This is a genomic window from Oxalicibacterium sp. (genome assembly GCF_057353965.1).
This window is the reverse complement of the sequence record NZ_JBMQZD010000001.1, coordinates 455,673-568,818: the sequence shown is the minus strand read 5'-3', so window position 1 is coordinate 568,818 and position 113,146 is coordinate 455,673. Positions and strand designations below refer to the sequence as shown.

Sequence of the window (113,146 nt, the reverse complement as noted above, 5' to 3'; positions counted from 1 at the left end):
GCGGACGAAATCGGCGACTTCCTCGTCCGTGCAGAGTTCAGGTGAAATCATTTTGCATCTCTCGAAACGCTATTGCCGACAGCCATCCGTGCCAGCGTCCGCACGGGTTCCCGGCGGGGCGGCGACTTGCTGAACGGACGGCCTTCCCGTAGAATCCTTGCACCATTTCGTCTCACGTAACTGGCGAAAATCGGCCGATTTCCCGAATGTTGCCGGAAGATCGGGCCGAAAAGGTGGATCGAGCCACCGTGAAGCGTGAGATCAGATCCGCCGTGCGCCTGGGCAGCCGAATGGCAGGCAAGACTGAGGCTGTCGCATGTTGTCCGTCCCTCACTCGATCCGTCAGCATTGTGTCGCTGTCCATTGTACGCGTCATCGCGTGTCACGGACCATTTTGAACGATTGGAGTCATTGCATGTTTTCGAAAGACCAAACCCTCGCCAAAGTCGATGCGGAATTGTGGGATGCAATCCAGAAGGAAAACACCCGCCAGCAGCAGCACATCGAGCTGATTGCGTCGGAGAACTACACGTCGCCGGCCGTGATGGAGGCGCAGGGTTCGCAGTTGACCAACAAGTACGCGGAAGGTTATCCAGGCAAGCGTTACTACGGCGGTTGCGAATACGTGGATATCGTCGAGCAGCTGGCGATCGACCGCGTTAAGCAGCTGTACGGCGCGGAAGCCGCCAACGTGCAGCCAAACTCGGGCTCGCAGGCGAACCAGGGTGTGTTCCTCGCCGTGCTGAAGCCGGGCGATACCATCATGGGCATGTCGCTGGCTGAAGGCGGCCACCTGACGCATGGCATGGCGCTGAACATGTCGGGCAAGTGGTTCAACGTAGTCTCCTACGGCCTGAACGACAAGGAAGAAATCGATTACGAGCAGATGGAGCGTCTGGCGCGCGAGCACAAGCCGAAGCTGATCATCGCCGGCGCTTCCGCCTATGCATTGCGCATCGACTTCGAACGCTTCGCGAAGATCGCAAAGGAAATCGGTGCCTACTTCATGGTCGATATGGCGCACTATGCCGGTCTGATCGCTGCCGGCGAATATCCGAATCCGGTACCGTTTGCCGACTTCGTCACGTCGACCACGCACAAGTCGCTGCGCGGTCCGCGCGGCGGCTTCATCCTGATGAAGGCCGAGCACGAAAAGATCATCAACTCGGCGATCTTCCCCGGCCTGCAGGGCGGTCCGCTGATGCACGTGATCGCGGGCAAGGCCGTCGCCTTCAAGGAAGCGCTGGCCCCGGAATTCAAGACCTATCAGCAGCAGGTCGTGAAGAATGCCGACGCGCTGGCAAAGGCGTTGATCGCGCGCGGCTTGCGCATCGTGTCGCATCGCACCGAATCGCACGTGATGCTGGTCGACCTGCGCGCGAAGAAGATCACCGGCAAGGATGCGGAAGCCTTGCTCGGCCGTGCGCATATCACCTGCAATAAAAATGGCATTCCGAATGATCCGGAAAAACCGTTTATTGCCTCCGGCATCCGTCTCGGCAGCCCGGCGATGACGACGCGCGGCTTCAAGGAAGCGGAATCGACCAAGGTCGGCAACCTGATCGCCGACGTGCTGGATAATCCGAACGACGAAGCGACGATCGCGCGCGTGAAAGAAGAGGTCAAGAAATTGACCGACGCTTTCCCGGTGTACGGTTGATCAAGCGATGAAGATTGCGGTGCCGTGGGTGCCGCACAAGCAGTAAATGAAATGGCCTTGTGCGAACGGTGTTCGGCAAGGCCATTTTGGGATGGCCGGAGGTTCGCCTCCGTTGATCGTGGTGTGGTACGTCAAGGTGCATTGCCATGAAGTGTCCTTTTTGCCAGAGCGAAGATACCCAGGTTCTCGATACGCGCGTGTCGGAGGAGGGCGACAGCATTCGCCGTCGTCGCCGTTGCGCGCAGTGCGACAAGCGTTTCACGACTTACGAGCGGGTCGAACTGACGATGCCAGTGGTCGTCAAGAAGAATGGCAGCCGCATCGATTTCGATCCGGCCAAGCTGCGCGGGAGCCTGCAACTGGCGTTGCGCAAGCGGCCGGTGCCGGCCGAAGCGGTCGATGCGGCCATCCATCGCATCGAGCAAAAGCTGCTGTCCAGCGGCGCGCGCGAAGTGTTGTCCGGCCAGATCGGCGAACTGGTGATGCGCGAACTGCAGCGATTGGACAAGGTGGCCTACATCCGTTTCGCTTCGGTCTATAAAAGCTTCGAGGACGTGGCCGAATTCCAGGATGCGATTGCCGAGATCGGCAATGAACGCAAACCGAAGTCGCCGTCCTGACAAGACGATTCCATTCGGCTCGCAATTGGTTTCATGATCGACGGCGCTGTCTTCAGCGCCGTTTTCTTTTCAGCAGATCGCTGATTTCTGCGGCATTCCACAACGAATGCTGCAATCCCTCCATGTCATTTTCCACTTTGCTGCCGCGCAGCCGACTTGCCAGCCGTGCTGCATCGAAAGGTGCACGCACTTTCTGGTCATTATCGAAATAGCAGAAGACGTCGCGTGCGGTCTTCTTGTGTGTAGCTGTTTTGTGTGACGGCGCATTCACGATGCGTTGCGCATCGCGTGGTTCGCCGCCGCTTTCCCATGTCTTGATCCGTTTCGCCCAGTAATCGAGCGCGTCGTCGGAATAGGCGCCGCTGTACAGCGTTTCAGTGCCATGCAGGCGCATGTAGATGAAATCGGTGGTGACGTCTTCCGCGTAGGGCCAGTTTGCCGTCGAATCTGAAAACACGAGCGCGGCGCGGTATTTGCGCAGCATTTGAACGAACGCTTCGTTACAAAAACTGGCGTGGCGGATTTCGACGGCATGGCGTAGCGGGCGCTTGCGGTCCGTTTTCAGGTAAACGTGCTTGATATGCGCATCGTGATGTTTTGCGACTTCGACGGCGGCTTCGGTATCGTGCGGCAATCCTTGCAGGAAGACTTCGAATAACTCCGGGTCGAAGCGCAGGCTGGGCGGGAACTGCCACAGGATAGGGCCCAGTTTTTCGCGCAGATTGAAAAGACCGGAGGCGAGAAAATTGGCGATTGCGGTTGCAGACCGTTCGCCACGCAGCCGCAGGATGTGCGTAATGAAACGCGGCGCCTTCACGCTGAACATGAATTGCGGCGGCGTCGCTTCGTACCAGGACTGATAACTGGCCGGTGTCTGCAATGCGTAATGCGAGCCGTTGATTTCGATCGTCTGCAGCGCGCGGGATGCAAACGCCAGTTCGCGCGCCTGCGGCAATTGCGGCGGATAGAACGCATTGCGCCAGCCGGCGTAGCGCCAGCCCGAAATGCCGGTACGTATCGATGCCATGGCTTCTCCATGTTTGTCTGCGTGCATGTGAAGTGAACCAACATGCGCCGCTCCCTCCAGTGTTGAGAGCCAGGCTGCGCAAATGTTCCCATCGACAGGTGTAGCGGATTTGCCGCAGTTCCTGCCGTCGCCTGCGCAAATCCGGATAACCTGCTATATTGCTGCCTAAGCAGTAATTGTTCAGGTAATTATTGTCCTGGTAGTTATTGACAAGGCAAATATCATGACGGATTTCAAGAAAATGTTTCCCTCCGGGGCCTGGTGCGTGGAAGAGAGCGTCGGCTATCTGCTGAAGCGCTCGCAAATCAAGCTGGCGAAGGCAGTCGACATCGTGCTGGCGTCGCACGACATCACGCATGCGCAAGGCAGCATCATTCTGATGTTGTATTCCGGACATTATTCGACGGCAGCCGAGCTGGCGCGCGAGCTTTACATCGATTCCGCATCCATTACCCGCATGCTGGACCGGCTGGAAAAACGCGGCCTGATCGTGCGCATGCCGTGCCGCAACGACCGTCGCGTCATCAATCTGAAGCTGTCGGAAGAGGGCAACAAATTGGCCGACCAACTGCCGAATTTGTACGGCACGGTGCTGAGCCGGAATTTCGTCGATTTCAGCGCCGAGGAAGTGGCGCTGCTGAAAACGTTGCTGCGCAAGTTTCTGGCGACGGAAGTGCCAACCGAAAGCAGCAAGCAGGACGCGAAGTGATCACAGGCGGGAACGCAAGATGAACCATTCCTTATCCAATCCAATACCGGGCGCGATGCGCTCTTTCCGCGGTCTGGTAACGGCCAGTTGCGCCGCCGTGCTGTTGACGGCCTGCGCCAGCTTTGACGGCATCGCGCCGTCGGCGCAACTGCAGCAGCCGGCGAATTACGCAGCGGCCGAATCGCTGCCGGGACAGCATGGTCAATGGCCGGATGCATCGTGGGCGCACGCACTCGGCGGCGAGTCGCTGCAATCGCTGATCGATGAAGCGCTGGCCGGCAATCCGGGCTTACAGGTGGCGCAGGCACGCGTGGCGGCGGCCAAGGCGGCGGCCGAAGTGGCAGGCGCCAACGGCGATCCGGTATGGTCGGCGACCTTCGATGCGACCTACCAGCGCTATACCGAAAACGGCATCATCCCGCCGCCGTTGGCCGGTTCGTACAAGACCGACAGTCAACTGGCGCTGAATTTTTCCTACGACTTCGATTTCTGGGGCCGGCACGCGGCCGAATTCCGCAGCGCAATCTCGCAGGACAAGGCAGCACAGGCTGAGCAGTACAACGCACGCCTGGTGATTTCGACGGCCGTCGCGCGCGCCTGGGTACAGCTGGCGCAGCAATACGAACAACGCGATCTGAACCAGCAGCAACTGGGCGTCGGCGAGCAACTGCAAAAACTGATGCGCCTGCGCTACAACGCCGGACTCGATACGCAGAGCGACGAAGAACAGATCAGGCAACTGCTCGCCAGCCTGCGTGCCACGCAGGCGCAGCTGGATGAAGCGATCGTGCTGACTCGCAATCAGCTGGCCGCATTGATGGGCCAGGGGCCGGATCGCGGCCTGCGCATTCCACGGCCGACGTTGCCGGCGGAAGAGGCGATTGCATTGCCGGATGAATTGCCGCTGGCGTTGCTCGGCCGCCGTCCCGACATTACCGCCGCGCGCTGGCGTGTGGAAGCCGCACAAGGAGATATTGATGCGGCCAAGACGGCGTTCTATCCGAATGTGAATCTGGTTGCTTTCGCCGGCTTCTCTGCAATCGGTCTGGACAACCTGCTGGAAAGCGGCAGTCGTGTCGCCGGCATCGGCCCTGCGATCAGCGTGCCGATTCTCGACAGTACGCGTTTGCGCGGCGGTCTGAAGCAGCGTGTCGCCAATTACGATGCACAGGTCGCCACCTACAACCAGACACTGACCGAAGCGCTGCATGACGTGGCAGATCAGGTGAAATCGCTGCAATCGTCGATTGCGCAAAGCCGTCAGCAGCAACTGGCGACTCAGGCCGCTGCAAACACGCTGCAGCTGGCGCGCGACCGCGAGCGTGTCGGCACCACCAACATGTTGCCGGTGCTGCAATCCGAGTTGTTCTATCTGTTCCAGAAACGTATCGACCTCGATTCGCAGGCGCGCCGCAGCGAAATGCACATCGCGCTGATCAAGGCGCTGGGCGGCGGTTTCGATGCGCGGGCACAAAGCCTGTCGCATGACGGTAATTCTTCTTCGAACAATGATTCTCCCTCTGTGAGCAATGCATCATGAATACGACCAATCAGGAAATCCAGAAAACCGATAATGGAAGCGGTAACGGAAACGGCAAGCGCCGCCGCCAGCTGATCATTACGACGCTTGTGCTGGCGTTGCTGGCCATCGCCTACGGTGCGTACTGGTTCATCTACGCGCGGCATTTCGAGGATACCGACGATGCTTATGTCGCCGGCAACATCGTGCAGGTGACGCCGCAGGTCGGCGGTACCGTGGTCGCAATCCATGCCGACGATACCGAGCTGGTGCAGGCCGGCAAACCGCTGGTCGATCTGGATCGCAGCGATGCCAAGGTCGCGCTGGAACAGGCCGAAGCGCAACTGGGCCAGACCGTGCGTGAAGTACGCAAGCTGTTTGTCGACAATGCGACGCTGAACGCCAACATCGCGCAGCGCAGTACGGAAGTGGAACGTGCGCGTGCCGATCTGGCACGCCGCCAGCAACTGGCTGGCACCGGTGCGGTGTCGAAGGAGGAACTGGAACACGCACGCACGACGCTGGAAACGGCGGAAGCCTCGCTGCAGGCCACGCGCAAGCAACTGGCATCGAATCAGGCGCTGACCGATCATACGACCGTCGCGCAGCATCCGAACGTGCAGGCCGCTGCGGCGCAAGTACATGCTGCCTATCTGGCCTACGCACGCACCACGCTGCCGGCACCGATCACCGGTTATGTCGCCAAGCGTTCCGTGCAGGTCGGCCAGCGTGTCGCGCCCGGCACGCCGCTGCTGGCGATCGTGCCGCTGAATTCGTTGTGGGTCGATGCCAACTTCAAGGAAGTGCAGGTCGCGAAGATGCGTATCGGCCAGCCGGTGACGCTGGAATCGGACGTCTACGGCGGCAAGGTGGAATACCACGGCAAGGTGGTCGGCCTGTCGGCCGGCACCGGTGCAGCGTTCGCACTACTGCCGACGCAGAACGCGAGCGGCAACTGGATCAAGGTCGTGCAGCGCATTCCGGTGCGTATCGCGCTCGATCCGAAGGAATTGCAGGACAAGCCGTTGCGCGTCGGCCTGTCGATGCTGGTGACGGTGGATGTCTCGCATGCGGAAGGCACGTCGCTGACGTCGACCGAGCCGGTGCGTAGCGAGCCGGCGTATGAAACCGCCGTATTCGACAATATCGGCAAGGAAGCCGAGGCGCGCGTGGCGCAGATCATCGCTGCCAATGCGAACGGCGAGACAGGCGCTGCAAATGCTGCAGGCATTACGAACGCAGCCAAGCCTGTGCCTGCCGCAAAATCGAACGAGACCAATCAAGCCGCACACTGACCATGAGTGCCACTCCCAATAAAGCCGGCGGCTTGCCGCCGCTTTCCGGCACGCCGCTGATACTGGGCACGCTGGCGCTGTCGCTGGCGGTGTTCATGAACGTGCTCGATTCGTCGATCGCCAACGTGTCGATCCCGGCGATCTCGGGCGATCTCGGCGTGTCGCCGCAGCAGGGTACCTGGGTCATCACGTCGTTCGCGGTGTCGAACGCGATCTCGGTGCCGCTGACCGGCTGGCTGACGATGCGCTTCGGGCCGGTGAAGCTGTTCGTATCGTCGATCATCCTGTTCATCATCGCGTCTGCGCTGTGCGGACTGGCACCCAGCATCGGCATCCTGATCGCTGCGCGCGTGCTGCAGGGCGCGGTTGCGGGGCCGATGATCCCGCTGTCGCAGGCCTTGCTGCTGGCCAGCTATCCGCCGGCCAAGAGTGGAATGGCGCTAGCGTTCTGGGGCATGACGACGCTGGTGGCGCCGGTGGCCGGGCCGTTGCTGGGCGGCTGGATTTCGGACAACTACACGTGGCCGTGGATCTTCTACATCAACATTCCGATCGGTCTGTTTGCTGCCTGGGCCACGTGGTCGATCTACAAGCACCGTGAAGGCAAGACGGTCAAGCTGCCGATTGACAAGGTCGGCCTCGGCCTGCTGGTGATCTGGGTCGGTTCGCTGCAGGTCATGCTGGACAAGGGCAAGGAACTCGACTGGTTCAACTCCGGCATCGTGATCGCGCTGGCGGTGATCGCTGTCGTTGCCTTCATCTATTTCGTGATCTGGGAAATCGGCGAGAAACATCCGGTGGTCGATCTGTCGCTGTTCGCCGGCCGCAATTTCAGCGGCGGCGTGGTGGCGATCTCTGTCGGCTACGGTCTGTTCTTCGGCAGCCTCGTGATCCTACCGCTGTGGTTGCAGACGCAGCTCGGCTACACGGCGACCGAAGCCGGCAAGGTGATGGCGCCGGTCGGCATCCTCGCGATCATCATGTCGCCTATCGTCGGCAAGATGTTGCCGAAGGTCGATGCGCGCATCGTCGCGACGATGGCTTTCCTGATCTTCGCGCTGGTGTTCTTCATGCGCGCGCAGTTCAACGAGAACGTCGATTTCTACACGCTGATGGTGCCGACGGTGATTCAGGGCGCGGCGATGGCGATGTTCTTCATCCCGTTGACGTCCATCATTCTGTCGGGCCAGCCGCCGGAGAAGATTCCGGCGGCGGCGGGTTTGTCCAACTTCGTGCGCATCATGTTCGGCGGCATGGGCACGTCGATCATCTCGACGATGTGGGACGACCGCTCGATCCTGCACCATGCGCAACTGGCCGAATATACGGGCCCGCATAATCTTGCATTCACGCAGGCGGTCGATGGCCTGATGGCGCGCGGCATGTCGCAGCAGGAAGCCTGGGCCGTGATGGAACGGACGATGACGGTGCAGGCCAGTACGTTGGGCGCGACCGATATATTCTGGATTTCGGGCATCCTGTTCGTGGTGCTGATCGGTTTCGTCTGGCTGACCAGGCCGAGCAAATCGGCCGCGCCGGTGGACGCGGGCGGAGCGCATTGATGGACAGCAGAGGAAAAACAGGGATGACGACGGCAATGACGCTTGCGCTCTTTTGCAAGGTCGTCGACAACTATGGCGACATCGGCATCTGCTGGCGTCTTGCACGGCAGTTGCAAGCCGAGCATGGCATTGCCGTTACGCTCTGGGTCGACGATCTGTGCAGCTTCCGGCGCATCTGCCCGGATGTCGAAATCGACACGGACGTTCAGCAGATTGCCGGCGTGACGGTGCGCCACTGGTGTGATCAGCAAGGTGTATTCGTGCCGAAAGACGTGGCGGACATCGTCATCGAATTCTTTGCCTGCGATATTCCGCCCGGTTACATCGAAGCGATGGCGCAATGCACGCCGCGGCCGGTCTGGCTGAATCTGGAAGGGCTAACGGCCGAGGAATGGGTGGAAGGCTGCCATCGACTGCCGTCCATGCATCCGCGCCTGTCGTTGACCAAGCATTTCTTCTTTCCGGGTTTCACGGACAAGACGGGCGGCTTGTTGCGTGAAACAGGGCTGGACGAGGAGCGCCGCCGTTTCCAGTCCGATGTGGCGGCCATGAGGACGTTTCTTGCGCAATTCGGCGTGATGCCGCAGGAAGCGGATGCGCTGAAGGTTTCACTGTTCTGCTATCCGCATGCGCCGGTGGCAGCATTGTTCGACGCTTGGCAAAACGGCGATCGGCCCGTTACCTGTCTGGTACCGGAAGGCGTAGCGTCCGATACGGTACGCGATTTTCTCGGCGCGGATGGCAAGCCGGGAATGGCATGTACGCGCGGCGCGCTGACCGTGCGCGTGCTTCCATTCGTTTCGCAGCAGGATTACGACAAGTTGCTGTGGGCCTGCGGCCTGAATTTCGTGCGTGGCGAGGATTCCTTCGTGCGCGCGCAATGGGCGGGACGCTCATTCGTCTGGCATATCTATCCGCAGGACGAAAATCTGCATCACAAAAAGCTGCGCGCCTTCCTGCAGCGTTATGCAGTCGGCATCGACGATCTTTCGGCATTGTGGCTGCGCTGGAACGGCGTCATCGTCGAACCGTCGGAATGGCCGGGACTGTGGTCGAATTTTCAAGACGCGATGCCGGGAATGGAGGAACGATCAGCAGACTGGCTGCGGCAGGTGCTGGCAAACGGCGATCTGGCTACGAATCTGTTGAAATTTGCCGACGCGCTGCGCTCGGAAGCCGGCGAAAACAAGGTATAATGCACGGTTAATTTACGTCCGGTCAGACGTCGGGCTGATGGCGCCATCGTGCCATGTAGCGGCAGATGATCTTCATGCAACCCCATTTTTACGATCACTTTCTATGAAATTCGCAAAAGAAATTCGCGTTGGCAACATCATCATGGTGGATAGCAAGCCTTTCATCGTGCTGCGTTCCGACGTCAACGGCTCCAGCCGTACCGGTTTCACCTACAAATGGAAGATGAAGAATCTTCTGACTAGCGCGCCGCTGGAAAACGTGTTCCGCGGCGACGACAAGTTCGATGTCGTCGTGCTCGACAAGAAGCCGGTGACCTACTCGTACTTCGCCGATCCGCTGTACGTCTTCATGGATGAAGAGTACAACCAGTACGAAATTGAAGAGGAAAACCTCGGCGATGCGCTGAACTACCTGAAGGACGGCATGGAATGCGAAGCCGTGTTCTACGACGGCAAGGCGATCTCTGTCGAACTGCCGACCATCATCGCGCGCCAGATCGTCTATTCGGAACCGGCCGTCAAGGGCAATACCTCCGGCAACGTGCTGAAGGAAGCCAAGATCGAGAACGCCATCGAAGGCAAGCAGCACATCGTCCAGGTGCCGCTGTTCGTCGATCAGGGCGACGTCATCGAGATCGATACGCGCACCAACGAATACAAGAAAGTCGTGCGCGACTAAGCAGTCATTGATCGCACACAAAAAACGCTGCCCTTGGGCAGCGTTTTTTTATGCATTCAGTGATTTACTGAATATGCGCTAATAGCCGACGTGCAACAGGTCAGCGCGCATTCTCGATGTGCGCAATGCGTTCGTCGGTCGGCGGATGCGAGGACAGGTAAGGTGATACTTCATCGCCGTTGCCGGCTGCCGTCTTGAGTTTCTCGAAGCCGTTGACCAGCTGCGTGAGCGAAATCCCGTTCTTCTTCATCATCGCAATCGCGTAGTCGTCCGCTTCGCGTTCGGCATCGCGCGAATATTTCAGGTCCAGCAGCAGCGTCGGAATGTTGGCGACGATGGCCGATGCATCGCCGAAGATGGCGGTTGCCGCCGCGCCGATTGCTGAACTTTGCACAACGCGGCGCATCAGGTGATGCTCGTGCAGATGTCCCAGCTCGTGTGCAAGGATGCCGGCGATCTGATCGTCGTTGTCCATCAGCGCCACCAGTTCATCGGTCAGCACGATCTCGCCGGATGGCAATGCGAAGGCATTCGGACCGATGCGGCTCTTGCGGAACACGATCTTATAGTCCGGTGCATCGGCCTGTGGCGCGGTCAACGATTTGAAGTGGGCGACGATGGCAGCCTGCCGTGCCGGTGGCAGCGCGCTTGGCGCCAGCAGCCGTTTGTCGAGGAAACTCAGCATGCCGCGGCTGATCGTGCGTTCCGTGCTGGCTGGAAGCACTTTCGCGATGGCTTCGGCCGCCAGCGGCAGGGCGTACAGATAGGCAAGCACCAGCACGATGGCCGTGGCGACGAAGGCGGCCAGCGCGCCGCGCCAGCTTTGCTGCATGCGCACCACGGTCGAATCGCGATGACCGGTGGCGGACAGCAATGCATCGAAAGCCTGCGTGTCCTGAATTTCCAGATAGGCGTCGTCCGGGAAAGTGACCTTGCGCGGCGCATGGCGCACGCGTTCTGAAACGCGCAGTTGATCGATTGCACAACCGCGCTGCACGTCGCCGTCGATGGTGGCGATGCCGTCTTCGACGGACAGCATCACACGGTGCACGCGCGATGTCCTGCCGTCGAAATAGAGTGCCGGGATTGCCTTTGTCACACTTGTTCCATCATCACAGCGAAAGATCGAAGTCGAGCAGATCGGCCATGCCTTCGCCAGTAGCGGAAACCTGTTCCTGCTCAGCGGCGATGAAATGATCAAGGCTGCCGTCGGGCAGCAGCGTCATCGATTCGACACGGTATTTCATTGCGCGGATCGTCGCGAACGGCAGGAACAGGCCGAGCGTGCAAATGATGCCGATGATATTGGTGATGGCGATGAAAGCCATGCGTGTCCATTTCATCTCGCTGGTGAAACGATGCGGCCCGAGCTGGGTGTGATTCCAGATCAGGTTCTGGATCAACGTGGCGAAGATGGGGATGAGGATGAACATCCACGTATATAGCACCAGCAGGAAAGTGAAGATGGCGAACGTGCCGGCGTTTGACGATGCCTGGCGATCGAGTCCGCCGGCGACGGCGGCAAACAGCGCGCCGCCCAGCGTCACCGAGATGGCCACGATACCCGCCAGCCAGATTGCGAACACGATGAGATAAGCGATATAGAAGCGGCCGACCGTGCCGTCAAACGAGAAATGCGTGGCGCCGAAGCGGCTTTGTTCGTGCTGATATTTTTTGATGCGCTGATGCGCAAAAGGCGCGGCCAGATAAACCGTGGCTATCGCCAGCAGCGGCCACAGCAGGAAGGCGGTATAGATGCCTTTGCCGTCGCCGCGGAAGCCGAAACGAATGCCGCGATAGCTGGTGTTATACAGCTTGAATTGCAGGCTGCGCCAGATCAGCCATGGTGCGACGATCAGCAGTGCAGCGATCGACAGTAGGCCGACCAGATCGGAAATCTCGAAAGCGATGTTGTAGAGCACGATCAGGACGAAGGCGACGATGCGTCCCTTCAGGATGGCGACCGCATTGCCGTGGTATTCGAAGCTGCTGCCGGCGACCTGCGTGCTGCCGTAGAAATAGCGGGTACGGCGTACCTTGGCCCACGCAGAATAGATCCCCAGCGTGACGATGGACAGCAGCAGGTTGACGATCCAGATGCGGAAATATTCGCTGCCGGTGCCGCTGAAGGTAAAACGTTGCGGCTCGTCGGAAAAGGGCGAAGCGGGTACGGCGGAAACGGATGATTCGATCATGCTGGCTCCCTGAGAATTATTCTTGTTTGACGCCCGCGCAGCATTACCTGCCGGTAATTGCTTGTCAAGCCACATGCATGGGATGTGCGCGATTGTTCCTCATGTTGCCGAACAAGGATTTCCCGGCAGCACAATTGTGAGACTTCTTTTGATGATTGCCTAAAATTTAGGCAGAACAAATTTTACAAAAAATGTAACAAATACGAACTTTCGCAAGCTTCGACGAACCAAGCGAAGGTTTTGCGTTGTGCGTGATTTTCCCTCTGGAAAGTCACGCATGCAGCGCATTTCCAGGGTGCAAAAATCGATGCGTGCATATCCTGTCTTCCGGTGTGGCGGTTCTGCGTGGCCGACACAATTTTGCGGGGCACGCGCGATCTGCTTTATCTCGTCATTGCGACAAATCGACATCACTCAGGAGACTTCATGCTTCGTTCCGATACGCTCTTTGGCAAGCGCGACACCAATTCGCCTAACCCGCCACTCGGTTCAACCCACGCATCTTCGGTACTCAATACACCCGGCAGTTCCGCCGGCAACGGCTTCAACAAGTCGTCCGTTTCATCGGGCGGCCTGAACAGCATGCAGCAGCAAACCACATCGACCACCAATGAAGTCGGCAGCAAGCTGATCGTCGGTCCCAACATCAAATTGAAGGGCGTCGAAATCACCGATTGCGACACGCTGGTCGTCGAAGGCTTCGTCGAGGCGACGATGGATTCGCGCGTGATCCAGATCGCCAAGAACGGTTCGTTCAAGGGATCGGCCGGCATCGACATCGCGGAAATCCACGGTGAGTTCGATGGCGACCTGACGGTGCGCCAGAAACTGGTGATCTACGCGTCGGGCAAGGTCTCGGGCAAGATTCGTTACGGCAACGTGGTGATTGAAGAAGGCGGTCAGCTGGCCGGCGACGTGCAGGTAGGTACTGCGTCGTCTGCGGCGAAGAATCTGTCCGTCGCCAAGGGCGCCTGACGCCGCGCAAGCGGCTGTCTTGCCGCTTGCCTGTAATCTTTTAGGAGTCGCCGTTTGCGATGGCTCCTGAGTGTTGCTGTGCGCTTCGCAACCTGAGGCGACGCACCTGCGCAATAAAAAAGCACGCACCGGAAACGGTTGCGTGCTTTTTTACGAGCGGTCGATTTGCGGCGACCTACCGGCAGGCTGGATTACTTCAGGATGCGCTGCAGGAAACTGCTGATGTCGTTGATCTCTTCCATGCAGACCGAATGTGGCATGTTGTATTCGTGCCATTCGACGTCGTAGCCGAGCTTCTGCAGCAGCGCCAGCGAATGCTGGGCGCGCGTGATCGGAATTACCTGATCACCAATGCCGTGGCCGTAGTAGATCGGCGTGGCCTTGTTCGCTTCACTGCGTTCGGCTTCGAAGGAATTTTCCAGCGGCAGGTAACCGGACAGGCAGATCAGGCCGCCGAGTTTTTCCGGATGGCGCAAGCCGGTCTGCAGCGTCATCGCGCAACCTTGCGAGAAGCCGGCCAGCAGAATCTTGTCGGCGGCGATGCCGCGTTCCTTTTCGCGTTCGATCAGCGCATTGATGTCGGCTTGCGAATCGCGCAGGGTTTTTTCATCGTCGTCGCGGCCGAATTCGGTGGACCAGATGTCGAACCATGCCGGCATCATGCGACCGCCGTTGATGGTGACGGGCAGCATGGGCGCGTGCGGGAAGACGAAACGGATGCCGGGGCAGCCGGTCAGGTCCAGTTCCTTGACGATGGGGACGAAATCGTTGCCATCGGCACCCAGGCCATGCATCCAGATGATGGAAACGGTGGGATTCGGTGAAGTTTGCAGTTCGACGGTTTTCAGGGTCATGGGTAGATCACGGGAATCAGAATATTCTCGCGCTGTTCAGATAGTGGGTGGTAATGTCGTTCAGGACCTGCAGGCGGGTTTCGGCGGGAAGCCCCAGCGCCTTGTGTATGCGTTCCAGGTAGTCGAGCATCTGCGCTTTTGCAGCGTGGGCGGTATCGACGGTAACCGCTTCTTCCTCGTACAGCAGCACATAGGATCGCGCGAAACCAAAGATCAGGAAATAGGCCGTCGCGTTGGATGGATCGTTACCGGTCAATTGCAGAACCTGGTCCTTCAGGTTCTGATACGCATCGGTGCCCGGCGGTTGATTCCGGAACTCCGAAATGATGTGGTCAAGGTGCATACGGACACTCGTCTCGAACGAAAGCGAACAATGATAACACCGGCCGTCAGACCGCTTTTCCCGTAATCCCTGTTACTGCAAGCAGATTTTGCTTATTGCCTGGGCCGGATCGCATGCTTGGGACGCCATGCCTTGCATACGGCATCGTTCGTTTCAGTGTAGGGGCCGCCGATCAGGTCGATGCAGTAGGGGACGGCTGCGAAGATACCACCGACCAGTTGCTTGCCGTCGGCGTCTTTCAGGCCTTCCAGCGTTTCCTTGATCGATTTCGGCTGGCCCGGCAGATTCATGATCAGCGCGGCGTGATCGGCGGTTTCGCGGATCACGGCCACCTGGCGCGACAGAATGGCGGTCGGTACGAAATGCAGGCTGACCTGCCGCATCTGTTCGCCGAAGCCCGGCATTTCCTTGGTACCGACGGCCAGTGTCGCTTCCGGCGTCACGTCGCGCCGCGCCGGACCGGTGCCGCCGGTGGTGATGACGAGATCGCAGCGTTCGCTGTCGACCAGTTCGATCAGGGCTTGTTCGATGGCTGGCTTTTCGTCCGGCACCAGGCGCGTAATGGCCTGCCACGGGCTGGTCAGCGCGGCCGTGAACCAGGCTTGCAGCGCAGGAATACCTTCATCCTGGTAGACACCGCTGGAAGCGCGGTCGGAAATCGATACCAGGCCGATCTTCAATTCGTCAGGATTGTTTTTCGTCGCCATTGTCTTCTTGATCATCCTCGTCGGTGGGTTGTGCGGCCGGCGCCTGCAGCTGTTTCAGAATCTGGAAAATTTCGCGATAGGCCTTGGGCGGCTTGTTTTCGGCCTGTTCCTTGCGCGCATTGCGGATCAACGTGCGCAATTGCTGTGCATCGAGTTGCGGATGGTCCTGCAGTAATTGGGTCAATGCCTTGTCGTCGGCCAGCAGTTTCTCGCGCTGGCGTTCGATCGCGTGCAGCGCGGCGGTTTCGGCTTTCGACGCCCCTTTCCAGCTGTCGAGCACCTTGCGGATCGCGGCGATCTCGTCTTCTTCCAGCGAACGCATCACCTTGCCGACATACTGCAGCTGGCGGCGCCGTCCTTCATGATCTTTGATCCTCTGACATTCGAGAATCGCGTCGCGCACGTCTTCCGGCATCGGCACGCGTTTCAAGCGATCGCGCGGTTCGGCGACCAGTTCTTCGCCGAGTTTTTGCAGCGCTGTCATCTGGCGCTTCAGTTCGGACTTGGACGGGCGTTCGTACTCCTGTTCGAATTCGTTCGAACTGAAGCCGACGGAGCCGCGGTTGGAGTTGGGCATGATGGGATTTTCTCGAGACGGCGAGCCGATTTGTGACAGGCTGCTATGATAACCGCTTTACCGATTTTCCCGAAGAAACGACCCCGATGAGCGACTCCGTATTTACCCACAGCCAGGACCAGTTGAAGCAGTTCGCGCAGGACGTATTGCGTTACGCGAAGGAAAAGGGCGCCTCCGGCGCGGCAGTGGAAATCAACGAAGGCAACGGCCTGTCGGTGAGCGTGCGCAAGGGCAGCGTGGAAACCATCGAGCAGAACAAGGACAAGGGGATGGGCGTCACCGTCTATCTCGGTGCGGAAGGCCATATCCGCCGCGGCAATGCCAGCACATCCGATTTCTCGCCGCAGGCGCTGCGCGATACCGTCGAAGCTGCCTACAACATCGCCCGCTTCACGGCCGAGGACGATTGCGCCGGCCTGCCGGATGAAGACATGCTGGAGCGCCATCCGCAGGATCTGAAGCTGTGCTACCCATGGCTGATTTCGACCGAGGAAGCGGTCGAACTGGCGCGCCGCGGCGAAGCGGCCGCACTGGCGGTCGACAAGCGCATCACTAACAGCGAGGGCGCCAGCGTGTATGCGCAGCAGTCGCATTTTGTCGCGGCCAATTCGCGCGGTTTCATCGGCGGCTATCCATATTCGCGCCATACGATTTCGGTGGCGCCGATCGCCGGAAGGGGCAACAACATGCAGCGCGACGACTGGTATTCGTCAATGCGCGATCCGAAGAAGCTGGCGCAGCCGGAGGCAGTCGGCCGCTATGCGGCGGAACGCGCGCTGGCGCGGCTGAACGCGCGCAAGCTCGATACGCGCAAATGCCCGGTGCTGTTCGAAGCGCCGCTTGCGGCTGGCCTACTGGGCGCCTTCGTGCAGGCGGTGTCAGGTGGTGCGCTGTACCGCAAATCGACTTTCCTGCTCGATTCGCTCGGCAAGGCGGCGTTTGCGCCGCACGTGCAGATCGTCGAAGAGCCGCATGTGATCGGCGCGGTCGGCTCTGCGCCATTCGACGAGGAAGGCGTGCGCACGGCGCGGCGCGACGTGGTGCGCGACGGCGTGGTGCAGGGCTATTTCCTTTCCACCTATTCGGCGCGCAAGCTCGGCATGAAGACGACCGGCAATGCCGGCGGTTCGCACAACCTGTCGATCACGTCTGCGCTGACACAGCCATCCGACGATTTCAAGGCCATGCTGAAGAAGCTCGATACCGGTCTGCTGGTGACCGAGCTGATGGGCCAGGGCGTCAACTACGTGACCGGCGATTATTCGCGCGGCGCCTCCGGTTTCTGGGTCGAGAAGGGCGTGATCCAGTATCCGGTGGAGGAAATCACGATCGCCGGCAACATGAAGGACATGTTCATGCAGATCGCGGCCATCGGTGCCGATACGCTGGTGCGCGGTACCAAGCAGACCGGTTCGATCCTGATCGAAAATATGGTGGTTGCCGGTAGTTAAGAATCGCGATTTCGTAGTAAGGTAATGTCCGTTGCATGCGATGCCGCAGTGCCTCGCCTGTCACGATACAAAAAGCCACACAAAGAGCTGTCCAACTACTCAGGAGACAAAATGGAACGTCGTTCATTCCTAAAGAAAGCGGCCGTCGGCGCATCGGCCGGCGCCATTGCCGCACCGAGCTTTGCGCAGTCCAATCCGGCCCTCAACTGGCGTCTCGCATCGAGCTTCCCGAAATCGCTGGACACGATTTATGGTGCGGCCGATACCTTCGTCAAGCGCGTATCGCAGCTGACCGACGGCAAATTCAACATCCGTCCGTTTGCAGGCGGTGAAATCGTGCCGGCACTGCAAGTGCTGGATGCCGTGCAGGCGGGCACTGTCGAAATGGGCCATTCGGCTTCCTACTATTACTACGGCAAGGATCCGACCTTCGCATTCGACGCAGTCGTACCTTTCGGCCTGACGTCGCGCCAGCAGACAGCATGGTTCGATCAGGGCGGCGGTCGCGAACTGACGCGCGAATTCTTCAAGGATTACGGCGTCATCAATTTCATGGGCGGCAATACCGGCACGCAGATGGGCGGCTGGTTCCGCAAGGAAATCAAGGAAGTGCATGACCTGCAAGGTCTGAAGATGCGTATCGGCGGCTTCGCCGGTGCCGTCATGCAGCGCCTGGGTCTGGTGCCGCAGCAGATCGCCGGCGGCGATATCTATCCGGCGCTGGAAAAGGGCACGATCGATGCAGCAGAATGGATCGGTCCGTACGACGATGAAAAGCTCGGCTTCAACAAGGTTGCGCCGTTCTACTACACGCCAGGCTGGTGGGAACCCGGCCTGCAGCTGTCGTTCTACATCGGCATCAAGGAATGGGAAAAACTGCCGAAGGCCTATCAGGCAGCCATCGAGGCGGCTTCGTATGATGCGCACGTCGTCATGCAGGCGCAGTACGATGCACGCAATCCGGCTGCACTGGCGCGTCTGCTGAAGAACGGCGTCAAGCTGCGTGGTTTCTCGAAGCCGATCATGGAAGCCTGCTACAAGGCAGCGACCGACGTGATGAACGAGGAAGCGGCAAAGAATCCAAAGTTCAAGAAGATCTACGAACCGTGGAAGCGTTTCCGTGCTGACCAGAACCAATGGTATTCGGTTGCCGAAGCGCCGATCCAGAACTTCATGATCGGACGCAAGTAAACGCCGATGCAATAGCGACTGGTTTCAGTCTCCGCATGACCCGCAGCGCGCAAGCTCTGCGGGTTTTTTCATGGCTGCTTCTTTACCTCTGTGTTTTCACGTCTGTGTCGGAGGCACCGCACTTTGGCCCGTCGTGCGGCCGATGCGATTGAACTCTTCCTTCAGTTTTTGCAGATCGGCATCGGAAAGATCTTCCATATTGACCAGACGCGTGCGTGCGCCATCGATGGCGCGGATCAGTTCGTCCAGTTTCAGCTGCGTACATTGCGCTTCCCTGTTCTGTGCATTCTGGATCAGGAAAACCATCAGGAAGGTGATGATCGTCGTACCCGTGTTGATCAGCAATTGCCAGGTATCGGAATAATGAAACAAGGGGCCGGTGATCAGCCAGGCGGTCACCACCAGAAGCGCCAGCAGGAAAGCCCATGACGAACCGACCATATTGGCGCACCTGACCGAAAACTTGCGAAATGTCTCCTGCATCATGGCCTCCGCATGATTGATGTGTCGAGAGGATCGTAGCACCGGTGCGTGCTCCATTTCTTCGCATTTTGTTGTCGGAAACTGCCGACATGCACATGAGGCACGCATATGAGGTATGCAGATGATTGCAGGCAAAAAAAATCCCGCCGGCGGCGGGATTCGTGTGTCGCGCATGCGCCTCAGCCGAGCGCTGCGCGATGCCTTGCGATTGCAGCGCGTACCTGTGCCGGTGCGGTGCCGCCGACATGATCGCGCGCGGCGACTGAGCCTTCCAGCGTCAGCACGTCGAATACGTCCTGTTCGATCAGCGTCGAGTACGCACGCAGTTCATCCAGCTTCAGGTCGCCGAGATCGCAGTCGCGATCGACGCAGGTGCGCACTGCCAGCGCGACGGCTTCGTGCGCATCGCGGAACGGCAGGCCTTTCTTGACCAGGTAATCGGCCAGATCGGTGGCCGTTGCATAGCCCTGCAGTGCAGCAGCGCGCATCGCTTCCGGCTTGACCGTGATGCCGCGTGCCATGTCGGCGAAGATGCGCAGCGTATCGACGACGGTGTCGACCACGTCGAACAGCGGTTCCTTGTCTTCCTGATTGTCCTTGTTGTAGGCCAGCGGCTGACCTTTCATCAGTGTCAGCAGCGCGATCAGGTGGCCGTTGACGCGGCCGGTCTTGCCGCGTGCCAGTTCCGGCACGTCCGGATTTTTCTTCTGCGGCATGATTGACGAGCCGGTGCAGAAGCGGTCGGCGATGTCGATGAAGCCGACGCGCGGGCTCATCCAGATTACCAACTCCTCCGACATGCGCGAGATGTGCGTCATCACCAGTGCGGCAGCGGCGCAGAATTCGATCGCGAAGTCGCGGTCGGAGACGGCATCCAGCGAATTGCGGCAGACATCGTCGAAACCCAGCGTCTTTGCTACGCGTTCTCGGTCGATCGGGAAGGTGGTGCCGGCCAGCGCGGCGGCGCCCAGCGGCAGGCGGTTGACGCGTTTGCGGCAATCCAGCATGCGTTCGGCATCGCGGCTGAACATCTCGACGTAGGCCAGCATGTGGTGGCCGAAGGTGATCGGCTGCGCCACCTGCATGTGCGTGAAGCCAGGCAGAATGGTATCGGCATGCTGTTCGGCCAGATCGAGCAGCGCAAGACGGAATTCGCGCAGCAGGCCGACGATGTCGTCGATCGCGCCACGCATGTAGAGGCGAATGTCTGTTGCGACCTGATCGTTGCGCGAGCGGCCGGTATGCAGGCGCTTGCCGGCATCGCCGACCAGTTCGGTTAGGCGTTTCTCGATGTTCAGATGCACGTCTTCCAGATCCAGCAGCCATTCGAATTTACCGGATGCGATCTCGTCGCGGATCTGCGCCATGCCGCGCTGGATGGCTTCATAGTCCTGCTGGCTGATGATTTTCTGATGCGCCAGCATCTCGGCGTGCGCGAGCGAACCTTGGATGTCGACGTCGGCCAGACGCTTGTCGAAGAAGACCGATGCGGTATAGCGCTTGACCAGATCGGATACCGGTTCGCTGAAACGCGCCGACCAGGCCTCGCTTTTCTTGGAAAGTTGTGCTGTCATAATGGGATTCCTGAGGAATACGCGATTATAAAGCAACCGAGTTGCGTACCGTATTGCACACCATGACGTAATCCATTTTCACGCACATTTCTCCCATTTCGCAAACGACGTGAAAGCCCAGTCCAAGCAGCCGGAACGTGCGGCATCGGCGTCCATCCCGACGCCCGCATCGGCCATCGATGCGCCGATCGAGATCGTGATTCCGGATTGTTGCAATATCGGCATCATGGTCAGGGCGCTGCTGTTCGTCAACGGTACGGTATTGGCAGCGATGCTGATATCGGCTGCCAGCCTGCAGGCGGGCATGCTGGCTTTTGTCGAGGCGTCGATGCTGGTCGAACTGGCCTGCTTGACGTCGCTGTTTGCGTTGTGCGGCATGCGCCGGCTGATCCGGACAATTCCATCATGGGCGCAGCGGCTGGCCTGCGTGTTGGTGCCGGCGGCCATCACCGGATTGATCATCCATTACGTGCTCAGCGACAACGGCGCTGCTTTCAGTCTGAGCAAGGTCGGTGTGCCGGAAGGCATTCTTTGCGCGGCGCTGTTCGGCGGGGTGCTGCAGCATTATTTCGAATTGCGTACACGCGCGTTTTCGCCGGCGTTGGCCGAAGCGCGGCTGCAGGCTTTGCAGGCGCGCATACGGCCGCATTTCCTGTTCAACAGTCTCAATGCCGTGCTGTCGCTAATCCGCACCGAGCCGCGCCGCGCGGAAGCCACGCTGGAAGATCTGGCCGATCTGTACCGCATCCTGATGCGCGATGCGCGTGACGTGACGACGCTGGGCAACGAAGTGCGTATCGGCATGCAGTACCTGTCGATCGAAAAGGTGCGGCTTGGCGAGCGTCTGCAAGTTGAATGGAACCTGAACGAAATTTCCGGCGATACGCTGCAACGTGCAACGGTGCCGGCATTGCTGCTGCAGCCGCTGCTGGAGAATGCCATCCATTACGGCGTCGAACCGTCGCCGCAGCGTGCCCTGGTGCGCGTGGGCGTGCGCCGCGTACGTGATCGCATCGAGATCGCGATCACCAACCCCTTTCACGCCAACGTCGTTTCGACCGGCAACCACATGGCACTGAACAATATCCGCGAAAGGCTCGCCTTGCTGTACGACGTCGAAGGCGAATTGACCACCGGCATCAACAACGGCCTGTTCGCCGTGCATCTGTCGCTGCCGTACCGGAAGGCAGGCGCATGATTCCGCGCATCCTGATCGTCGACGACGAAGCGCCGGCACGTGCGCGGCTGATGACGCTGCTGTCCGACATCGCTGCCGAATGCCCGCACCGGCTGGTCGGCGAAGCGACGCAGGCGCAGGAGGCGCTGGATCGTATCGCCGAGCTGGCGCCGGACGTGGTGCTGCTGGACGTGCAAATGCCGGGCATGACGGGCATCGAACTGGCGGCGCATCTGGCACAGCATCGGGAAACGTCGCCGGCGATCGTCTTCGTGACGGCCTACGACGAATATGCGCTGAAGGCCTTCGAGGTGCATGCGCTTGATTACCTGATGAAGCCGGTGCGCGCCACGCGTCTGGCCGATGCGCTCCGGCGTGTCGTTGCGATGCGGCGGAGTGCAGCGACGCAAAAACAGGCAATCGCGGATGCGGCGGCATTGCAGGCGCCACGCCGGCATTTTTCGGTGCAGGAGCGCGGCCGTCTGCTGCTGGTGCCGGTGAGCGACGTGCTGTATCTGAAGGCCGAGGCGAAATATGTGACCTTGCGCACGCGTGAACGGGAATATCTGATCGAGAGTGCTTTGTCCGCGCTGGAACAAGAATTCGCGGCGCAGTTCATTCGTGTGCATCGCAATGCACTGGTGGCGCGCGATGCGATCGTCGGCGTCGAACGCGGTGTGCAGACGGCGGATGCGGAAGAAGAGGGCGACGGCGGCAAGGCGCAGGAATCGTGGCAGGTGATGCTGCGCGGCATCGACGATCGTCTACCGATCTCGCGCCGCCAGTGGCCGGCGGTGAAGGCGCTGGTGCGCTAGTCGGCGAGTCGGTCGAAAAGCAAAAAGGGAAGCCGAGGCTTCCCTTTTTCGTTGCGCGTATGTACGTCGCCGTATGCGACAGCGTCCGATCAGCCCGTGTTGCGCAGGCCGGCCGCCAAGCCGTTGATCGACAGATGGATACCGCGGCGCACGCGATCGTCGACCTTGCCTTCCTTCATCAGCAGGCGATGGCGTTTGATCAGCTCGACCTGCAGGTGGTTCAGCGGATCGAGATAAGCAAAGCGGTTCTTGATCGAACGTGCCAGCAGCGGGTTGTTTGCCAGGCGTTCCTTGCGTCCGGTGATCAGCGTCAAGGCATCTGACACGCGTTCGTGTTCGGCGACGATGCGCTTGAAGATGCTGTTGCGCAGACGGCGGTCCTGCACCATTTCCGAATAGCGCGAAGCGACGGCCAGATCGGTTTTCGACAACACCATGTCCATGTTCGACAGCAGCGTGGCGAAGAACGGCCATTCCTTGAACATCGCGCGCAGCATGGCAACGCGCTGGCGCTTGTTGTTGTCGGCAGCCAGCCATTGCTCGATCGCTTCGCCGAAGCCGTACCAGCCCGGCAGCAGCAGGCGGCACTGGCCCCACGAGAAGCCCCACGGAATCGCACGCAGGTCCTCGATGCGGCGCGATGCCTTGCGCGATGCGGGGCGTGAACCGATGTTGAGTTCGGCGATTTCGGCAATCGGTGTCGCCGAGAAGAAATAGTCGGTGAAGCCCGGCGTTTCGTAGACCAGATCGCGATAGGCGGCATAGGCCAGCTCGGACAATTCGCTCATCACGTTTTCGAATTCGGCCAGTTTCTTTGCATGCCGGCCGTTGAACGGATGCGGCATCAGGCTGGCTTCCAGCGTGGCGGCGACCAGCAGCGCCAGGTTGCGGCGGCCGATTTCGGGGTTCGAGAATTTGGATGCGATGATCTCGCCCTGTTCGGTCAGGCGGATCTGGCCGTTCACGGTGCCCGGCGGTTGCGCCAGGATCGCATCGTAGCTTGGACCGCCGCCGCGGCCGACGGTGCCGCCGCGGCCGTGGAACAGGCGCAGCTTGACGCCGGCGCGATTGAATACTTCGACCAGACGGGTTTCTGCCTTGTACAGTTCCCAGTTCGACGTCAGGAAGCCGCCGTCCTTGTTGGAATCCGAATAGCCGAGCATGACTTCCTGCAGGTCGCCCTGTTTGGCGATCAGCTTTCGCACCTGCGGGATCGCCATCGTCTGTTCCATGATGGCGGCGGCCTGGCGCAGGTCGGGAATGGTCTCGAACAGCGGAATCACCATCAGTTCGATATCGTCGTCGCTGCTGCCGTTGCGCAGCAGGCCGGTTTCGCGCTGCAGCAGCAATACTTCCAGCATGTCGGAAACGGTTTCCGTGTGCGAGATGATGTAGTTGCGGATCGCGCGCGAGCCGTACATTTTGCGGATGTCGTGCGCAGCGCGCATGATCGACAGCTCGGAATTGGTTTCGTCCGAATAGTCGATGTAGGGCGAGAACAGCAGGCGTGGCTTGTCGAGTTCGGACAGCAGCAGCGCGACTTTCTGTTCTTCGGTCAGCGCAGTGTAGTTCGTTTCTACCTGTGCGCAGCGGAACAGTTCGGTCAGCACGCGTTCGTGCACGTCGGAGCTTTGACGCATATCCAGCGTGGCCATGTGGAAGCCGAAGATGTCGGCTGCGCGGCGCAGTTTGGCCAGACGCGGGCGTGCCAGTGCGGCACCGTGATGCGATTTCAGCGAATCGATCAGGATCTGCAGGTCTTGCGCGAATTCGTCGGGCGACGCGTAGGGCGCGGCCGAGCCGATTTCGCGGCGCGCGATCGTGGCGGCACCGCGTGCGCGCGCGGTAGCCGCCAGACGCGTGTAGATGAAAATCAGTGCGCGACGATAAGGTTCGTCGGTGCGGTGCGCGGACTGGTCGGGCGATGCATCGGCCAGCGCCTGCAGTTCCGGACTGACACCGGCCAGGAAGCCGGAAACCGACAGCTCTGCACCCAGCGCATGTACTTCGGCGAGATAGAAGTCCAGCACCGTCGTCGACTGGCGCGACAGCGCATAGCGCATGGTGTCGGCATTGACGTTCGGATTGCCGTCGCGGTCGCCACCGATCCAGCTGCCCATCTGCACGAACGGCGAGAACGTGTTCTTCGACTTGCTGCTGGCGCGTTGCGGGAACTGTTCGGCCACTTCCTCGGCGATGTCTTCGTACATGCCAGGAAGTTCGTTCAGGAAGGTGATGCGGTAGTAGGACAGCGCGTTGTTGACTTCATCCTTGACCGACAACTTCGAGTAGCGCAGCAGGCGCGTCTGCCACAGCATCGTGATGCGCGTGTGCAGCAGCTGCGTGTTGTCGGCGCGCTCCTTCGGCGTCATCGGCAGGTCGCGTTGCGCCAGCAGGCGGGCGATATCGTTTTCCGAATCGAGGATGCTCTTGCGCTGCACTTCGGTCGGGTGCGCGGTCAGCACCGGCGAGATCAGCGCATCCTTGAAGAAGTCGCGCACCTGGGCGCCGGTGACGCCGGCCTTGTCCAGTTTTTCCAGCGCGAAGGCGACGCTGCCTTCCTGCGGCGTGGAGCCGGCCAGCAGATGCGCGCGGCGGCGGCGGTTGTGGTGATGATCTTCGGCGATGTTGGCCAGGTGAGAGAAATACGAGAACGCGCGTACCACGGTGATGGTCTGCTCACGGTCCAGCTTCTTCAGCAGGCGGTTCAACTGCGCGCCGGCCTGGTCGTCGGATTCGCGACGGAAGCGCACGGCGGTCTGGCGGATGGTTTCCACCACTTCGAACACGGCATCGCCTTCCTGGTCGCGCAGCACGTCGCCGAGCAGGCGGCCCAGCAGGCGGATGTCTTCCTTCAGCGGTGCATCCTTGTCGCGGTCGGGGGCATTCCGGGCGGAAGAAGTCGCGCGCGGTCGGGTGTTCGATTGTTTTGCCATGGTCGAAATACAGTCAGCTTGTTGATGGTGATAACGAGGGAAGATGCGCCGTTTCGCCGAAAGGACGCATGCTAGAATTTCAGCGATACCTTAGATGTGAATCCGCGATGGAGACGGCCGCTGTGCGGCGTCATCGACAGTTGCCGAACCTGTAGAGCGCGGCTGCAATTTACAGGCTCGCCAGCTTCCCGACAGAAAAATCGAAAGAAGCCGTGTTGAAATTCCCACCCCCGAAAAAATTAATCATCGCCTCGCGCGAAAGCCGTCTTGCCATGTGGCAGGCCGAGCATGTGCGCGAAAAGCTGGCCCTATTATATCCGCAGTGCACGGTGGAGATTCTCGGAATGACGACGCGCGGCGATCAGATCCTGGATCGCGCGCTGTCGAAAGTGGGCGGCAAGGGGCTGTTCGTCAAGGAACTGGAAACGGCAATTGCCGACGGACGCGCCGACCTGGCCGTGCATTCGCTGAAGGATGTGCCGATGACGCTGCCGGACGGTTTCAGCCTGGCGGCGGTGCTGGAACGCGAGGACCCGCGCGATGCCTTCGTCTCCAACGACTACGATTCGCTGGATGCGCTGCCGGACGGCGCGGTGGTCGGCACCAGCAGCCTACGCCGCCAGTCGCTGATTGCCGCGCGCTTCCCTAAACTGGTCGTGCGTCCGTTGCGCGGCAATCTGGATACGCGCCTCGGCCGTCTCGACCGCGGCGAATATGCCGCGATCATCCTGGCCGCCGCCGGCCTGAAGCGGCTGGGCATGGAACAGCGCATACGCGCCATTCTGCCGCCCGAACAAAGCCTGCCGGCGCCGGGGCAGGGCGCAATGGCGATCGAGATTCGTGCCGACCGTGACGATCTTCGGCAATGGCTGGCACCGCTCGAGCACGACGCGACCGCGCGTATTGTCAGCGCGGAACGCACCGTATCGCGCAATTTCGGCGGCAGTTGCCAGGTGCCGCTGGCAGCTTTCGCCACGCTGGACGGCGAGACGATGAGGCTGCGCGCGATGATCGCGACGCCGGACGGCAAGCGCGTCGCCAGCGCCGATCTGGCCGGTCCCGCTGCGGCGCCGGAAGAGCTGGGCACGCGTATCGCGATGGAACTGCAGCTGCAGGACGCGCATGCGATCCTGGAGGCTTGCAAGGCGGACCCCGTCGGAGATGCCTGAACTCGTGCATGAATTGCCGCATGTCGTCGTCACGCGGCCAATAGCGCAGGCCGACGTGCTGGCGCAGCGTATCGCGGCGTTGGGGCGCACACCTGTCCTTTTCCCGTTGCTCGACATCCTGCCGCTGCCCGATACGGCGCCGCTGTGTGCGGCGCTGGCGGAGCTCGACCGCTATGCGCTGATCGCCTTCGTCAGCCCGAATGCGATCGATGCCGCGTTCGCCGCACGGCCGGACTGGCCGCATGGCCTGCGGCTGGCCGTGGTCGGCGACGGCAGCCGCGCGGCGCTGGCTCGTCACGGCATCACGCCGGACAACAGCACCATCTTCATCCCGCACGATCGGGAGCGTACCGATTCGCAAACCTTGCTGGAAGCGCTGGATTTGCCCGCGCTGCATGGTAAGGACATCCTGATCGTGCGAGGCGAAACCGGGCGTGAACTGCTGGGCGATGCTCTGCGCGCCGCCGGCGCACGCGTGACGCCGGTCGCCGCATACCGGCGTGCGATGCCTGCCTTCACCGAACAGCGGCGCGGCGAACTGAAGCGGCTGCTGGACGGTCAGAACGACTGGATCGTGACCAGTTCCGAAGCGCTGCGCTTTCTGGCGCAGATGGTTGGGCAACTCGATGACGAGGATGAAGGGGAGGCCGTCGCAAAAATGCAACAGCAAAGAATCATCGCATCGCACGTACGCATCGCTGAAACCGCGGAATCGCTGGGTTTTCGCGATGTCATTCGCAGCGCTTCAGGCGACGACGGCTTGTTAGCCGCGTTACAATCTCTTTCATGAATGACATGCCGACTTCCCCCGACCCAGCGCCGCAAGCCATTCCGGCTGCCGCGGCTCCGTCCCATACCGTCATCGATGCCAAGCCTGTAAAGAGCAAGAAGCAGGGCGGCCGACAAGGTGTCCTATTCGTCGTCGTGATCCTGCTGGCCGCCTTGCTGGCGGCGCATGCATGGTATGCGCAGCGCGAACTGTCGGAAGTCCGCGCCGAGGTTGCGCGCCGCATGCAGAGCGGCGACAACATCAGCAACGAAACGCGCATCATCGCCAAGTCGGTCCAGGAAACCGTGACCGAGCTGCAGGCCAAGGTCAATGTGCTGGAAAACAAGCAGGTCGAAGCGCAGAGCCAGCAACTCGCGCTGGAGCAGCTGTATCAGGATTTGTTCAAGCGCCGCGACGACTGGGCGCTGGCCGAAGTCGAACAGGTGCTGTCGACCGCCAGCCAGCAATTGCAACTGGCCGGCAACGTGCAGGGCGCATTGATTGCGCTGCAGAATGCGGATGCCAAACTGGCGCGCGCCGAGACGCCGCAGTTCGTCAACATCCGCCGCGCCATCGGGCATGACATCGAACGCCTGAAAGCCTTGCCGAATCTGGATTTGACCGGCATCGCCCTGCGTCTGGACAGCGTCATCAGCCAGATCGACCGCATGCCGCTGCTGTCCGACGAGCATCCGGCCTTGCCTGCCACCGAACCGAAGAACCGTCCGTTGCCGCAGGCGAAACATGTGAAGGCCGGCAAGGCAAACGCGGATGCCGCAGCAGCGAACGAGACGAACGACTGGTGGCCGCAAGTGAAGGCGCGCTGGGAAAGCTGGTCGAGCGAAATGTGGAACGACGTGCGCCAGCTGATTCGCGTGCGCAGCGTGGACAGTTCGGATGCGCTGCTGTTGTCGCCGAGCCAGGCCTACTATGCGCGCGAGAACCTGAAGCTGCGCCTGCTGAATGCGCGTCTGGCACTGCTTTCGCGCAATGAAAGCGCCTTCCGCAGCGACATGGCCGCCGCGCAGGACAGCATCGCGAAATACTTCGATACCCGTGCCAAGCAGACGCAAACCGTGCAGGCCCTCCTGAAGCAGGTGCAATCGAGCAATCTGGCGATCGAAATGCCGACTCTGGCCGAAAGCCTGAACGCCGTTCGCAACTTCAAGGCCAAGCCTTGATCCGCCCACCTGACAGCCGACCGTACCTGACATGCGCTTCTTTCTCTGGATCCTGATACTGTTCGCCGCCGCCATTGGCCTGGCCGTGGCGGCGCACTTCAATGTCGGCAACGTGGTGTTCTTCTATCCGCCATACCGTGTCGATCTGTCGCTCAATTTCTTCATCCTGCTGGCGATCCTGCTGTTCGTGGCCATCTATGCCGTGCTGAAGACGGTGCGTGTGGCGCAGGCGATGCCGGGACGCGTTGCCGCCTATCGGCGCGAGAAGCTCGAACGCAAGGGCAACCAGGCGCTGCGCGATGCGCTGAAATCGTTTTTCGAAGGCCGTTTCGGCCATGCGGAAAAGGCTGCCACGCGTGCTGCCGAGTCGCCGGAAAACGCCGGACTGGCTGCGCTGATTGCGGCCCGTGCCGCGCACCGCATGCAGCAGAACGACAGGCGCGATACCTGGCTGGCGACGGTTGATGACGAACAGGGACTGAAGACGGCGCGTCTGATGACGGCAATCGAATTGCTGGTGGACGAGCGCCAGCCGGAACAGGCGCTGGAAGTCGTCAAGGAACTGAACGCCAACGGCACGCGCCACATTCACGCGTTGCGTATGGCGCTGAAGGCTAACCAGCGCGCCGGCAACTGGCCGGAAGTGCTGCGGCTGGTGCGTTCGCTGGACAAGAACCGTGCCTTGCATCCGGCGCTGTCGACGCGCCTGCGCGAACTGGCCTATCAGGACCTGCTGCAGAATCCGGCCAACGATGCGGAATCGATCCGCAACGTCTGGTGGAGCATTCCGGCCGAAGAGCGTGTGCATCCTTATGTCGCGCTGCATGGTGCGCAGGCATTCAATCGCTGCGGGCTGCATGACGATGCGCGTGCGGCGATCGAGAAGGCGATGGAAGCCGAATGGGACGAGCGCCTGCTGAAGCCGTATCGTGCTGCAGCCGCACAGGCCGGCGAGCCGGCGCTGCTGGCGCAGATCGAGCGTTGCGAGGACTGGAACCGCAAGCATCCGGGCGATCCGGAGCTGGAATTGACGCTGGGCACGCTATGCCTGCGTCAGCATCTGTGGGGCAAGGCGCAGCGTCATCTGGAACAGGCGCTGTCCGATGCGACGCATCCGCGCATGTTGCAGGAAATCCATCTGAAGCTGGCGCAGATGCACGAAGCGCTGAACCAGCCGGAACAGGCGGCTTCCCACTACCGCCAGTGCGCCGTCGCCACGGCGCTGTAACTTTTCTTCCGAATATTTCTCTCCGCACTTTCTCTGCGGCAGGCTTCGTCTGTCCGCCCGGAAACGGATGGCGGGCGGCAGGATGCCGAACGGGGCCGGCGGGAAAATCGCTATAATCACGGGTTTGCAGCATCCCTCCGATTTCCCCACTTTCGAGAACACACCATGAGTCTGAACAATGTCCCGGCCGGCAAGGATCTGCCGAACGATTTCAATGTCATCATCGAAATCCCGATGAATGCCGATCCGGTCAAGTACGAAGTCGACAAGGAAAGCGGCGCGATTTTCGTCGATCGCTTCATGAGCACGGCGATGCACTATCCGTGCAACTACGGTTACATTCCGCAGACCATCGCCGACGACGGCGATCCGGTGGATGTGCTGGTGATCACGCCGTTTCCGCTGCACCCGGGCGTGGTCGTGCGCTGCCGCGTGATCGGCGTGTTGAAGATGAGCGACGAAGCAGGCGGCGATGCGAAGCTGCTGGCGGTACCGGTCGACAAGATCCTGCCGATCTATCAGCACTGGCAGAAACCGGAAGACATCAACGACCTGCGCCTGCAGCAGATCCAGCATTTCTTCGAGCACTACAAGGATCTGGAAAAAGGTAAATGGGTCAAGGTCGAAGGCTGGGGCGGTCCGGACGAAGCCAAGGCGGAGATTCTGGCCGGCGTCGAAAACTACAAGAAACAGGCCAAGGCCTGATTCGACTGCGGTTCTTCGTACGTTTTTCGTACATTCTGCAACAGTAAAAAAGCGCACTTCGGTGCGCTTTTTTTATGGGGTTCCGTGCTCGATCCTGCGACGAACAATCTAGAAAAATCTAGCGGAGTCGCATCAGCCGGCTGCCGAACTGGTTGAACGCCAGACCGCCGAGTACCAGCAGGCCGGCGACGATCTTCCACCATTGCAGCGGTTCGTCCAGCAGCAGCGTTGCGCTCAGCATGCCGAACACCGGTACCAGCAACGTGAAGGGTGCGATGGTGGCGGTCGGGTATTTGCGCATCAGGATCGACCAGATGCCGAAACCGATGAGGGTGTTCGGATAGGACTGGAACAGGATCGCGCCTACCGACGGCCATCCGGCGTGATGCAGCGTCTGCATCCAGACCGTCGGTCCTTCGATCAGCAGCGATGCGCACAGCAGCAGCGGCGTCGCCACCAGCGAACCCCAGACGACCAGCGGAACGGGGCGCACGTCATGCATCTTTTTCGTCAGGATGTTGGCCATCGCCCATGACAGGCCGCCGGTAATCACCAGCAGGAAACCGAGCACGGTCGCATGTCCTTCCAGATGCAGGGCGACCAGCAGCATGCCGGCCAGCGCGATCAGCGCGCCTATCCATTGCGTTACCCGCGGACGTTCGCCCAGCAGCAGAATTGCCAGGCCGATCGTGAAGAAGGCCTGCAACTGGATGACCAGCGAGGCCAGCCCTGCCGACAGCCCCAGTTTCATGCCAGAGAACAGCAGCGTGAACTGCACGGCGAACTGGAACAGGCCGTAGCCAACCAGCAGCGTCCACGGAATCGTCGGCCTGCGCACGAAAAAGACCAGTGGAAACGCGGCGAACATGAAACGCATCGCGGTGAAGAGAATCGGCGGCAAATCCTGCAGGCCGACCTTGATGACGACGAAGTTGATTCCCCAGATGCCGACGACGGCAATGGCGGTCAGGATGTCGGCAGGATTCATGGAGAGGGATACGTTGCGGTGAGGCGGCCGCGGATGCAGCCAGCCTGCGCATTGTATCGAAGTACGGCGATCTCTGCCGTCAGCGCAGCAGCGTGTAGGCGGCGATGGCGCCTGCGACGAGAACGCTGCAGATCGGCCAGAAGAGCCGCGACTTCTGAAAATCCGGTGCGTTTGCAGGCTGCTCGGCCAGCTCCTGCTTGGGCATGCGTTCGTGTTCGCGGCGCGTGCGCGTCAGGTGGCGCTTGATGTCGAGCGACATTTCTTCCGCTGTCTGATAACGCTTTTCGGGCTTCTTGCTCATTGCCTTGACGACGATGCGCGACAGCCACATCGGCACGCCGCCCTCGACCATGTGCGGTTCCGGTGCGGCCTTGAAGGCGATCTGCTGCAGGAGTTTGTCGGTATCGGCGGCATGGAACGGTTTGCGGAAGGTCAGCATTTCGTACATGACGGCGCCCAGCGAATAGACGTCGGTGCGGGCGTCGACCGTGTGGCCGAGCGCCTGTTCGGGCGACATGTAGTTTGGCGTGCCGAGCAGGTTGTCGTGGAACAGCGTGAATGGTTCTTCTACGTTGCGCGCATCGGGCACGCGGTTGGGCGCGCGTGCGATGCCGAAGTCGACGATCTTGGGCTGGTGGTCGGTCACGAGGAAGATGTTGGCGGGCTTGATGTCGCGGTGGATGACGCCGTTGCGGTGCGCGTGTTCCAGCGCATCGGCGATCTTCCACGAGATCGAGGCGACGTCGTCCGGCGAGAAGCGGTGGCCGGCGGCCATCGTCTTGTTCAGTTCGCGACCGGGCAGGTATTCCATCGCGATGTAGGTCCAGTCGCCTTCGCTGGATGCTTCGTAGATCGTGACGATGTTGGAATGCGCCAGACGGCCGGCGGCGCGCGCCTCGTTGATGAACTGTTGCTCGTACTGTTTTTTCTCTGCCAGCGGCATCCGGTTGCGGAAGGTCTTCAGCGCGACATCGCGATCGATGACCGGATCGTGCGCCAGGTAGACGACGCCGATGGAGCCGCGTCCCAGTTCGTGCTTGATGGAAAACCGTCCTATCCGTGCCGGGCGGTCGTGGATCGGTTGCAGAGGCGTAATGGTCGATGTCATCGTGGACGTAGCATGCACTGACGTTCGCAGGGTGGCAAGCCCCATGTTCTGGGTAATTGCACGGCGGCTACAGCGTGTCGGACATTCTCGGACGCAGTCAGGTCCGGAATGGATTGTGCTCGTTCAATTCGTCGATGTAGCCGGCGATGCCGCTGCTTTCCTGCTGCAGGAATTCTTCTACTGCATGCGAAAAACCGGGATGCGCGAGCCAGTGCGCCGACCATGTCTTTTGCGGCAGGAAACCGCGCGCCATCTTGTGTTCGCCCTGCGCGCCGCCTTCGAAGCAGGCGATGCCGTGCGCGATGCAGAATTCTAGCGGCTGATAGTAGGCGGTTTCGAAATGCAGGCAGTCGACGTGCATCAGCGCGCCCCAGTAGCGGCCGTATAGCGTTTTGTCGTCATGCACGACCAGAGACGATGCGATCGGCTGACCATCGCGTTCGGCGACGATCAACAACAGGTTGTCCGGCATCGTGGCGCCGATGCGCAGGAAAAAATCCAGGTTTAGGTAAGGCGTCGAATGATGGGCGGCGTAGGTGTGGTCATAGCAGCGCTTGAAGAAGCGCCAGTCGCCTTCGTCGGCTTGACTTCCTGAGATGTGGCGGAACGTCACGCCGGCTTCCTGTACCTTGCGGCGTTCGGCGCGAATGTTCTTGCGCTTCTTGCGTTCCAGCGTGTCGAGGAAATCGTCGAAGCTGTGGTAGCCGGCATTGAGCCAGTGAAACTGTACGCCGCTACGCAGCAGGAAACCGGCTTCCTGCAATTGCTCGGCTTCCTGCGGCGGCGGATACAGGATGTGCGTCGACGAAAAATCGTTGCCCTGCTGGATCGCACACAGCGCGGCAACCAGCGCGGCACGCGACTCAGCATCGCGTGCCAGCAGGCGCGTTCCGGTGACCGGCGTGAACGGAATGGCCGACAGCAGCTTGGGGTAATAGTCGAGGCCGTTGCGGCGATAGGCATCGGCCCAGGCCCAGTCGAATACATATTCGCCGTAGGAATGGCTTTTCGCGTACAGCGGCAGCGCCGCTTCGAGTCGCTCCACGCCGTCGACGTTGCGCCACAACGTCAGGTACTGCGGCTGCCAGCCGCTGCGTGCCGACGCGCTGCCGCTTTCATGCAGCGCATCGAGGAAGGCATAGGACAGAAACGGCGTGGCGTCATCCTGCAAGGCCAGCAACGCATCCCAGGCCGATTGGCCGATTTCCGCCAGCGACGACACGATGCGCGGGCGATAGGCGGGCTGTTCGGCGGATGGTCCGATGGACGGTGCGCTATCCATGCAACGGTGATTGAACGGCTGAAAGGTTGAAGGGCATGTGGGATACGGAGATCGGATGCTGCGTTGGCTGTACGGTGTCGATTGTGCGGTGATGCCTGCCGATTCTACGCAAAAAACGCCATCGCCATGTGCGGCAGCCTTGCGAAGCGAACTGCTACTACAATACGACTTCGCAATATGGCTTTACAGGACGACTGGAAAACCGCCCGTCGGATGCAGCACGATGAGGCAGGTTGCATCGCAATAGCCGGCAAGGAACGACGTCAGGACAAGGACAACATGAAAGGCAATTTCTTCAATCTGTATGCGCATGGATTTGCGCGCGTGTCGGTCGGCGTGCCGCGTTGCAAGGTGGCCGACCCGCTGTTCAATGCGCAGCAGACCATCGCGCTGGCGAAACAGGCGGCCGATGCCGGCGCCGCGCTGGTCGCTTTCCCTGAACTGGGATTGTCCGCCTATACCTGCGACGACCTGTTTCATCAGAACGCCTTGCTGGACGGCTGCCTGCAGGCGTTGGGGCGAATTGTCGATGCGTCGGCCACATTGCCGCTGGCGATGATCGTCGGTCTGCCGCTGCGTGTCGAACACCAGTTGTTCAACTGCGCGGTGGTGGTGGCCGAAGGCCGGCTGCGCGGCGTCGTTCCCAAGACCTATCTGCCGAACTACGGCGAATTCTACGAAGCACGGCAATTCAGTTCCGGCGATTGCACCAATGTGCAGCGCATCACGCTGTTGGGGCAGGAAGTGGAATTCGGCGCATCGCTGCTGTTCGACGTGAAGAACATTCCGTTGTTGCGCTTCCATGTCGAAATCTGTGAAGACGTCTGGGTGCCGATTCCGCCATCGTCGTTCGCCGCGCTGGCCGGCGCGACCGTGCTGGTCAACCTGTCGGCATCGAACATCGTGATCGGCAAGTCCGGCTACCGACATCAACTGGTGTCGCAGCAGTCGGCGCGTTGCCTGGCCGCCTATCTGTATTCGTCGGCCGGCATGGGCGAATCGACAACCGATCTGGCTTGGGATGGCCAGTCACTGATCTGTGAGAACGGCGAACTGTTGGCCGAGTCCGAACGCTTTTCCGACGAATCGCATCTGATTCATGCGGACATCGATCTCGAACGCCTGTCGTCGCAGCGCATGCACCAGACGACCTTCGGCCAGTCGGTGCGCCGGCATGCGGACGAGGTGGCACGCTTCCGTACCGTGTCGATGGAAATCCCGGTCGATGCCGACGGCAAGCTGCCGCTGCAGCGCAGGGTAGCGCGCTTCCCTTATGTGCCGGCCGATGCGCGCAACCGCGATGCGCGTTGCGAAGAGGTCTACAACATCCAGGTGCAGGCGCTGATGCAGCGACTGGCGTCTTCCGGACTGAAGAAGGTCGTGATCGGCGTTTCTGGCGGACTGGATTCCACGCATGCGCTGCTGGTCTGCGCAAAGACGATGGACCGGCTTGGCCTGCCGCGCACCAATATTCTTGCCTATACGATGCCGGGTTTTGCCACCAGCGAACGCACGCTACGGCAGGCGCGCGAGCTGATGGAAGCGGTCGGCTGCACGGCGCAGGAGATCGACATCCGGCCGAGCTGCATGGCGATGCTGAAGGATCTTGGCCATCCCTATGCGTCGGGCGAGGAAGTCTACGACGTCACCTTCGAGAACGTGCAGGCGGGCGAGCGCACCAATCATCTGTTCCGGCTGGCGAACCACAATCAGGCTTTCGTGATCGGCACCGGCGACCTGAGCGAACTGGCGCTGGGGTGGTGCACTTACGGTGTGGGCGACCACATGTCGCACTACAACGTCAACGCCAGTGTGCCAAAGACACTGATCAGCCATCTGGTGCGCTGGGTGGCAGAGAAGGGCGAGATTGGCACCGCGGGTGCTGACGTGCTGCTGCGCGTGCTGGATACCGACATCAGCCCGGAACTGGTGCCCGGCAAGTCGAACGGTGCGCCGGAGCAGAAGACCGAAATGGTGATCGGCCCGTACGAACTGCAGGATTTCAACCTGTACCACGTACTGCGCTTCGGCTTTGCACCGAGCAAGATCGCCTTTCTGGCGCTGCACGCATGGGGCGACCGGGAAAAGGGCGCATGGCCGGAAGGCGAGCACGTGGCGCGTCGGCAATACGAACTGGCTGACATCAAGAAGAACCTGGCAATCTTCCTCGACCGTTTCTTCCACCAGAGCCAGTTCAAGCGTTCCTGTATCCCGAACGGGCCCAAGGTCGGCTCCGGCGGTTCGCTGTCGCCGCGCGGCGACTGGCGCGCGCCCAGCGATTCGGAATCGAAGGTCTGGCTGGCTGATCTAGCCAACGTGCCGGACTGAGATGCGGGACTGAACGAGCGGAAGATATAGCGCGATGCTTCGCGAAAGCGGCAAACAAGCGCACAATAGCGGCAAGCCGGCGGCGCAGATACCGATCCGCCAGCGCTATCCAACCAAGGAGTTTCAATGAAACAGATCACAGCCATCATCAAGCCGTTCAAACTCGACGAAGTGCGCGAAGCGCTGGCGGAAGTGGGCGTCACCGGCCTGACCGTGACCGAGGTCAAGGGTTTCGGCCGCCAGAAGGGCCATACGGAACTGTATCGCGGAGCCGAATACGTCGTGGATTTTCTGCCGAAGGTGAAGGTCGAGGCCGTGGTGGACGACAGCGTGCTGGAGCAGGCAGTGGACGCGATCATCAAGGCCGCGCGAACTGGCAAGATCGGCGACGGCAAGATTTTCGTGCGCGCCGTCGAACAGGTCATTCGCATTCGCACCGGCGAGGTCGGCAGCGAGGCCGTCTGACGGTGCGATGAAAACGAAAATGGGCCGGCATTGCCGGCCCGTTTCATTTGGCGATTGAATTGCGCCAATCAGGTCTGATGAAGAGGGCGAAGATCAGAGCAATCAACTCGCCTGCAGCAGCACGATCAGCGCACCGGCGCCGCCGTCTGCCGCACGCGCCTGACAGAAGGCAATCACTTCATCCTTTTGTACCAGCCAGTTGCGCACCTTGCTCTTCAGCACCGGCGTCTTATTGACCGATCCCAGCCCCTTGCCGTGGATGATGCGCACGCAGCGCAGCCCGCGTTTGACGGCATTGCGCAGGAATTCTCCCAATGCATCGCGCGCCTCGTCGGTGCGCATGCCGTGCAGATCGAGCTGTGCCTGAATCACCCAGTGGCCGCGGCGCAGTTTGCGCACCACGTCCGGCCCGATGCCGGTGCGCGCATAGCTGAGCGCTTCGTCGGTATCGAGCAGCGAATCGATGGTGAATTCGTCGGACAGCGATTCGCGCAGCGCCGCCTGTTCGTCCGCCAGATGCTGGCGCGGAATGGGTTGCGGGCGCGGCAGGGTAATGTCAGCCTTGCTACTGGTCTTCAGCGGCGCGATGTCGCCGATGCTGCGGCGGAACAGATCGGCCTCCAGTTGCGCTTCCTTTTCGGCGCGCAGTTTTTTAGCTTCGGCCAGACGACGCGCTTCTTCCTGCTTCTTCAGATCCTTGTGCAGGGATTTGAGTCCGGCGAAATCCTTGAGCGGGCCAGGCATGACGCCCTCCTGATCGAAGATAGGTGACGAAGATGCGGGGCGCGGCGTCGGCCGCGCCCGTGCGGATTACTCCAGGCTTTCCAGATAGCGCTGTGCATCCAGCGCGGCCATGCAGCCGGTACCGGCGCTGGTGATCGCCTGGCGATAGACGTGATCCTGCACGTCGCCGGCGGCGAACACGCCCGGCACGCTGGTGGAGGTCGCCATGCCTTCGAGACCGGTCTTGGTCTTGATGTAGCCGTTGTGCATGTCCAGCTGGTCGATGAAGATGTCCGTGTTCGGCTTGTGGCCGATCGCGATGAAGACGCCGTGCACCGGCACTTCGGTAATCTTTTCGTCCACCGTCGATTTGATCTTGAGACCGGTCACGCCGCTGTCGTCGCCGACGACTTCGTCCAGCGTGTGGTTCCAGCGGATTTCGACCTTGCCTTCGGCGACTTTTGCCATCAGGCGATCGATCAGGATCGCTTCGGCACGGAACTTGTCGCGGCGATGGATGACGGTGACTTTCTTCGCGATGTTCGACAGATACAGCGCTTCCTCGACGGCCGTGTTGCCGCCGCCGACCACGGCAACTTCCTGCTCGCGGTAGAAGAAACCGTCGCAGGTCGCGCAGGCAGAGACGCCCTTGCCCATGAACGATTGTTCCGATGGCAGGCCGAGGTATTGCGCCGAGGCGCCGGTGGCGATGATCAGTGCGTCGCAGGTGTATTCGCCGGCGTCGCCGATCAGGCGCATCGGTTTTTCGTTCAGCTTGGTCGTGTGGATGTGGTCGAAGATGATTTCGGTGTTGAAGCGTTCGGCATGCTGCAACAGGCGCTGCATCAGTTCCGGGCCTTGCACGCCCAGCGGATCGCCCGGCCAGTTCTCGACGTCGGTTGTCGTCATCAGTTGGCCGCCCTGTTCGAGACCGGTGATCATGACCGGTTTCAGGTTGGCGCGGGCTGCATAGACGGCCGCGCTGTAGCCGGCAGGACCGGAACCGAGGATGAGGACTTTGGCGTGTTTGACGGTGGACATGATGTTCTTCTGACAGTGGATGGATGGCCGTGTGATTGGCGAAACTGCTGCCGGTCGCTTGTATATGTCGGCGCGGCATCAAATTTCAACCGCTCCCGGAATTATTGGGTGCAAAGGGTGAAAAATGGTTAAGATTATAGAGGAAGCGCCATGCCGCCGCTCTGACCGGCGGCCGGCGCGAAGGCAAGCCGTTCCTCTTCCTTTATCCTTGTTCGGCTTTCGCCTGCCGTGCCACACGGATCGATGCGCCGCCACGGCGCCGGTTCAGCGTTGACAAACGCGCAGTTGATATGACGTTCACACGTCCTGATTTATGACCAAGACAAGCCAAGCCTATACCCGTAAAACAGATGTTCCCAAGAATCAGCCGCCGGGGCGAATCGCCCGCCTGCTATCCGAGGCGCGCTGGCTGATACTGGCCGTCGTCACGTTGTATCTGATGCTGATTTTCCTGACTTATTCGCCGGTCGATCCGGGTTGGTCGCACGCGAACGTCGTCGCCAAGCTGCACAATCTCGGCGGACGCGTCGGCGCGTGGCTGGCCGATTTGCTGCTGTTCATCTTCGGTGCGTCGGCCTGGTGGCTGTGCGTCTTCCTGCTGCGGCTGGTGTGGCTCGGCTATCGCCGCCTGTCGCAGCGCTATCTGTTGAAGAAGGAGCCGGAAGAACCGCATCGCCATGAAAATCTGATCCGCGGTATCGGCTTCGTGCTGATGATGTCGGGCAGCGTGGCGATCGAATATCTGCGCATGTATTCGATGAAGGCGCAGCTGCCGCGCGCCCCAGGTGGCGTGCTGGGCGAACTGATCGGCAATGCCGTGCAGAATACCTTCGGTTTCATGGGCGCGACGCTGTTGTTGCTGCTGCTGTTCGGCGTCGGCTTCAGCCTGTTCTTCCATGTGTCGTGGCTGAGCGTGGCCGAGCGCATCGGCGAGTTCATCGAACGCTCGTTCCAGTTCGTGCGCAATCTGTACGGTGCGCGCAAGGACAGGCAGATGGGGCAAGTCGCCGCCGTCAAGCGCGAGGAAGCCGTGGTGCAGGAACGCGCCAAGATCGTCGAAGCGCCGCCGATCCGCATCGAACCGCAGATCGTCGCTGTGCCGAAATCCGAGCGTGTCGAGAAAGAGAAACAGTCGTCGCTGTTCCACGATCTGCCGGATACGAACCTGCCACCGCTGTCGCTGCTGGACGAGCCGCCGGAATCGCAGGAAACCGTCAGCATCGAAACGCTGGAATTCACCAGCCGCCTGATCGAAAAGAAACTGTCGGACTTCGGCATCACGGTAAAGGTCGTGGCCGCCTATCCGGGCCCGGTCGTCACGCGCTACGAGATCGAGCCGGCCACCGGCGTCAAGGGCAGCCAGATCGTGAATCTGGCGCGCGACCTCGCCCGTTCGCTGGCGTTGACCTCGCTGCGCGTGGTCGAGACGATTCCCGGCAAGAACTACATGGCGCTGGAACTGCCGAATCCGAAACGCCAGATCGTGCGCCTGACTGAAATCATCAGCTCCAAGGTCTACAACGACAGTGCCTCGAGCCTGACCGTTGCACTCGGCAAGGACATTGCCGGCAATCCGGTGGTGGCCGATCTGGCCAAGATGCCGCACCTGCTGGTGGCTGGCACCACCGGTTCCGGCAAATCGGTCGGCATCAACGCGACCATCCTGTCGCTGCTGTACAAATCCGATCCGAACCAGGTGCGCATGATCCTGATCGATCCGAAGATGCTGGAACTGTCGATCTACGAAGGCATTCCGCATCTGCTGGCGCCGGTCGTGACCGACATGCGCCAGGCCGGCCACGCGCTGAACTGGGGCGTCAACGAAATGGAGCGCCGCTACAAGCTGATGAGCAAGCTGGGCGTGCGCAACCTGGCCGGCTACAACACCAAGATCGCCGAAGCCGAAAAGCGCGAAGAAAAAATCCCGAACCCGTTCAGCCTGACGCCGGACGCGCCGGAACCGCTGGAAAAACTGCCGACCATCGTCATCATCATCGACGAACTGGCCGACCTGATGATGGTCGTCGGCAAGAAGGTCGAGGAACTGATCGCGCGTATTGCACAAAAGGCACGTGCGGCCGGCATCCACTTGATTCTGGCGACGCAGCGCCCATCTGTGGACGTGATCACCGGCCTGATCAAGGCCAACATTCCGACGCGCATCGCGTTCCAGGTCAGCAGCAAGATCGATTCGCGCACGATCTTGGACCAGATGGGTGCGGAAGCGCTGCTCGGCATGGGCGACATGCTGTACATGCCGCCGGGAACCGGCCTGCCGATCCGTGTGCATGGCGCGTTCGTTTCGGATGATGAGGTGCATCGCGTCGTCAACCATCTGAAGGAGCAGGGCGAGCCGAACTACATCGAGGGCATCCTCGAAGGCGGTACCGGTGAAGACGGCGAAGGCGGCTTGAGTCTGGACGGCGTCGGTGGTGGCGGCGAAGGCGATGCGCTGTACGATCAGGCGGTCGCGATCGTGCTGAAGAACCGTCGCGCATCGATCTCGCTGGTGCAGCGCCATCTGCGCATCGGCTACAACCGCGCGGCGCGCTTGCTGGAACAGATGGAACAGAGTGGGCTGGTGTCGTCGATGCAATCGAACGGCAACCGCGAAATCCTGGTGCCGGCCGGGAACGGAAACGAATAGTCGAAACGAACAGAAGCCGGAAACGAATAAAGGAACGAGATGAACCATAGGAAAACCGCAACTGCCGCGACGACTGCGAAGCGCGACGAGCGCCGCATCTGGTGGACCGTCGCCAGCGTGCTGCTGATTGCTGCGGTGCTGTCGATTCCCATGTTTGCGCATGCGTCGGCGCTCGACCAGTTCAAGAGCTTCGTCGCCGGCACGCAATCGGCGCGCGGCGAATTCAGGCAGCAACTGGTGAAGATCGACAGCGGTACCGTCAAGCCGGGCAAGCAGTCGTCGGGCACCTTCATCTTCGCGCGGCCGGGCAAGTTCATCTGGACGTACAAAAAGCCGTACGAGCAGGTGCTGCAGGCCGATGGTGAAAAACTGTACATCTACGACAAGGACCTGAACCAGGTCACGGTGAAGAAACTGGGCGATGCGCTCGGTTCGTCGCCGGCCGCCATCCTGTTCGGCAGCAACGATCTGGAAAAGAATTTCACGCTGAAGGAAGGCGAAGCCAAGGACGGCATGGAATGGCTGGAAGTGACACCGAAGGCCAAGGACACCACGTTCGATCGCATCGGCATCGGCATGAAGAACGGCGTGCCGGCTGCGATGGAACTGCGCGATTCGTTCGGCCAGGTGTCGCTGCTGACGTTCGAGAGTTTCGAAAGGAATCCGCCAATGCCTGCCAACCAGTTCAGGTTCACGATGCCGAAGGGCGCGGACGTCTTCCAGTAACGACGCATAGCGACACAAATCACGGCACGACAGCCGGAAGTACCGGCATTACATGACGATGCGACGCCAGGCCCGGAAGGGCTGGCGTCGATTGCTTTTTGATCGGGACATCATTTTGATGAAAACCACGCCACTGGCCGAACGCATGCGGCCGCAGACGCTGGACGACGTGATCGGCCAGCAGCACATTCTCGGCCCCGGCAAGCCGTTGCGCGTTGCCTTCGAATCGGGCGAGCCGCATTCGATGATCCTGTGGGGGCCGCCGGGCGTCGGCAAGACGACGCTGGCGCGTCTGATGGCGGACAGCTTCCAGGCCGACTTCATTGCATTGTCGGCAGTGCTGTCCGGCGTCAAGGACATCCGCGAAGCGGTCGAACGCGCCGAACTGTCGCGCGCGATGGGACGCCGCACGATTCTGTTCGTCGACGAGGTGCATCGCTTCAACAAGAGCCAGCAGGACGCCTTTCTGCCGCACGTCGAGAGCGGTCTGTTTACCTTCATCGGCGCGACGACCGAGAATCCATCGTTCGAAGTCAACAGTGCGCTGCTGTCGCGTGCCGCCGTCTACGTGCTGAAATCATTGGGCGAAGACGATCTCGGCGCGATGGTCGATCGTGCCGCCCACGAAGAGCTGGACGGCATCACGTTCACGCCGGATGCAAAGGCGATGCTGGTCGCCAGCGCCGACGGCGACGGCCGCAAGCTGCTGAACAATCTCGAAATTGCCGCACGCGCTGCGCAGGCGAAGAAGCAGAACGAGATCGATGCCGATCTGCTGAAAGCCTGCCTCGGCGATGCATTGCGCCGCTTCGACAAGGGCGGCGATACCTTCTACGACCAGATCTCGGCGCTGCACAAGTCGGTGCGTGGCTCCAGCCCCGACGGCGCGCTGTACTGGTTCTGTCGCATGATCGACGGTGGCGCGGATCCGCGCTATCTGGCGCGCCGTATCGTGCGCATGGCGTGGGAAGACATCGGCTTGGCCGATCCGCGTGCGATGACGATCGTCAACGAGGCGGCCGCGACCTACGAACGGCTTGGCTCGCCGGAAGGCGAACTGGCGCTGGGGCAGGCCGTCATCTATCTGGCGATGGCCGCCAAGAGCAATGCCGGCTACAAGGCCTATAACCAGGCGCGCGCCTTCGTCGCCAAGGACAAGTCGCGCCCCGTGCCGGAACATCTACGCAACGCGCCGACCAAGCTGATGAAGGAGCTCGGCTACGGCAAGCTGTACCGCTACGCGCACGACGAGCCGGATGCTTATGCTGCCGGCGAGACCTATCTGCCGGACGGCATGGCCGAGCCGCATTGGTACGAGCCGACGCCGCGCGGGCTGGAAGGCAAGATCGGCGAGAAGCTGGATTACCTGCGCCAGCTTGATCGCGAAGCGCGCAAGAAACAGAAGTAATGCAGCAAAAGTAATTCAAGAGGCGTAATTCAAGAGAAGTAATCCAGGCGCATCGCTAAAACAGGCCGAAAGCAGAACGGATAAACCGGACATGAATCAAGCCGGGAAAGCAAGCGTACATTGCTGCGACAAGCGGTCGGGCAGATGCACAAGCTCTCGATGGAACACGGCCGATGCAGGGCCGCTCTTGGTACAATGGCGGCTTTTGCATTCTTACGCTTTCCGCCTGCCATGATCGACATCCAACTCCTCCGCAAAGACATCGACAGCGTCGCCGCCCGTCTGGCTGGCCGCAAGTTTCAGCTCGACGTCGCCGCCTTCAACGCACTGGAAGCGGAGCGCAAGCGGATCCAGTCCGCCACCGAGGAACTGCAGAACAAGCGCAACACGCTGTCCAAGCAGATCGGCATGCTGAAGGGCAAGGGCGAGGATACGTCGGCCGTGATGGCGGAAGTGGCCGGCATCGGCGACGAACTGAAGAATTCGGCCGCGCAACTGGACGTTCTGCAGAATCGTCTCGGCGAATTCATGCTGTCGATTCCGAACCTGCCGCACGAATCGGTCCCGGTCGGCAAGGATGAAGCGGACAACGTCGAGATGCGCAAGGTCGGCACGCCGCGCAGCTTCGATTTCGAGGTGAAAGATCACGTCGATGTCGGTGCGCCGCTCGGCCTCGATTTCGACGTTGCTGCCAAGCTGACCGGTTCGCGTTTCGCCGTGATGAAGGGCGGCATCGCCCGCATGCACCGCGCACTGGCGCAATTCATGCTCGACACGCACACCGGCGAACACGGCTACACCGAATGCTATACGCCGTACATCGTCAATGCCGATTCGCTGAAAGGCACCGGCCAACTGCCGAAGTTCGAAGCCGATCTGTTCGCGGTGAAGAAAGGCGGCCAGGAAGGCGAGGGTGAATCGCTGTACCTGATCCCGACGGCGGAAGTATCGCTGACCAACATCGTGCGCGATGAAATCCTGCCGGCCGAATCGTTGCCGATGATGTTGACCGCGCATTCGCCTTGTTTCCGTTCCGAAGCGGGCAGCTACGGCCGCGACACGCGCGGCATGATCCGCCAGCACCAGTTCGACAAGGTCGAGATGGTGCAGGTCGTGCATCCGGAAAAATCGTACGAAGCGCTGGAAGCGATGTGTGGTCACGCCGAGAACATTCTGAAGAAGCTCGGCCTGCCGTACCGCGTCATCACGCTGTGCACCGGCGACATGGGTTTCGGCGCAGCCAAGACTTACGACATCGAAGTGTGGCTACCAGCACAGAATACTTACCGCGAGATTTCGTCGGTGTCGAACTGCGAAGCCTTCCAGGCGCGCCGCATGCAGGCGCGTTTCCGCAATGCGCAGGGCAAGCCGGAACTGGTGCATACGCTGAACGGCTCCGGCCTTGCGGTCGGCCGTACGCTGGTCGCCGTGCTGGAAAATTACCAGCAGGCCGACGGCAGCGTCATCGTGCCGGAAGTGCTGCGTCCATACATGGGCGGGCAGGAAAGACTGGCGCCGGCCGCCTGAGCCGCAATCAACAATACATAAAGAGCAGTATCAAGGCGCAAGCGGATCGGCTTGCGCACTTTCTTCGCTGTCGGTGCGCTCGCCGATGCAAGGTCCCAGGCGACGGTCGATGAACAGACTGTTCCCCGGGATTTTTTTCGCCTGTTTCTTGGAGTCGGCTGCCGCGGTTGCAATCTGGTGATGCGAACCGTACACGCCGGGTTCGACCTTTAGCAAGCCGAGCGAAATCGTCGCCAGTGCGTGGAAGACTTTCTTTCCGCGCCGGTCTTCGCTGATATAGCCGCCGGCATTGCGATGTTCTTCGCTGTAGAAGCCGGAGATGGCAGCGGCGAATACATCGATGATCTGGCGGCAGCGCCATTCCCAATCCGTGCTCTGGAACAGGATGATGAAATCGTCGCCGCCGATATGGCCGACGAAATCGCGTTCCGGATCGCAGTGCGCGCTGAGGATGCGACCGGTCAGCCGCAATACGTCATCGCCCTTGCGATAGCCGTAGACGTCGTTGTACGGCTTGAAGTGGTCGAGGTCGACATAGCAGACGCAGAAGTGCGCGCCATTGCCCAGCAGGCGATCGATGTGTTCGTCTATCGGCACGTTGCCCGGCAACAGCGTCAGTGGATTGGCATAGCGTGCGGCATTGATCTGCATCTGCGTGATCTCGCGCATCAGGTCGTGCGCATTACCCATGCCGGCATACTGGCCGTTGTCGGTGATGATGAAGCCATTGAACAGATGATGGCGATCCGCGTCGACGATCAGCTGGCTCAGTGTATGCAGCGCCGTGTTCTTGTCGGCGATCAGCGGATTGGCGTCCATGAACAGCGTGCAGGATTTCTTGCCGTGCAGTTCGCGCAGGTAAGGCCGCGCAAAATTGTCAATCAGGTTGGCGCGCGTGATCAGGCCGAGCGGCACGCCGTTGGATACGACTGGAATGATTTCCAGCGTCGGATCGTTATTGAACATTTCGTAGATGCGATTGTTCTGCACCTCGGGCGAAACGGCTTTCACGTGACGCAGCAGCTTGGCGGCAGTCAGTACGTCATGGCTGCGGCCCTTTTCGTGCGGGTAGACGGCCACGTTGTTCTGGTTCAGCAGCGCGCACAGCTCCGCCGGCAGCGTCGTGACCGGATGGGCATTCGGCCGCGCGATCTTGTAGCCCTGTCCGAAACGCACGCCAAGGTCGCGAATCATCAGCAGTTCGGCATCGGTTTCTATGCCTTCCGCAATCACCAGCGTGCCGGATTTTTCTGCGATCTCCTGGATCGAGCGCACGAATTGCAGCTTGATCGGGTCCTGGTTGATGCCCTGCACGAAGTGCATGTCGATCTTCACATATTCGGGGCGGATTTCCGACCACAGGCGCAAGCTGGAAAAACCTTCGCCCAGATCGTCGATCGCGATCACGAAGCCCATTGCACGGTAGTGCTTGACCGCTTCGCGCAGCAGGTCGTAGTCGTAGGTCGGATGGCTCTCCGTCAGCTCGATGATCACGCGGTCCGGATTGATGCCGACTTCATGGATGTAGCCCAGGGTTTCGCCAAGGCGCACGTCCGGCTGGACCAGGCATTCCGGGCTGACGTTGAGGAACAGCTTGCCCGGCAACTGCAGTTCGGCGAATTTTTCCAGCGTGATGCGGCGGCACAGATGTTCGACTTCCACGCTCAGGCTGGCGGCATGCGCCGCCTTGAACAGATTCAGGGGCGAGTGAAGGGGGCTGTCGGACGGACCGCGGATCAATCCTTCATAGCCGATGATCTGCCCGCTCTGCATGTCGACGATAGGCTGGAACAGCGGCGTCACCCGCCGATGCAGCAGGACGTCGCGCAGGCGGCTCGCGATATGGTCGTCCTGGTCGTTGGCCGGCTGGGCGCGTGTGCTCGTCATGAAATCGTGGGCGGCGGTGGACAATTGAGGCTCCCTGGTCCTGAACCGAAAAGGGGGCAAAAGCGAAAGAGCCGATGCTTCGCCCTTGTCTGCCGGGGAAACGATGCGTGGTCCCGCCGGTTGTGCAGAAGAGGATTGCATCTGTGTACGGATTGCGTGCTGTGAGCGGATGATCTCGGCTGTCATGCTAACGGCGGTTTATGACAGGATGATGATCGCCGGCAATGCTGACGGATATGCGACAGATGCTGCCTGTTATTGTCTTTTTTGCAGCGGCTGCGGCGATCGGGAGTCGATATGTGCCTTACCCTGCCTGGCCGAGCCGGCAGGTTTCGGTCGCATCGTTCATGCATAAAAATGCAGTTTCAAGTTGGGCGAGACTCTGCTATACTCTTTGGCTTCGCGGCTTCTGCTGCGAAACGACCGAAAGACATCAGGAGAGGTGGCAGAGTGGTCGAATGTACCTGACTCGAAATCAGGCGTACGTGCAAGCGTACCGAGGGTTCGAATCCCTCCCTCTCCGCCAATTTTGCCAGTTTTTCTGGACTTCCCGCAGGGTTTAGGCAGCGCACCCGCCTAAAAACCCGCCTTTCCCGAAGTGATGGGATGCGATGGGGTAAGGCCCTGTGAGACGACGAAGAAAGCCGCCCCTTGAGGCGGCTTTATCATTTGCGGGTAGCATACATACATAGCTGTGGCAGAAGGACAAAACGAATAGCACACAAGGGGGCGGGATGATTGAGCGATTCCAGGGCGATCAAGGGCGGCGGCGTTTGGTTGCCGCACTGACAGAACATCGGTTGATCGCGAACCGGCAGGAGCTTGCGGAACGACTTGTTACCGCGGGTGAGTTGATGGAGGTTCCAGCGGGGACTGCCTTCATCAATCAAGGCGATCAATCTTCGGACGTTTTCTTCATCATCGCAGGCAAGGTCGAAGTTCGGGTCAACGGCAAGGTCGTGGCGAACCGCTTTCCGGGCGATCTGGTTGGCGAGATGGCAGCAATCGAGCCTACACAGCCTCGTGCGGCATCAGTTATCCCGGTTGAGACAACCGTGCTACTCAAAGTCAGCGAGGCCGAGTTCTCTGCGGCTGCGGAGCAGTTCCCTGACGTGTGGAGAAGGATTGCGGCAACGCTCGCTCGGAGGCTCGCAGAGCGGAATCACTTGGTGACTGCCCAACGGGAGCGGGTCCGTGTCTTCATAGTGTCGTCGGCGGAGGCGCTTCCCATCGTGGATCTGCTTATCAAGCAATTCCAGCATGATTCGTTCCTAACCGTGGCGTGGAAGAACGGCGTATTCCGAGCCTCGAATTACACCTTGGACGAACTAGAAGCTCAATTGGATGACTCAGACTTTGCGATTGCCGTAGCGCAGCCCGATGACGTGGTCATCACTCGTGAGACGACGTGGCCTGCGATGCGGGACAACGTGACCTTCGAGCTTGGACTTTTTATGGGGCGGCTCGGACGACGGCGCGCTTTCCTGATGGAGCCGCGCGATGCGGAGATTCAGTTACCCAGCGACTTGGCGGGTATGACGACAATTCCCTATCGCTACGAGGAAGGGAAGGACGCAGAGCATTACATCGCACCGGCCTGCGCGAGGCTTCGCGAGTTGATTCTAGCCGCAGGCCCGAAGGATTAGGAGGGGGGGATGGCGCTCAAAGACGAATTGACGAGTTTTTGCCATGAGGTATTCCATAGCAAGTGGGAGACGACGGAGGGCAGAAAGGTCCCTGATGAGGACAGCAAGCTTACCCTGAAGAACACGGCAATTACCATCGACGGAACTGTCCTGTATGCCGACCTCGACGGATCAACGGCGATGGTGGACGAATACAAGAACTGGTTCGCCGCCGAAATCTACAAGACTTATCTGTATTGCTGCGCGCGGATCATCGCTGCCGAAGGCGGAGTTGTAACCGCCTACGACGGTGATCGAGTCATGGCGGTTTTCATTGGTGACAGGAAAAACACCAACGCCGCGAAAGCCGCGTTGAAGATCAAGTGGGCCGTGGATGAAATCATCATGCCCAAGAAGAACGCGCGCTACACGGACAACAAATTCGCCTTGAAGCATGTGACTGGTATCGACACGTGCTCCCTCTTTGTGGCGAAAACGGGTGCTCGCGGTGCGAATGACTTGGTTTGGGTTGGCAGGGCGGCGAACTATGCGGCAAAGCTGACCTCACTCCCCTCGACCTATACCTACATAACAGAAAGTGTTTACAAGAAGCTCGCTGATGAAGCCAAAACTTCTAATGGCACGTCGATGTGGGAGGCGGTCAAGTGGAACACTTTCAACGACCAGACTATCTACCGCTCAAGCTGGCGCTGGAGGATCGACTAGAGAACGCTGCGCCACAGGCTCGCACGCAACAGGAGACCCATCGAGCGCGAGCCCAAGGTCAGAACCTGCTGGATGCCGAGTGGGTTTGAGCCTGATGAGTTATGGAGCAAGCCAACTCCTTCCCGCGCCCGGTCCCTTCGCCCGGAGACACGCCCAAGACCGGGCGCGGGAGGAGTTGAACAAGGTCAGCCCCGGAGCGCCGGATTGCGTTAATCCGGCGTTCATTCATCTTCATCTATGGCCGAATCCTCTCACTGCTGAAGAAAAACTGATCGTTCCCCGGATATTCACAGATACCCACAGATTCTGTGGGCTACCTTGTGGATAACCCGTGGGCTTGTTTGCAAGTGATTGATTCGAAAGGCGATGTTTTTGTTGAGCAAGTTTGAGGCAGTGTGAAGAAACCCGCTACCGTCCGCAGACTGACCAGATGCATGCGGAGTCGTAGGGCTTCCATGCGCTACATGTCCCTTCATTGAAACATTTTGCCGATTTCGGTATCTGTGGAAGATAGAGAAACGGTTTGGAGGTTCGCATGAACGATCAGCAAAAATCGTCGCGGCATGTTTTCCGCGCCTACGCTACCGAACGTCCGGACGGCACGTTTTCCGGCCACGTCTCGCACACAGTGGAAGGCCGGCCCGACATTCCCGAACGCATCCACGATACCGGCGTGGTCGGCACCGAAGCCGAAGCGCTCGACGAGGCGCATGCCTTCATCGCACGCTATATTGATGAACATCCGGAGGAGTAGACTACCTCAAGCAACCCGGCAACGACGATAGGGAGAACGCCATGAGCAGAACGCCCGCAGGTGTATACGAAGGTTTCGAGATTTTCGTGATGCTGGTGCCGCTGGAGGGCGGACGCTGGTCGGCCACAAGCGAAGTCGAACGCAATGGCGCGGAAGGACTGGAAGTGTTCCAGGAGTTCGGCGGACCGTGCGATGCCGATTCCGCCGATATGGCGAGAGAAGCCGTGCTGGTCGACACGCGTCACAAAATCGACGACTTGCTGGCAGAACCGGAGCGTTGAACAGCGCCTGTTGTGTAGCATCCGTCTGCCGAAGCTTGTTCGTGTTTCGCACATCTTGTGTGCTGTGCGCATAAGGATATGCATGATTCGCGCAGACAAGCGATAGTGACTGGTTTATAGTTTCCCTATCGCATTTCTGTATACACATGAGCATCGTCGACCCCCACACCGTTCAGGCAGTTTCCGCCCCGTTGATCCAGGTAGGGATGTCGCTGCCTGAAGTCAAATGGCCGTATCTGGTCAGCCTGACGCGCCTGAGCCTGGCGCTGGCGCTCGGCCTGCTGATCGGCCTGGAGCGCGAACGCCGCGGCAAGGACGCCGGCCTGCGTACTTTCGGCCTGATCGCGCTGCTCGGTGCGATGGGCGGCACATTGGGCGACAACTACGCCTACCTGATTCTTTTCCTGACCGGCATCCTCGCTGTCTTCCTCAACGTGCAGCGTCTGCGCACCAGCGGTAGCAACGAGCTGACGACATCGGCTGCGATGCTGGTGACCTGCGTGGCCGGCATCCTGTGCGGCAAGGGACACACGGCGACGCCTGCGTCCGTCATCGTCATCGTCACCGCGTTGTTGGCGTGGAAGGACAGGCTGACCGGCTTCAGCCTCGGCCTGACCGAAAACGAAATGCGCTCGGCGCTGCTGCTGGCGATTCTGGCGATCGTCATCTATCCGGCGCTGCCGCTTGGCGCGATCGGTCCGTGGCAATTGATTGAGCCGCGTGCCGCATGGGTGACCGTGATCCTGATCGCGGGTATCGGTTTCGCCAACTATGTGCTGTGGAAGATGTACGGTACACGCGGCATCGTGATGGCGGGCTTTCTCGGCGGTCTGGTGAACAGCAGCATCACGGTCAGCGAACTGGCCGCACGTGCGCGTGACAATCAGCCGGAAACGGTCAGTGCCGCCTATCGCGGCATCCTGCTGGCGACCGGCGCGATGATCATTCGCAACGGCGCCTTGCTGGTGATTCTGGCGCCGGCGGCAGCGGTGCCGGCCACCTTGCCTTTCGTGCTGATGCTGCTGCTGAGTTCGGCGTGGTTCTTCGTCGACCGCAATGCAACGACGAAGGAAAACGTCAACCATGCCGAACAGGTCGAATTGCCGCTGCCGTTCTCGCTGCGTGCTGCGCTCAAGTACGGTCTGGTATTTCTGATCCTGCATATTGCCGGCGTGATTGCGCAGCGCGCGTTCGGCGAAGCGGGTTTCTATGCGGTCAGCCTGATCGGCGGCGTGGTGTCCAGCGCCAGTGCAGTGGCTGCTGCCGCCAGCCTGGTCGGCAGCGGCGAAGTGCCGGCACATGTCGCCTCGACGGGTGCTGTACTGGCCTCGCTGGCCAGCGTGCTGATCAACCTGCCGCTGGTGCTGCGCGCGCATAACCGACGGCTGACTATGCGGCTCGGCGTAGCAACGCTGTCGACCGCGGCGCTGGGCGTCGTCGGTGCAATTGCAGCCAAGCCCTTGCTGAATTTCTTCGTGGAAAAATTTCCGCTGCTGCAACAGTGGATACCCTGACTTTAAGGGGTTGAACGGCAATTTATTATCTTTTTGTCAGCGTTCTCTCACAGCAGAATGGGAAGAACGCTGATTTTATCTGCCGGTTGCAGGTGTGATCATGAAGCCCTGAGCAATGACGACTGAGGGAGATACCCATGGCACACGTCTCGAATGTCCGCACTTCCCGTTCTTCAGCACACCAGATCATCAACGCCAACGCGATTGCCGCGTTGAAGACCAAGGAAAAACAGGGCACCTGCACCGAACAGGCGACCCGCTCCGCGCCGCGCGCGCTGGCCGGCCTGCACGGCCACAATCCGCGCCACAACGGTTTGCTGGCAGCGTTACCGGCCGCCGATTACGAACGCCTGCTGCCGCATCTGGAATTCGTCGAAATGCCTTTCGGCATGACGATCTGCGAGGCGGGCGAGCAGATGCAGCATGTCTATTTCCCGACCAACAGCATCGTTTCGCTGCTTTACGAGACGGCCGATGGCGCATCGTCGGAAACCGCCGTGATCGGCTACGAGGGCGTGGTTGGACACGATGTTTTCATGGGTGGCGGCGCTTCGCTGAACCGCGCTTTCATCAAGAGTGCTGGTTACGGTTTCCGCGTACGCGCTTCGGTATTGATGGATGAATTCTCCCGTGGCGGTGCCTTGCAGCAACTGTTGCTGCGTTTTACGCAGGCACTCTTTACGCAAATGGCGCATACGGTCGCCTGCAATCGCCATCACACGATCGTCCAGCAGCTATGCCGCTGGCTGCTGCTGAGCCTGGATCGCCTGCAGTCGAACCAGATCAGCATGACGCAGGACCTGATCGCCAACATGCTCGGCGTGCGCCGCGAAAGCGTGACCGAAGCGGCGCGCAAGCTGCAGGAGGAGGGTCTGATCCACTACAGCCGCGGACAGATCACGGTGGTCGATCGCGCGGGGCTGGAAGATCACATTTGCGAATGCTATGCCAGCATCAAGCGCGTCTACGAAGGATTGCTGCTGAACTGACCCGGTTGCGACCGGAAAAACAAAAGCCGCCATACGGCGGCTTTTGTTTTGGGAGCTGCATCGGTGATCAGCGTGCCGGATATTGCTGTCCTTGATAAGGCTGTTGCTGTTGTGCCGGTTGCTGCTGCTGTTCGGCCACGAAGATTTCCACGCGGCGGTTGCGCGCGCGGCCTTCCGTGGTGGCGTTGCTGGCAATCGGTTCGCGGCTGCCGCGGCCGTCGACGAAGATGCGTTGTGGCGCCACGCCACGGCCGGCCAGATAGTCGCGCGTGCGCGAGGCGCGGTCCAGCGACAACGGATCGTTGATCGCATCGGTGCCGGTGTTGTCGGTGTGGCCGATGATGGTGACGGTTGCCGCCGGATTGTCGATCAGGCCGGTGGCGAAGCGATCGAGGATCGGGCGGAAGTTGCCGGTGATTTCCGAACGGCCGGTGGCAAATGAGATATCGCTGGGGATATCCAGCTTCAGGCGATTGTCGGCGGTCTGCGTGACTTCGACGCCGGTGCCGCGTGTGGCTTCTTCCATCTGCCGGCGCTGGTTTTCCATGCGGCTGGACCAGACGTTGCCGGCGACCGCGCCGATCACGCCGCCCAATGCCGCACCGCCGACGGCGTGCGTGTGGCCGCCGGTGGCCACGCCGATCAAGGCGCCGATGCCGGCGCCGATACCTGCACCCTGCGCGGTGCCGCGTTCCGTTTCGGACATGTTGGCGCAGCCGGCAAGCAGCACGCTTGCAGCGGTGGCAGTGAGAATGAATTTACGCATGATGTTTTCCTTTGTTTCTATCGTTTCCGCACGCGACGGCGTGCAGCGATTTGTTCTGTTCCGGCAATCATCATAATGCAGATTGATGCAGTGCAAGCAGGGCAAAATGTCGCCGAATGTAACTGTCTGCACAAGACGGCAGCGATTCATAACGACAACGGCCTTTGCGCGATCGCAAAGGCCGTTCGACAGGCAGGAAGCTGACCGGGTTAGCGGTTCGGCTTGCCGACCTGATTGCCGATAAAGCCGCCGACGGCAGCACCGCCGACGGTACCGACTGCACTGCCGCCGGTCAATATCGAGCCGGCGACGGCACCGCCACCGGCGCCGATTGCCGTATTTTTGTCACGTTGGGACATGCCGGAACAGGCTGTCAGACTGAGTGCGGTAACGGCTGTTGCTGCAACGAGCGCAAATCGATTCATCGTTTTCCTCATTGTTTTCATTTCTTACCCCTTCCGTAAGGTCAATTGGATGCCCATGCAGGATGGACGCCGGGCAGAGCGAGAGGTTCAGATGAAGTTGTTTCAGCTTGTATCAGCTGTGCTGCCCCGGCCGTCATCCGTCGGCCGGATGTGGCTATGAAACGATCATGCGCCTGCCGCGAGCGTGCGTCGGTTCGCTGGCGAACACAGCGCGCAGGATGCGGTATCGGTACGCCTGTATGAAAAGGAAAGGATGGAGAAACAGGAGAACGGGAGATGAAAATCAGACGCCGTCGCACAGCCGTTGCGGCGTGCGCTGGTTGTAGGCCGCAACGAAGTCGTCGAAATTGTCGCTGCGGCGACGTTCCATTTCCTGCTGCATGTCGAGGGATTTCCGTGCCAGTTGTTCGAAGAAGGCGGTTTCGTCCGCGTTCAGCGGATGCGTGCGGAAGTATTCGGCATGCGCACGGCTTTGCTGCAGGCCGAAGCGTTCGAACGATGCGCCGTTTTCCTGCAAGGCCTGCAGTACGCGGGCGGAAGGCGTCTTCGCCGGATCGTGCAGTTTTTCCCGTTGCAGCGTCAGCGTTTGCGCATGCTGGTTGTCGCCGCGCTGCGCATCCAGCAGTTCGGCTGCCGGTGCAATGCTGTCCAGCAGCTGCAGTCCCCAGTCGCGCAACGAAATTGCCTGGCCGTCGCGTTGCAGCATCAGGTCCGGACGGCGGCCTTCCTTGACGGTGCGTGCAAAATTTTCGGCATTCTCGCGATGCATGGCTTCGTCGACCGGTGGACTGTCGTGCAGCGCGCAGAACAGCAGGAAGGCGTCGAGGAAACGCGAAGTCTGCAGGTTGATGCCGAGCGGCTCGAACGGATCGATGTCCATGCAGCGCACTTCGATGTACTGCACGCCGCGCGCACACAGCGCCTCGACCGGACGTTCGCCGCTGTTGATGACGCGCTTCGGACGGATCGTTGCGTAGTATTCGTTTTCGATCTGCAGCAGGTTGGTGTTCAGCTGTATCCATTCGCCGTCGCGCTGCGTGCCGATCGCTTCGTATGCCGGATAGGGCTGGCGCACCGCGCGCGACAGGCTGCGCATGTAGCTGTCCAGATCGTTGTAGGGCGGCATCAGGCCGGCTTGCGCATTGTTCTGGTAGCCGAGATCGCTCATGCGCAGGCTGGTCGCATAGGGCAGGTAGAGCGTGTCACCCGACAATTTTTTCAGCTGATGCGCGCGGCCACGCAGGAAGTCCGCTGACAGCGCGGGCGATGCGCCGAACAGATACATCAGCAGCCAGCTGTAGCGATGGAAATTGCGGATCAGCGCGATGTAGCTTTCCGACTGGTAGGTCTTGTCGTCGGCGCTCGACTGTGCGTCCGCCTTCAGCACGCGCCACAGGTCTTCCGACAGTGAATAGTTGTAATGCAGGCCGGCGATGCATTGCATGGCCTTGCCGTAGCGCACGGCGAGACCGCGGCGGTAGACGTGCTTGATCATGCCGATGTCGGAGGTGCCGTACCAGGCGATCGGAATGGTTTCCTCGTCCGGCAGGCGGCAGGGCATGGATTGGCTCCACAGCATTTCGCCGTCGAGCCTGCCGTTGACGAAACGGTGGATGCGATCGAGTTCGTCCAGCGCATCGGCGATGTCGTGTTCGGCCGGCGTGATGAATTCCAGCAGCGATTCGGAATAGTCGGTGGTGATCTGTTCGTTGGTCAGCGCGGAGCCGAGCGCGATCGGGTGCGGCGTCAGCGCGAGGTCGCCATTGGCATCGACGCGCAGCGTTTCGCGCTCGATGCCGCGACGGCCTTCACCAAGCAGATGGCGATGCTTGTCATCTGCCAGTAACGCGAGTCGGCGCGAAAAAATAGTACTCAAATGGATGCTCCCGGTTCATGTCTGCGCTGACGCGTGCGCGGCAAGTGGCGGAAGAATAACCGAAAACGGAAAAGCGGGTTGGCGACGGCAAACGATCGCGCCGGGAGCGAAGAACGGTGCGAGTTCGGGCGCGAGGTTCGGACGCAGGAGCCGTCGGATTCGGCAGATTTAGCGGCGGCCGCGCTTGGCGACGACGACCGTGCCCTTGCGTGCCGGAGCAGCAGGCCGGCCCGACGTACCCGATGTGCCCGATGTGCGTACCACGGCGGCGCCGGGACGCGGCTTGTTCTGGCCGAACTTTCTTGCCAGCTGGTTCGGCCCCGGCGTTTCACGCCGGCGTTCGGCGGCTGCGACGGCCGGCGACGGATCGTGGCGCGGCACCAGATGATGTTCGCCGCTGCCGATCAGGTCGCTGCGTCCCATGCGCTGCAAACCTTCACGCAGGGCCGGCCAGTTTTCCGGATCGTGGTAGCGCAGGAATGCCTTGTGCAATTTGCGGATCTTGCCGAGGCGCGGCGTTTCCACCGTTTCCGAATCGGCGCCGATCTTGCGCAGCGGATTCTTGCGCGTGTGGTACATCGTCGTTGCCATCGCCATCGGCGTCGGCAGGAAGGTCTGCACCTGGTCGAGGCGGAAATCGTTCTGCTTCAGCCACAGCGCCAGATTCAGCATGTCTTCGTCGGTGGTACCCGGGTGCGCGGCGATGAAGTAGGGAATCAGGTACTGCTCCTTGCCGGCTTCCTTCGAATACTTTTCGAACAGTTCCTTGAACTTGTAATACGAGCCCATGCCCGGCTTCATCATCTTCGACAACGGACCTTCTTCCGAATGCTCGGGGGCGATCTTCAGCAGGCCGCCGACGTGGTGCGTGACGAGTTCCTTCACGTACTCGGGTGAACGCACGGCGATGTCGTAACGCAGGCCGGAGCTGACGAGAATCTTCTTGATGCCCGGAATCGCGCGCGCCTTGCGGTACAGCTGGATCAGCTTGCCGTGATCGGTGTTCAGGTTAGAGCAGATGCTGGGGAACACGCATGACAGGCGGCGGCACGATTCCTCGATGCGCTTGTCGCGGCAGGCGAGGCGGTACATGTTGGCAGTGGGCCCGCCGAGATCGGAAATGGTGCCGGTGAAGCCTTTCACCTTGTCCCGGATTTCCTCGATCTCGCGCAGGATGGACGGCTCGGAACGGCTCTGGATGATGCGGCCTTCATGCTCGGTGATCGAACAGAAGGTGCAGCCACCGAAACAGCCGCGCATGATGTTGACCGAGAAGCGGATCATCTCCCACGCCGGGATCCGTGCCTTGCCGTAGCTCGGGTGCGGCGCGCGTGCATAGTTCATGTCGTAGACGCCATCCATCTCGTCCATCGCGAGCGGCAGCGGCGGCGGATTCAGCCAGACGTCGCGCTCGCCGTGCGCCTGCACCAGCGCGCGTGCATTGCCGGGATTCGATTCGAGGTGGAACACGCGCGATGCATGCGCGTACAGCACCGGATCGTCCTTCACGTCGTCGAACGACGGCAGGCGCACGACGGTGCGGCTGCGCACTTCCTTTTCGGCGGCGCGGCGTTCTTCGCGGCTCATGATGCGGATCGGCTTGACGTTTGTTTCGGCAGACGTGCCGTCTTTCGTTTCGTCCGCCTCATTCGTCTTGCAGCTCGCATCCTTCATCTTCATTTCATACGGATCGGGATGCGGCTCGACCTTGCCCGGCGTATCGACGCGCGTGGAATCGGTTTCCGCCCAGTCGTTGCCAGGCTTCCAGCCGCGCGGCACCATGAACGCGGTGCCGCGCAGGTCGCGGATGTTCTGTATCGGTTCGCCGGCGGCAACGCGACGCGTGAGATCGACCAGTGCGCGTTCGGCATTGCCGAAGATCAGGATGTCGGCCTTCGAATCAGGCAGCACCGAGCGGCGCACCTTGTCCGACCAGTAATCGTAATGTGCGATGCGGCGCAGGCTGGCTTCGATGCTGCCAATGACGACGTTCACGCCCGGATATGCTTCGCGTACGCGCTGCGCATACACGGTCAGTGCGCGATCGGGGCGTTTGTTCGGTTCGCCGTTCGGCGTGTACGCATCTTCCGAGCGGATCTTTCGATCCGACGTATAGCGGTTGATCATCGAATCCATGTTGCCGGCGGTGACGCCGAAGTACAGATTCGGTTTGCCCAATGCGCGGAACGGCTCGGCCGAATGCCAGTCCGGCTGGCTGATGATGCCGACGCGGTAGCCCTGTGCTTCCAGCAGGCGGCCGATCAGCGCCATGCCGAAACTCGGATGATCGATATAGGCGTCGCCTGTCACCAGGATCACATCGCAACTGTCCCAGCCGAGTTTGTCCATTTCCGCGCGCGACATCGGCAGGAAAGGGGCAGGTTTGGCCGCGCGTTTTGCGTGGGCGAACAGGTTTTTCGGTTGAGCACTCATGGACAGACGAGCCGGACGATACCGGCGGTGGCGGCGATGCCGCGTAATAAAAACAGGTAAACAGGCGGGAAAGGCGACAGTATGACAGCTTTGATCGCGGGCGATACGGTCGATGCACATTTTCCCTGTATGGCACTCGGGCGGCGTTGTTGCAAAGACAAGGATGCGACGCAATCGAAGAACAATGTGTTTGTGGGAACGCATGCTTTTCCTTTTTAGTGTGGATTGCGGCGCTCATCTTTTTCGATTTTCTGCCGTTACTTCGATCATGGGATTGCAGCGTGCGCAATGTTGCCATTGCGTTATGCACCTACTTGTTGCAATCACCGTTTCGATCGTGAAAGGCACGCCATGAGCATCGTGATTTCCAATTATTCAACACCGTCTCTGCCGTCTGCGCCTGCGAGCGCGCGCAATGCATCCGTTGCCGATACGGCAACGCCGGTCGCTACCGACAAGGTGACGCTGCAGGGGCAGTCGCCCGAACCCGTCACCTACGCCGATCCGCGCAACGGCGCCGCACAGGCTGCGCCGGATCTGGCGAGCATGCTGGAAGAATCCAACCGCAAGGCACAGGCCATCATCGACCTGATCGTGCCGCTGGTGAAGCAGCAGGGCCTAAGCATGGCGAAGGTCGTCAGCGGCGAACAGCAGTTGACCGTCGATGCGGCGACGATTGCCAAGGCGAAGGCGGCGATTGCCGAGGATGGCGAATTCGGCGTGAAGCAGGTTGCCGACCGCATCCTCAGTTTCGCGAAGATGGCGATCGGCGGCGATCCGTCGAAGCTGGACGCCATTCGCGCTGCCGTCGAAAAGGGATTCAAGGAAGCTGCCGAGATGCTCGGCGGCACATTGCCGGAGATCAGCCAGAAGACGCACGAAGTCATCATGGCTGAATTCGATCGCTGGCAAAGCGACGGTATGCCGGAAGGCGATACGGTCAGCCTGTCGCCAAAGAGTGAAGACGCTGAAGCGCAGCAATGACGAGCGTTTCACGGGCTTGTGCCATGTTGTTTTTATGTGTGACTACCAAATTGGTAGTGCGAAAAAATTTTGTCGAACGGACCGCATGATGTGATCGCATACGTCGATTGCGATGCGCAAAGAAGTTGTCGGAAAGGCCATGTGCTCACATATTTCGTCTATGAAATATTGGCATAGAGAAATGAATCGGTTATAAAGTGCGGCACGAAGCGGTAAGCAATGAGGTTCGATTTCAATATGCGGCAGAAGTAAGCGGTGAATATTTTTCACGCTGTCATGTGTATCGGAAAAATACACTGGCGCCGCAGGAAGCGAACCGTTCGCCCTTGTTGTTTCTGATTTTCCGTTGAGCGATTGAAGTGATTCATGCCTCGCATGCCGATTCAACCAGCATGCATGCCGAAGAAGCCGATCCGGTTTCGCGGTTTCCCTGATCGTTTCGTCAAGACGTGAATACAAGCCGCAATGTATTTTGCGCGGCACCGTCAACTTTGGCTGTAAACGGCCGTTGTTGAATACAGGATGCATCTTTTCATCCTGCGAAGGACAGCGGCATGTAATGGCATGTCATTGTCAATGTTGTACAGCGATAGCCGGAGACTGCGATGACGGTCGCGGCAATCGTGAAGAAGTTGTAGCACCGATAACAATTCTTGGAGAAGAAGAATGATGCGCATCGCAAACATGAAAATAGGCACGCGTCTTGGTTTGGGTTTCGGCCTGATCCTGCTGCTGGTTGCGGTCATGGGGGCCAATGGCATCCTGCGCCTGCAGAGTATCAATGCATCCACGCGCCACATGGTGGACGAATCCCTGGAAAAGCAGAAGGCCGCACAAAGCTGGCTGCTGGGCACCAGCGTCAACGCGGCGCGCACGCTGGCCGTGGTGAAGACGACGGACCCGAACACGGAAGATTTCTTCCAGAAGGCGATGGCTGCGCAAAGCAAGCAGATCAGCGCGATTCAGGGAAAGCTCGAAAAACAGCTGACGACGGACAAGGAGAAGGATCTGTTCGCCGAAGTGGCTAACCGGCGCAAAGCCTATATCGACACGCGCAAGGGCATCATCGCGCTCAAGGAGACCGGTGACGTCGCCGGTGCGAATGCGCAGATCGACGCCAAGTTGGTCCCTGCGCTGGATGCGTATGTGGAAAGCGTCAAGAATGTGCTGGATTACTACGATGACGAAGTCGGCCGCGTCGATCAATCGATCACTGCCGATTTCGGTATGGGCCGCAATACGCTGATCGTCGGCACCATCATTGCGCTGCTGCTCGGTGCGCTGATCGCATGGCGCCTTACCGTCGGCATCACGCGTCCGCTGAAGGAAGCGGTGAAGGTGGCGGAATCGGTGGCCGAAGGCGACCTGACGACGCGCAGCAGCCTGCCGATCACCAAGGACGAGACCGGCCAGTTGCTCGATTCGATTGCCCGCATGCAGAACAACCTGATTCGTATCGTTTCGCAGATTCGCATGGGTACCGATGCGATCGCGACGGCATCGTCCGAAATCGCCAGCGGCAACCTCGACCTGTCGTCGCGTACCGAAGAGCAGGCCAGCTCGCTGGAAGAAACCGCTTCGTCGATGGAAGAACTGACTTCCACCGTCAAGCAGAATGCAGACAACGCGCGCCAAGCGAACCAGCTTGCCGTCTCGGCATCGGAAGTGGCAACCAAGGGCGGCACGGTGGTGGCGCAGGTGGTCGATACGATGGGTGAAATCAATACGTCGTCGCGCAAGATCGTCGACATCATCAGCGTCATCGACGGCATTGCTTTCCAGACCAACATCCTGGCGCTGAATGCAGCGGTGGAAGCGGCACGTGCCGGCGAACAGGGCCGCGGCTTTGCCGTGGTGGCGGGCGAAGTGCGCACGCTGGCACAGCGTTCCGCAGCGGCAGCGAAGGAAATCAAGGGCCTGATCGGCGATTCCGTCGAGAAGGTCGAAGCCGGCAGCCAGTTGGTGGCCGAAGCGGGCACGACGATGGACGAGCTGGTCGACGGCGTCAAGCGCGTGGCCGACATCATGGCCGAAATCACGGCAGCCAGCCTGGAGCAGAGCGACGGTATCGAGCAGGTGAATCAGGCCGTCACGCAAATGGATCAGGTGACGCAGCAGAACGCGGCGCTGGTCGAGGAAGCGGCAGCCGCTGCCGATTCGCTGCAGGATCAAGCCAAGCAACTGGCGCAGGCCGTCAGCGTGTTCCGTACCGGCAGCAATATGGCGGCAAGCGTGCAGGCGACGACGCAGCATCGCGCGATTTCGTCCAGCGCAGCGGCGCCTGCGGCAGCCAAGCCGGCCGCCGTGGCGGCTCCGGCACCCGCACGTCGCAGCGTGCCGGCACCGAAACCGGTGGTCAACACCAATACCGACGATTGGGAAGAATTCTGATCGCGGCCTGAGGGCGTCAGCCCGAATGTAAAAAAGGGAGCCTGCATTGCAGGCTCCCTTTTTGTTTGCCGGCTGTTCTTGCCGGCGTCGTGCAGAGGGGGCTAGTGGGCTATTACAACGGGCTGTTACTTGTTCAGGATCGCTGCATGCCAGGCGATGTGATCCTGCATGAAGGTCGAGATGAAGTAGTAGTTGTGGTCGTAGCCGGAATGGCGGCGCAGCGTCAGCGGCTGTTCCGCGGCCCAGCAGGCGGCTTCGAAATGATGCGGCAGCAGCTGGATGTCGAGAAACTCGTCTTCCAGTCCCTGGTCGATCAGGATGCCTTGCGGGAAAGGCGTCTTGCGCGTGCGCATCAGTTCGCTCGCATCATGCTCCGCCCATGTCGACTGATCGCTGCCCAGATAGTTCGAGAACGCCTTCTGGCCCCACGGGCACAGGCTGGGTGCGGTGATCGGCGCGAAGGCGGAAACCGACTTGAAGATATCCGGATGGCGCAGCGACAGCGTCAGCGCGCCGTGGCCGCCCATCGAATGGCCGAATACGCCGATGCGGTCGGGCAGAGCGGCGAAGTTTTCCAGGATGATGTTGCGCAGTTCCTGTACGACGTAAGTCTCCATACGGAAGTGCGATGCCCACGGCTGCTGTGTCGCATCGATGTAGAAGCCGGCGCCGTGGCCGAAGTCCCAGCTTTCCGCCGCGCCCTTGATGCCGGTGCGGCGCGGGCTGGTATCCATCGACACCAGCATGATGCCGTGCTCGGCCGCATAGCGTTGCGCGCCGCCCTTGATCATGAAGGTTTCTTCGGTACAGGTCAGGCCGGCGAGATAGAACAGCACCGGCACCTTGCGCGATTTGGCCTGCGGCGGTTCGTACACCGAAAACGTCATCGGCAAGCCGGTCGAGATCGACTGGTGCTTGTAAAAAGTCTGTGTGCCGTTGAAGCACTTGTGCTGGCTGACGATATCCACTTCTTCCCCGCAAAATTCCGTTTGTGTTTCGTTTGTCTTTCGTTCGTACTTCGTGCGATCAATAAATCACGACCGAGCGGATTGATTCGCCGCGCTTCATCAGATCGAAGCCTTCGTTGATCTGATCCAGCTTCAGCGTGTGCGTGATCAGGTCGTCGATGTTCAGCTTGCCTTCCATATACCAGTCGACGATCTTCGGTACATCGGTACGGCCGCGTGCGCCGCCGAAGGCCGAGCCTTTCCATTCGCGGCCGGTGACGAGCTGGAACGGACGCGTGCTGATTTCCGCGCCGGCTTCCGCCACGCCGATGATGATCGATTGTCCCCAGCCCTTGTGGCAGCACTCCAGTGCCTGGCGCATCGTCGTCGTGTTGCCGATGCATTCGAAGCTGTAGTCGGCGCCGCCGTCGGTCAACTGCACGATGGCATCGACGACATTCTCGACATTCTTCGGATTGATGAAGTGCGTCATGCCGAACTTGCGCGCCATCGCTTCACGTTCCGGATTCAGGTCGACGCCGATGATCTTGTCCGCGCCGACCATGCGTGCAGCCTGGATTACGTTCAGACCGATACCGCCGAGACCGAACACGACGACGTTCGCGCCGGCTTCCACCTTCGCCGTGAACAGCACGGCGCCGACGCCGGTCGTCACGCCGCATCCGATGTAGCAGACCTTGTCGAACGGTGCGTCTTCGCGGATTTTCGCCAGCGCGATTTCTGGTACGACGACGTAGTTGGAGAAGGTCGACGTGCCCATGTAATGGAAGATCGGCTTGCCGTCGATCGAGAAGCGCGATGTCGCATCCGGCATCAGGCCGCGGCCTTGCGTGGAGCGGATTTTCTGGCACAGGTTGGTCTTGCGCGACAGGCAGAATTTGCATTCGCGGCATTCCGGCGTGTACAGCGGAATGACGTGATCGCCTTTCTTCAGGCTTTTCACATCGGCGCCGACGTCGACGACGACGCCCGCGCCTTCATGGCCGAGGATGGCCGGAAAGATGCCTTCCGGGTCCGCGCCCGACAGCGTGTAGTAATCGGTGTGGCAGATGCCGGTGGCCTTGATTTCCACCAGCACTTCGCCGGCCTTCGGGCCAGCGAGTTCGACTTCCTCGATCGTCAGCGGTTGGCCTGCTTTCCAGGCGACGGCGGCTTTGGTTTTCATGGCGAGCTCCGATGAATGATTGAGCGAGCGCTGCGATACCTTGTTCTTGCCCTTGTATCGCAGCGCATCGTGCGATGGTTATTTGACGGCTTCCATGTCTTCCGGCAGCACGACGTTTACGTCCAGCACTTCCAGGTTGCCCTGGCTGTTGAGCGAGATCTTGATGTCTTCCGGATTGACCTTCACGTATTTCGAGATCACGCCGATCAGTTCCTTGTGCAGTGCAGGCAGGAAGTCGGGGCCGGCACGGCCGTTGCGTTCGCGCGCGATGATGATCTGCAGACGTTCCTTGGCGGCGTTGGCAGATTTCGTTTCCTTGTTGAACAGAAAAGAGAGCAGCGACATGTCATTTTCCTCCGAAGATGCGCGAAAGGAAGCCCGGCTTTTCGTAATCGGTAAAGCGCAGCGGCTTTTCTTCGCCGAGGAAACGGGCGACGACGTCCTTGTAGGCTTCGGACACTTCGCTGCCTTCGATATGGATTGCCGGATTGCCGGAGTTCGATGCATGCAGCACCGATTCCGATTCCGGGATGATGCCGATCAGCGGGATGCGCAGGATCTCCTGCACGTCGGCGTACGACAGCATTTCGCCAGCGTCGACGCGCTTGGGCACGTAGCGGGTGATCAGCAGATGTTCCTTGACCGGCTCGCCGCCGTTCAGCGCGCGGCGCGACTTGGCCTGGATGATGCCGAGGATGCGGTCCGAATCGCGCACCGACGACACTTCAGGATTGGTGACGATGACTGCTTCGTCGGCGAAGGTCAGTGCCATCACGGCGCCGTGCTCGATGCCGGCCGGCGAATCGCAGATGATGTATTCGAAATCCATCGCGGCCAGATCGGTCAGCACGCGTTCGACGCCTTCTTCCGACAGCGCATCCTTGTCGCGCGTCTGCGAGGCGGGCAGCACGAACAGGTTGTCGCAGTGCTTGTCCTTGATCAGCGCCTGGTTCAGCGTGGCTTCCTTGTTGATGACGTTGATGAGGTCGTACACGACGCGACGCTCGCAACCCATGATCAGGTCGAGATTACGCAGGCCGACGTCAAAATCGATGACGACGGTCTTGTGGCCGCGCATGGCGAGGCCAGATGCAAAGCTCGCACTGGAAGTGGTCTTGCCGACGCCGCCCTTGCCGGACGTCACAACGATGATTTTTGCCAAAGGATGCCCCTTTCGTTAAAGAGATATATGTGTATGGGTTATGCGCTTGCTTTGATCGGCTGCATGTCGATGCGGTCGCCGATCAGGCGGATTTGTGTCGGTTGCTGTGCGCGCTCCGAGCCGTGCTCGAAGGTGCGGTACATGCCGGCGATGGAAACCAGTTCCGCTTCCATGCTGAGCGTGAAGATGCGCGCATCGGTATCGCCGTTGGCACCGGCCAGCGCGCGGCCGCGCAACGGTGCATAAACGTGAATGCTGCCGTCGGCGATGACTTCGGCGCCGTTGTTGACGGCGGCGGTCACGATCAGATCGGCGCCGCGCGCATAGATGCGCTGGCCGGCGCGCACTGGCGTATCGACGATCATCGTGCGGTTGACTGCGGGATTCGTTGCAGGATGCGTTGCGACGGGGGCGCTGACATCGGCCGGCGCGGTTTTCGTGGCGATTGAATCGGCTACGGGTTCCAGATCGATTTCCGTCTGTTCGGGCTGCGCGGATTGATGTGCAGCAGGCGCGACCTCGACACGCGGCTTCATCGAGCCATCCAGGCTCAGTCCCGCAGCCAGGATGTGCGGTGCCATCTCGGGCGATGCATTGCGCACGGCGACGGCATTGAGCCGGTAGGATTTCAGCAGGGCAGCGATGGCAGCCCAGTCGATCGCGGTGTCGGCTTCCAGCGCGCCGACATCGATCACGGCGAATTCGTCGTCGAAGAAATCGGCGTCGCCGTTCGTCATATCGTGCATGGCGGCGTCAAGCACGGCGAGGTCTGCCTCGTGCAGGATCGCGGAGACGGCGACGACAGTGGAAATCTTGATTTCGATCGGCTTGCGAGGTGAGCTTTTGGACATGTAGATCTGTGAATGCTGCTGCTTGGTTGCGTCTGCCGCTCCGATGCTGCATTGCAGCCGTTTCTGTCTGGTAACGCGCGCTGCGCCTGCGATGCCGGAGTGCGAATGGCCGCTATTATACCTGCTCCCCTTGTCGGGATTGCAGGCGTTTACGCCGTATTGGCGCCATGTTTTCGTTCTTGCCGCGTGCAATTTTCTGTGGGCAACTGCGCTGCGAAATCTTCGGTCGTGCTGCGCAGTCGGCGCGTGTAGAATAGCCGCTTTTTTTCGCCGGGACATTGCTCATGTGGTTCAAGAATCTCCAGGTTTATCGTCTGCCGTCGCATTGGCCGGTCACGTCCGCGCAGCTTGAAGCGGATCTTGCGCCGTTCGCCTTCCAGCCGTGCTCCAGCCTTGAACTGCAAAGCCAGGGCTGGATTTCGCCGCGCGATAACGGCTCGCTGGTGCATGCGGTCGGCAAGCAGATGCTGCTGTTGCTGGGCACCGAGAAGAAGCTGCTGCCATCCAGCGTCGTCAACCAGGTGACGAAGATCAAGGCGGCCGAACTGGAAGAACAGCAGGGCTTCAAACCGGGCCGCCGGCAGATGAAGGAACTGAAGGAGCAGGTTGCCGACGAACTGCTGCCGCGCGCGTTCAGCGTCTGGCGTTCGACCTGGGTCTGGATCGATCCGGTCAACGGCTGGCTGGTGGTCGATGCGGCCAGCGCCGCCAAGGCCGACGAAGTGCTGAAGCTGCTGTTCAAGGCTATCGACAAGCTGCCGCTGGAATCGCTGCACGTCGTGCAGTCGCCGATGGCGGCGATGACGTCGTGGCTGCTGGCCGACGAAGCGCCGCACAACTTCACCGTCGACCAGGATACCGAGCTGCGTTCCAATACCGAAGGCAAGGCCACAGTGCGCTATGTGCGCCACACGCTGGAAGCTGACGACGTGCGTCGCCATATCGAGGCCGGCAAGCAATGCACGCGGCTGGCGATGACTTGGGCCGACCGTATTTCCTTCGTGTTGACCGAATCGCTGACGATCAAGCGCGTCGCGCCGCTCGATGTGTTGAAGGAAGATTCCGATGTAACGGCGCAGAACGACGATGAGCGTTTCGATGCCGATGCCACGCTGATGACGGGTGAACTGGCGAAGCTGCTGGCCGATCTGGTTGCCGCGTTGGGCGGCGAAATGGAGAAGAAGGCAGCCGCCTGAGCTGCTTCGCCGATTGCGGTTTCAGCGTGAAATCAGTGGGCTGCGGGGCGCAGGAAAGCGGCGCAGGCCGGACGGCCTGATGCATAATGCAGAATCGCTGCGGCGGGCAATTGTCGCGGCGATCCAGCGGCGCGCTTCATCAGATTCAATCCGGTTCAATCCATCCGCTTCAATCCGCGTACGGTCGAAAAGAGCACAACGCCATGCAAATCGAACTCAACGATATCGGTCACATCATCCAGTTGTCCGTCGCGCCGGTGTTCCTGCTGACGGGCGTCGGCACGACGCTGACCGTGCTGACCAACCGATTGGCTCGTATCGTCGACCGTTCGCGCATTCTCGAGGATAAGTTCCGCAAGGAAGAGGATGAGGCGCATGCCGGCGAATATCGAGACGAACTGATCACGCTGTATTCCCGTTCCCACCTGATCAACCGCGCCATCGTGCTGGCGACGGCCTGCGCGCTGATGATCTCGTTGGTCATCATCTCGCTGTTTGTCGGCGATGCGCTGAATATCGATCTGTCTAAATACATCGCTGCCTTCTTCGTACTGGCGATGGTCAGCTTGCTGGCGAGTTTCAGTTATCTACTGCGCGAAATCTTCCTCGCCACACAGACGATGCGCACGGTCGTGCGCCTGCCCAAATAGCATCTACGCATAACCTCTCGCACGCTGCTTCGGTCAGGAATTTCCGAGCGATGCTTTCCTGAAAAAACGATTTCACAGATGTTAAAAAAACATTAAAATTCGTCGCGCAAGAAATTGCATTTTTAATAATATCTGCGACGAATAAGGAGAAAGTATGCGGTTTTCAGGCAAGGCGGCAGGCATGCGCAAGGCGAGCGTGCTGGTATCGGCAGGGGTAATGGCGTTGGCGCTGGCGGCATGTGCCCAGCAGCCGGCGAAGCAACAGCAGGCAACTGTACATTCGACTGACCATCCGGCGGTCATGACGCAATCGTTGCAGCAGCAGATCACGGCGGACCAGGCGCTGCAATTGCTGAAGGACGGCAATGCGCGCTATGTATCCGGACAGCCGCTGCAAGCCGATCATCGCGCGCAGATTGCGGCGACCGGCAAAAACGGCCAGTTCCCGTTCGTACAGATCGTCAGCTGCATCGATTCGCGTTCCTCGCCGACGCAGGTGTTCGATCTGGGCGTGGGCGATGCCTTCAGCTCGCGCGTGGCGGGGAATATCGTCAATGAAGACATTCTCGGCAGCCTGGAATACGGCGCGAAAGTGGCGGGTGCCAAGTTGATCGTCATCCTTGGCCATACGTCGTGCGGCGCGGTCAAGGGCGCTTGCGACAACGTGGCGTTGGGCAATCTGACCGGCTTGCTGAAGAAGATCGGTCCGGCCGTCAATGCAACGCCTGACGTGCATGGGAAGGATCGTAGTTCGCACAATCATGCCTTCGTCAATGCGGTGGCCGAGAAGAACGTGCACCTGACCGTACAGAATCTGCTGGATCAGAGCCCGGTACTGCGCCAGATGGTGGCGAAGAACGAGATCAAGGTGGTCGGCGCGATGCTGGATGTGAAGAGCGGTGAAGTGGCGTTCTACTGATTCAGTTGATCGTCCATGGTCTCAATGAAAAAGCCCGCTTGCAGCGGGCTTTTTTCTGATGCGGCAGAACGTCGCAGATTCAGTACGTCGGCGGCACGTAGCCGGCGGCCTGATCCGCGCCTTCGCCGAAGAAGTGTTTTTCCATCTGCGCCGCCAGATATTTGCGCGCGCGCACGTCGGCCAGGTTCAGGCGGTTTTCGTTGACCAGCATCGTCTGGTGCTTGAGCCAGCCAGCCCAGGCTTCCTTCGAGACGCTTTCGTAGATGCGCTTGCCGAGTTCGCCCGGATAAGGCGGAAAGTCCAGTCCTTCGGCTTCCTTGTCGAGTTTGACGCAGTGGATCATGCGAGTCATTTCTGTTTCCTTGAAAAGGCCGGCGCGTATTCGTATTGGCGCGGCTTGTTGAACAAGGCCGCCACGCACATCGATGGAGGCGGCGGCCGGAATGTTTAAAGCTTCTTGATGAAGACCAGCGATTTGCGCTGCCAGTTGTACATATGTTGCCTGTCCTTCGGCAGGTCGTCCACGGTTGCCGGGACGAAACCGCGTTTCAGGAACCAGTGCGCGGTGCGCGTCGTCAGTGCGAACAGCTTCTTCATGCCGGCGGCACGCGCGCGATTTTCGATGTGTTTCAGCAGACGTTCGCCGTCGCCCTGCGTCTGCGCATCCTGGTTGACGATCAGGCAGGCCATTTCTCCCATGCCGTCGTTCGGGAACGGGTAGAGTGCCGCGCAGCCGAAGATCACGCCGTCATGCTCGATAACGGAGAAGTGATGAATCTCGCGCTCGATCAGTTCGCGGCCGCGTTTGACCAGCGTGCCGTCGGCTTCGTACGGCTCGATCAGCTTGATGATGCCGCCGACGTCCTCGATGGTCGCATCACGTAGACTTTCGACGTTCTCGAACGTGACCATGGTGCCGACGCCATCATGCGTGAACAGCTCCAGCAGTGCCGAGCCGTCGGTCGAGAACGGCACGATGTGCGCGCGGCCGACGCCGGCGTTACAGGCCTTGACCGCATGCTGCAGATAGAAGGCGGAGTCGGCCGGAATGCAGCTGTAGTCGAGCACGGCATTGGCCTGATGCGACGACAATTCACGGATTTCCGCCCCCGTGTTGTCGACGATCATTGGCGTTTCGGTGATGAAGATCAGCTTGTCGGCGCGCAGTGCGGTAGCAGCGGAAACGGCCACGTCTTCCATCGTCAGGTTGAAGATTTCGCCGGTCGGAGAGAATCCGAGAGGCGACAGTAGCACCAGGCCGCCTGCGTTCAGGATCGGATGGATGGTTTCGTAGGCAATCTTGCGCGTAACGCCGGTCAGTTCGTGGTCGACGCCGTCGATCACGCCGAGCGGGCGTGCGGTGACGAAGTTGCCGGAAATGATGCGGATCGCCGCGTGCGCCATCGGCGTGTTCGGCAGGCCCTGGCTGAAGGCGGCTTCGATATCGAGGCGCAGTTCACCGGCGGCTTCCTTCGCGCATTCGAGCGCAGCCGTATCGGTGATGCGAATACCGTTGTGAAAGCGGCCTTCGACGTTACGCAGCCCCAGTTGCTCGGCCACCTGCGGGCGTGAGCCATGCACCAGCACGATCTTGATGCCGAGCGCATGCAGCAGCGACAGATCGTGCGCCAGCACCGGCAGCGCACCGGCCGTCACCAATTCGCCGGGGAAGGCGACCACGAAGGTCTTGCCACGGAAGGCATGGATGTAGGGCGCGACTGAGCGCAGCCACTGGACGAATTGTTCGGCGTTTTCCATCCGCGCATTATAAACAGCCATGCGGCACAACGGGCAGACGCGGGCGGCGAAAGCAGGCGCTCTGTATAATTCCGTCCACATGTCCGCACCTGAAAACACCCCGCAAAAACCGTCTTCCCCGCGTCATCGTCCTGCCGGCAGCAAACCGTCTTCTGCCGTGCCGCCGGTGCGCAATCCGCTGCCGCCCGTCACATTTCCCGAAGAGCTACCGGTTTCCGGCAAGCGCGGCGACATCGCCAAGGCGATCCGCGACAACCAGGTCGTCATCGTCAGTGGCGAGACCGGCTCCGGCAAGACCACGCAGTTGCCGAAGATCTGCCTCGAACTCGGGCGCGGCGAGAAGGGGCTGATCGGCCACACGCAACCGCGCCGCATCGCGGCATCGTCCACCGCCAAGCGCATCGCGCAGGAACTGAATTCGCCGCTGGGCGAGCACGTCGGCTACAAGGTGCGTTTCAACGACACGCTGAGCGGCGGCGCTTGGATCAAGCTGATGACCGACGGCATCCTGCTGGCCGAGACGCAGACCGATCCCTTGCTGCGCCAATACGACACCATCATCATCGACGAGGCGCACGAGCGCAGCCTCAATATCGACTTCCTGCTCGGTTACCTGAAGCAATTGCTGCCGAAGCGGCCGGACCTGAAAGTCATCATCACATCGGCGACGATCGATGCCGAACGCTTTGCACGCCATTTCGCTCGCGGTGACAAGTTGCCGCCGGTGATCGAGGTGTCGGGACGACTGTATCCGGTGGAAATCCGCTATCGTCCGGTCGAGCCGGATCGCGTGCCGAATGTGCAGAACAATCCGAACGCAACCTCTGATGCAGCCGCTGCACGGCGTTCTTCCCAGGCGGCGAAGGAGCGCAGCCAGCGCGACCTGATGGACGCGGTGGTGGATGCCGTCGATGAGCTGGCACGCATCGGTTCCGGCGATGTGCTGGTGTTCCTGCCCGGGGAGCGCGAAATTCGCGACGCGGCCGAAGCGCTGCGCAAGCATCATCCGCCGCACGTGGAAATCCTGCCGTTGTTTGCGCGCCTGTCGGCGCAGGAGCAGGAACGCATCTTCAAGCCGACCAACGCGCGCCGTATCGTGCTGGCGACCAACGTCGCCGAAACCTCGCTGACGGTGCCGGGCATCCGCTACGTGGTCGATGCCGGCCTCGCACGCGTCAAGCGCTACAGCTACCGCAACAAGGTCGAGCAGTTGCAGATCGAACCGGTCGCGCAGTCGGCGGCGAACCAGCGCGCCGGCCGTTGCGGCCGCGTCGCTGCCGGCGTTTGCATCCGCCTCTACGACGAACAGGATTATCTGCAGCGGCCGAAATTCACCGATCCGGAAATCCTGCGCTCGTCGCTGGCATCCGTCATCCTGCGGATGAAGTCGCTGCATCTGACGGACGTCGAGGAGTTTCCCTTCATCGAACCGCCGCTGGGCCGCGCGATCGCCGACGGCTATCAACTGCTGCAGGAACTCGGCGCGGTCGATGACGACAATCGCCTGACCAAGCTCGGCCGTGAACTGGCGCGCCTGCCGCTCGATCCGCGTGTCGGCCGCATGATCCTTGCCGCGCGCCAGAACGCCTGCCTGACCGAAATGCTGATCATCGCCTCGGCGCTGTCGGTGCAGGATCCGCGCGACCGGCCGATGGAAGCGCAGAACGCGGCCGACACCGCGCACAAGAAATTCGCCGACGACAAATCCGAATTCCAGAGCTATCTGAAAATCTGGAAGTGGTTTCAGGAAGCCATCGAGCACAAGAAGACCAACCGGCAATTGCAGGAAGAATGCCGAGCCAATTTCCTGTCGCAGCTGCGGCTGCGCGAATGGCGCGACGTGCATTCGCAACTGCTGACCATCGTGCGCGAGCAGGGTTGGCGACTGAACGAACTGCCGGCGACCTACGAGCAATTGCATACGGCGCTGCTGACAGGCCTGCTGGGCAACATCGGCTTCAAGGCCGAGGACGAACCTCACTATCTGGGGGCGCGCGGCATCAAGTTCCACATCTGGCCCGGTTCGTCGCTGTCGAAGAAAGCCGGTAAGTGGATCATGGCCGCCGAGTTGATCGACACGTCGCGACTGTACGCGCGCTGCATCGCGCAGATCCAGCCGGAATGGCTGGAACGCATTGCCGGCCACCTGCTGAAGAAATCCTACGGCGAGCCGCGCTGGGAAAAGCGCACGGCGCAGGTTTCGGCCTACGAACGCGCGACGCTGTACGGCCTCGTCGTCTATAGTCAGCGCCGCATCAACTACGGCCTCATCAATCCGGCCGAAGCGCGCGAGATTTTCATCCGCGACGCGCTGGTCGGCGGCGATTTCGACACGCGCCTGCCGTTCTTCGCGCACAACCAGAAACTGGTGCGCGAGATCGAAAACCTCGAACACAAGTCGCGTCGCATCGACGTGCTGGTCGACGACGACCTGATCGCCGCCTTCTACGACAAGCAGATTCCGGCCGATGTGGTCAATGGCATCGGCTTTGAGAAGTGGGTCAAGGATGCGTCGGCGCACGAACCGAAACTGCTCTACCTGAACCGCGACGACCTGATGCGCCACGAGGCAGCCGGCGTGACAACCGAACTGTTCCCGAAGGCGATGAACGTCGCCGGCATCGAGATGGGTTTGACCTATCACTTCGAACCCGGCTCGCCGCGCGACGGTGTCACGTTGACCGTGCCGCTGTACGCGCTGAACCAAGTCTCGGCCGAGCGCAGCGAATGGCTGGTGCCCGGCATGCTGAAAGAAAAGGTGCATCTGCTGCTGAAATCGTTGCCGCAGAAGCTGCGTCGCCATTGCGTGCCGCTGCCCGATTACGCGGCCGGTTTCTGCGATCGCGTGCAGGACAGGCACATCTTCGGCCGCGGCAGCCTGCTCGACGCCGTGATCGCCGACGTGCGCGAGCAGACCACGGTGATGACGAAGACCACCGACTACAAGCTGGAGACGTTGCCCGCACATCACTTCATGAACTTCAAGGTGATCGACGAGCACGGCCGTCAGCTGGAGATGGGGCGCAACCTTGGGGTGCTGCGTTCCGAACTTGGTGGACAGGCGCGCGAGAGTTTTCAGCGTCTGGCGGAGAACACGACGCCGACCGTGGCTGAACCGACGACACAAGCGGGCAAGTCGTCTGCCGCGCCGGCTAAGGGCGGGCAACAGAACGTATCTGCCTCAGCCGAACATCAAAACCTGACCGCCTGGACCTTCGGCGAACTGCCCGAACTGCTGGAAATCCAGCGCGGCAAGCAGACGCTGATCGGCTTCCCGGCACTGGTCGATCGCAAGACGCATTGCGACGTCGAAGTTTTCGACGATCCCGACGAAGCCGCGCGCACGCATCGCATCGGCCTGCGCCGCCTATTCGCGTTGCAACTGAAGGAACAGCTGAAGTTCCTCGACAAGAACATCCCCGGCCTGCAGCAGATGGGCATGCAGTTCATGGCGCTGGGTTCGCAGGAAGAATTGCGCGACCAGATCATCGAGAAGGGGCTGGAGCGCGCCTGCCTGCAGGAACCGCTGCCGAAGAACGCGCAGGAATTCAACACGCGCCGCGACGAAGGCAAGGGGCGTCTCGGCTTGCTGGTCAACGAGATCGCACGACTGGCCGGCACCATCCTGACCGAATATCACGCATTGCCGAAGAAGCTTCAGACGGCGAAGGCGCACACGCAGTCGTTCAACGACATGCAGGCACAACTGCAAGGCCTGATCGGCAAGCGCTTCATCGCCGATACCGATTACGTGCAGCTATCGCATTTCCCGCGCTACCTGAAGGCCATCGCCACGCGCATCGACAAGCTGCGCGCCGATCCCGCACGCGATGCGAAAGCGATGGCCGAGTGGCTGCAGGCCGCGCAGCCGTGGCAGCGCGCGTTGAAGGATAGGTACGGCGATCCGAAAATGAACGAATATCGCTGGATGTTGGAGGAGTTGCGCGTGTCACTGTTCGCGCAGGAATTGCGAACGCCGATGCCGGTGTCGGTCAAGCGGTTGCAGAAGGTGTGGGAGTCGATGCAGAGATAGAGGAGTGGAACTCTAACGCTTGAGTTAGCCTTCTTCCTCGGTAGGCGCGCTGCTATCGCTCAAAAGATCTTTGAGAGAAAGCTCCTTGATCTCTTCCTTGGCGAGCTGCTCTGCGAAGTACTCGTCAAACTGCTCGGCACGGTACCGAAGCAACCCAGGCCCCATATGGCCCATGTCAGAGATCGCGTCAAATATGATGCCGCGGACATCCGCTGCCAAAGCTGCAAAGCTCGTCCAGTCCACTCCAATTCGCATCAAATAATCACGCGGAAAGCGCATTTCATAGAACGTCCCGTCTGGCTTTATAAGTGCGGACCGCCCGAAAGTCGGTCGTGGACCTGGAATGTCTCGCACTGCAACAATCCCAGCCTCGCTTAGCAGTTCATCGAAGGGAATTGTCCCCTGCGTCACTAGAGAGTAGTTGGGGAATTGCAATCCGCTCAGAAAGTCCGCAAGGCGACGATATTTAATGACGCCGCGAGCGACTTCTCGACTCTGACTGTTTCCAATAGTTGAGATGATCGCTGTTTTTATGTCTTCGATCTGCTCAGAGATAGTGAACATCTTCCGTGATTCGCTAGCTCCTTCGCGCTGCTCTCTCAAGAGCTTTTGAAACAATGATCCCCACTGCTTGAGGAGATGGGATTCGATATCCGATATACGACTAAACGGAATTACAGCATTTCCCTTATTCCTGTGGTGAAGGAAGCTGATGAATTCAAAAATGTACTTAGCTGTATCCGGCTTATCAATTGAAGGGAACTTGATTTTTTCCGAGAGGTCTTTGTTCTTCTGATAGACAAGTTGATCATGCATTACCTTCTCTTCGACGAAGGCGAAAACAGGAACGGATGCGTCGATCGCCTTCAGAACTTCAAGTTGGGTTATCGAAAGCTTTTCCGGGTCTTTGAGAACTGTTACGTCGAAGCTTGAGTTAACGAGGTTCTCTAGATCAATCAAACTCAATGCTTCCGGAACCGCTCGACCACCGAAGCGCGAACCTATGAGGAGCACAACCATGTCTGCATTCGGAACATCCTGAATGCAGCTAGTGTGGGTGTGTGTACGAGGGTCATAGAGCACATCAGAGTACTCGCTCAGAATTGGGTCGTAGCCTAGGCGGAGAAGAAATGCCCGAAGCTGCTCTCGCGCCATCCCGAGGTCATAGCAAGTGGAGGAAACAAAGACTTTTGGACTAGGCATAACGTGTCCTGAGAAGGCTAACGTCCAGCATCAGCCGCGCTGGCTTCCTGCGTGTCGGTTGCATGCCATTGTTAGGTAGCTTATGCCGCTGGCCAAACATTCGAAAAATCCATCTTGATCTTAATCTGATTCTCAAAATCCATGATCTTTCTGGCGCAATCAACTTTTCCCCACCATCGATCAATGACATATTGATTGATCGGATCGCGATAGTGGTAGAGATTGCTCCCGATCTTCTGATCCGCGTTTACGGGCGCAAGAACACAGGGCAGACCAATGGCGTAAACGGCGCTTTCCGGCAAAGTCATCGACTGGTTCTGAATGTCGATCATGAACTGCTGAATACCGTTCGCAACCTTGACTGTTATGCCATATCCATCCGGCAGTTCATTGCCATGTGCGAGATTGCAGCGGAATTTTTCGTAGACGATGTCCTCGAACTTAATGCCGACATTGCCCTTGTTGTCTTTGAACGGGAAGACTGTCTCTTGAAGATCAAGGCCACCGTGCATTAGCTCCATGATGTCGAGATTATCAACAAGGAACTTCCTAAATCTTTCGCCGACCTTTTTGATCTGCGGATACATCTTTTTCGCAGTTCCATCGACTGCCAGGCACGCGAATAGCATCGCCTTTTCCACATCTCCGGCGTCACAAGAATCTAGGGAATGCTTAATGTAATCGGCGATTTTCATAGCTGCCTAACGCTTGAATGAATTGTTAGGGGGCGCTTTTGACGGCCACGGTGAGCTTGCCAATTGAATCATTGATTGCTTTAAGTTTGCGAATGACCGGGTCTTGAGGAACGTCGGCATGCACGTAAGGCTTGAGATCAATGACATGGCGCTCCTCAACTCGCTTTGCGCCAAATTTGTAGGTCGCATTGACAGTGAAGGTTGTGGGGCAGGTACTTGGATCCGCGCCATCAGCAAAGACTACGAACCCTTGTGCCAAGCCAAAGACAATCTCCGAATCTGGCGGAAGCGAGTCAATTGGCTGGTTAAAGGCGGCGAACGACGCTAGATCATTGTGTTCGGAACGCTCACCAAACTTGAAGAAGGAGCGATCGATTGCCAGGTGAAGGTCAGTTGCAGCGGTTTTGCCAAGATTTGCTATGCGAAGGTAGAAGATTGGGTTGTCCGGCTCCAAGTACGGCGTAACGGTCACGTATGGGCGGTAAGTGGCCTCAGACTGTTCTCGCATGGCCTCCACGACGCGCTCGTTGGCTTTGAGAATGCGATAGGTCACCCATGCGTAGAAGCCGGTAATGATGACCAGAAGTGCTGTTAGGAACTCGATCATAGTCGGTGCACCCCCTAACTATATTTAGATCGCCGCATCATATGATCGTGACATTGCCTAAGTCAATAAACGAAAAATGCATGTCATTGAAAAATAAGAATATTTGCCATAAACATGGGATTTGGAGCGCATAAATAGTTTGGTAAGGGCTGGGTGATACTTGTATCCCGTCAGACCAGATGAGCGTCTTTGTATGTGAGCAGACGGGATAGGTTAAAGCGATTGAGGAATCGCATCAGAGGTTTGTTTTGGCAGGCTGCCCCTTCGATTTCGCGTAAAATTGCCAGATTTTCCTCAACCTCCAACGCAAAGCAAAGCATATGTCCATCAAATCCGACAAATGGATACGCCGCATGGCGGAGCAGCACGGCATGATCGAACCGTTCGAGCCGGGGCAGGTGCGCCAGTCGGACGGGCACAAGATCGTTTCCTATGGCACCTCGTCGTACGGCTACGATATTCGCTGCGCGGACGAATTCAAGATATTCACCAACATCAATTCGACCATCGTCGATCCAAAGAACTTCGACGAGAAATCGTTCGTCGATTTCAAGGGCGACGTCTGCATCATTCCGCCGAACTCGTTCGCGCTGGCGCGCACCGTCGAATACTTTCGCATTCCGCGCAACGTGCTGACGATCTGCCTCGGCAAATCGACGTATGCGCGCTGCGGCATCATCGTCAACGTGACGCCGTTCGAGCCGGAATGGGAAGGTTATGTGACGCTGGAATTTTCGAACACGACGCCGCTGCCGGCGAAGATCTACGCGGGCGAGGGCTGCGCGCAAGTGCTGTTCTTCGAGAGCGATGAAGTGTGCGAAACCTCGTACAAGGATCGTGGCGGCAAGTACCAAGGCCAGCATGGCGTGACGCTGCCGAAGACCTGATTCTCGTTTCTAGCTGTTTTTCTGTCGCGTCAGCCGTCTTCCGGTGGCGCGGCAAATTTCCTCGCTTCGGCAAGCATCCTTTCCACTGCGCCTGATTGCGGCGCATCGCGATACGCCAGATGCAGCGGCGCGCGCAGGCCGGGCGCCTGTTCCAGTTGCAGATAGACGACGCCTTCCAGTTGCACGTACCGCATCGACGCCGGCACGATGGTGACGCCGATGCCGGCGGCGACCTGGCTCAATGTCGATAGATACTTGCGCGCTTCCTGCACGACGCGCGGACTGAAGCCGGCGGCGCGGCAGGCGGCGATCACGGTGTCGTACAGGCCGGGGCCGCTGGGACGGCGATTCAGGATGAAGTCTTCTTTTTGCAACGCAGTCAGCGGCAGGCTCTTGCGGCGACGGTTTGTCCCGCGCAGCAGCTGATGCGTGGCCGGCAGCGCCGCGATCATTTCTTCCACCAGCATCGTTTCCATCTTCAGGCCGGCAGCATTGCCGACGGGCGAGCGGATGAAGGCGACGTCCAGCCGATTTCTCAGTAGCGCTTCGACCAGTTCGGCCGTATTGCTTTCTTCGATCGTCAGTGCGACTTCCGGCGAGCCTTGGCGAAAGGCGCGGATGACCGAAGGAATCAGCGGATGCAGCGAGGCGGTTTCGGTGAAGCCGATTGCGATGCGCCCGCGCTCGCCGCGCGCGATGCGGCGCACGCTGTCGATCGTCGTGCCGACCTGTTCGAGGATCAGATGCGCATCGGCCAGTAGCGCATGGCCGCTCTCGGTCAGTTCCATGCCGCGTGGCAGGCGGCGGAACAGCGCGACGCCGAGCTCTCTTTCCAGCGCACGGATCTGCTGGCTCAACGGCGGTTGCTGGATGCCGAGGCGCTGCGCGGCTTTGGTCAGATGTCCTTCTTCGGCGACGGCGACGAAGTAGCGCAGCAGGCGCAAATCGATTGCTGACATATCTAAAAAGTATGGATTAGTGCTAAATCATATATTAGACAGCATGGCTGTGCGAGCGTAATCTTTGCGCATGGAAACGCAGCACGAAATACAACAGGAAGCGACGCAGGCAGCCGTCGAGACGGTATCGACGGATATCGATGCCGTGCCGACGACAATGGAACTGTTCCTCGGCTTTCTCGGGCTGGGGATGATGGCCTTTGGCGGCGCGCTGCCGCTGGCGCATCGGATGCTGGTCGAGCGCAAGCGCTGGCTCAGCGAAGAGGAATTTACGGAAATGCTGGGGCTGTGCCAGTTTCTCCCCGGCGGCAACATGATCAACATGTCTGTCGCAGTCGGCATGCGGTTCCGCGGCGTGCGCGGCGGCATCGCCGGGCTGCTGGGACTGATCGCCGTGCCGTCGATGGTGGTCGTGCTGCTGGGCATGCTGTACGAGCGCTATCAGGACGATCCGCAAGTGGCGCATCTGTTCGCCGGGCTGGCCGCAGCGGCAGCCGGACTGCTGGTAGCGATGGCGATCAAGATCGTGCGTCAGTTGCGCGGCAATCTGCCGATGCTGGCGGTTGCCACCGTCTGCTTTTGTGCGATTGCCTTGCTGCGTCTGCCGTTGTTGTGGACGATGCTGGCGATGACGCCGATCAGCATCTGCATCGTGAAAATCGGGAAGGGGTTGCGTAAATGATTGCGACGCTGATTGCGCTGGCGCTGATCTTTTCGCAGCTGGCGCTGCTGGCCTTCGGCGGCGGCAACACGATCCTGCCGGAGATGCAACGGCAGGTGGTGGAAGTGCATCAGTGGATGACGGCGCGGGAATTCAGCGCGTTGTTCGCGTTGAGCCAGGCGGCGCCGGGTCCGAACATGATGATCGTGCCGCTGATCGGCTGGCATGTCGCCGGCTGGGCGGGCTTCATCGTGACGTCGGTTGCCAAGTTCGGTCCGTCATCCATACTGACGATCGTGGCGCTGCATGCCTGGGAACGCTTCAAGGACAATCCGTGGCGCCGCATCATCCAGGCCGGATTGGTGCCGGTGACGGCCGGCGTGGTGGCAGCCAGTGCAGCGGTGATCGCGCATGCGGCCGACCGCAATGTGCTGTTGACGGCGATCACGGTGGTGACTGCGCTATTGGCATGGCGCTCGCGCATTCATCCGTTGTGGCTGTTGCTGGGCGGCGGCCTGGTTTCGCTGGCGGTTGAAGGCTGGGTGTAGGCACAGTCTTTAAGAGACGAGTGCTGTTGCGCGCCGGCCTGTTGGCTGCGCAGGCTGTCAATCAGCGGCGATTCCTGAATGCGGTTTTCAGTGCAGTGACCGGATCGGCGCTGCCGTCCAGACCGGCGACCGACGACAGCAGCGTCAATGTCTTGCCGTCGAAGCGGAAGGCATCGGCCGACAGGAAGCCGCCGCTGCCGGCTGCACGCACGGTCACGACAATGTCTGACTTGCCGTCGCCGTCCACATCGGCGAACAGCAGTTTCTCGATACCGCCGTCGCGCGGCCGCACGAGTCCGGTGACGAAACTGTCGTAGGGAAAGCCCGGTTCGCCTTTCGCATAAAGCCGCACGCTGTAGCTGCCGATGCTGCGCGGTTCGAGATCGCCTTCGGCAACGACGACCGTCGCCTGTGTCGGCGGAAGAGCGTCGTGCCGGACGATGCGTTCGTCGTCGTTCGACGCGGCTGTAGCGGCGGAGGTGAAAAGGGCGAGACAGAGCAGCAATGCCGGCATCCTGTTCATCGATCTGGTTCCTTTCTGTAGAGTGCAAACCAAACGCAGTTTCACGCTGCCTTCAATCGTGTTTTCAACCGTATTTTCAACTGCCGATGCGCGCACCCTGGCGCGCAAGCAATGAGCGCAATACGGAACGGTGGCAATGCTTTTCGTCTTCGCAATAGCAGCCGACAGAGAAATCCGTCTGGTGCGACAGCGCAGCCAGCAGCGCGATGGCGCGCTGGTTTTCCGGCGTTGCCATTTCGGCGCGATATTTGTTGAAGAAGGCGCGCCAGTCTGCCGCCGTTTTTGCCTGATGTGCGAGCTTGACGGCTTCAGGCGAGGGCGAGAGATTGGGAAACCAGACGTCGTACCAGTTCTGCGCAGCGAATTCGGATTTGGGAATTCCGCGAGGCGGACGTCGTACGGTGCCGATGCGCAGTCCTTCGTTGCTGCTGCGCGCGCTGCCCAGTCTGACGATGCGTACGACCATGATGCCTCCTTGGCGATACGTGCTTTCGGAAAGAAATCATGGGGCATGGCCCCTGTGGCTAACCTTACCGCAATTCAATCGCAGGCGGGTGAACTGAGGTCGAATTGCGGATTCCAGACCACTTCCCACAAATGGCGATCCGGGTCCTGGAAGTAGCCGGCATAGCCGCCCCAGAACGTGGCGTGCGCGGGTTTGACGATGACAGCACCGGCTGCTTTGGCCTGCGCCATCACGACATCGACTTCATCTTGCGACGCGACGTTGTGGCCGATCGTGCATTCGATCGGCGAGGAAGGGGAGAGCGCGAGTCCGCTGTCGTGCGCAATGCTGGCACGCGGCCACAGCGCCAGTTTGAGTCCGGCCTGCAGATCGAAGAAGGCGACCGCGCCATGCGGGAATTCCGTCCCGACGATGCCGTCCGTCGGCAGGCCGAGACCGTCGCGATAGAAAGCGACCGCGCGTTCCAGATCATCGACTCCCAACGTGATGACGGTGATGCGCGGTTTCATGGCGGCGCTTTTACCGTTGCCCTGGCTGTCGCTTTACTGCTTGACGCAATCGACGAAGTAGCCGCGCTTGCCGTCCACTTCGCGCGTCACCAGGCCGTGGACGTCGGTTTCGAAGCCGGGGAACTTCTCGTTGAAGTCGCGTGCGAAGCGCAGGTAATCCACGATGGTCTTGTTGAAGCGCTCGCCCGGGATCAGCAGTGGAATGCCCGGCGGATACGGCGTCAGCAGGATGGACGTGACGCGGCCTTCGAGATCGTCGATTGCGACACGTTCGATCTCGCGGTGCGCCATCTTCGAGAACGCATCGGAAGGCTTCATCGCCGGCTGCATGTCGGACAGATACATCTCCGTCGTCAGGCGTGCGACGTCGTAGGCCTTGTAGAAATCGTGAATCATGTGGCACAGGTCGCGCAGGCCGACACGCTCGTAGCGCGGATTCGCCTGTGCGAATTCCGGCAGGATGCGCCACATCGGCTGGTTCTTGTCGTAATCGTCCTTGAATTGCTGCAGCGCGGTCAGCAGCGTATTCCAGCGGCCCTTGGTGATGCCGATGGTGAACATGATGAAGAACGAATACAGGCCGCACTTCTCGACGATGACGCCGTGCTCGGCCAGATACTTGGTGACGATGGATGCCGGGATGCCGGTGTCGCCGAACTTGCCGTCCAGCGAAAGACCCGGCGTGACGATAGTCGCCTTGATCGGGTCCAGCATGTTGAAGCCCGGTGCCAGGTTGCCGAAGCCGTGCCATTCGTCCTCTGCACGGATCATCCAGTCCTCGCGCGAGCCGATGCCGTTGTCGGCGAAATTGTCCGGGCCCCAGACCTTGAACCACCAGTCGTCGTCGCCCCATTCTGCTTCAACCTTGCGCATCGCGCGGCGGAAGTCCAGCGCTTCGAGAATGCTTTCCTCGACCAGCGCGGTGCCACCCGGCGCTTCCATCATCGCGGCGGCGACGTCGCACGAGGCGATGATCGAGTACTGCGGCGAAGTCGACGTGTGCATCAGATAGGCTTCGTTGAAGGTGTCCTGATCGAGTTTCACCTTCTCCGATTCGCGCACCAGGATCTGCGATGCCTGCGACAGGCCGGCCAGCAGCTTGTGCGTCGATTGCGTGGAGAAGATCAGCGATTCCTTCGCGCGCGGACGATCCTTGCCGATCGCGTGCATGTTCTTGTAGAAGTCGTGGAAGGTCGCGTGCGGCAGCCATGCTTCATCGAAATGCAGCGTGTCGATCTTGCCGTCCAGCATGTCCTTCAGCACCTCGACGTTGTAGACGACGCCGTCGTAAGTCGATTGCGTGATCGTCAGGATTCGCGGCTTCTTGTTCTTCGCTTCGCGCGCGAACGGGTTGGCTTCGATCTTCTTCTGGATGTTTTCCATCGAGAATTCGCTCAATGGAATCGGGCCGATGATGCCGAGGTGATTACGCGTTGGCATCAGGAACACCGGAATCGCGCCGGTCATGATGATCGAGTGCAGGATGGACTTGTGGCAGTTGCGGTCGACCACGACGATGTCACCCGGCGCGACCGTCGAGTGCCAGACCATCTTGTTCGACGTCGACGTGCCGTTCGTCACGAAGTAGCAGTGATCGGCATTGAAGATGCGCGCGGCATTGCGTTCCGACGCGGCGACCGGGCCGGTGTGGTCCAGCAACTGGCCGAGTTCTTCCACCGCGTTGCAGACGTCGGCGCGCAGCATGTTTTCGCCGAAGAACTGGTGGAACATCTGGCCGATCGGCGATTTCAGGAAGGCGACGCCGCCCGAATGGCCCGGGCAGTGCCACGAGTAGGAACCGTCGTTGGCGTATTCGACCAGCGCGCGGAAGAACGGCGGCGACAGGCTGTCCATATAGGACTTGGCTTCGCGGATGATGTGGCGCGCGACGAATTCCGGCGTGTCCTCGAACATGTGGATGAAGCCGTGCAGTTCGCGCAGGATGTCGTTCGGAATATCGCGCGAGGTGCGCGTTTCGCCGTACAGATAGATCGGAATGTCGGCGTTCTTGTGGCGGATTTCGCCGACGAAGGCACGCAGCGATTTCAGCGCGTAGTCGGTGTCTTCATAGGAGCCGGTGCCGAATTCCTCGTCGTCGATCGACAGGATGAAGGCCGAAGCGCGCGATTGCTGTTGCGCGAACTGGGCCAGGTCGCCGTAGCTGGTCACGCCCAGTACTTCCATGCCTTCCTTCTCGATCGCGTCGGCGAGCGCGCGGATGCCGAGTCCGGAGGTGTTCTCGGAACGGAAATCTTCGTCGATGATGACGATGGGGAAGCGAAATTTCATGAGGTCTCCAGCTGGAAAGGCGCGTGCCGGGCGACGGCCGCCCGAAAGATGCGAATTTTCGCAGATATGCGGAAATTGTGTGGAGAAAACGCCAGTTTTGCGGCGGCAAATGCCGCCGGTGTTGTATATGACGGAATCGTGACGCTTTGGTTTCGCCCCGGCTTCGCTTTGGTCTCGATTCGCCGTCAGCGGACGCGGTCGTAGGTCACGTAGGAAAAGTCGAAACCGTTGGCGTCCGAATGGTGGTTTTCACGCGCGGTTTCCTTCCAATGCGCTGGATCGATGGCGGGGAAGAAGGCGTCGCAGTCGAAGCTCTTGTCGATATGGGTGACGATCAGGCGGTCGGCCTCGGCCAGCGTATCGGCGAAAATCTGGCCGCCACCGATGATGAAGGCCGGCGCGTCGCCGACCAGCGCTTTGGCGGCTGCAATCGATGTCACGGCTTCCACGCCGTCATGTTTCCAGTCAGGATTGCGCGTGATGACGATGTTGCGGCGGTTCGGCAGCGGGCGGCCGATCGAATCGAAAGTCTTGCGGCCCATGATGATCGGACGGCCGGACGTGGTGCGCTTGAAGTGCGCGAGATCTTCCGGCAGATGCCATGGCAGCTGGTTATTGATGCCGATGCCGTTGTTGGCGTCGACGGCGACGACGAGGGTCAGTTGGGACATGAAGGTCTTTCGTTCAGACGGCCATCGGCGCGGTCAGCGGCGCATGATGCTGGTAATCCTCCAGCGAGAAATCGGAAGGCTCGATCTGTTCCAGCCACTCGGGTTCGTATTTGCCGGTGACGGCGTAATCGGGAATGCGGTCCGAAATTTTCAGTTGCGGCGCCGGATACGGATCGCGCTGCATCTGCTCGTTCAGCATGTCCAGATGATTTTCGTAGATGTGCGCGTCGCCGATGAAGTAGGTGAACCATTTCGGCTTGTAGCCGGTGAGGCGACCGACCAGATGCAGCAGCGCCGCGCCTTCGGCCAGGTTGAATGGCGTGCCGAGGCCGAGATCGTTGCTGCGGATGTACAGACACAGTGAGATTTCCCTGGTTGCTACGTTCGGCAGGAACTGATACAGCAGATGGCATGCCGGCAGTGCGATCGCATCCAGATCGGCGCAATTCCAGCCGTGGAACAGGATGCGGCGGCTCTGCGGATTCTTGATGATGGTGTCTAGACAATCGCGCAACTGGTCGATCGCCTTGTACAGCAGCACCTTGTCCACGCCCTGATCCTTGACGACGCCGACGACGCGGAAGCCGCGTTCCTGCGCATGCACGATTTGCGCCTTCTTGTCGGCCTCGATCAGCTTGTAGGCTGGCCACGCGCGCCACTGCACGCCATATACCGGACCGAGATCGTCTTCTTCCAGCCGGTATGGATTGGCCAGCCATTCGACGTTTTCGTTGGCGTTCTGGTCCCAGACCTTGCAGCCGAGCGCGCGGAAGTCTGCGGCGCTACGCGATGCGCGCAGGAAGCCGACCAGTTCGCCGATGACGGATTTGAAGGCGAGGCGCTTGGTCGTGACGGCCGGAAAGCCGTCCTTCTGCAGATCGAAGCGCAGCATCGCGCCAGGAATGCTGATGGTGCGGATGCCGGTGCGGTTGTCCTGCCATGTGCCGGTATCGAGTACCGTGCGTACCAGGTCAAGATACTGTTTCATGCATGGTCCGTTCGAGTGGGCGGGCAGCCGAAAAACCGAAAAAGGCTGCGCGCGGGCATTGGGAAAAACGCTATTTTAACGCGAGGGCAGGCGGCGTTCGGGTTCGCGCTCAGGGGTGGCCGAACTGCAGGGCAGCCAGTCCGGCATATAGTCCGCCCTGCGCGACCAGCGACGCATGCGTGCCGGTTTCGACGATGCGGCCGTGTTCCATCACGATGATGCGATCGGCGCGTTGCACTGTCGCCAGGCGGTGCGCGATGACCAGCGTCGTGCGACCGACCATGGCGGCTTCCAGCGCGCCTTGCACCAGTCGTTCGGATTCGGCATCCAGCGCGCTGGTGGCTTCGTCCAGCAACAGCAGCGGAGGGTTCTTCAGCAATGCGCGTGCGATGGCGATGCGCTGGCGCTGTCCGCCGGACAAGCGCACGCCGCGCTCGCCAAGGAATGACAGATAGCCTTCCGGCAGGCGTTCGATGAATTCGTGCGCGGCGGCCAGCTTGGCGGCAATGGTGACTTCTTCGTCGCTGGCATCCGGGCGGCCGTAGCGGATGTTTTCCATCGCGTTGGCGGAGAAGATCACCGTATCCTGCGGCACGATGCCGATGGTGTCGCGCAGGTCGTGCAGATCCAGCTCGCGGATATCCACGCCGTCCAGCGCGATCGAGCCTCGCTGCGGATCGTAGAAGCGCAGCAGCAGCTGGAACAGCGAGGTCTTGCCCGCGCCGGACGGGCCGACGATGGCGACTGTTTCGCCGGCGGCGATGGTCAGCGACAGATCCGACAGTGACGGCGTGCCGGGACGTGACGGATAGCAGAAAGTCACGCCGTCCAAGATTAGCGAAGCGCCGTTGGCACGGCGCGGCGGCAGCGGTGTCGGTTGTGCCGGCGGCACGATCGGCGATTGCGCCGCCAGCAGTTCCAGCAGGCGTTCGGCCGCGCCGGCGGCGCGCTGTGCATCGCCGCTGACTTCGGACAGCGCGCCGATGGAACCGGCCACTAGCGCCGAATACAGGATGAACTGGCCGAGCTGGCCGCCGCTCATCGTGCCGTCGATCACCGCATGCGCGCCCAGCCACAATACGAACACGATCGCGCCGAACACCAGCAGGATCGCAACGACAGTCAGCAAGGCACGTGCGCGGATGCGGCGCACGGCGGTACGGAAGGCTTCCTCGACGGTAAAACCGAAGCGCTCGGCCTCGATGCGTTCATGCGTGAACGCCTGCACGGTCGGCATCGCGTTCAGAATTTCGCCGGCCAGCGCCGACGCATCGGCCACACGGTCCTGCGAATCGCGCGACAGTGAACGCACACGGCGGCCGAACCAGACGATGGGTAGCACCACGGCGATCAGCATCAGCAAGATGATGGAGGTCAGCTTGACGCTGGTGACGAACAGCATCACGAGGCCGCCGAGGAACAGCAGCATGTTGCGCAAGGCCATCGAGATGCTGGTGCCGACCAGCGTCTGGATCAGCGTGGTATCGGTGGTCAGGCGCGACAGCACTTCGCCGCTCTGCGTGGTTTCGAAGAATTGCGGACTTTGCGTGACAACGTGCGCATAGACGGCATCGCGGATGTCCGCGGTCACGCGCTCGCCGAGCCACGACACCATGTAGTAGCGGCCGGCGGTCGCCACGCCCAGCACGCAGGCGGTAGCGAACAGCGCAATGAAATACGTGTTGATGTGCGACGTGCTCTGCACGCCGGCCGCGCCGAAGCCGAGATCGATCATCTGCCGGAATGCATACGGGATCGCCAGTGTTGCCGCTGCGGCGACGACCAGTGCAATGCCGGCCAGCACGAACTGTTTGCGATACGGAACCAGAAAGCGCGACAGACCGCGCAGCGTGGCGAGGCTGCCCTTGCGAGGAGTACTCGTGATGGTGGAACTCATGTAATTGCTTGATTCTGTACGTAATTTAACGCAAGGCACCAATAAAATGTGGCACGAAACGCGAACGCAAAGCGCGCTGCCTTGTCTCTATCGTATCGGATACGAACGCCGGGGCGCGAAGCAGAGTAGAGTAGCACCAATCGCGATTCGATGATCCTGCATTGCATGTAACTTTTTCCGTCTGTTATACGTATTGATTACGTATCAGCCAGACAGCCTTGCTGACGGTAGTTGTCAGCAGCAGTCCGCAATAATGAACGATCAGCCGAGCGGCACGATTTTCGGCACCATTCAAAACGGGAGAAATCATTGACACGGTTCATCCAATGCATGACCGCACCACAACGCGATATCCGCGATGAATTAAAAGCAGGGCTCAACGCGGAACACGCGAACGTCTCGCCCAAGTATCTGTACGATGCGCTCGGCTCCAAACTGTTTGAAGCGATCTGCGAACTTCCCGAGTATTACCCGACACGCACCGAAACTGGCATCTTTGCCGAGCACGCCGAAGCGATCGCCGCTTCGGTCGGCCGCGGTGCCACGCTGATCGATCTTGGTGCCGGCAATTGCGCGAAGGCAGCGAAACTGTTTTTATCGTTGCAGCCGTCGCAATATGCACCGGTCGACATTTCGGTCGATTTCCTGCGCGATGCAGTGGATCGCCTGCAGATGCAGTTTCCGCAGATCGATATGGTCGGTGTCGGCATGGATTTTTCATCCGATCTGGCGTTGCCGGATGCGGTCAACGACGACAACCGTCTTTTCTTCTACCCCGGTTCGTCGATCGGTAATTTCACGCCGGATGAAGCGCTGGCTTTTCTGAAGCGCGTGCGTGCAGCGTGCACGAGCGGCGGTAAAGCGAATGGCGGCATTTTGATCGGTGTGGATCTCGTCAAGGAAAAAGGCGTGCTCGATCTTGCCTACGATGATGCACTTGGCGTTACCGCTGCCTTCAACCTGAACATATTGCGTCACCTAAATGTTCTTCTCGACGCCGATTTCGAACTGCGCGCATGGCGGCATCGCGGCTTCTTCAATATGGAGCGCAGCCGCATCGAAATGCATCTGGAATCGGAAATCGACCAGACTGTTTCCTGGAGCGGCGGTGAACGCCAATTTGCGCGCGGTGAACGCATACATACCGAAAACAGTTATAAATACACGCGGGAGAACTTCATCGCCATGCTGCGGCAGGCAGGGTTCGGCGATGTTGCCGCATGGACCGATCCTGCCGGCTGGTTCCTTGTCTGCCACGCCAGAGCGGCCTGACCGTAACGACTATAGGAACCACATTTACCGGAAACGGATCGAATCCGTTCCACCGATCAAAAAAGCAGGTTCAACTTGCCATATCAGGGGCTGACATGAACGCACAAGCCGACCGCCTTCCGCTCAACACGATCGATCCGCTCGCGCGCCGCTTTGCGCAGGTGCGCGCGCATTCTCTGGAACTGGCTGCACCGCTTTCCGAGGAGGATTGTTGTGCGCAATCGATGCCGGACGCCAGTCCGATCAAATGGCATCTGGCGCATACGACCTGGTTCTTCGAAACCTTCCTGCTCGAACGCTGCGAGCACGACTTCAAACCTTTTCACCCTGCCTTCCGCATGCTCTTCAATTCCTATTACAACGGTGTCGGCGACAAGCATGCGCGGCCGAAGCGTGGCTTGCTGACGCGGCCGGCATTGAAGGAAGTCATTGCCTATCGCCGCAATGTCGATGCGCGCATGCAGGCATTGCTCGCGTCGCATGCCGGAAGCGATACGTACGTAGAGCTGGCGATGCTCGTCGAACTCGGTTTACAACATGAACAGCAGCACCAGGAACTGATGCTGACCGACGTGTTGCATTTGTTTTCATGCAATCCGTTATTTCCTGCTTATGCGACCGGAAAGCCGGGAGAACATATGCCTGCCGCGCCGCTGCAATGGCTGAAGTTCGATGCCGGCATCGTCGAGATCGGCCACGACGGCGACGGCTTCTGTTTTGATAATGAACTGCCGCGGCATCGCCAGTTCGTCGAACGTTTTCAACTGGCATCGCGCCTCGTCACGAATGGCGAATATCTCGCCTTCATCGAAGCTGGCGGTTATCGCGATCCGTCACTATGGCTGTCGGAAGGATGGGATTGGGTGAACAGGGAAGGGCTGACGTGCCCGATCTATTGGCAGCGTGATGCAGACGGTTGGAAAATATTCGGCCTGCACGGTTTGCGGGAGTTGGAACCTCACGCGCCAGCCGCGCATATCTCGTACTTCGAAGCGGATGCTTATGCACGCTGGGCTGGTGTGCGCCTGCCGACTGAAGCGGAATGGGAACATGCGGCGCGTAGGGGAAAGGAATTGCAGCAGTTGTTCGGCGTATGCTGGCAGTGGACGTCCAGCAGTTATGCCGCGTATCCGGGATTCAGGACGGCCGACGGTGCGCTCGGCGAATACAACGGCAAGTTCATGTCGAATCAGTATGTGCTGCGCGGTTCGTCCAGTGCAACGCCGGAGGGACATGCGCGGATCAGTTATCGGAATTTCTTTCCGGCGACGGCGCGGTGGCAGGTGATGGGGATTCGGCTGGCGCAGTAAAAAGCAATCTGCGACTACTTTTGGTAATCAATGGCTCGTTGCTCTTCAACCTTTATTTGATCGATATATCTTCCCGGTAGATGTCCTTGAAGGCTAGCATTGCGCTTAACCTTTGTTTGCCTCCATTGGAAATTCACATCTGTCAGAGATTCGGTAGTGTCTTTGTAAGTGCCGAATAGTCGGTCCCAGACTAGTATTGGGAAAATTGAATTCCCAACTTCTGCTGAATACTTTCCCCTAGGCGCGGCCCAATTCCCGGCAACAATGACCGCAAGGTCTGCGGCATTTCCCGCAACTCCTTCCGCAATTCCTTCATCAGTTCCCACAGAGTATCGTTGCTCGTACCGTCCTTCATCGCGTCACGGCAATGCACGACCAGTTTGACGAGGTTGTCGGTCAGTGCGTGCAGGCTGTCGTCGTCGGTTTCACGCAGCAGACCGATCAACTGATCGTAGACAGCCAGCAGTTCGCGCAGTTCGGGGATGGCACTTTCTTTCGGCGGGGCAGGTTTGGCGACGCGCTTGAACGGGAGGATGTTGCTGCCTTCGGGAGTTTTGTCGGACATGATGCCGCCTGCGGTTTCGTGGGTTGATTCATGGTAAGTCTGGCTAATGGTCCCGTCAACGCGATTGCACAGGTACTGTCGTCATTCAGGCATAAAAAAAGCCGCTGGATTCCAGCGGCTTTTATATTGCCCGTTGTGTATCAGGCAGCTTTCGTGTTCAACACACTGTCGCGGTTGACGGCGCTCAGTACAGCGCGGAACGAGGCGGTGACGATGTTGCTGTCGATGCCGACGCCGAAGCGGGTCGGGCCGTTGTTGACGCGCAGTTCGATGTAGCTGGCGGCGTTGGCGTTGGCGCCGGAGCCGATCGCGTGTTCGTGGAAATCCATGAACTTGATGTCCAGGCCGAGCGCATCAACGAAGGCATCGATCGGGCCGTTGCCCTTGCCCTTGACGGTCATCGGCTGGCCGTCCTTCTCCAGTTGCACTTCGATCTCGATGTTGCCGTTCGTATCGACCAGCTTGTGGCTGCGATAGAAGTAAGGCGTCATCGCATCCACGTATTCCTGCTTGAAGATCTTGTGGATGTCGCCGGCAACAACTTCGCGGCCGGTTTCATCGGTGACACGCTGCACGACGCGGCTGAATTCGATCTGCAGGCGGCGCGGCAAGACGAGGCCGAATTCCTGTTCGAGCAGGTAGGCCATGCCGCCCTTGCCGGACTGGCTGTTGACGCGGATGACGGCGTCGTAGCTGCGGCCGAGATCGGCCGGATCGACCGGCAGATACGGTACTTCCCAGATTGCGTCGGCTTTCTGCTTGGCGAAACCTTTCTTGATCGCGTCCTGGTGCGAACCGGAGAAGGCGGTGAAGACCAAGTCGCCTGCATACGGATGGCGCGGATGCACCGGAATCTGGTTGCATTCCTCGACGGTCTGGCGGATTGCGTCGATGTCGGAAAAGTCGAGGCCCGGATCGATGCCCTGTGTGTACAGGTTCAGCGCGAGCGTGACGAGATCGACGTTGCCGGTGCGTTCGCCGTTGCCGAACAGGCAGCCTTCGACGCGGTCGGCACCGGCCATCACGCCGAGTTCGGCGGCGGCCACGGCGCAGCCGCGGTCATTGTGCGGATGCAGGCTGATGATGATGGAATCGCGGCGTTCGATATTGCGATGCATCCATTCGACTTGGTCGGCGTAGACGTTCGGCGTGCTGGCTTCGACGGTGCCCGGCAGGTTGACGATCATCTTGCGTTCCGGCGTCGGGCCCCATGCTTCGGAGACGGCGTCGACGACTTCCTTCGCGAAATCCAGTTCGGTCATGCTGAAGGCTTCCGGTGAATACTGATAGACCCATTCGGTTTCTGGATGCGCGTCGGTCAGTTCGCGGATCAGCTTGGTGCCCTTGACGGCCAGTTCCTTCACTTCTTCCTTGCTCATGTTGAACATGATCTTGCGGAAGGAAGGGGCGGTGGCGTTGTACATGTGGACGATCGCGCGGCGTGCGCCGACGACGGAATCGACGGTGCGGCGGATCAGGTCTTCACGTGCCTGCGTCAACACTTCGACCGTGACATCGTCCGGGATGCGTTTTTCCTCGATCAGCTTGCGGCAGAAATCGAAATCGGTCTGCGAGGCGGACGGAAAGGCTACTTCGATTTCCTTGACGCCGATCTTCACCAGCATTTCGAAGAAGCGCAGTTTCTTGGCCGAATCCATCGGGTCGATCAGTGCCTGGTTGCCGTCGCGCAGGTCGGTGCTCATCCAGATCGGCGGCTTGGCGATGACGTTGTTCGGCCAGGTGCGGTCCTTGAGGCCGACGACGGGAAATGCGCGGTATTTGGTTTCCGGATTCTTGAGCATCATGATGAATTTTCCTTTTGTTTTCTTTACTGCGAACGTCTTGTTCTGATTAGCGACGTTCCTTGATATATGGGGCGATACATGTCAGGCGTGGCGACGGGGCTGCCTGACTGCCACTTGCGCTAGGTCAGGCAACCGATCGGTAGCAGTAGCAGCGCGAAATGAACGCGAATACGCGAGATCGCCGTTCCGGCGCTCGGATCGCAGTTGACGCGCATGACTGAAAAGGGCTTGACGGGCATGGCTGGAAAGAATCCGGTAAATCTGTCGGCAAACGGGCCGAAACGAAAACTATACAACAACGGGATGAAACTGGTGGCTGAGAAGGCTTGAAGCGCGCAGCCGGAGATACGCCTGATTAACGTAGGCGTAGTAGTCGCAGCGATAGTTCTGCCTGGCGGATGCCGGCGAACTGAAGTGCGGAGAGGAAAGATGCGGAAAACATACATTCTACTTTAGGGAGTTGTGCCGTGATTGTCAAGGAAAATGCCGACGCGACGCGGGGTTTTGGGAGGATCGCAGCAGATATTGCGAATTCGCCACAGGTGTGGGCGAGCGTTGCCCTGATGACAATCAGCACAACACTACGCATTTCATTTATGCCGCCGCCTGCTTCTGCTTCTGCTTCTGCTCCTGCGGGAAAGTGCCGAATGCCAATGCGGATACGACGACATTCATCACCGTATCGCGATAGATACGCCGCCCCTGATCGGCGCCCGCCGCACCAGCAGCGACCATCAGCGGCAGCAGATGATCGGGATGCGGCTGCACGTCGCGTGCATGCGGTGCCTGTTGCCAATTCTGCAGCAGGGCATTGCGCTCGGTTTCGTTGGTGTCAGCCATTTCCGCCAGCCAGTCGTCGAAGCGTGCAGACGCTTCGCGAAATGCTGGCGTGAAGCCGCGCATGTTGTGGAAGCTCATGCCGCTGCCGATGATCAGTACGCCTTCGTCTCGCAGCGCCTGCAATGCCTGACCGGCGCGCAGATGCATCTGTGGATCAAGGCCGTGCTGCATCGACAGCTGGACGACGGGAATATCCGCATCCGGATACATGACCTTCAGCGGAATGAAAACGCCGTGATCCCAGCCGCGCTGCGTATCGGCGGCGGTCGGCAGGCCGGCATCGGTCAACAGCTGTTGTACGCGTGCTGCCAGCGCCGGCGCGCCTGGCGCGGGATAAGTCAGCGTATAGGTTTCCGGCGGAAAGCCGTGGTAGTCGTACAGCAGCGGCGGTTGTGCCTGCACATTGACGGTGAAGGCCTTTTCTTCCCAATGACCGGAAACAATCAGGATGGCGCGCGGCCGCAATGTTTCACCCGTTCTGCGCAGGAAAGCAGCCATGCGATCCCACATATGCGGATCGCCGGGCCAGTCCATGAAGAAGCATGGGCCGCCGCCGTGCGGAATGAACAGTGTCGGCAGACGTGTGTCGGTCATGGTGCATGTCCTCCGGTTTGTTCTGGGCGTATTTATTGCAAGGATTCGGGCTGGCCTTCGTTACCGCTCTGAACGCGCTGTTTGAATGTATTGATGAATTCGCGGAAGGCAGGTTGCAGCGGTGCGAACAGCGGATCCTTGCGATGCGCCAGCATGACTTCGCCGAACAGTTTCATGCCAAGGGCGAGGGCGGCCGCTTCGTCGGCATCGGTCAGGCCGGCGGCGCGCACCCGTTCGATGATGACGAACAGATCGTCATGGTTGCCAGCTTCGAAACTGACCGGCTCGTGCGCTTCCGGGCCGGCATGCTTGCCGCCTAGGTAATCGAGGGTGATGCGGTATTGATGTGCGCTCATGACGATTCCTTATCGTTTCAGTTCATCGAGTTTGCCGGTCACGGCAGCCCACTGTGCATGGTCGGGCAGCGGTTGCTTGCGTGCGGTCAGCCTCTGCCAGCCAGGCTGGCCGACCAACTCGCGATTCAGGGCGAGAAAGCGGTGCTGTTCCGGCGACAGCTCGCGGTCGCCGACGATGGCGCCGACCGGACATTCGGCCACGCACATCGAGCAATCGATGCATTCGTCCGGATGGATGGCGACGAAGTTTGGTCCTTCGAAGAAGCAATCCATCGGGCAGACTGCGACGCAGTCGGTGTACTTGCAGCCTATGCAGGGTTCGGTGACGACGAAGGTCATGCGTTCGATTTTTCTTTCTCTGATGTTTGCAGCATAGATGTCTTCAATGTATTTATAAATAAGCTATATTGATAAAAATTGTTTCCATATTGTTGATAATTGAGGTCCGCAATGGACATTCTTAATTGCATGCGTGTCTTTGCCGCGGTGGTGGAAACTGAGAGTTTCACGGCGGCCGGCGCACGGCTGGATTTGTCGAAGGCACTCATCTCGAAATATGTTGGCCATCTCGAAGATCACCTTGGCACGCGCCTGCTGAATCGCACCACACGCAAGTTGAGTTTGACGGAATCGGGCGGTGCCTATTACGAGCGTTGCGTGCAGATTCTTGCCGACGTGGAGGAAGCCGAGCAGGCTGCCGGGCAATTGACGGCAATTCCGCGTGGCACGCTGCGGGTGACGATGCCGGTCTCGTTCGGCAGGATTCGCATTGCGCCGCTGCTGAACGATTACATGCACCGTTATCCGGATGTGAAACTGGATGTGACCCTGTCGGATCGCCGGGCCGATTTGGTGGAGGATGGCTACGATCTGGCGATTCGCGTCGGCTATGTGCCGGAGTCGGGATTGATCGCACGCAAGCTGACGACCGAACGCGTGGTACTGTGCGCGGCCCCGTCCTATCTGCAACGACGCGGCACGCCGCAAACGCCGGAAGCGCTACGCGAGCATGCCTGCCTCATCTACAGCTATGCCAGTACAGGCGACGAATGGGTGCTGGAGGGTGATGACGGCAAACGGCATGCCGTGCGCATTACCGGCCCGATGCGCGTGAATAACGGGGAAATGCTGCGTGCCGCGGCGCTGGACGGTGCGGGCATCATTCGTGAGCCGCATTTCATCGTCGGTGACGATTTGCAGGCAGGACGGCTGCAGCCGTTGCTGCCAAAGTTTCCGCCACCGGAAATCGGCGTCTATGCCTTGTACCCCAGCCGCAAGCATCTGTCGGCCAAGGTGCGCACCTTTGTCGATTATCTGGCTGTCCGGATAGCGGAAAAGACAACCGGCGCCTGAAGGCGCCGGTTGTCGATGGCCTGCCAATACGGATTCGTCAGCAGTTGCCTTTCTTGGCTTGTCCCGGCGGGCAATGGTAGCCGTGCTTGCCTTGCTTCCATTTGCCTTTGCGCAGATGCCACTGGCCGTTGTCCTGATACCAGGTCGCCGGTTCATAGTCATAGCCGACACGCGCCTGTACCCAATGACCTGCCGCCCATATGTGCGTATGGCCGTTCCAGTCCCAGTAGCCGGGCGCCCAGACATAACCGTTGCGCGGCGGTGGCACCGGTTCGTATCGCAGCGGCGGCGGTGCGGTGCCGATACTGATGCTGACGCCGACTTGTGCGGCTGCAGGAAGCGGCAGGGCGGTAGCGCCGATGACGGTTGCTGCAGCAAGAATGGATAAGGAAGCGAGCAAGGTTTTCATGGATGGCCTTTTCGTTGAACGCAACGTCTGAAATATAGACGTACCAAGCGGTTTTTGCCAAAAAGGAAGCATTTCTTTACATCTGTTACCGGGGAGTCGTATCGGCAAGCACCATGAAAAACGGGCCCTGCAGGGCCCGTTTTTTACAGAAGCGCAGATCGGTGTTCGATCAATACACGATCAACGTTCGTCATAGGAACGGCGTGGTGCGCCGGTATTGCCATCCGGACGCGGACCGTTGCGGAAACCACCGCCGCCGTTGCCGTCCCGGCGACCTTGATAACCGTCGCCCTGGCGCTGGCCGCCTTGACGCGGCGCACCGGGTTTGGAGAACGTACGCTGGCTACCGTTGCCCTTGTAGCCACGGCCATCGCCCGGCTTCCAGCCCGGTTTGTGGCCGGAGCGCGGCGGTGCGCTGCGCTTCGGCTCGAAACCTTCGATGACTTCGACCGGAATCGTCTGCTTGATGAAGCGCTCGATGCGCTTCACGTGCATGCCTTCTGCGTGGTTGACCAGCGAGACGGCGATGCCCTTGCGGCCGGCGCGGCCGGTACGGCCGATGCGGTGCACGTAGTCTTCCGGGAATTTCGGCAGATCGTAGTTGACGACATGCGTCACGCCCGGGACGTCGATGCCGCGTGCGGCGACGTCGGTTGCGACCAGGACGCGGATATGGCCGCGGCGCAGGCCGTTCAGCGTACGGTTGCGCGCGCCCTGATGCATGTCGCCATGCAGTGCAGCAGCAGCGAAGCCGGCAATGTTCAGACGATCGGCGATGTTGTCCGCATCGCGCTTGGTGGCGGTGAAGACGACGGCCTGATCCAGCGTTTCATCGCGCAGCAGGTGATCGAGCATACGGTTCTTGTGCGACAGATCATCGACGAAATGCACGCGCTGCTGGATGTTTTCGTTCTTGGTGGTGGAGCTGGCGATCTGGATGATCTGCGCATCCTTCGTGATGCGTTTGGCCATGTTGCCGACCATGCCGTCCAGCGTGGCGGAGAACAGCATCGTCTGGCGATTTTCCGGCGTGGAGGCGACGATCTTCTCGATGTCGTCGACGAACCCCATGTCCAGCATGCGATCGGCTTCGTCCAGCACCAGGATTTGCAGTTCGGAGAAGTCGATCTTGCCCGATTCCATGTGGTCGATCAGACGGCCCGGCGTTGCCACCAGGATTTCCGGATTGCGCGACAGCAGTTGCATCTGCTTCGGATACGGCATGCCGCCGAGAATGGAGATGGCCTTCACGCGGCGCATGTAGGAGCCGTATTTCTCGGTTGCGGTCGTCACCTGCAGCGCCAGTTCGCGCGTCGGCGTCAGCACCAGCATCTTCGGCTGGGCAGGCTGGAAGCGCGGACGTTCGCCGCGCGAACGCGCCGATTGCATCTGCTGATTGTGGGTCTTGCCGCCTTGTGGCTGCGCATCGGCCTGCACGGCGATCTTGTGCAGCGCCGGCAGCATGAAGGCGGCGGTCTTGCCCGAACCCGTCTGCGACGAGACCATCATGTCGCGGCCTTCGATGCCGGCCGGAACGGCCTGCGCCTGTACCGGCGTCGGCTCGGTATAGCCGGCTTCGGTCAATGCCTTGAGGATGGACGGGTGGAGGCCTAGTGATTCAAAAGTCATATCTTCTTTCGTGAAATCAGCGCTGCAACATTCGTGACAAAGCCAACGACATGGCGGTCGTTATCATGAAAATCGCGTACGCAAAAATGCAACGCCAACCAACGAAACAGCGTGAAAAAATCTGGGAGAGATTCCGGCACAAAAAGCTTTGCGCCGGGACGGTGTCTGGATTCGACACCTGATAGGCGGGAGGGCTTTATCGTTACTGCTAAACGGTTCGCGATGCTGCAAAAATGCGTTGCCTGTTGCAACGCATGGATAGCATTCTACACCCAGAGGCGGTTTGCTGTCGAGGCGTGTTGCACATCCACACGGATGCGGCGATTCGATATGCGAAAGGAAACATTCCTACAATTCCTGCATCGCAGGGGAACGGCAAAGAAAAACGGCATCCGAAGATGCCGTTTTTTCATCATCATTGATTGCGATACCGATGTTATTCGCCGCCCATGCCCGGCACGACTTGCGAGAAGCCGGCGTCGACATAGGTAATCTCGCCGGTGATGCCGCCAGCCAGATCGGACAGCAGGAAGGCCGATGCATTGCCGACGTCCTCGATCGTCACATTGCGGCGCAGCGGTGCATTTTCCTTGACGAAGTTCAGGATCTTGCCGAAGTCCTTGATGCCGGACGCGGCCAGCGTCTTGATCGGGCCGGCCGATACGCCGTTGACGCGGATGCCTTTCGGACCGAGCGATTCGGCCATGTAGCGCACGCTGGCTTCCAGCGATGCCTTGGCGAGGCCCATCGTGTTGTAGTTCGGCAGCGCGCGGATCGAGCCGAGATAGCTCAGCGTCAGCAGCGCGGCGTTCGAGCTCAGCATCGGCAGCGCGGCTTTCGCCATTGCCGGGAAGCTGTAGGCAGAAATGTCATGGGCGATCTTGAAGCCTTCGCGCGACAGGCCGTCGAGGAAATCGCCGGCGATCGCTTCGCGCGGGGCGAAGCCGATGGCATGTACCAGGCCGTCCAGTTTGTCCCACTTCTTGCCGAGATCGGCGAACAGCGCATTGATCTGCTCGTCGCTGCCGACGTCGCATTCGAAGATCAGTTCGCTGTCGAACTCCTTGGCGAATTCGGCGATGCGGTCCTTGAAGCGTTCGCCGACATAGGTGAACGCCAGTTCAGCACCTTCGCGCTTGCAGGCGGCGGCGATGCCGTATGCGATGGACCGGTTCGACAGTACGCCGGTGATGAGGATTTTTTTGCCTTGCAAGAACGCCATGAGCGACTCCAGTGTTGTGTCGGTTGTGCCGCGGCTGCGGCGGAATGGACAGGATTGTAGGGGCTGACGCGCGCATCAGCAACCTTTGCCCGGCGGCCACGGGAGCAGACGTTTCTGTAGAATAGCCGGCGGTAACTTCATCGCAGCACTTCAAGCATCCTGATAAAGCGGCGCATGGCCAAGTCCTTCATCACCTTTCTGCTGGTCTTCCTGTTCGCCCGTGGTGGCGACGTCTTCGCCGCCCAGGCATTTTCACTGTACGACACGCCAAAATATCCGGCCGGCTTCACGCATTTCGATTACGTCAATCCCGATGCGCCCAAGGGCGGCGACCTGTATCTGGCCAATCCGGACCGGCGCACCAGCTTCGACAAGTTCAATCCGTTTTCGCTGAAGGGTGTGGCGGCGGCCGGCGTCTCCAACCTGATGTTCGAATCGCTGGCGACCGGTTCGGCCGACGAGATCGCGACGATGTACGGTCTGCTGGCCGACGACATGACGCTGGCGCCGGATCGCTTGTCGATGACTTTTCACCTGAATCCGAAAGCGCGTTTCAACAATGGCGATCCGGTGCTGGCGGCAGACGTCAAGTATTCGTTCGATACGCTGATGTCGAAAGGCGCGCCGCAATTCAAGGTCATCTATGCGGAAGTGAAGGGGTGCGTGGTCATTGATGAACGCACGGTGCGCTTCGACTTCAAGTCGCGCAACCACGAATTGCCGTTGCTGGTCGGCGACGTACCGGTGTTTTCGCGCAAGTGGGCGCAAGGCACCGATTTCGACAAAATCCAGCTGACGCCGCCGATCGCGAGCGGTCCCTATCTGATTGATCGCTACGATACCGGCCGCGCGATCACGTACAAGCTCAATCCAGATTACTGGGCGAAGGATCTGCCGGTCCGGAAGGGCATGTTCAATTTCGAACGTATTCACTATCGTTTCTACAAGGACGATCTGGCGCGGCTGGAGGCATTCAAGGCCGGTGAATTCGATGTCGTCGTCGAATACAGTGCGAAGAACTGGACGCGCAGCTATCGCGGCAAGCCGTTCGACCAGGGCCGCATCGTCAAGCGCGAATTCGTGCATGAAAACACTGCCGGCATGCAGGGCTTCGTGATGAACCTGCGCCGTCCGCAATTCCAGGACGTGCGCGTGCGCCGCGCATTGGGATTGGCGCTGGATTTCGAATGGCTGAACCGCCAGCTGTTCTTCGATTCGTATACGCGCATCTATTCGTTCTTCAACAACAGTCCGATGGCAGCGACCGGCCTGCCGTCTGCCGACGAACTGGCATTGCTGGAACCGTTGCGCGGCAAGCTCGATCCTGCCGTGTTCGGTCCGGCGCCGATACCGCCGACGACGGCACCGCCGCATTCGCTACGCTCCAATCTGCTGGAGGCGGTCGAACTGTTCCGCCAGGCCGGATGGACGTATCGCGATGGCGCGTTGCGCAATGCGAAGGGTGAACCCTTCACTTTCGAGATTCTCGACGACCAGAGCGCGATGTCGCGCATCATCAGCGTCTATGCACGTAATTTGCAAAAGCTGGGAATCCAGGTCACGCAGCGTACGGCCGACTATGCGCTGATCCAGCAGCGGATGGACGACTTCGATTTCGACATGACCAGCATTCGCTTCCCGGACATCAACAGTCCGGGCAACGAGATGTTCGACATGTTCGGGTCCAAGGCAGCAGACGAAAAGGGATCGAGCAATGTGTGGGGGCTGAAGGACCTGGCAGTCGACAGTCTGGTGGCGACGCTGGTGAAAGCCGATACGCGCCGGCAGTTGACGGCGGCCGCGCGTGCGCTGGATCGCGTGCTGCTGAACAAGTACATCGTCATTCCGCACTGGTATTCATCGACGCACCGCATCGCCTACTGGAACCGCTTCGGCATGCCGGAGCGGCTGCCGCTGTATTACCGTGCCGACCCGTACGTGATCAGTACGTGGTGGCAGCGCGCGCCGCGATGAGTAGGAATATAACGTAGGAAAGATGAAGGAGATGCGATGAATATCTGGTCCTACATCCTGAAACGCGTGCTGCTGATGCTGCCGACGCTGTTCGGCGTGGTGGCGATCACGTTTGCGGTGATCCAGTTCGTGCCGGGCGGGCCGGTGGAACAGGCGTTGACCGAACTGAAGCATGCGGGCGCAGCCGGCGAAGCCAGCGGTGGCGGTTCGCAATACCGTGGACGACAAGGGATCGATGCCGAGCGCGTGGCGGAGATCAAGGCGCTGTACGGGTTCGACAAACCGGCCAGCGAACGCTTCTGGCAAATGCTGAAAGGCTTCGCGACATTCGATCTGGGGCAAAGCTTCTACCACCACATGGACGTCTGGCAGCTGGTCGTTTCCAAGCTGCCGGTATCGATCACGATCGGTATGTGGACTTTCTTCCTGACTTATTTCATCTCGCTGCCGCTGGGTATCGCGAAAGCGGTGCGCGAAGGCAGCCGCTTCGATGCGATCACCAGCATGATCGTGCTGATCGGCTATTCGATTCCCGGCTTCATTCTCGGCGTGTTCCTGCTGGTGGTATTCGGCGGCGGCAGTTTCGTTCAGTGGTTCCCACTGCGCGGGCTGACGTCCGACGACTGGGAGCAACTGTCGCTGGTCGGCAAGGTGCTCGATTACCTGTGGCACATCGCGCTGCCGGTCACGGCTTCGGTTGCCGGTTCGTTCGCGGTGATGACGATGCTGACGAAGAACACCTTCCTCGAAGAGATTCGCAAGCAGTACGTGCTGACCGCGCGCGCCAAGGGTTTGAGTGAGCGCACGGTGCTGTACAAGCACGTGTTCCGCAATGCACTGATTCCGCTGGTGACAGGTTTTCCGGCCGCCTTCATCGGCGCCTTCTTCGCCGGCAGCCTGCTGATCGAGACCTTGTTCTCGCTGGACGGACTCGGCCTGCTGTCGTATGAGTCGGTGATCCGCCGCGACTATCCGGTCGTGATGGGTACGCTGTATCTGTTCACGCTGATCGGCCTGGTGGTCAAGCTGATTGGCGATCTCTGCTACGTATGGGCCGATCCGCGCCTGCAGTTCGAAAGCCTGAATCGATGAGCGACGTTTCCACTGCAATGGTTCCAGAGGCCGCAATCTCGAATGCTGCGATTTCGCCGGGGCGGCGTGTCTGGCTGCGTTTTCGTCGCAATCGGCGCGGCTACTGGAGCCTGGTCATTTTCTGCGTGCTGTTTTTCATCAGCCTGTTCGCCGAACTGGTATCGAACGACAGGCCGCTGGTTGCGCGCTACGACGGCGAGATCGTGTTTCCGGTTTTCCACGATTATTCGGAGAAGAAGTTCGGCGGCGATTTCGAAACGCCGGCCGACTATCTTGACCCATTCATCCAGAAACAATTTGAGAAGAACGGCAACTGGGCCATCTATCCGCTCAATCATTATCACTACGATACGCTGAACTATTTCGCCAAATCGCCGAACCCCGCGCCGCCGTCGGCGGAGAACTGGCTGGGCACCGACGATCGCGGCCGCGACGTAGTGGCACGCCTGCTGTACGGTTTTCGCGTATCGGTATTGTTCGGATTGGCGCTGACGGTGACCGGCGTGCTGCTTGGCATTGTCACCGGCGCGATCCAGGGCTACTTCGCCGGACGCACTGACTTGTTTTTTCAGCGTTTCATGGAAATCTGGGGTTCGATGCCGGAACTATATCTGCTGATCATCTTTGCATCGATCTTCCAGCCCAGCATCGGGTTGTTGCTGATCCTGCTGTCGTTGTTTGGCTGGATGGGCTTGTCCGATTACGTGCGCGCCGATTTCCTGCGCAACCGCAACCTGGAATACGTGCAGGCGGCGCGCGCGCTGGGTTTGTCGAACCGGCAGATCATCTGGCGCCATGTGCTGCCGAACAGCCTGACACCGGTCGTTACCTTTCTGCCGTTCCGCATGAGCGCGGCCATCCTGTCGCTGACCAGTCTCGATTTTCTCGGCCTCGGCGTGCCGCCCGGCACCGCCAGCCTCGGCGAACTGCTGGCGCAGGGCAAGAACAATCTCGATGCGTGGTGGATCGCCGTTTCCACGTTCGCCGTGCTGACGGTGATGCTGTTGCTGCTGACAAACATCGGCGATGCCTTGCGCAACGCGCTGGACGTGCGGAGGCGCGCATGAGCCTGCTCGACGTACGCAACCTGACGGTGGCCTTCGACGGTACGAAGGTGGTCGACAACGTGAGTTTTTCGATCGCAGCCGGCGAGAAATTCGCGCTGGTCGGCGAATCGGGGTCCGGCAAGACGGTGACCGCGCTGTCCATCCTGCGACTGAATCAGGACGCAGCCTACGACGGCAACATCCTGTTCGAAGGCGACGATTTGCTCAAGCGCAGCGAAGCGGCGATGCGCGCAGTGCGCGGCAAGGATGTCGCGATGATCTTCCAGGAGCCGATGACGGCGCTGAATCCGCTGTTCACGATCGGCAACCAGATCGCCGAAGTACTGATGTTGCACGAAGGCTTGAGCGCGAAAGCGGCGGCATTGCGTGCCGTGGAACTGCTGGACAAGACGGGTATTCCGGAACCGCAGCGGCGCGCGCTGTCGTACCCGCATGAATTGTCGGGCGGGCAGCGGCAGCGCGCGATGATCGCGATGGCGCTGGCCTGCCGGCCCAAGCTGCTGATCGCCGACGAGCCGACCACGGCGCTGGACGTGACGATCAAGGTGCAGATCATCGAATTGCTGAACCGCCTGCAGCGCGAGGAAAACATGGCAGTGCTGATGATCACGCACGATCTGAATCTGGTCCGCCATTTCGCCGATCGTGTCGGCGTGATGGAAAAGGGAAGGATGGTGGAAACTGCACCGACCGCCGAACTGTTCGCACAGCCGTGCGAAGCCTATACGAAGAAATTGCTGGCGAGCCAGCCGCATCGCCTGGTCGATGACACGGCCCCCAAGGTGACCCCTGATGCGGTTTCCGACAAGTCTTCATTGCTGCGCGGCGAACATCTGCGCTGCACTTTCGATATCAAGAAAGGCTGGTTCAAGCGCGAGCCTTTCGTTGCCGTCGATGATGTGACGATGGCGGTGAAGCGCGGCGAAACGCTGGGCATTGTTGGCGAATCGGGCTCCGGCAAGTCGACGCTAGGTCTTGCCTTGCTGCGCCTGTCACAGGCACGCGTGAGCGGCGAAGTCGATTTCGACGGCCGCGATATCGGCCGATTGCCCAATCGCGAATTGCGGCCGCTGCGGGCGCGCATGCAGATCGTGTTCCAGGACCCGTTTGCTTCGCTGTCGCCGCGTCGCACGATCGAGCAGATCGTCGGCGAAGGTCTGGCGCTGCACCAGCCGCAATTGGACAAGGAAGGCGTTCGACGCGCAGTGGCGGATGTGCTGACGGAAGTCGGGCTGTCGCCGGCGATGATGTCGCGCTATCCGCATGAATTTTCCGGCGGGCAGCGCCAGCGCATCGCGATCGCCCGCGTGCTGGTACTGAAGCCCGAGCTGGTGCTGCTGGATGAGCCGACGTCTGCTCTGGATGTTTCGGTGCAGCAGCAGATTTTGATGCTGCTGGCGGACCTGCAACGCAAATACGGCATCGCCTATATTTTCATCAGCCACGATCTGGCGGTGATGCGCGCGATGGCGCATCGCGTAATGGTGATGAAGGATGGTCGCGTGGTGGAAAGCGGTGCGGCGATGGAAGTGTTGACGGATCCGCGCGAAACCTATACGCAGCGATTGCTGGCAGCGGCCGTCTACGCGGATGCCGGAGAAGCTGCTGCAGCCTAGTCAATTGTCGGCGATGAAAAGAGGCGAAAAGAAGCGGAGCCGATGCGCGGCAGATCGATGCCGGACAGACTGCGGCAATCGATGGGTGACGTGACGCCTACTTGATTGCGACGGTATCCGACGCGCGTGTCGAAACCAGCCTGACCTTGCCATGCGGCTTGACCGCAGCGTGGCGCGTCGTGTGTGTCTTGCGGCTCTTGACGGTTCTACGTACTGCACGGACATACAGCTCCAGCTTTTGTCCGGCCGCCAGATGGTTGCCATTCAGGTTGTTCCAGCTGCGGATTTGTGCAACGGAGACCTTGTAGCGATTGGCCAGCGACCACAAGGTATCGCGGCTCTTGACCGTCAGGCGGATGCGCTTGCCTTCCGGCACTTCCGGTGCCATGGCCAGCACGGCATTGTCCGCGACTTCCTGCGTGATGTCCTTCTGCATGTCGGAGGTACGTGGCACCAGAATCGTCGAGCCTGCCTTCAACACCATTTTCGGCGGAATGTTGTTGACCTCGCGGATGACTTGCGGAGTCGTGTGGAACTTGGCGGCGATGGTTTCGATGCGTTCGCGTGCGCTGGTCACCTTGTGTGCCGTCCAGGAAGACAACGCATGCGTCCATTTCGCCAGATTGGCCTTGAACTTTTCGGCATTGCTTTGCGGCAGCAGGATTTCGGTGGTGCTGCTGCCGGTGATGACCGGACGGTTGAACTGCGGATTCAGCGCCTTGAATTGATCCATCGGTATCTCGGCCAGCTGGGCGGCGAGCTTGACGTCGATGTCGCGTGTCTTGGCGATGCTGACGAAATAGGGCTCGTTGTCTACCTTCTCCAGCACGATGTTATAGGTTTCGGGTGTGGCGATGATGTTCTTGACGGCCTGCAGCTTGGGTACATAGTTGCGTGTTTCGGCCGGCATGTAGGCCGACAGGCTGTTGAAGTTGATCGGCTTGCCTGCTCTCTCGGCCTTCTTGATCGCGCGCTGCACCGAGCCTTCGCCCCAGTTGTAGGCAGCCAGCGCGAGTTGCCAGTCGCCGAACATGTCATACAGATTTTGCAGGTAGGTCAGCGCGGCGTCGGTCGACGCGATAACGCTGCGGCGTTCGTCCTTGAACAGGTTCTGCTTCAGATTGTAGCTGCGGCCGGTCGACGGAATGAACTGCCACATGCCGGCGGCCTTGGCCGATGAATAGGCCTGCGGATTGAAGGCCGATTCGATGAAAGGCAGCAGCGCGAGCTCGGTCGGCATGTTGCGCTTTTCCAGTTCTTCGACGACGTGGTACAGATAGAGCGAGGCGCGCTTGGTCGTGCGGGCGATGTAGTCGGGACGGGAGGCGTACCACGTGGTCTGGGTATTGACCAAGGGATTGTCCACCAGATCGGGAATCGCGAAGCCATGGCGGATGCGCATCCAGATATCGGTCTCGCTGTCGACGGTGAACTGGCTCAGCGGATCGTTGGCAAGTTCGGGATTGTTTTGCAGCGCGGCATCCTTGGCCCAGTCATACGGTGGCAACGACAGATCGCTAGCATGGGAAATATCGGAGAGAAGAAGAGGAAATGCAGCGGTGCAAAGAATTTTGAACAGTCGGCTGGATGCGGGCGGGTGCATGGGTTCTCGCAGAATGACCGACCCATTAGCCGGCTGAAAAAATAAGTACCGAGTGTAAGGAAAGCCGCTTTCCTGCGTCAAGCAGATTTGTAGAGCTGGCAAGGCTTTGCAGCGAGGAAAGATGGCAAAAGATCAAGCGATGCACGGACAGATTGTCGATTGTGCATCCATGAACGACGCGATACTGACGATATTTGCGATCGTTTCTTCGCAATCGTTATACGGGCAGCGTCAGCGGAAACTGTTCTTCCACTCACGCAGCGCGGCGAACACAGTGACCGGATCGTTATTGTTTGCGCGGCCTTCCGATTCCAGCTGCGTGACGATGCCGGGCTCGCGGGTGCGCAGGAAGGGATTGGTCGCCTTTTCCAGTCCGATTGTCGACGGCACGGTCGGTACGCCGCTGTCGCGCTTGGCTTGTTCATCGCGCATGCGTGCGTCGATGGTGGTATTGCCCGGTTCGGCGGCCTGCGCGAAGCGCAGGTTGGACAACGTGTATTCGTGTGCGCAATAGACTTTTGTGTCGTCAGGCAGCGCCGCCAGCTTGTCGAGCGAGGCAAGGAACTGTTTCGGCGTGCCTTCGAACATGCGGCCGCAGCCGCCGGCGAAAAGCGTGTCGCCGCAGAACAGCCAGTGCTGTTCCGGCGCAAAGTAGGCGATGTGGCCGAGCGTATGGCCAGGCACGTCGAGCACCGACAGCGTCAGGTCTAGTTCGGGAACACGGACCGTGTCGCCTTCGCCCAGTGTTTGGGTGACGTTGGCAATGCGGTCGTTGCGCGGCGCATAGACCGGTACTTTTGCGTGCTGCAACAAGGTCGGGACGCCGCCGACGTGGTCAGCGTGATGATGTGTCAGTAGAATAGCAACCAGCGACAGCTTGTGCTTTTTCAATGCCGCCAGGATAGGCGCGGCGTCGCCCGGATCGACGACCGCGGCAGCGTTGCCGTCGTGGATGATCCACAGATAGTTGTCGTTGAACGCCGGGACGGTCAGTACATTCAGCATGGCATGGACAATATTTCGTCTGAAAAATCGATTATATCGCTCGGCGCCTGGCTACAAAGCCCGGCCGGCAGTTATGTGCGCGGCTGGGAACAGGACTGCCTGGAAAAATTGACCACAGACATCTTCGGTTTCCATGCCACGCAGATCGGCTTGCCACAGATCGAAGCACTGCGAGGCAGCCGCATGCCGCATACGTGGTTGACCGATGTACAACTTCCAGCGGCCGATCACGATAATACGGCGCGGCCGCTGGTGGCGATCCAGGAATTCGAGGAATTGCCTTATGCCTCCGCCAGCATCGATCTGGTCGTGCTGCCGCATGTGCTGGAGTTCGTGACCGAACCGCATCAGGTGCTGCGCGAAGTGGAGCGCGTGCTGATTCCCGAAGGACAAGTCATCATTTGCGGTTTCAATCCGTGGAGCCTGTGGGGGGCGCGCCAGATGCTCGGCCGCATCAGCGACGATTATTTCCTGCCGCAGGACGGTGACTTCATCGGCTTGCCACGCATCAAGGACTGGCTGAAGCTGCTGAACATGGAAACGGCAAATGGCTGTTTCGGTTGTTATGCACCGCCTTGCGAAACAGAAAAGTGGCTGAACCGTTTTACCTTCATGGAAAATGCCGGCGAACGCTGGTGGCCGGTGCTGGGCGCGGTCTACATCGTGCAGGCGATCAAGCGTGTCAAGGGCATGCGGCTGATCGGACCGGCCTGGAAGACGCACAAGGCAAAGGCGCGGCAAGGTGTGCCGGCGGCCAACAAGATACATAAACAAGGCGGGAATGGATAAGGTACAAATCTACACGGACGGCGCATGCAAGGGCAATCCGGGGCCGGGCGGCTGGGGTGCGCTGCTGATGTTCGGCCAGCACGAGAAGGAATTGTTCGGCGGCGAATCCGGCACGACCAACAATCGCATGGAACTGAAGGCCGTGATCGAGGCATTGAATACGCTGACGCGCCCGTGCGAAGTGATCGTGCATACCGACAGCCAGTACGTGCAGAAAGGCATCAGCGAATGGATACACGGCTGGAAGGCGCGCGGCTGGAAGACCGCGGCGAAGGAGCCGGTCAAGAATGCCGACTTGTGGCAGGAGCTCGACGCTGCACAGGCGCGCCATCAGGTCGAATGGCGCTGGGTGCGCGGGCATAACGGCCACCCGGAGAACGAACGTGCCGATGCGCTGGCAAATCGCGGCGTGGAAACCGTGGCGGCGGACTGACACAGCCTATAGACAGACATTGCAGAAATTGCAGAAGGAATAACCCATGCGACAAATTGTGCTCGATACCGAAACCACCGGCCTGAATGCGCGTTCGGGGGACCGCATCATCGAGATCGGTTGCGTGGAACTGGTCAATCGCCAGTTGACCGGCAACAATTTCCATCGCTACATCAATCCGGAGCGGGATTCGGAAGAAGGCGCGTTGGCGGTCCACGGCCTGACGACCGAATTCCTTAGCGACAAGCCGAAGTTCGCGGAAATTGCAGATGAACTGCACGCTTACATTCGCGATGCCGAAGTGATCATTCATAACGCACCGTTCGATCTCGGCTTCCTGGACGAAGAGTTCAAGCGGGTTTCGATGGGCAAGTTCACCGATCATGTCGCCGGTGTCATCGATACGCTGATGGAAGCCAAGAGCCTGTATCCGGGCAAGCGCAATTCGCTGGATGCCTTGTGCGATCGCTACGGCATCTCGAATGCACATCGCGTGCTGCACGGCGCATTGCTCGATGCGGAACTGCTCGCCGAAGTCTATCTGGCGATGACGCGCGGGCAGAACAGCCTGTCGATGGATCTGGAACCCGAAGTGGCGACGGCCGGTGTGGAGCTGGAAGTGGTGGCGCTGGCGGACATCATCGTGCATGTCGCCGATGCGGAGGAGCTTGCCGCGCACGCATCGCTGCTGGACGGTCTCGACAAGGAAGTAAGAGGTCAATCCGTGTGGCGTGCCGCCGAAGAAGCACATTGATGCGGCGGCACTTTTGTGCCATAATCCGCGTCTCTCCGGGAGGTTAGCTCAGGGGTAGAGCGATCGCCTCACACGCGATAGGTCACAAGTTCGAAACTTGTACTTCCCACCAGGACATTCCGCAAAAAGCCCGCCGAAAGGCGGGCTTTTTGTTTGCATGGAAAGTTTGCGCGGGAAATGCGTACATCTGAAAGATAGGGCGCGCATCGCCGTGGCGATTGCGCCGCAGCAGTGCTTCAGTTTTAGTTGCAGAAATCCAGCGGCAAGCGGCGCGGGAAATGCTGGCCGGCACCGGGCTTGTCGGCGTCGCGCAATGCGCGCCAGGTATAGGCCAGCGCATTTTCGACGGCCTGCATCATGTCTTCCCCTAATGCCAGACGGCCGGCCAGTGTACTGGCCAGCGTGCAGCCCGAGCCGTGATAGTTGCCCGGCAGACGTTCGCAGACAAAAGTCTTGAACGCGCCGTCGCGCGAATACAGGCGGTTGTGCACTTCATGTTCGCTGCCGTGACCGCCGGTGATCAGTAGATGCTGGCAGAAAGGCAGGATTTTCTCCGCGCATTGATCTGGCGTGCCGTCCGGCAGTTCGGCGAGGATGCGTGCCTCCGGCAGATTCGGCGTGGCGATCGTGGCGATCGGCAGCAGGCGCTCGCGCATCGCATAGCCGACGTCGTCCTTGCCCAGCGAACCGCCGCCGCCGGCACGCAGCACCGGGTCGCAGACGATCGGAACGTTCGGCAGGCGCTTCAGGATCTGCACGACGGTATCCACCATTTCCACCGAACCCAGCATGCCGAGCTTGACGCCGGCGATCGTCAGGTCCGAGATCACGGCATCGGCCTGCGCCAGTACCCATGCGGCATCGAGTACGCGGAAATCGGAAACGTCGATCGAGTTCTGCACGGTCAGCGCCGTGACAGTCGGCGCAGCGTGGCAGCCCTGCGCCATCAGCGCTTCGATGTCGGCCTGCAGGCCGGCGCCACCGCTCGGATCGTGGCCGGAAAGACAGAGAACGATGGGACGCGTACTGGAAGTGTTCATCTCGACAGAAATTGCTATGCGTTGAAACAGACGTGAATGGATGCGGTGCGGAATGCATTGCTGCAGAAGCGGAGCCGCATCGGGCGCCGGCTATTATAACTGCGGCATCGAGGGAAATTGCCGTATTCGCCAGCAGCTTGCGAATGGCGGCAATAGCCGCGCTATCGACCGACCGGAGCGTTTCAGGCAAACAGATGCGGCTGGCGCATCAGTTCGCGCATTTCGTCGGCTGGTAGCGGGTGGGCGATGAAAAAGCCCTGGATTTCGTCGCAGGTCAGCGTGCGCAGGATGGACAACTGCTCCGCTGTTTCCACGCCTTCGGCAACGACGCGCATGCCGAGCGCCTTTGCCATCGACACGATGGCGGTGAAGAAGCGTTCGCCGTCCTTGCCACGTCCAAGTTGCGATGTGAACGTACGATCGACTTTCAACACGTCGGTATCCATCCGGTGCAATTGCGACAGCGACGAATAGCCGGTGCCGAAGTCGTCGATGTGGATGCCGATGCCCATGCCGCTGAGGCCGGCGATTTGGTCGAAGAGGGCGCCGTCGCTATGCATCATCGCGGATTCGGTCAGTTCGATTTCCAGCAGCGACGATGGCAGCGCATATTTTTCCAGGCCGGCGGTGATCGTGCGTCGCACCTTGTCGTCGTCGAATTGGCGTGCCGAGATGTTGACCGAGATCGGCACGACGTCCAGCCCCTGGCTGCGCCAGTCCGTCACTTGCGCGCAGACCTTGTCGACCACGATGTCGCCGATCTGGCCGATCATGCCGGTTTCTTCTGCCAGCGCGATGAAATCGGCAGGCTGGATCAGGCCGCGTTCCGGATGCTGCCAGCGGATCAGCGCCTCGGCGCCGAGCAGCTTGCCCGAGTGGGCGTGTACGCGCGGCTGGTAATGGATCAGGAACTGATCGTCGTGGATTGCCTGCATCAGTTCCTGTTCGGTATCGAGGCGGTTCCGGATGGTTTCATACAGCATGCAGTCGTAGAAACGGAAGCGTCCCTTGCCGCCGTTCTTTGCAGCGTACATGGCGATGTCGGCATTCTTCAACAGCGTATCGACGTCACGACCGTCGCGCGGAAACATGCTGATGCCGATCGACGCGCCGATGCGATGCTTTTGCGGTACCGGGCCGCGCATCAGTTCGAACGGCTCGCACAGCGTCTGATTGAGTGCGCATGCGATGTGCGCGACTTCTTCTTCGGTATGCACGCCTTCCAGCACGACGGTGAATTCGTCGCCGCCGATGCGTATCACCTTGTCGGTCGAGCGCAGCACCGATTTCAACCGTGCCGCAACGGCGCACAGCAACTGGTCGCCGGCTGAATGGCCGAGCGTGTCGTTGATGATCTTGAAGTCGTCGAGGTCGATGAACAGAATGGCAATTTGTGCCGCGTTGTCGTGCGCGGCGACCAGTGCCTGCGGCAGGTATTGCATCAGCCAGCGGCGGTTGGGCAGCGCGGTCAGGCCGTCTTCGGAGGCGCGTCGGGCCAGTTCGCGTTCGTGGCGTTTGGATTCGCTGATGTCGCGCACGGTGACGGCGAGGCCGTTGTCGGAACGCACGAACTTGCGGTTCAGCCATTCGGCGGAGATGGGACTTTCTTCCGGTACCCGGTAATCATCCTCGTAGAAACCGGTTTCCATCGCGCTGCGATAGGTATGCATCAACCGCTCGAGGTATTCGCCGGAATAGAAGGTCGAAATGCGCGTGCGAAGAAAATCGCGCCGGTTCATGCCGAACAGTGCCGCGCCTTTTTCGTTGCAGTCGCCGATGCCAAAATCGACGATACGGCCGCTGCGGTTGCGATACGGCACGAGGATGTAGAAACCTTCGTTGCCGCCTTCGGTCGCGAGCCGGTAAGTTTCGCGTATCGATTCGGCCTGCCGTTTTCGCCAGTTCAGGCGAATCGATACCCAGCTTGCGACGATGGCGAATATGAACAATGCGATGCTGACTGCAATGGCGATCTGACGATACAGCGCGGCATCGCGTGCGTAAGCCTGCATTACCTGCGCGCGATCCAGCGCAACCAGGGCGACGAACGGATAGCCGTTCAGCTTTTGCTCGGCGACGATATATCGTTGCGCGCTCAGCAGGCCGGGTGTGCTGTCGGCCATGCCGCTGGCCTGCCACATTCTTTCGATGCCGTCCTCGCCGAGAAAGGCGAGGATACCGCCCTTGTCGAGCACTGGATCGCCGGCAAACAGCGAGAAGAATGCGGGCGCCACGCCCATCACCAGCACGCCACCGAACGAGCCGTCGCGCTTGTCGATGCGGCGCGTGGCCTGGATGATCTCGCGCCCGCTCAGTCGCCCGACGGTGCGTGCACCGAGCAACAGTTCGCTATCGGGATTGGTGCGATGGATGCGGAAATAATCGCGGTCGCTGACCGTGAATTGACGTGTGATCGGCATCGATGCCGTGACCGGCCTGCCGGTTTCGTCATAGATGGAAATCGAGACGAACTGCGGGATGCTCAACAGGCCGTTGGCGGCCATGTCACCGAAACTGGTGCGATTGTCGGATCGTTCCCAGCTGTATTTGATCTGCCGCGATAGCTGGTCCAGCTGTTCGACGGTGCGTGTCAGATATTGTGCATAGGTGCGTGAGATCGAGGTTGCCTGCCGGTATGCCTGTTCTTCCAGCGAGGCCTTGTCGTCGTCGAGCTTGGCGTCGATGACGCTCCAGAGGAGAGCGCTCAGAATCAACGCTATACCCGGATACAACAGCAGAAACCGCAGGTTGTGCCTGATGAAGAGGCTCCAGCCGTCACGAAAACGATTTTCGGGAATCTTCAGATGCATGGAGCGGCCGGGAAGAGCGAAAAGGTTGGAGGAATCCGGTGCGATGGCGATATATCGAGCTAACCGATATTTCCATGAGGCAATCGAAGCGGGGCAGTGTAGTGATTCATCGCAGGATGGGTATCCCATGTTCATGGGGGGATCGACGAAGCGCATCCATGCAATTAACAAATGCGTGCGCTGGGTGGAAGGTTTTAGACGATGTGGCGTAACAACACCGTATTGGCGCACTTTCCGGCTGTTGTTGTCCTTCATGGTTTAACAAAAAACGGCAGACCGTCCTTTTGGCAAACGAAGAATTAACATTCCATCCGCCCGAAAAAAGCTTATTCAAAGGGGCGAATGGAGAACTCTTGCTGTCTTGCTGTCATCCAACAGCGCGCGTACCATGGGCACGCAGCTCACTTTATCTTTGACGGAGGAATCGATGGCAGTCCACTTGATAGAAGCGGTGCGATTCAACGATGCAGGAGACAAGGTGGAAATGGTGCGATGGGGAAGAGGCCATCGCA

General features: G+C 60.0%; 101 protein-coding genes, 2 tRNA genes and 1 riboswitch (2 of these 104 only partly in view). Of the genes, 52 read left to right on the top strand and 51 right to left on the bottom strand.

What is annotated here, in order from left to right; translation table 11 throughout:
• Positions 1 to 51, bottom strand: the 5' end (the start) of a protein-coding gene (locus ACO1VH_RS02810; RefSeq protein ID WP_486242274.1) for a group III truncated hemoglobin. 354 nt of this gene lie to the left of the window's left edge; the window shows 51 of its 405 coding nt (coding positions 1–51); it begins with the start codon at positions 49 to 51; the stop codon falls past the left edge of the window.
• A 115-nt stretch (positions 52 to 166) separates the two neighbouring features.
• Positions 167 to 291: riboswitch (ZMP/ZTP riboswitch) on the top strand.
• Positions 292 to 415: 124 nt separating this feature from the next.
• Between ACO1VH_RS02810 and glyA the strand changes: the two genes are divergently transcribed.
• Entirely contained in the window at positions 416 to 1,660 is a 1,245-nt protein-coding gene (glyA, locus tag ACO1VH_RS02805) for a serine hydroxymethyltransferase (RefSeq protein ID WP_486242273.1), read from the top strand.
• Positions 1,661 to 1,806: 146 nt separating this feature from the next.
• Entirely contained in the window at positions 1,807 to 2,280 is a 474-nt protein-coding gene (gene nrdR, locus ACO1VH_RS02800; RefSeq protein WP_486242271.1) for a transcriptional regulator NrdR, read from the top strand.
• Positions 2,281 to 2,332: 52 nt separating this feature from the next.
• Here the strand turns inward: nrdR and ACO1VH_RS02795 are convergent, their stop codons facing one another.
• Positions 2,333 to 3,307 carry a DUF72 domain-containing protein gene (locus ACO1VH_RS02795; RefSeq protein ID WP_486242269.1) on the bottom strand — a complete coding sequence of 325 codons (975 nt, stop codon included), beginning with the start codon at positions 3,305 to 3,307 and terminating at the stop codon, positions 2,333 to 2,335.
• Between the two features lie 223 nt (positions 3,308 to 3,530).
• Between ACO1VH_RS02795 and ACO1VH_RS02790 the strand changes: the two genes are divergently transcribed.
• The 6 genes from ACO1VH_RS02790 (at position 3,531) to ACO1VH_RS02765 (ending at position 10,267) form a co-directional block, all read left to right on the top strand.
• Positions 3,531 to 4,016: a MarR family winged helix-turn-helix transcriptional regulator gene (locus tag ACO1VH_RS02790; protein ID WP_486242267.1), complete on the top strand. Its 486-nt coding sequence runs from the start codon at positions 3,531 to 3,533 to the stop codon at positions 4,014 to 4,016.
• A 19-nt stretch (positions 4,017 to 4,035) separates the two neighbouring features.
• Positions 4,036 to 5,556 (top strand): efflux transporter outer membrane subunit, encoded by a 1,521-nt coding sequence (locus ACO1VH_RS02785; protein WP_486242265.1) that lies wholly within the window; start codon positions 4,036 to 4,038, stop codon positions 5,554 to 5,556.
• Positions 5,553 to 6,830 (top strand): EmrA/EmrK family multidrug efflux transporter periplasmic adaptor subunit, encoded by a 1,278-nt coding sequence (locus tag ACO1VH_RS02780; RefSeq protein ID WP_486242263.1) that lies wholly within the window; start codon positions 5,553 to 5,555, stop codon positions 6,828 to 6,830. The genes ACO1VH_RS02785 and ACO1VH_RS02780 overlap by 4 nt, the downstream gene beginning before the upstream one ends.
• Before the next feature lie 2 nt (positions 6,831 to 6,832).
• Positions 6,833 to 8,392: a DHA2 family efflux MFS transporter permease subunit gene (locus ACO1VH_RS02775; RefSeq protein ID WP_486242261.1), complete on the top strand. Its 1,560-nt coding sequence runs from the start codon at positions 6,833 to 6,835 to the stop codon at positions 8,390 to 8,392.
• Between the two features lie 23 nt (positions 8,393 to 8,415).
• Positions 8,416 to 9,588, top strand: coding sequence for an elongation factor P maturation arginine rhamnosyltransferase EarP (gene earP / locus ACO1VH_RS02770; RefSeq protein WP_486242260.1), 1,173 nt, complete (start codon positions 8,416 to 8,418; stop codon positions 9,586 to 9,588).
• 103 nt (positions 9,589 to 9,691) lie between these two features.
• Positions 9,692 to 10,267 (top strand): elongation factor P, encoded by a 576-nt coding sequence (locus ACO1VH_RS02765; protein ID WP_486242259.1) that lies wholly within the window; start codon positions 9,692 to 9,694, stop codon positions 10,265 to 10,267.
• Between the two features lie 100 nt (positions 10,268 to 10,367).
• Here the strand turns inward: ACO1VH_RS02765 and ACO1VH_RS02760 are convergent, their stop codons facing one another.
• Positions 10,368 to 11,366, bottom strand: a complete 999-nt coding sequence (locus tag ACO1VH_RS02760) for a M48 family metallopeptidase (RefSeq protein ID WP_486242257.1) — start codon at positions 11,364 to 11,366, stop codon at positions 10,368 to 10,370.
• A 13-nt stretch (positions 11,367 to 11,379) separates the two neighbouring features.
• Positions 11,380 to 12,462: a YjgN family protein gene (locus ACO1VH_RS02755; RefSeq protein ID WP_486242256.1), complete on the bottom strand. Its 1,083-nt coding sequence runs from the start codon at positions 12,460 to 12,462 to the stop codon at positions 11,380 to 11,382.
• 426 nt (positions 12,463 to 12,888) lie between these two features.
• Here ACO1VH_RS02755 and ACO1VH_RS02750 point away from each other — a divergent pair, with 426 nt between their 5' ends.
• A complete protein-coding gene (locus tag ACO1VH_RS02750; protein WP_486242254.1) occupies positions 12,889 to 13,437 on the top strand; it encodes a bactofilin family protein in 549 nt (182 codons plus the stop codon).
• A gap of 191 nt (positions 13,438 to 13,628) precedes the next feature.
• Here the strand turns inward: ACO1VH_RS02750 and ACO1VH_RS02745 are convergent, their stop codons facing one another.
• The 4 genes from ACO1VH_RS02745 to yjgA all read right to left on the bottom strand — a co-directional run bounded on the left by ACO1VH_RS02745 (position 13,629) and on the right by yjgA (position 15,918).
• Positions 13,629 to 14,291, bottom strand: a complete 663-nt coding sequence (locus tag ACO1VH_RS02745; RefSeq protein WP_486242253.1) for an alpha/beta hydrolase — start codon at positions 14,289 to 14,291, stop codon at positions 13,629 to 13,631.
• Positions 14,292 to 14,307: 16 nt separating this feature from the next.
• Positions 14,308 to 14,634: a hypothetical protein gene (locus ACO1VH_RS02740; RefSeq protein ID WP_486242251.1), complete on the bottom strand. Its 327-nt coding sequence runs from the start codon at positions 14,632 to 14,634 to the stop codon at positions 14,308 to 14,310.
• 92 nt (positions 14,635 to 14,726) lie between these two features.
• Positions 14,727 to 15,341, bottom strand: coding sequence for a molybdopterin adenylyltransferase (mog, locus tag ACO1VH_RS02735; protein WP_486242839.1), 615 nt, complete (start codon positions 15,339 to 15,341; stop codon positions 14,727 to 14,729).
• Positions 15,319 to 15,918, bottom strand: a complete 600-nt coding sequence (gene yjgA, locus ACO1VH_RS02730; RefSeq protein WP_486242249.1) for a ribosome biogenesis factor YjgA — start codon at positions 15,916 to 15,918, stop codon at positions 15,319 to 15,321. Before yjgA ends, mog begins: the two co-directional genes overlap by 23 nt.
• 86 nt (positions 15,919 to 16,004) lie before the next feature.
• On the opposite strand from yjgA, the gene pmbA reads away from it, so the two are divergent.
• Positions 16,005 to 17,369, top strand: coding sequence for a metalloprotease PmbA (pmbA, locus tag ACO1VH_RS02725; protein WP_486242248.1), 1,365 nt, complete (start codon positions 16,005 to 16,007; stop codon positions 17,367 to 17,369).
• Positions 17,370 to 17,480: 111 nt separating this feature from the next.
• Entirely contained in the window at positions 17,481 to 18,560 is a 1,080-nt protein-coding gene (locus ACO1VH_RS02720) for a TRAP transporter substrate-binding protein (RefSeq protein ID WP_486242246.1), read from the top strand.
• 96 nt (positions 18,561 to 18,656) lie between these two features.
• Here ACO1VH_RS02720 and ACO1VH_RS02715 read toward each other — a convergent pair whose 3' ends face one another.
• Positions 18,657 to 19,001, bottom strand: coding sequence for a low affinity iron permease family protein (locus tag ACO1VH_RS02715; protein WP_486242245.1), 345 nt, complete (start codon positions 18,999 to 19,001; stop codon positions 18,657 to 18,659).
• A 221-nt stretch (positions 19,002 to 19,222) separates the two neighbouring features.
• On the bottom strand, positions 19,223 to 20,617 hold the full coding sequence (gene argH / locus ACO1VH_RS02710; RefSeq protein ID WP_486242244.1) for an argininosuccinate lyase: 1,395 nt from the start codon (positions 20,615 to 20,617) through the stop codon (positions 19,223 to 19,225).
• Between the two features lie 109 nt (positions 20,618 to 20,726).
• Between argH and ACO1VH_RS02705 the strand changes: the two genes are divergently transcribed.
• Complete coding sequence (locus tag ACO1VH_RS02705) at positions 20,727 to 21,815, top strand: sensor histidine kinase (protein WP_486242242.1); 1,089 nt, start codon at positions 20,727 to 20,729, stop codon at positions 21,813 to 21,815.
• Entirely contained in the window at positions 21,812 to 22,609 is a 798-nt protein-coding gene (locus ACO1VH_RS02700) for a LytR/AlgR family response regulator transcription factor (protein ID WP_486242241.1), read from the top strand. The genes ACO1VH_RS02705 and ACO1VH_RS02700 overlap by 4 nt, the downstream gene beginning before the upstream one ends.
• An 89-nt stretch (positions 22,610 to 22,698) precedes the next feature.
• Here ACO1VH_RS02700 and ppc read toward each other — a convergent pair whose 3' ends face one another.
• Positions 22,699 to 25,545, bottom strand: coding sequence for a phosphoenolpyruvate carboxylase (gene ppc, locus ACO1VH_RS02695; protein WP_486242239.1), 2,847 nt, complete (start codon positions 25,543 to 25,545; stop codon positions 22,699 to 22,701).
• 215 nt (positions 25,546 to 25,760) lie between these two features.
• Between ppc and hemC the strand changes: the two genes are divergently transcribed.
• The 5 genes from hemC (at position 25,761) to ppa (ending at position 30,597) form a co-directional block, all read left to right on the top strand.
• Positions 25,761 to 26,714 (top strand): hydroxymethylbilane synthase, encoded by a 954-nt coding sequence (gene hemC, locus ACO1VH_RS02690; RefSeq protein WP_486242238.1) that lies wholly within the window; start codon positions 25,761 to 25,763, stop codon positions 26,712 to 26,714.
• Positions 26,707 to 27,504: a uroporphyrinogen-III synthase gene (locus ACO1VH_RS02685; RefSeq protein ID WP_486242236.1), complete on the top strand. Its 798-nt coding sequence runs from the start codon at positions 26,707 to 26,709 to the stop codon at positions 27,502 to 27,504. The genes hemC and ACO1VH_RS02685 overlap by 8 nt, the downstream gene beginning before the upstream one ends.
• Positions 27,501 to 28,664, top strand: a complete 1,164-nt coding sequence (locus ACO1VH_RS02680) for a uroporphyrinogen-III C-methyltransferase (RefSeq protein ID WP_486242234.1) — start codon at positions 27,501 to 27,503, stop codon at positions 28,662 to 28,664. Before ACO1VH_RS02685 ends, ACO1VH_RS02680 begins: the two co-directional genes overlap by 4 nt.
• A gap of 31 nt (positions 28,665 to 28,695) precedes the next feature.
• Positions 28,696 to 29,892 (top strand): heme biosynthesis HemY N-terminal domain-containing protein, encoded by a 1,197-nt coding sequence (locus ACO1VH_RS02675; protein ID WP_486242233.1) that lies wholly within the window; start codon positions 28,696 to 28,698, stop codon positions 29,890 to 29,892.
• 165 nt (positions 29,893 to 30,057) lie between these two features.
• Positions 30,058 to 30,597: an inorganic diphosphatase gene (gene ppa, locus ACO1VH_RS02670; RefSeq protein WP_486242232.1), complete on the top strand. Its 540-nt coding sequence runs from the start codon at positions 30,058 to 30,060 to the stop codon at positions 30,595 to 30,597.
• Positions 30,598 to 30,715: 118 nt separating this feature from the next.
• Here the strand turns inward: ppa and ACO1VH_RS02665 are convergent, their stop codons facing one another.
• The 3 genes from ACO1VH_RS02665 to ACO1VH_RS02655 all read right to left on the bottom strand — a co-directional run bounded on the left by ACO1VH_RS02665 (position 30,716) and on the right by ACO1VH_RS02655 (position 33,975).
• Positions 30,716 to 31,585, bottom strand: coding sequence for an EamA family transporter (locus tag ACO1VH_RS02665; protein ID WP_486242230.1), 870 nt, complete (start codon positions 31,583 to 31,585; stop codon positions 30,716 to 30,718).
• Positions 31,586 to 31,664: 79 nt separating this feature from the next.
• Positions 31,665 to 32,693, bottom strand: coding sequence for a serine/threonine protein kinase (locus tag ACO1VH_RS02660; RefSeq protein WP_486242229.1), 1,029 nt, complete (start codon positions 32,691 to 32,693; stop codon positions 31,665 to 31,667).
• 97 nt (positions 32,694 to 32,790) lie between these two features.
• Positions 32,791 to 33,975 (bottom strand): GNAT family N-acetyltransferase, encoded by a 1,185-nt coding sequence (locus tag ACO1VH_RS02655; RefSeq protein WP_486242227.1) that lies wholly within the window; start codon positions 33,973 to 33,975, stop codon positions 32,791 to 32,793.
• Between the two features lie 279 nt (positions 33,976 to 34,254).
• Here ACO1VH_RS02655 and ACO1VH_RS02650 point away from each other — a divergent pair, with 279 nt between their 5' ends.
• Positions 34,255 to 36,303, top strand: a complete 2,049-nt coding sequence (locus ACO1VH_RS02650; protein WP_486242838.1) for an NAD(+) synthase — start codon at positions 34,255 to 34,257, stop codon at positions 36,301 to 36,303.
• Between the two features lie 126 nt (positions 36,304 to 36,429).
• On the top strand, positions 36,430 to 36,768 hold the full coding sequence (locus tag ACO1VH_RS02645) for a P-II family nitrogen regulator (RefSeq protein ID WP_188419393.1): 339 nt from the start codon (positions 36,430 to 36,432) through the stop codon (positions 36,766 to 36,768).
• 102 nt (positions 36,769 to 36,870) lie between these two features.
• Here ACO1VH_RS02645 and ACO1VH_RS02640 read toward each other — a convergent pair whose 3' ends face one another.
• A complete protein-coding gene (locus ACO1VH_RS02640) occupies positions 36,871 to 37,512 on the bottom strand; it encodes a Smr/MutS family protein (protein ID WP_486242226.1) in 642 nt (213 codons plus the stop codon).
• Positions 37,513 to 37,578: 66 nt separating this feature from the next.
• A complete protein-coding gene (gene trxB, locus ACO1VH_RS02635; protein WP_486242224.1) occupies positions 37,579 to 38,532 on the bottom strand; it encodes a thioredoxin-disulfide reductase in 954 nt (317 codons plus the stop codon).
• Positions 38,533 to 38,845: 313 nt separating this feature from the next.
• On the opposite strand from trxB, the gene ACO1VH_RS02630 reads away from it, so the two are divergent.
• The 4 genes from ACO1VH_RS02630 (at position 38,846) to serS (ending at position 44,840) form a co-directional block, all read left to right on the top strand.
• A complete protein-coding gene (locus tag ACO1VH_RS02630; protein ID WP_486242223.1) occupies positions 38,846 to 41,179 on the top strand; it encodes a DNA translocase FtsK in 2,334 nt (777 codons plus the stop codon).
• A gap of 39 nt (positions 41,180 to 41,218) precedes the next feature.
• Positions 41,219 to 41,905, top strand: coding sequence for an outer membrane lipoprotein chaperone LolA (gene lolA, locus ACO1VH_RS02625; protein ID WP_486242221.1), 687 nt, complete (start codon positions 41,219 to 41,221; stop codon positions 41,903 to 41,905).
• Between the two features lie 118 nt (positions 41,906 to 42,023).
• Entirely contained in the window at positions 42,024 to 43,313 is a 1,290-nt protein-coding gene (locus ACO1VH_RS02620) for a replication-associated recombination protein A (protein ID WP_486242220.1), read from the top strand.
• Between the two features lie 231 nt (positions 43,314 to 43,544).
• Positions 43,545 to 44,840 carry a serine--tRNA ligase gene (gene serS / locus ACO1VH_RS02615; protein WP_486242218.1) on the top strand — a complete coding sequence of 432 codons (1,296 nt, stop codon included), beginning with the start codon at positions 43,545 to 43,547 and terminating at the stop codon, positions 44,838 to 44,840.
• A gap of 30 nt (positions 44,841 to 44,870) precedes the next feature.
• On the opposite strand, the gene ACO1VH_RS02610 is transcribed toward serS, so the two are convergent.
• Positions 44,871 to 46,727 (bottom strand): EAL domain-containing protein, encoded by a 1,857-nt coding sequence (locus ACO1VH_RS02610; protein WP_486242837.1) that lies wholly within the window; start codon positions 46,725 to 46,727, stop codon positions 44,871 to 44,873.
• A gap of 436 nt (positions 46,728 to 47,163) precedes the next feature.
• On the opposite strand from ACO1VH_RS02610, the gene ACO1VH_RS02605 reads away from it, so the two are divergent.
• The 7 genes from ACO1VH_RS02605 to ACO1VH_RS02575 all read left to right on the top strand — a co-directional run bounded on the left by ACO1VH_RS02605 (position 47,164) and on the right by ACO1VH_RS02575 (position 52,616).
• Positions 47,164 to 47,253: transfer RNA gene (locus ACO1VH_RS02605), tRNA-Ser, on the top strand.
• 208 nt (positions 47,254 to 47,461) lie between these two features.
• Positions 47,462 to 48,373: a Pycsar phage resistance system effector protein PycTIR gene (pycTIR, locus tag ACO1VH_RS02600; protein WP_486242217.1), complete on the top strand. Its 912-nt coding sequence runs from the start codon at positions 47,462 to 47,464 to the stop codon at positions 48,371 to 48,373.
• 9 nt (positions 48,374 to 48,382) lie between these two features.
• Entirely contained in the window at positions 48,383 to 49,078 is a 696-nt protein-coding gene (pycC, locus tag ACO1VH_RS02595) for a Pycsar phage resistance system uridylate cyclase PycC (RefSeq protein ID WP_486242215.1), read from the top strand.
• A gap of 535 nt (positions 49,079 to 49,613) precedes the next feature.
• A complete protein-coding gene (locus ACO1VH_RS02590; RefSeq protein WP_486242213.1) occupies positions 49,614 to 49,832 on the top strand; it encodes a hypothetical protein in 219 nt (72 codons plus the stop codon).
• Between the two features lie 41 nt (positions 49,833 to 49,873).
• Complete coding sequence (locus ACO1VH_RS02585; RefSeq protein WP_486242212.1) at positions 49,874 to 50,113, top strand: hypothetical protein; 240 nt, start codon at positions 49,874 to 49,876, stop codon at positions 50,111 to 50,113.
• A 146-nt stretch (positions 50,114 to 50,259) separates the two neighbouring features.
• Positions 50,260 to 51,627: an MgtC/SapB family protein gene (locus ACO1VH_RS02580; RefSeq protein ID WP_486242210.1), complete on the top strand. Its 1,368-nt coding sequence runs from the start codon at positions 50,260 to 50,262 to the stop codon at positions 51,625 to 51,627.
• 137 nt (positions 51,628 to 51,764) lie between these two features.
• Positions 51,765 to 52,616: a Crp/Fnr family transcriptional regulator gene (locus tag ACO1VH_RS02575; protein ID WP_486242209.1), complete on the top strand. Its 852-nt coding sequence runs from the start codon at positions 51,765 to 51,767 to the stop codon at positions 52,614 to 52,616.
• A 67-nt stretch (positions 52,617 to 52,683) separates the two neighbouring features.
• On the opposite strand, the gene ACO1VH_RS02570 is transcribed toward ACO1VH_RS02575, so the two are convergent.
• The 4 genes from ACO1VH_RS02570 to ACO1VH_RS02555 all read right to left on the bottom strand — a co-directional run bounded on the left by ACO1VH_RS02570 (position 52,684) and on the right by ACO1VH_RS02555 (position 58,047).
• Positions 52,684 to 53,382: a YiaD family glycine zipper/OmpA-like lipoprotein gene (locus ACO1VH_RS02570; RefSeq protein WP_486242208.1), complete on the bottom strand. Its 699-nt coding sequence runs from the start codon at positions 53,380 to 53,382 to the stop codon at positions 52,684 to 52,686.
• A 209-nt stretch (positions 53,383 to 53,591) separates the two neighbouring features.
• Positions 53,592 to 53,807 carry a glycine zipper 2TM domain-containing protein gene (locus ACO1VH_RS02565; RefSeq protein WP_486242206.1) on the bottom strand — a complete coding sequence of 72 codons (216 nt, stop codon included), beginning with the start codon at positions 53,805 to 53,807 and terminating at the stop codon, positions 53,592 to 53,594.
• A gap of 283 nt (positions 53,808 to 54,090) precedes the next feature.
• Positions 54,091 to 55,683, bottom strand: a complete 1,593-nt coding sequence (gene gshA / locus ACO1VH_RS02560; RefSeq protein WP_486242205.1) for a glutamate--cysteine ligase — start codon at positions 55,681 to 55,683, stop codon at positions 54,091 to 54,093.
• Positions 55,684 to 55,851: 168 nt separating this feature from the next.
• Positions 55,852 to 58,047, bottom strand: a complete 2,196-nt coding sequence (locus tag ACO1VH_RS02555) for a YgiQ family radical SAM protein (RefSeq protein ID WP_486242836.1) — start codon at positions 58,045 to 58,047, stop codon at positions 55,852 to 55,854.
• A 420-nt stretch (positions 58,048 to 58,467) separates the two neighbouring features.
• Between ACO1VH_RS02555 and ACO1VH_RS02550 the strand changes: the two genes are divergently transcribed.
• Positions 58,468 to 59,100 (top strand): hypothetical protein, encoded by a 633-nt coding sequence (locus ACO1VH_RS02550; RefSeq protein WP_486242203.1) that lies wholly within the window; start codon positions 58,468 to 58,470, stop codon positions 59,098 to 59,100.
• A gap of 669 nt (positions 59,101 to 59,769) precedes the next feature.
• A complete protein-coding gene (locus tag ACO1VH_RS02545; RefSeq protein ID WP_486242835.1) occupies positions 59,770 to 61,491 on the top strand; it encodes a methyl-accepting chemotaxis protein in 1,722 nt (573 codons plus the stop codon).
• A gap of 125 nt (positions 61,492 to 61,616) precedes the next feature.
• On the opposite strand, the gene fghA is transcribed toward ACO1VH_RS02545, so the two are convergent.
• From fghA to minC, 5 genes are all read right to left on the bottom strand, one after another.
• The gene (gene fghA, locus ACO1VH_RS02540; protein ID WP_486242202.1) at positions 61,617 to 62,459 is read right to left on the bottom strand and encodes an S-formylglutathione hydrolase; all 843 of its coding nucleotides are present in this window, start codon (positions 62,457 to 62,459) and stop codon (positions 61,617 to 61,619) included.
• Positions 62,460 to 62,517: 58 nt separating this feature from the next.
• Complete coding sequence (locus ACO1VH_RS02535; RefSeq protein ID WP_486242201.1) at positions 62,518 to 63,624, bottom strand: S-(hydroxymethyl)glutathione dehydrogenase/class III alcohol dehydrogenase; 1,107 nt, start codon at positions 63,622 to 63,624, stop codon at positions 62,518 to 62,520.
• A gap of 78 nt (positions 63,625 to 63,702) precedes the next feature.
• Positions 63,703 to 63,969 (bottom strand): cell division topological specificity factor MinE, encoded by a 267-nt coding sequence (minE, locus tag ACO1VH_RS02530; protein ID WP_486242199.1) that lies wholly within the window; start codon positions 63,967 to 63,969, stop codon positions 63,703 to 63,705.
• 1 nt (position 63,970) lies between these two features.
• A complete protein-coding gene (minD, locus tag ACO1VH_RS02525; protein ID WP_486242197.1) occupies positions 63,971 to 64,786 on the bottom strand; it encodes a septum site-determining protein MinD in 816 nt (271 codons plus the stop codon).
• A gap of 38 nt (positions 64,787 to 64,824) precedes the next feature.
• Positions 64,825 to 65,637, bottom strand: coding sequence for a septum site-determining protein MinC (gene minC, locus ACO1VH_RS02520; protein WP_486242196.1), 813 nt, complete (start codon positions 65,635 to 65,637; stop codon positions 64,825 to 64,827).
• A gap of 284 nt (positions 65,638 to 65,921) precedes the next feature.
• Between minC and ACO1VH_RS02515 the strand changes: the two genes are divergently transcribed.
• The 3 genes from ACO1VH_RS02515 to ACO1VH_RS02505 all read left to right on the top strand — a co-directional run bounded on the left by ACO1VH_RS02515 (position 65,922) and on the right by ACO1VH_RS02505 (position 68,402).
• Positions 65,922 to 66,833: a recombination-associated protein RdgC gene (locus tag ACO1VH_RS02515; RefSeq protein WP_486242195.1), complete on the top strand. Its 912-nt coding sequence runs from the start codon at positions 65,922 to 65,924 to the stop codon at positions 66,831 to 66,833.
• A 203-nt stretch (positions 66,834 to 67,036) separates the two neighbouring features.
• Positions 67,037 to 67,483 carry a DUF2721 domain-containing protein gene (locus ACO1VH_RS02510; protein WP_486242194.1) on the top strand — a complete coding sequence of 149 codons (447 nt, stop codon included), beginning with the start codon at positions 67,037 to 67,039 and terminating at the stop codon, positions 67,481 to 67,483.
• Positions 67,484 to 67,637: 154 nt separating this feature from the next.
• On the top strand, positions 67,638 to 68,402 hold the full coding sequence (locus ACO1VH_RS02505; RefSeq protein ID WP_486242192.1) for a carbonic anhydrase family protein: 765 nt from the start codon (positions 67,638 to 67,640) through the stop codon (positions 68,400 to 68,402).
• A 79-nt stretch (positions 68,403 to 68,481) separates the two neighbouring features.
• Here ACO1VH_RS02505 and ACO1VH_RS02500 read toward each other — a convergent pair whose 3' ends face one another.
• Entirely contained in the window at positions 68,482 to 68,754 is a 273-nt protein-coding gene (locus ACO1VH_RS02500) for an oxidative damage protection protein (protein WP_486242191.1), read from the bottom strand.
• Positions 68,755 to 68,849: 95 nt separating this feature from the next.
• Positions 68,850 to 70,160 (bottom strand): amino-acid N-acetyltransferase, encoded by a 1,311-nt coding sequence (gene argA / locus ACO1VH_RS02495; protein WP_486242833.1) that lies wholly within the window; start codon positions 70,158 to 70,160, stop codon positions 68,850 to 68,852.
• Positions 70,161 to 70,239: 79 nt separating this feature from the next.
• Here argA and hrpA point away from each other — a divergent pair, with 79 nt between their 5' ends.
• On the top strand, positions 70,240 to 74,193 hold the full coding sequence (gene hrpA / locus ACO1VH_RS02490; RefSeq protein WP_486242190.1) for an ATP-dependent RNA helicase HrpA: 3,954 nt from the start codon (positions 70,240 to 70,242) through the stop codon (positions 74,191 to 74,193).
• A 24-nt stretch (positions 74,194 to 74,217) separates the two neighbouring features.
• Here the strand turns inward: hrpA and ACO1VH_RS02485 are convergent, their stop codons facing one another.
• The 3 genes from ACO1VH_RS02485 to ACO1VH_RS02475 all read right to left on the bottom strand — a co-directional run bounded on the left by ACO1VH_RS02485 (position 74,218) and on the right by ACO1VH_RS02475 (position 76,698).
• Entirely contained in the window at positions 74,218 to 75,396 is a 1,179-nt protein-coding gene (locus ACO1VH_RS02485) for a DUF4062 domain-containing protein (protein WP_486242188.1), read from the bottom strand.
• 80 nt (positions 75,397 to 75,476) lie between these two features.
• Positions 75,477 to 76,091: a hypothetical protein gene (locus tag ACO1VH_RS02480; RefSeq protein WP_486242187.1), complete on the bottom strand. Its 615-nt coding sequence runs from the start codon at positions 76,089 to 76,091 to the stop codon at positions 75,477 to 75,479.
• A 25-nt stretch (positions 76,092 to 76,116) separates the two neighbouring features.
• Positions 76,117 to 76,698 carry a hypothetical protein gene (locus ACO1VH_RS02475; protein ID WP_486242185.1) on the bottom strand — a complete coding sequence of 194 codons (582 nt, stop codon included), beginning with the start codon at positions 76,696 to 76,698 and terminating at the stop codon, positions 76,117 to 76,119.
• Positions 76,699 to 77,018: 320 nt separating this feature from the next.
• Here ACO1VH_RS02475 and dcd point away from each other — a divergent pair, with 320 nt between their 5' ends.
• Entirely contained in the window at positions 77,019 to 77,585 is a 567-nt protein-coding gene (dcd, locus tag ACO1VH_RS02470) for a dCTP deaminase (protein WP_188419361.1), read from the top strand.
• 29 nt (positions 77,586 to 77,614) lie between these two features.
• Here dcd and ACO1VH_RS02465 read toward each other — a convergent pair whose 3' ends face one another.
• Positions 77,615 to 78,544: a LysR family transcriptional regulator gene (locus tag ACO1VH_RS02465; protein WP_486242184.1), complete on the bottom strand. Its 930-nt coding sequence runs from the start codon at positions 78,542 to 78,544 to the stop codon at positions 77,615 to 77,617.
• Between the two features lie 157 nt (positions 78,545 to 78,701).
• Here ACO1VH_RS02465 and ACO1VH_RS02460 point away from each other — a divergent pair, with 157 nt between their 5' ends.
• A complete protein-coding gene (locus ACO1VH_RS02460; RefSeq protein WP_486242831.1) occupies positions 78,702 to 79,226 on the top strand; it encodes a chromate transporter in 525 nt (174 codons plus the stop codon).
• A complete protein-coding gene (locus ACO1VH_RS02455; RefSeq protein WP_486242182.1) occupies positions 79,223 to 79,753 on the top strand; it encodes a chromate transporter in 531 nt (176 codons plus the stop codon). The genes ACO1VH_RS02460 and ACO1VH_RS02455 overlap by 4 nt, the downstream gene beginning before the upstream one ends.
• A gap of 61 nt (positions 79,754 to 79,814) precedes the next feature.
• Here ACO1VH_RS02455 and ACO1VH_RS02450 read toward each other — a convergent pair whose 3' ends face one another.
• From ACO1VH_RS02450 to ACO1VH_RS02420, 7 genes are all read right to left on the bottom strand, one after another.
• On the bottom strand, positions 79,815 to 80,276 hold the full coding sequence (locus ACO1VH_RS02450; protein ID WP_486242180.1) for a PliI family lysozyme inhibitor of I-type lysozyme: 462 nt from the start codon (positions 80,274 to 80,276) through the stop codon (positions 79,815 to 79,817).
• Positions 80,277 to 80,352: 76 nt separating this feature from the next.
• Positions 80,353 to 80,742 carry a DUF488 domain-containing protein gene (locus tag ACO1VH_RS02445; RefSeq protein WP_486242179.1) on the bottom strand — a complete coding sequence of 130 codons (390 nt, stop codon included), beginning with the start codon at positions 80,740 to 80,742 and terminating at the stop codon, positions 80,353 to 80,355.
• Positions 80,743 to 80,816: 74 nt separating this feature from the next.
• Positions 80,817 to 81,251, bottom strand: a complete 435-nt coding sequence (locus ACO1VH_RS02440; protein ID WP_486242177.1) for a VOC family protein — start codon at positions 81,249 to 81,251, stop codon at positions 80,817 to 80,819.
• A 33-nt stretch (positions 81,252 to 81,284) separates the two neighbouring features.
• Entirely contained in the window at positions 81,285 to 83,540 is a 2,256-nt protein-coding gene (locus tag ACO1VH_RS02435; protein WP_486242175.1) for an Orn/Lys/Arg family decarboxylase, read from the bottom strand.
• A gap of 185 nt (positions 83,541 to 83,725) precedes the next feature.
• Positions 83,726 to 84,211 carry a dihydrofolate reductase gene (locus tag ACO1VH_RS02430; RefSeq protein ID WP_486242174.1) on the bottom strand — a complete coding sequence of 162 codons (486 nt, stop codon included), beginning with the start codon at positions 84,209 to 84,211 and terminating at the stop codon, positions 83,726 to 83,728.
• 13 nt (positions 84,212 to 84,224) lie between these two features.
• Positions 84,225 to 85,199: a thymidylate synthase gene (locus tag ACO1VH_RS02425; RefSeq protein WP_486242172.1), complete on the bottom strand. Its 975-nt coding sequence runs from the start codon at positions 85,197 to 85,199 to the stop codon at positions 84,225 to 84,227.
• A 109-nt stretch (positions 85,200 to 85,308) separates the two neighbouring features.
• Positions 85,309 to 87,096 carry an ABC transporter transmembrane domain-containing protein gene (locus ACO1VH_RS02420; protein WP_486242170.1) on the bottom strand — a complete coding sequence of 596 codons (1,788 nt, stop codon included), beginning with the start codon at positions 87,094 to 87,096 and terminating at the stop codon, positions 85,309 to 85,311.
• 330 nt (positions 87,097 to 87,426) lie between these two features.
• On the opposite strand from ACO1VH_RS02420, the gene egtD reads away from it, so the two are divergent.
• Together egtD and egtB are read left to right on the top strand one after the other, a co-directional pair.
• Positions 87,427 to 88,368 carry an L-histidine N(alpha)-methyltransferase gene (egtD, locus tag ACO1VH_RS02415; RefSeq protein WP_486242169.1) on the top strand — a complete coding sequence of 314 codons (942 nt, stop codon included), beginning with the start codon at positions 87,427 to 87,429 and terminating at the stop codon, positions 88,366 to 88,368.
• A gap of 95 nt (positions 88,369 to 88,463) precedes the next feature.
• Positions 88,464 to 89,678: an ergothioneine biosynthesis protein EgtB gene (egtB, locus tag ACO1VH_RS02410; RefSeq protein WP_486242168.1), complete on the top strand. Its 1,215-nt coding sequence runs from the start codon at positions 88,464 to 88,466 to the stop codon at positions 89,676 to 89,678.
• Between the two features lie 190 nt (positions 89,679 to 89,868).
• On the opposite strand, the gene ACO1VH_RS02405 is transcribed toward egtB, so the two are convergent.
• From ACO1VH_RS02405 to fdxA, 5 genes are all read right to left on the bottom strand, one after another.
• The gene (locus ACO1VH_RS02405) at positions 89,869 to 90,243 is read right to left on the bottom strand and encodes a hypothetical protein (protein WP_486242167.1); all 375 of its coding nucleotides are present in this window, start codon (positions 90,241 to 90,243) and stop codon (positions 89,869 to 89,871) included.
• Between the two features lie 140 nt (positions 90,244 to 90,383).
• Complete coding sequence (leuA, locus tag ACO1VH_RS02400) at positions 90,384 to 92,048, bottom strand: 2-isopropylmalate synthase (RefSeq protein ID WP_486242166.1); 1,665 nt, start codon at positions 92,046 to 92,048, stop codon at positions 90,384 to 90,386.
• A 594-nt stretch (positions 92,049 to 92,642) separates the two neighbouring features.
• Positions 92,643 to 93,482, bottom strand: coding sequence for a DODA-type extradiol aromatic ring-opening family dioxygenase (locus tag ACO1VH_RS02395; RefSeq protein WP_486242165.1), 840 nt, complete (start codon positions 93,480 to 93,482; stop codon positions 92,643 to 92,645).
• A 32-nt stretch (positions 93,483 to 93,514) separates the two neighbouring features.
• Positions 93,515 to 93,838 (bottom strand): DUF3861 domain-containing protein, encoded by a 324-nt coding sequence (locus tag ACO1VH_RS02390; protein ID WP_486242164.1) that lies wholly within the window; start codon positions 93,836 to 93,838, stop codon positions 93,515 to 93,517.
• A 9-nt stretch (positions 93,839 to 93,847) separates the two neighbouring features.
• Entirely contained in the window at positions 93,848 to 94,177 is a 330-nt protein-coding gene (gene fdxA, locus ACO1VH_RS02385) for a ferredoxin FdxA (RefSeq protein ID WP_486242162.1), read from the bottom strand.
• A gap of 129 nt (positions 94,178 to 94,306) precedes the next feature.
• Between fdxA and ACO1VH_RS02380 the strand changes: the two genes are divergently transcribed.
• A complete protein-coding gene (locus ACO1VH_RS02380) occupies positions 94,307 to 95,191 on the top strand; it encodes a LysR family transcriptional regulator (protein WP_486242161.1) in 885 nt (294 codons plus the stop codon).
• Positions 95,192 to 95,228: 37 nt separating this feature from the next.
• Here the strand turns inward: ACO1VH_RS02380 and ACO1VH_RS02375 are convergent, their stop codons facing one another.
• The 3 genes from ACO1VH_RS02375 to fabI all read right to left on the bottom strand — a co-directional run bounded on the left by ACO1VH_RS02375 (position 95,229) and on the right by fabI (position 98,451).
• A complete protein-coding gene (locus ACO1VH_RS02375; protein ID WP_486242159.1) occupies positions 95,229 to 95,600 on the bottom strand; it encodes a YXWGXW repeat-containing protein in 372 nt (123 codons plus the stop codon).
• 180 nt (positions 95,601 to 95,780) lie between these two features.
• A complete protein-coding gene (locus ACO1VH_RS02370; protein ID WP_486242158.1) occupies positions 95,781 to 97,229 on the bottom strand; it encodes a DEAD/DEAH box helicase in 1,449 nt (482 codons plus the stop codon).
• Between the two features lie 436 nt (positions 97,230 to 97,665).
• Positions 97,666 to 98,451: an enoyl-ACP reductase FabI gene (fabI, locus tag ACO1VH_RS02365; protein WP_486242157.1), complete on the bottom strand. Its 786-nt coding sequence runs from the start codon at positions 98,449 to 98,451 to the stop codon at positions 97,666 to 97,668.
• Positions 98,452 to 98,625: 174 nt separating this feature from the next.
• Here fabI and ACO1VH_RS02360 point away from each other — a divergent pair, with 174 nt between their 5' ends.
• The 4 genes from ACO1VH_RS02360 to ACO1VH_RS02345 are packed head-to-tail and all read left to right on the top strand — an operon-like array spanning position 98,626 to position 104,200.
• The gene (locus ACO1VH_RS02360; protein WP_486242155.1) at positions 98,626 to 100,425 is read left to right on the top strand and encodes an extracellular solute-binding protein; all 1,800 of its coding nucleotides are present in this window, start codon (positions 98,626 to 98,628) and stop codon (positions 100,423 to 100,425) included.
• 36 nt (positions 100,426 to 100,461) lie between these two features.
• On the top strand, positions 100,462 to 101,517 hold the full coding sequence (locus tag ACO1VH_RS02355) for a microcin C ABC transporter permease YejB (RefSeq protein WP_486242153.1): 1,056 nt from the start codon (positions 100,462 to 100,464) through the stop codon (positions 101,515 to 101,517).
• Positions 101,514 to 102,584, top strand: coding sequence for an ABC transporter permease (locus tag ACO1VH_RS02350; protein ID WP_486242151.1), 1,071 nt, complete (start codon positions 101,514 to 101,516; stop codon positions 102,582 to 102,584). Before ACO1VH_RS02355 ends, ACO1VH_RS02350 begins: the two co-directional genes overlap by 4 nt.
• On the top strand, positions 102,581 to 104,200 hold the full coding sequence (locus tag ACO1VH_RS02345) for an ABC transporter ATP-binding protein (RefSeq protein ID WP_486242149.1): 1,620 nt from the start codon (positions 102,581 to 102,583) through the stop codon (positions 104,198 to 104,200). The genes ACO1VH_RS02350 and ACO1VH_RS02345 overlap by 4 nt, the downstream gene beginning before the upstream one ends.
• Before the next feature lie 97 nt (positions 104,201 to 104,297).
• Here the strand turns inward: ACO1VH_RS02345 and ACO1VH_RS02340 are convergent, their stop codons facing one another.
• Together ACO1VH_RS02340 and gloB are read right to left on the bottom strand one after the other, a co-directional pair.
• Positions 104,298 to 105,803 (bottom strand): transglycosylase SLT domain-containing protein, encoded by a 1,506-nt coding sequence (locus tag ACO1VH_RS02340; RefSeq protein ID WP_486242147.1) that lies wholly within the window; start codon positions 105,801 to 105,803, stop codon positions 104,298 to 104,300.
• A 231-nt stretch (positions 105,804 to 106,034) separates the two neighbouring features.
• Complete coding sequence (gene gloB, locus ACO1VH_RS02335) at positions 106,035 to 106,808, bottom strand: hydroxyacylglutathione hydrolase (protein ID WP_486242145.1); 774 nt, start codon at positions 106,806 to 106,808, stop codon at positions 106,035 to 106,037.
• Positions 106,809 to 106,811: 3 nt separating this feature from the next.
• Here gloB and ACO1VH_RS02330 point away from each other — a divergent pair, with 3 nt between their 5' ends.
• From ACO1VH_RS02330 to ACO1VH_RS02315, 4 genes are all read left to right on the top strand, one after another.
• Complete coding sequence (locus ACO1VH_RS02330) at positions 106,812 to 107,597, top strand: class I SAM-dependent methyltransferase (protein ID WP_486242143.1); 786 nt, start codon at positions 106,812 to 106,814, stop codon at positions 107,595 to 107,597.
• Positions 107,590 to 108,030, top strand: a complete 441-nt coding sequence (rnhA, locus tag ACO1VH_RS02325) for a ribonuclease HI (protein ID WP_486242141.1) — start codon at positions 107,590 to 107,592, stop codon at positions 108,028 to 108,030. The genes ACO1VH_RS02330 and rnhA overlap by 8 nt, the downstream gene beginning before the upstream one ends.
• 46 nt (positions 108,031 to 108,076) lie before the next feature.
• Complete coding sequence (gene dnaQ / locus ACO1VH_RS02320; protein WP_486242139.1) at positions 108,077 to 108,784, top strand: DNA polymerase III subunit epsilon; 708 nt, start codon at positions 108,077 to 108,079, stop codon at positions 108,782 to 108,784.
• Between the two features lie 37 nt (positions 108,785 to 108,821).
• Positions 108,822 to 108,896, top strand: a tRNA-Val gene (locus tag ACO1VH_RS02315).
• Between the two features lie 130 nt (positions 108,897 to 109,026).
• Here the strand turns inward: ACO1VH_RS02315 and ACO1VH_RS02310 are convergent.
• Together ACO1VH_RS02310 and ACO1VH_RS02305 are read right to left on the bottom strand one after the other, a co-directional pair.
• Positions 109,027 to 109,824 (bottom strand): hydroxymethylpyrimidine/phosphomethylpyrimidine kinase, encoded by a 798-nt coding sequence (locus tag ACO1VH_RS02310; RefSeq protein WP_486242137.1) that lies wholly within the window; start codon positions 109,822 to 109,824, stop codon positions 109,027 to 109,029.
• A gap of 182 nt (positions 109,825 to 110,006) precedes the next feature.
• Positions 110,007 to 112,634, bottom strand: a complete 2,628-nt coding sequence (locus tag ACO1VH_RS02305) for a bifunctional diguanylate cyclase/phosphodiesterase (RefSeq protein WP_486242135.1) — start codon at positions 112,632 to 112,634, stop codon at positions 110,007 to 110,009.
• A gap of 427 nt (positions 112,635 to 113,061) precedes the next feature.
• On the opposite strand from ACO1VH_RS02305, the gene ACO1VH_RS02300 reads away from it, so the two are divergent.
• Positions 113,062 to 113,146: the 5' end (the start) of a hypothetical protein gene (locus tag ACO1VH_RS02300; protein WP_486242133.1), read on the top strand. The gene runs 230 nt beyond the window's last position; 85 of the gene's 315 nt are visible here — the first part of the coding sequence; it begins with the start codon at positions 113,062 to 113,064; its stop codon lies beyond the right edge, outside the window.

Excerpts from the sequence above, each read along its gene's own strand:
- ACO1VH_RS02440 (WP_486242177.1), bottom strand. The coding sequence starts at position 81,251 with ATGAAACCGCGCATCACCGTCATCACGTTGGGAGTCGATGATCTGGAA.
- fdxA (WP_486242162.1), bottom strand. The coding sequence starts at position 94,177 with ATGACCTTCGTCGTCACCGAACCCTGCATAGGCTGCAAGTACACCGAC.
- ACO1VH_RS02700 (WP_486242241.1), top strand. The coding sequence starts at position 21,812 with ATGATTCCGCGCATCCTGATCGTCGACGACGAAGCGCCGGCACGTGCG.
- rnhA (WP_486242141.1), top strand. The coding sequence starts at position 107,590 with ATGGATAAGGTACAAATCTACACGGACGGCGCATGCAAGGGCAATCCG.
- ACO1VH_RS02350 (WP_486242151.1), top strand. The coding sequence starts at position 101,514 with ATGAGCGACGTTTCCACTGCAATGGTTCCAGAGGCCGCAATCTCGAAT.
- ACO1VH_RS02715 (WP_486242245.1), bottom strand. The coding sequence starts at position 19,001 with ATGGTCGGTTCGTCATGGGCTTTCCTGCTGGCGCTTCTGGTGGTGACC.
- ACO1VH_RS02750 (WP_486242254.1), top strand. The coding sequence starts at position 12,889 with ATGCTTCGTTCCGATACGCTCTTTGGCAAGCGCGACACCAATTCGCCT.
- ACO1VH_RS02630 (WP_486242223.1), top strand. The coding sequence starts at position 38,846 with ATGACCAAGACAAGCCAAGCCTATACCCGTAAAACAGATGTTCCCAAG.
- ACO1VH_RS02500 (WP_486242191.1), bottom strand. The coding sequence starts at position 68,754 with ATGACTCGCATGATCCACTGCGTCAAACTCGACAAGGAAGCCGAAGGA.
- serS (WP_486242218.1), top strand. The coding sequence starts at position 43,545 with ATGATCGACATCCAACTCCTCCGCAAAGACATCGACAGCGTCGCCGCC.
- minC (WP_486242196.1), bottom strand. The coding sequence starts at position 65,637 with ATGTCCAAAAGCTCACCTCGCAAGCCGATCGAAATCAAGATTTCCACT.
- mog (WP_486242839.1), bottom strand. The coding sequence starts at position 15,341 with ATGGCGACGAAAAACAATCCTGACGAATTGAAGATCGGCCTGGTATCG.
- dcd (WP_188419361.1), top strand. The coding sequence starts at position 77,019 with ATGTCCATCAAATCCGACAAATGGATACGCCGCATGGCGGAGCAGCAC.
- ACO1VH_RS02565 (WP_486242206.1), bottom strand. The coding sequence starts at position 53,807 with ATGAATCGATTTGCGCTCGTTGCAGCAACAGCCGTTACCGCACTCAGT.
- ACO1VH_RS02795 (WP_486242269.1), bottom strand. The coding sequence starts at position 3,307 with ATGGCATCGATACGTACCGGCATTTCGGGCTGGCGCTACGCCGGCTGG.
- ACO1VH_RS02610 (WP_486242837.1), bottom strand. The coding sequence starts at position 46,727 with ATGACGAGCACACGCGCCCAGCCGGCCAACGACCAGGACGACCATATC.
- ACO1VH_RS02665 (WP_486242230.1), bottom strand. The coding sequence starts at position 31,585 with ATGAATCCTGCCGACATCCTGACCGCCATTGCCGTCGTCGGCATCTGG.
- leuA (WP_486242166.1), bottom strand. The coding sequence starts at position 92,048 with ATGATGCTCAAGAATCCGGAAACCAAATACCGCGCATTTCCCGTCGTC.
- ACO1VH_RS02345 (WP_486242149.1), top strand. The coding sequence starts at position 102,581 with ATGAGCCTGCTCGACGTACGCAACCTGACGGTGGCCTTCGACGGTACG.
- trxB (WP_486242224.1), bottom strand. The coding sequence starts at position 38,532 with ATGTCCACCGTCAAACACGCCAAAGTCCTCATCCTCGGTTCCGGTCCT.
- ACO1VH_RS02620 (WP_486242220.1), top strand. The coding sequence starts at position 42,024 with ATGAAAACCACGCCACTGGCCGAACGCATGCGGCCGCAGACGCTGGAC.
- ACO1VH_RS02510 (WP_486242194.1), top strand. The coding sequence starts at position 67,037 with ATGCAAATCGAACTCAACGATATCGGTCACATCATCCAGTTGTCCGTC.
- ACO1VH_RS02480 (WP_486242187.1), bottom strand. The coding sequence starts at position 76,091 with ATGAAAATCGCCGATTACATTAAGCATTCCCTAGATTCTTGTGACGCC.
- argA (WP_486242833.1), bottom strand. The coding sequence starts at position 70,160 with ATGGAAAACGCCGAACAATTCGTCCAGTGGCTGCGCTCAGTCGCGCCC.
- ACO1VH_RS02650 (WP_486242838.1), top strand. The coding sequence starts at position 34,255 with ATGAAAGGCAATTTCTTCAATCTGTATGCGCATGGATTTGCGCGCGTG.
- ACO1VH_RS02655 (WP_486242227.1), bottom strand. The coding sequence starts at position 33,975 with ATGGATAGCGCACCGTCCATCGGACCATCCGCCGAACAGCCCGCCTAT.
- ACO1VH_RS02545 (WP_486242835.1), top strand. The coding sequence starts at position 59,770 with ATGCGCATCGCAAACATGAAAATAGGCACGCGTCTTGGTTTGGGTTTC.
- ACO1VH_RS02355 (WP_486242153.1), top strand. The coding sequence starts at position 100,462 with ATGAATATCTGGTCCTACATCCTGAAACGCGTGCTGCTGATGCTGCCG.
- ACO1VH_RS02780 (WP_486242263.1), top strand. The coding sequence starts at position 5,553 with ATGAATACGACCAATCAGGAAATCCAGAAAACCGATAATGGAAGCGGT.
- ACO1VH_RS02590 (WP_486242213.1), top strand. The coding sequence starts at position 49,614 with ATGAACGATCAGCAAAAATCGTCGCGGCATGTTTTCCGCGCCTACGCT.
- ACO1VH_RS02425 (WP_486242172.1), bottom strand. The coding sequence starts at position 85,199 with ATGAAACAGTATCTTGACCTGGTACGCACGGTACTCGATACCGGCACA.
- ACO1VH_RS02390 (WP_486242164.1), bottom strand. The coding sequence starts at position 93,838 with ATGAGCGCACATCAATACCGCATCACCCTCGATTACCTAGGCGGCAAG.
- ACO1VH_RS02475 (WP_486242185.1), bottom strand. The coding sequence starts at position 76,698 with ATGATCGAGTTCCTAACAGCACTTCTGGTCATCATTACCGGCTTCTAC.
- yjgA (WP_486242249.1), bottom strand. The coding sequence starts at position 15,918 with ATGCCCAACTCCAACCGCGGCTCCGTCGGCTTCAGTTCGAACGAATTC.
- nrdR (WP_486242271.1), top strand. The coding sequence starts at position 1,807 with ATGAAGTGTCCTTTTTGCCAGAGCGAAGATACCCAGGTTCTCGATACG.
- gloB (WP_486242145.1), bottom strand. The coding sequence starts at position 106,808 with ATGCTGAATGTACTGACCGTCCCGGCGTTCAACGACAACTATCTGTGG.
- ACO1VH_RS02310 (WP_486242137.1), bottom strand. The coding sequence starts at position 109,824 with ATGAACACTTCCAGTACGCGTCCCATCGTTCTCTGTCTTTCCGGCCAC.
- ACO1VH_RS02745 (WP_486242253.1), bottom strand. The coding sequence starts at position 14,291 with ATGACCCTGAAAACCGTCGAACTGCAAACTTCACCGAATCCCACCGTT.
- fabI (WP_486242157.1), bottom strand. The coding sequence starts at position 98,451 with ATGGCGTTCTTGCAAGGCAAAAAAATCCTCATCACCGGCGTACTGTCG.
- ACO1VH_RS02640 (WP_486242226.1), bottom strand. The coding sequence starts at position 37,512 with ATGCCTGGCCCGCTCAAGGATTTCGCCGGACTCAAATCCCTGCACAAG.
- ACO1VH_RS02455 (WP_486242182.1), top strand. The coding sequence starts at position 79,223 with ATGATTGCGACGCTGATTGCGCTGGCGCTGATCTTTTCGCAGCTGGCG.
- ppc (WP_486242239.1), bottom strand. The coding sequence starts at position 25,545 with ATGGCAAAACAATCGAACACCCGACCGCGCGCGACTTCTTCCGCCCGG.
- ACO1VH_RS02785 (WP_486242265.1), top strand. The coding sequence starts at position 4,036 with ATGAACCATTCCTTATCCAATCCAATACCGGGCGCGATGCGCTCTTTC.
- ACO1VH_RS02360 (WP_486242155.1), top strand. The coding sequence starts at position 98,626 with ATGGCCAAGTCCTTCATCACCTTTCTGCTGGTCTTCCTGTTCGCCCGT.
- ACO1VH_RS02370 (WP_486242158.1), bottom strand. The coding sequence starts at position 97,229 with ATGACTTTTGAATCACTAGGCCTCCACCCGTCCATCCTCAAGGCATTG.
- ACO1VH_RS02505 (WP_486242192.1), top strand. The coding sequence starts at position 67,638 with ATGCGGTTTTCAGGCAAGGCGGCAGGCATGCGCAAGGCGAGCGTGCTG.
- ACO1VH_RS02535 (WP_486242201.1), bottom strand. The coding sequence starts at position 63,624 with ATGAAAACCAAAGCCGCCGTCGCCTGGAAAGCAGGCCAACCGCTGACG.
- dnaQ (WP_486242139.1), top strand. The coding sequence starts at position 108,077 with ATGCGACAAATTGTGCTCGATACCGAAACCACCGGCCTGAATGCGCGT.
- pycC (WP_486242215.1), top strand. The coding sequence starts at position 48,383 with ATGGCGCTCAAAGACGAATTGACGAGTTTTTGCCATGAGGTATTCCAT.
- ppa (WP_486242232.1), top strand. The coding sequence starts at position 30,058 with ATGAGTCTGAACAATGTCCCGGCCGGCAAGGATCTGCCGAACGATTTC.
- ACO1VH_RS02720 (WP_486242246.1), top strand. The coding sequence starts at position 17,481 with ATGGAACGTCGTTCATTCCTAAAGAAAGCGGCCGTCGGCGCATCGGCC.
- ACO1VH_RS02675 (WP_486242233.1), top strand. The coding sequence starts at position 28,696 with ATGCGCTTCTTTCTCTGGATCCTGATACTGTTCGCCGCCGCCATTGGC.
- ACO1VH_RS02755 (WP_486242256.1), bottom strand. The coding sequence starts at position 12,462 with ATGATCGAATCATCCGTTTCCGCCGTACCCGCTTCGCCCTTTTCCGAC.
- ACO1VH_RS02330 (WP_486242143.1), top strand. The coding sequence starts at position 106,812 with ATGGACAATATTTCGTCTGAAAAATCGATTATATCGCTCGGCGCCTGG.
- ACO1VH_RS02685 (WP_486242236.1), top strand. The coding sequence starts at position 26,707 with ATGCCTGAACTCGTGCATGAATTGCCGCATGTCGTCGTCACGCGGCCA.
- ACO1VH_RS02550 (WP_486242203.1), top strand. The coding sequence starts at position 58,468 with ATGAGCATCGTGATTTCCAATTATTCAACACCGTCTCTGCCGTCTGCG.
- earP (WP_486242260.1), top strand. The coding sequence starts at position 8,416 with ATGACGACGGCAATGACGCTTGCGCTCTTTTGCAAGGTCGTCGACAAC.
- ACO1VH_RS02380 (WP_486242161.1), top strand. The coding sequence starts at position 94,307 with ATGCGTGTCTTTGCCGCGGTGGTGGAAACTGAGAGTTTCACGGCGGCC.
- pmbA (WP_486242248.1), top strand. The coding sequence starts at position 16,005 with ATGAGCGACTCCGTATTTACCCACAGCCAGGACCAGTTGAAGCAGTTC.
- pycTIR (WP_486242217.1), top strand. The coding sequence starts at position 47,462 with ATGATTGAGCGATTCCAGGGCGATCAAGGGCGGCGGCGTTTGGTTGCC.
- ACO1VH_RS02445 (WP_486242179.1), bottom strand. The coding sequence starts at position 80,742 with ATGGTCGTACGCATCGTCAGACTGGGCAGCGCGCGCAGCAGCAACGAA.
- ACO1VH_RS02515 (WP_486242195.1), top strand. The coding sequence starts at position 65,922 with ATGTGGTTCAAGAATCTCCAGGTTTATCGTCTGCCGTCGCATTGGCCG.
- glyA (WP_486242273.1), top strand. The coding sequence starts at position 416 with ATGTTTTCGAAAGACCAAACCCTCGCCAAAGTCGATGCGGAATTGTGG.
- ACO1VH_RS02435 (WP_486242175.1), bottom strand. The coding sequence starts at position 83,540 with ATGAAATTTCGCTTCCCCATCGTCATCATCGACGAAGATTTCCGTTCC.
- ACO1VH_RS02740 (WP_486242251.1), bottom strand. The coding sequence starts at position 14,634 with ATGCACCTTGACCACATCATTTCGGAGTTCCGGAATCAACCGCCGGGC.
- ACO1VH_RS02775 (WP_486242261.1), top strand. The coding sequence starts at position 6,833 with ATGAGTGCCACTCCCAATAAAGCCGGCGGCTTGCCGCCGCTTTCCGGC.
- ACO1VH_RS02570 (WP_486242208.1), bottom strand. The coding sequence starts at position 53,382 with ATGCGTAAATTCATTCTCACTGCCACCGCTGCAAGCGTGCTGCTTGCC.
- ACO1VH_RS02375 (WP_486242159.1), bottom strand. The coding sequence starts at position 95,600 with ATGAAAACCTTGCTCGCTTCCTTATCCATTCTTGCTGCAGCAACCGTC.
- egtD (WP_486242169.1), top strand. The coding sequence starts at position 87,427 with ATGACCGCACCACAACGCGATATCCGCGATGAATTAAAAGCAGGGCTC.
- ACO1VH_RS02585 (WP_486242212.1), top strand. The coding sequence starts at position 49,874 with ATGAGCAGAACGCCCGCAGGTGTATACGAAGGTTTCGAGATTTTCGTG.
- ACO1VH_RS02465 (WP_486242184.1), bottom strand. The coding sequence starts at position 78,544 with ATGTCAGCAATCGATTTGCGCCTGCTGCGCTACTTCGTCGCCGTCGCC.
- minE (WP_486242199.1), bottom strand. The coding sequence starts at position 63,969 with ATGTCGCTGCTCTCTTTTCTGTTCAACAAGGAAACGAAATCTGCCAAC.
- lolA (WP_486242221.1), top strand. The coding sequence starts at position 41,219 with ATGAACCATAGGAAAACCGCAACTGCCGCGACGACTGCGAAGCGCGAC.
- ACO1VH_RS02430 (WP_486242174.1), bottom strand. The coding sequence starts at position 84,211 with ATGTCCCAACTGACCCTCGTCGTCGCCGTCGACGCCAACAACGGCATC.
- ACO1VH_RS02305 (WP_486242135.1), bottom strand. The coding sequence starts at position 112,634 with ATGCATCTGAAGATTCCCGAAAATCGTTTTCGTGACGGCTGGAGCCTC.
- ACO1VH_RS02405 (WP_486242167.1), bottom strand. The coding sequence starts at position 90,243 with ATGTCCGACAAAACTCCCGAAGGCAGCAACATCCTCCCGTTCAAGCGC.
- ACO1VH_RS02450 (WP_486242180.1), bottom strand. The coding sequence starts at position 80,276 with ATGAACAGGATGCCGGCATTGCTGCTCTGTCTCGCCCTTTTCACCTCC.
- ACO1VH_RS02420 (WP_486242170.1), bottom strand. The coding sequence starts at position 87,096 with ATGAGTTCCACCATCACGAGTACTCCTCGCAAGGGCAGCCTCGCCACG.
- ACO1VH_RS02460 (WP_486242831.1), top strand. The coding sequence starts at position 78,702 with ATGGAACTGTTCCTCGGCTTTCTCGGGCTGGGGATGATGGCCTTTGGC.
- argH (WP_486242244.1), bottom strand. The coding sequence starts at position 20,617 with ATGACAGCACAACTTTCCAAGAAAAGCGAGGCCTGGTCGGCGCGTTTC.
- hrpA (WP_486242190.1), top strand. The coding sequence starts at position 70,240 with ATGTCCGCACCTGAAAACACCCCGCAAAAACCGTCTTCCCCGCGTCAT.
- ACO1VH_RS02555 (WP_486242836.1), bottom strand. The coding sequence starts at position 58,047 with ATGTCGCGCGCGGAAATGGACAAACTCGGCTGGGACAGTTGCGATGTG.
- ACO1VH_RS02485 (WP_486242188.1), bottom strand. The coding sequence starts at position 75,396 with ATGCCTAGTCCAAAAGTCTTTGTTTCCTCCACTTGCTATGACCTCGGG.
- ACO1VH_RS02395 (WP_486242165.1), bottom strand. The coding sequence starts at position 93,482 with ATGACCGACACACGTCTGCCGACACTGTTCATTCCGCACGGCGGCGGC.
- ACO1VH_RS02680 (WP_486242234.1), top strand. The coding sequence starts at position 27,501 with ATGAATGACATGCCGACTTCCCCCGACCCAGCGCCGCAAGCCATTCCG.
- egtB (WP_486242168.1), top strand. The coding sequence starts at position 88,464 with ATGAACGCACAAGCCGACCGCCTTCCGCTCAACACGATCGATCCGCTC.
- ACO1VH_RS02580 (WP_486242210.1), top strand. The coding sequence starts at position 50,260 with ATGAGCATCGTCGACCCCCACACCGTTCAGGCAGTTTCCGCCCCGTTG.
- ACO1VH_RS02660 (WP_486242229.1), bottom strand. The coding sequence starts at position 32,693 with ATGACATCGACCATTACGCCTCTGCAACCGATCCACGACCGCCCGGCA.
- ACO1VH_RS02645 (WP_188419393.1), top strand. The coding sequence starts at position 36,430 with ATGAAACAGATCACAGCCATCATCAAGCCGTTCAAACTCGACGAAGTG.
- ACO1VH_RS02575 (WP_486242209.1), top strand. The coding sequence starts at position 51,765 with ATGGCACACGTCTCGAATGTCCGCACTTCCCGTTCTTCAGCACACCAG.
- ACO1VH_RS02765 (WP_486242259.1), top strand. The coding sequence starts at position 9,692 with ATGAAATTCGCAAAAGAAATTCGCGTTGGCAACATCATCATGGTGGAT.
- ACO1VH_RS02340 (WP_486242147.1), bottom strand. The coding sequence starts at position 105,803 with ATGCACCCGCCCGCATCCAGCCGACTGTTCAAAATTCTTTGCACCGCT.
- ACO1VH_RS02790 (WP_486242267.1), top strand. The coding sequence starts at position 3,531 with ATGACGGATTTCAAGAAAATGTTTCCCTCCGGGGCCTGGTGCGTGGAA.